The sequence below is a fragment of the Paenibacillus methanolicus genome, from assembly GCF_008124765.1.
Taxonomy (GTDB): Bacteria; Bacillota; Bacilli; order Paenibacillales; family Paenibacillaceae; genus Paenibacillus_Z; species Paenibacillus_Z methanolicus.
Genome location: NZ_VNHS01000012.1, coordinates 1 through 115,343, shown reverse-complemented (window position 1 = coordinate 115,343; position 115,343 = coordinate 1). Strand labels below are relative to the sequence as shown.

The following is a 115,343-nucleotide window of genomic DNA, read 5'->3' as shown; positions in this document are numbered from 1 at the left end:
GCTCCCCAGCTTCGGCAGGTCTTCCTCGAACCGATGCGGCGAAGGCAGCTTGGCCAAATCGAGCTTCGGCCGGCCCGGGTTCACGCGAATTTCGGCGTTGCCGTCTTTCAGCGTCTTGCGATAGGCTACCCCGAAGACCATATGGAATTTGTTCGTGCCGTCGCGCAGCTCCGTCAGCAGATGGTGGAACGTCTCTTCGCCTTCGCCGACGACGATGTAATCGATGTCGCGCAGCCGGTCCATCCAGAACTCGACGTCATAGCTGACTTCCGGCCCGCCGAGGACGATCTTCACTTCGGGCATGATTTTGCGCAGCATGTCGATGACGATGATCGTCTCTTCGATATTCCAAATGTAGCAGGAGAATCCGACGACGGCCGGCTTGCGGACGAAAATATCGGACACAATATTCATGGCAGGGTCTTTAATCGTGTACTCGGCAATGTCGATATCGAACTCGTCGCCGCAATAAGCTTTCAGGCAGCGCAGCGCGAGCGAGGTGTGAATATATTTGGCGTTCAAGGTCGCCAGAACGACTTTCATGTGCGTTTCATTCCCTTTTCGTATAGGCATGGTGTTCTTATTGTACCGGATCAAGGGGCAAAAAAGAAGGGCGCGTCCGCTGGCGGCGAGATGCGAATTCTGCCAGCGGGACGTGCCCTTCGCGCGCAAGCCTGGCGGCCTGCCTGCTTTACGTGCGTACGCGAACGTACATTTTGTCGTTCTCCTGCAAATCGACGACCGGGTAGCGCACCTGCCATTTGCCGTTCGCAAGCTTCGTCACTTCGCCGGACGCGAAACCGCGCGGCTCGAAGTTGAACTCTTGCTGGTAATAGACGGACAGCTGGATCGTTTGGTTCGGCAGCGCTTTGCGCAGCGCCGCTCCCGCGTCGATCGCCCAATAACGGAGATCGTCGGCCGTCTTGTCCCCGAAGAGCATGTAGAAGGACGAGTCAATGACGGCGTTAATGACCAGCCAGCCCGATGCGTCGCGCGTCACTTCGACGTTCTTCAGCTCGGTCGTCCCTTCCGTCGTCGTGACGGTGCCGAAGTTGTCCGCGAACGCCTTGCGGATATCTTCGGTCGTCGCGCCCTCAAGCTTCAGCTCGGATGCCGGCTCGAACGCCGCCGTCTTCGGATTCATGCTGTACTCCTGAAGCAGCGCCAGCACGTGGCGGACGGAGACCGCGAAGTTCAAATCCGCGCTCGTCCCCTCGATCTTCGACGTCGTAATGCCGAGCAGCTCGCCGCTCTCGTTGAACATGGCGCCGCCGGAGCTGCCGTGGTCGATCGGCGCGCTCGTCTGATAGTACAGCGTGCCGCCTTCGTACGTGATGTTGCTGATCAGTCCCTCGGCCGCCGTGTTCTGGAAGCCAAGCGGGCTGCCGATCGTCACGACGCGGCTGCCTTTCTCCACGAAGAAGGGACTGGCCAGCTGCACCGGGGAGACGCTAAGCGCGCTCTCCGTCTGAATGAGCGCCAGATCGGCGGCTTCGTTCACCGCGACGATGCCTTTGACGCCAAGCGCCGAGTTGTCGTTCAGCGCGACCGTTGCCTTAGACGCGCTCGCCACGACATGATAGTTGGTCAAGATCAAGTTGCCGCCTACGACGACGCCGCTGCCTTGCGCTTGGTCGGTCGTGATCATGACGACCTTCTCGTCGTTCATCGCGACGATCTCCTGCGTGGTCAGCGCTTCGGCTGCCGCTTCGGTCTCGCCGCCCGTCGTATCTTCCTCTTCCGCGTCCTGCGGGTCAGAAGTGATCCGGATGACCCGTTGCTTCGCATCCACCGAGACTTCCGCGCCCAGCGCTTCGGCTACGAAGCGAAGCGGGACGAGCGTCGTGCCGTTCTTCTGCTCGGCCGCGGTCTGAAGCTTGACGGAGGCGCCGTTCTTCACGGCATAAGCGGAACCGATCTTCAGCGAAATATAATCGTTGCCCTTGGTCGCGAGAACCGTCTTCGTCTGCGCGTCCCACGTCACGTTAGCGCGAAGCGCGCCGAAGATCGCGCGCATCGGAACGAGGGTCGCGCCGTTCTTCACCGTCGGAGCCTGCGGCAATGTCAGGTTGACGCCATCCACGAATACTTTCATGACGGATGTCTGCGCGCTGGCCGAAGCCGCGGCCGCCACCCCCGGCTGCAGAGCGGGAAGAGGCGCAAGCACGAGCCCTGCTGCGAGAACGGATGCCACCATCCGTTGTTTAAAAGGGTTGATATTCATGGTCAGGTATCCTCCGGTTTCTGTAATCTCCCATGAGGCTATCCTATCAGAGGGCCTATGCGCTGTCTATGAATAAAGATTGGTTTGACTGCTTAAAAGTCGCTGAAAAGGACTACCGCAGCCAAACCGGCGGCAGGCCGCCAAAAGTCCCATGACGAAGGATTCGCGCGCATGGCGCCCTGGCAATCCGGCATGCTATAGTGGTGGAATGTCAGTGAAACGCCCCACCTTCAAGGAGGACCGACCATGCTATTCGACCCGTCGATTTACGATAATTTAAAGGTAGCGTTCGAGAATCAGCTCTACGATCTGGACAATCTGGATGCGAGAATCACCGTCACGGGACGGCGCGATCTGCTCGATATGGCGGTCATGTCCCGTACGTTCGCGATCCGGTTCGCCCTACGGGAGGCGCCGGCGATCGAAGCCGAACTGCTATTGGAAGCGTCGCTTGCGGAACTCGCCGCGGAAATGATGGAACTCGCGGGGCAGAAGCCCGGCTGCCGGCTGACGCTTCGGTTCCATCAGCAGCTGCCGCGCGAGACGGCGGACGCCGATTGCGCCCGCATCCGGGACATACTCGCCGGGATTTGGGAGCCGGAGCAGCCGCCCATCCAAACGCTGCAGTATAAGATAGATGAGACACAGCCCGCCTCGACTTACGCGCACGCGGCGGAGCTGACCTTCAACCGCAAGATCGACGAAGAGCAGATGGAGGATCTTCCGGACCTGTTGGAACATGCGCTCCGAACGCTAGAGGAGCTGGTTGCCGCGCGCAAATAACGCACAACGCAAAGAGGCCGAGCCGTCATCGGGGACGATGACGAATTCAGCCTCTTTTGATCGTATGCGCTGCTTATTCGTAGGCACTGCGATATTCCACCCCAACTGCGCGGCGCGTTCACGACTCCGCCGGCTTGTCCGAGGGCGAGCGAATCGGAGGCAACTAATCACGGCCATCGCCTTCGATCAGTTCGAGCAGCGCGGCCGGGATGGAAAATTGCTGGTTGTTCAGCTGTATATGCCGCAGCTCCTCTTCTTCGATCAGCCGGCCTTCCTTCAGCTCGTTCATCTCGAGGTGCAGCCGCTCCATCTGGCGATCCAGCGCCGTGGCCGACTCTGCCGCCGCTTTCAGCTCCGCCACGAGCCGCTCGGGCACCGCTTCATTGTATTTATAGAAAATTTTATGCTCCAAGCTCGCCCAGAAATCCATGGCGATCGTCCGGATCTGCACCTCGATGCAGACGCGCTCCACCCGGTCCGACATGAAGACCGGCACCTCGAGCAGCATATGCAAGCTTTGGTAGCCGTTCGGCTTCGGGTCGCGAATGTAGTCCTTGGTCTCCAGCACGACCAGGTCGGATTGCCCGGCCAGCATGTCGCGCACCCGGTAGATATCCGAGATGAACGAGCATGTGATCCGCAGGCCGGCGATGTCGCGGATATTGTTGCGGATGCTGTCCAGCGAGATGTCGAGCTTCTTGCGGAACAGCTTGTTCATGATGCTCTCGGGCGACTTCAGCCGGGATTTCGTATGTTCGATCGGATTATAATCATGGAGCAGCTGGAACTCTTCCTTCAGTATATCGATCTTCGTCTCCATCTCGTCGAGCGCGAATTTGTACACCATCATGAACCGGGTAATCGTATGTTTCAACTGGCGAAAATGTTCGATGGACTCCTGCGGGCTCATGGCCACAACTCCCCCTTGCGCTTGCTTGTCCTGCTGCGGCACCCGCGAACGGGCCTCAGCCTCAGCATACCGTAACCCGCCTTGATTGTCCAAAATGGCCGGCAGCTTCGCAGAGCGCCAATACCCCCGCGGAAGGCGCGGGGGTAACGGTACCACGAGGGGACTCGCGTCAGGTTGGCGTTCGGCCGTCCTTATCCGCCTTCCCGACGAATCGCGAGATGCCCAGACGGGCGCTCGCGAAGCGCGGCATGATACCCGGCTTGGATTCGGGTTCGGCCGGCTTTGGCTTCACGCCAAGCTGCCGCAGCATGGCCGCGAAGTGCGCGGTATACCGCGCAGGGGCGAACTGTTCCGAAATATGCCGGACGCCGTTATCCCGGATACGCTCCCGAACCGCGCGGTCGTTCATCAGCCGGTCTGCCTGCTCGATCGCTTCCATCAGATTGCCTCGGGCATACAGCTTGCCCGTCTCGTCGTGCGTAATGAACCTTCGAATGCCGCCCGAATCGGTGGACAGAACCGGACACCGGCAGAGCAGCGCCTCGGCCACCGCGTAGCCGAAGCCTTCCATAATCGAGGTCGAGCACAGAAACCCGCCCGAATCGCCGATGATCGAATAGTAATCCGCCATGAGATGATGCGGCACGCAGTCGTACTGGTAGAGCCGCTTCTCAAGCCCCAGCTTGGCGACGAGCGCGTCGAACGCCTCGCGCTCCGCCGGCTGCGAGAGCGCGCGGTCTTCGAATATCCACAGCTGCAGGTCCGGCTTCTCGACCGTCAGCCGGAAGCCGATCTCCAGAAATTCGCGCCAGTTCTTGTTCGGCTCGATCCGTCCGACCCAGCCGAGGATCGGCGCTTGATGCGGCGGATAGGCTTCATAGCCGAACGTGCCGACCGGCAGCGGATCGTCGAAGCAGTACTGCGGCAAGTCGCTTAAGTGCTCGCGCATCAGCTCCTCCAGCTGCTTCGTTCTCGGATACACGATCGCGTCCGCGTTCTCGCGCACCCGCTCCTCGAAGTCATTCATGATTTGCTTGGCCGTCTCCGGCGTTCCGAGCCCCTGCACCTCGTAGATCAGACAGCCCCGGTAGCCGGCCTGCCGCACCGCCTCCAACAGGTAGCTGTCCGTGCATACGACGATGGCGTCATACCGTTCGCGCGCGAGCAGGTCTTTCAGCTCCTTGACGTTCTCCACGATATGCGTCGGGATGTTGCGGATGTTTTGCATGCCCGACCCGCCCATTTTGTACACCAGGTGGCACTCGAAACCCTTCTCTCCGAGCGCTTGGCACCGGATGCGGTTGAGCGTCTCCATGCCGCCGCTGGGATTATAGAACGTGAATAAAATTTTCATCGTTGCCGCTCCCTTCGCCCGGTTTAATGGACCCCCGTCAGCTTCGCCAGCGCCGGCGTCCGGAACAGCTCGCCCGCGAAATCCGTCACGGAACGTCCGTCTCCCGGATACCGGTAGCCGACCTGCCGATCGTCCGTATAGAAGTCCGACAGCACGTCGCCGCCGGTGCGGTTCAGCTGCTGCACGAGTATTCTCAAATCCATCGGTTCGGGGAACAGGCGCGAATCCAGCACCATCGTATAAGGCGTCGCGACGCCGCGCAAGAAGACGCGAAGAGCGGCTTGCCAGGAAGCGTTCGGGAAGGCGCGGAAAGCGGTGGTCGGATGGGAAATCTCGCTCAGCTTGCGCGTTACGCTCATATTGACGCTCAAATCCAGCACGTGCATATGATAGTTGCTGAACACCTGCTCGTAGACATTCTCCAGCCGATCGATCTCATCCTGACCCGCGCTGCGCAGCGGATAGATCAGCGTGACTTCCGGCGCGATGCCCCGCCGCTGCCTAGCCTCCATCCTCGCCAGATGATACGCGTAACGCCATCTGCGATGCTGATGCACGCTCTTGAGCGTCGCCGACACGCTCAGCGTGGAATCGACCCGGTAGTCGACCAGTTCCACCGGAACAAAGCGGATCTCGCACTGTTCGCATAGCCTGAGCCAATATTCGTAATCCTCCACCGGCTCCAGTCGGTAGCCCTCGATCTTGCGCGCGAACTCCGCTTTATACATAAACGAAACGCCAATGATCGATCCGTCCAGCAGCGCTTCCTTCGGCTGCGACTGATACGCCCGCTGCGCCAGCAGCCCTTTGCCGTCCAAAACGCGGTTCCCCTTGTTGTCGATGCTGTTGAACGAGCTGTACGCGAGGCCAAGCGTCTTCGGCCCTCTGTGCAGCGCGCCGCGAAGCACCTCCAGAAACGCCGGATGGTAGACGTTATCGCTCGAAGCCCATGTCCAGTACAAGAGCCGATCGTCGTTGTCCAGATGCGTAAAGCCCGTGTTCAGCGCCGCGGCGACCCCGCGGTTCACGTCATGCCGGATGATCTCCACCCGGGGATCGGAACCGACGAACTCTCTGGCCAGCGTCTCCATCTCCGGCGCGCCGTCGATCACGATTACGAAGCGGAACTCGCGGAGCGTCTGCGTCAGGATCGATTGGATGGCCGCTTCGAGAAAAGCCGGAACCTGCTTATATACAGGCATGACGACCCCCACATCAACCATAAACATCCTCCTTTGCGCGGATGAAATCCCTTTTAGCGCGTGTTCAAAAAGCCGACGATTCAGCACCGAGAAGGTTGCATGAAGGCGAAGAAGGAGGAGCGGAGTTTAGGCAAACCTAAATGAGCACCGGACTTCAAGCCTGAACGCAAGATTCGACGCCGGGCTGCTCCTTGATCTGCTTCGCGATCAATCGGCGACTTTTTGAACAACCTCTTTTACCAGTGTATGGGAGGATTGCGGAAATGCCTGTGCACGTATCCCTGAAGCCGCTTATCCCGGACATAAAAGACGCCGCGGAGCGTGCTTCCGCGGCGAAAGGAGCGCGAAACGGCTTAAAATCCGGCTTCGATGGGGGTCAGCACCGGAATCTCCGTCAGCTCCGACTGCAGCACCCGCTGGCCGGTCACCAGGTTGTTGAACTCATCGACGCCGAAGACGGAGAGCAGCGCGTTGGGCAGCGGCGTAATAATGCTAAGCTGTACCTCGTAGGCAATATTGCCCGCAATGTTGAACTGCTGCCGGACGGCGCTGTTCGCGGGCACTACTAACCCCGTTTGGTACACAGGCGACAGCGTCAGCGTCACGGCCGACACGGCAAATACTTGCACGATGACCGTCGCGGACGCTACCTGATCCAAGTTGCGAACGTTGACGACGGCGTTCGTCACGGCCGTGCCCGTGGCGCGCGTATTCGTGAGCAGACTCGTTGTAAATGGCATCGTCTCCACATCCTCCTTCATATTTCTACCACTCTATGTGACGCGCGCTTCGAAATTGTGGATTCCAGGCGGCGACACGCGCCTGTTTTCGCTAGATTCGGGAGAGTTGCCAGGCCATCGGCTGACCCGGCGGCATATACTGTGGCAAGCTTTTTACCCGAGAGGAGCGAGTGTTATGACCAACTTCAATTTCCCGGTCAGCGACCCGGGAAACCCGAAGTTCGAGCCCGCGGTTGCCGTGAATTTGCTCTCCCCGAACGTCATGATCGCCGTGGCGGTCGATACGACGGACGGCACGCCGCAGACCGGGCTATACCGTTCGCTTGACGGCGGCGCGAACTGGAGCAAGCAGATTCTGCCGATCTTGCCGCCGTTCACGGGCGCGGAAGCGCCGTTCGTCGCCTACGCTTTCCCCACCACGTTCTACGTGACGGCCCATGCGTTCCCGGGCGCGCAGAGCGGCACCTGCATCGTCTACACATCGACGGACAATGGCACGACGTTCTCCGCGCCCGTTATCGTCGGCCCCGGCTACGGCACGTATATCAACAACGACGAGACAAGCGTAACCGTGGATAACGGGCAGTCCAGCCCCTATCTCGGCAACGTCTATGTCACCTATAACCATCAGTTCAACGTCGCGAACGGCGGTAACTCGACAGCCTTCTTCAACCGGTCGACCGACGGCGGCGCGACTTGGGATCAGCCGATCAAGCTGTCCGGGGAATCCGACCGCGTCGAGCGCCCCGAGGTCGCGGTCGATCTGGTGGGCAACGTCTATGCGGCCTGGGTCACGATCAGCCCTTCGTACCGGTTCATCGTGCGGCGATCATCGGACGGCGGCGCCACCTTCTCGCAAGCGATCAACGTCGCCACCATCGTCCCCGTGCCGACCGTCCTGCCCGTGCCCGGCTATGCGTTCCGCGTGCTGACCTTCGCCAATATCTCCACCGACAACTCCGTCGGCCCCACGACCGGACGGGTCTACTGCGTCTGGCAAGACTATCGCCAAGGCTATTCCGACATCTACATGTCCTTCTCCGATAACTTAGGGCAATCCTGGTCGTCGGCGGCGTCCATAACCGGCGCGCCCTCCGGCACCCAGAACTTCTTCCCGGCCATCGACGTCGACCCGCTGACCGGCGTCGTCAATATTATCTATTACAGCAACCAGATTAACGGCTTCGACCTCGACGTCTACGTCGCCCGCTCGATCAACGGCGGCGCGACGTTCACGAACACCCGGATTACGACGCAATCGTTCAGCCCGAACGGCAGCAGTCCGACGCCAATACCGCTCATCGGCGACTATATCGACATCGCGAGCGTGCCGCCCGGCGGCTACATCGGGGTGTGGGCCGATACGCGCAACGGAAGTTTGCAAATTTTCGCCGGCTACTCGGATATCGTGATTACCCCTTAGGAGCGCGAGACTGGATCGGCGAGGCAGCTCGGATCCGCCGAACGAAAGCGAATGAATCGGCGTGCGGGCACGTGTAGACGCGGCATGCGCGGGCATGTCCGTCCCGATGCGCATCCCATTGCGGCAAGCCTGACGGTTGGATAAGATGGGAGAGCCGGATTCATTCGCCATCTTACCCGCGGGCTTGGCTGCCCGATTCGAAGGAGTGTTTCCCTCTATGCCTATGCATGATTTGTTCCGCGGCGCGCTGATCCGCTTCGCCGCCCCGCGCCCCGAGGATGCCGACGAACTGGCACGCTTCTCGGAGGACTATACCTATCTAAGCCAGGTCGATACCGAACATGCCGTTCCCCAGACGCCCGATGCTTACGGCAGCGCCGGCAGAGCGAACACGATCGAATTTCATCTGCGCACGCTCGAGGATGACCGGTTCATCGGGTTCGTCGCCTTGCACAGCATCGAATGGAACAACCAAGCCGCCCTCGTCGCGGTCGGGATCGGCGATCCGAACGACCGCGGCCGCGGCTTCGGCATCGAGGCGCTGCGGATGATTCTGCGTTATGCGTTCCACGAGCTTAACCTCAACCGCGTCGGACTGGACGTCATCTCGTACAACGAAGCGGCTTACCGCGCTTACAAGAAAGCCGGATTCGTCGACGAGGGACGCGCCCGTTCGGCCGTGCTGCGCGGCGGCCAAAGTTACGACCTGATTAAAATGGGCCTTCTGAACGCGGAATGGGAAGCGATGCAGGCGTAGATCTACGCTGAGCCGGTAAACCCATAGAGCTGCGAATCTTGTTGTTTCCTCTGCAGCCGGCAAACAAAATTCGAGCTAAGGGTACGCGAACGGAAGCCAACAAGCGGCGGTGCGGTCTTCATGGCCGTGCCGCCGCTTGCTTTCATTGCCCGGGAAATTGTCGAATGCATGCACATATTCGCTCGAGGCATTTTACCCCAGGTGCCATCATCTGCTATGATTAGCGCTATACCGCATTCAGGAGGCATTCCGTTTGAGCACGACGATACGTAAGAAGAAACTCAAACCCGTCCAGTTGATCGTATCCATATATATCATCACCACTTTCGTCGCCGCCGGGATTCTGCGTCTCCCTCTCCTACATAAAAAGGATGTGGACATCGGCTTCATCGATGCACTGTTCACGGCGGCCAGCGCCATCAGCGTCACCGGCTTAAGCGTGATCTCCGTGCCGGACGTGTTCAATACGGCGGGCTTGGTCGTGCTGATCATCCTGTTCCAAATCGGCGGCATCGGCATCATGACGCTCGGCACCTTCTTCTGGCTGCTGTTCGGCCAGCGCATCGGATTGGAGCAGCGCATGTTCATCGCGGCCGACCATAACCAATCGACGCTCTCCGGGCTCGTGGGCTTGATGCGGAGCATTCTGCTGCTCGCGGTCATTATCGAAGTGACCGGGGCGCTGCTCCTTGGCACCCATACGCTAATGACCGGGTATCACGGTCATTGGTACACCGCCTACTTCCACGGGCTGTTCGCCTCGGTCAGCGCGTTCACGAACGCCGGCTTCGATCTGAACGGCAATTCGCTCATTCCGTTCGCGCACGACTACTATTATCAGATCGTCACGATGGCGCTCATCGTCGCGGGCGGCATCGGCTTCCCCGTCTTGCTGGAGCTGAAGTGGCGGATTATGCATCCGAAAGAGCGGCACCGGCTCTCGCTGCTGACCAAGATCGCGCTCCTGATGTTCGCCTTTCTCGCCACGCTCGGCACGGTCACGTTCTTCCTGTTCGAGCGGACGCATTTTCTTGAAGACCATGGGGCGGTGGAGTCGTTCTTCTACTCGTTGTTCCATTCCATCTCGGCCCGCAGCGGCGGCGTCACGACGATGGATATTAGCCAGCTGTCGTCCCCGACGCTGCTCATGCTCTCGGGCCTCATGTTCATCGGCGCCTCGCCGAGCAGCGTCGGCGGCGGCATCCGGACGACGACGATGTTCGTCATGCTGGCCGCGGTGTGGTCGTACATGCGCGGCGCGCCGAATACGAAGGTGTTCGGCCGCGAGCTGCTCGAGGAGGACATCCGCCGCTCGTTCATCGTCTTCTTCACCGCCACGATATTCGTGTTCACCGCGATGCTGCTCATGGCGTGGACCAATCCGTATCCGCTGCATCAGCTGCTGTTCGAGGTGTGCTCCGCCTTCGGGACGACCGGACTATCGACGGGGATTACCGGCGCGCTCAGCCTATCCGGCAAACTGATCCTGATCGTCATGATGCTCATCGGCCGCGTCGGCATCATTAACCTGCTGCTCACGCTCAAGCAGGAAGAGCACCCGGTACGCATCCGGTATCCGAAGGAGCAGGTGATCGTCGGCCAGTAAGGTTGCGCGGACTAGAATGCGCCCGCGGATAGAGAGTACACCTTCGATAGATCGCGAAAAGCCTCCGACCGGCGAACGGTCGGAGGCTTTTGATTGCGGCTCGCCAGCGAGCGGCTTACTTGAATTTGGACAGCGGAATGACGAACTCCGGAATGCCCGCCGCATACGGCGTATACTCGTACAAGCTGAAATAAACCACGAGCGCATCTCCGCGCAGATAGTAACGCTGGTCGGCGTCGATCGTCGTGAACGGCTCGATTAACGGCAGGTCGGTCGATTCGATCTGCCGCTTGATCTCCTCGTTGACGATGGCGATATAGTTCGCATTGCCGCCCGCCGCTTCCTGCAGCGTCAGTTCCTTGCCCGTCTTCAGGTCGTACGTGTGCGATTGCAGATCATACATGCCGTGCGCGCCGCCGGAATACGTGTAGACGTCGAAATGCAGGCTTAGCAGTCCGCCGTCGTTCTTCGTCACCGTATAGTTCACGTCATAGGTGAGCGGGTATTCCCCGTCCCACTGCGCGCCGCCGAAATCTTTCACGAACGACAAGCCCGCGGTCTCGTACGCTTTGCCTTCCGCGGCCAGCAGCGCGTTAATCTTGCTCTGTACCTCGGCATCCGCGAAGCCTTGAAGCTGCGGATATTGAATGGTCATCTCGACCTTGTCTTTCGTCTGATCCAGCGACCGGTTGGCGAACGTCAGCGGATTGCGCGCCGCTTCCTTGATCGTCACCCGCTTCTTGGCCGTATCGTATCCGATCTCGTAATCCATCTGCTCCAGCAGGAAACGCAGCGGCAAATACGTCGTCCCCTTGACGATGACCGGCTGCTCGGCGCCGTACCCGAGGATATGGCCGTTCACGTCATATTGATACACGCCGTCGACCGGCTTCATGGACAGCTTCTTCGACTTCCCGCCGACCGAGATGATCTTCGTCTTCGCATCCCATCCGGCGGTCAGCCCGAGCTCCTTGCTCAGGAAAGCCAGCCCGACGTACGTCTGGCCGCTCATGACGCCGCCCGGCACGCTGATTGCCCGTCCGCCGATCACGACGTCCAGCGTCTGCAGCTTGAAGTCGGCCGGCACCGCTTCGGCGGCATACGCGGCATTGCCCGCGGCGGGGATTGCCTGCACGCTAGCGCCCAACAGCAGCGCCGTCGCCAGCGGCAGCGCCGCCAGCGTCTTCATTCCCTTGTTCCCGCGCGTTATCTTGTTGTTCATGTTCGATTGCTCCTCTCGATCCGGACGTTTCCGTCCGCTCGCTATTCGTTTCTACATCTATCGCCAATCTCCTCTTATCCGGCGACCGCTTACGCGAACAACGGCTGGCCGTTACGGTTTTGCCAGCGAGTCCCTCGCCGTGGTATCGTGGACATAACCATAAAAGGAGGGAAATCCATGATTGCCATCTATCCCGCATCCTCGCGACATGCCGGCGACAAGGGGTGGCTGAAGAGCCAGCTGAGCTTCTCGTTCGGCGACTACTACGACGAGAACAACACGTCCTTCGGCCCGCTTCGCGTCTTCAACAACGATATCATCCAGGGCGGCTTCGGCTTCGGCGCCCACCCGCACCGCGAGATGGAGATCGTCTCCATCGTCCTGCAAGGGGAGCTCAAGCACGAAGACAGCACGGGCGAATCCGCCGTCACCACCTGGGGCGGCGTCCAGCGCATGACCGCCGGTACCGGCCTCGTGCACTCCGAGGTGAACCCCGGGGACGAGGACTGCCACCTGCTGCAAATCTGGGTAAGCCCGAACGAGAGCAAGCTCCCGCCCTCCTATGAGACGACCACCTACGACACGAACGCGCTGAAAGGCCGCCTGCTGCCGATCGCCTCCCACCAAGCGAGCGAACGCGTCGCTTTCATTCACCAAGACTTGACGATGTACCTCTCGGAGCTGGAAGAAGGCCAGACGATCCATTTCGAGCAGCCGGAAGGCCGCCGCATCTACCTGTTCGTCATCGAGGGCCGCGTCGCGATCGACGAGGGCCACGAGCTCGGCTGGCGGGATACCGCCCGCATCGTCGATCATCCGTCCCTAACGATACACGCACGCGAGAAATGCTTATTCCTGCTCATCGATCTGCCTTAATAAAGGAGACAACAAGTATGACGAACGCGCTACATAAAAAGTTGCTGATCAAGCAAGTCATCGGCCGCCTGCTGCTCGATACCGACCAAAGCGGCTGCGCCTTCACCTTGGAGCCGGACGGCGACGGCTGGCTTATCCGCGTGCAGAGCGTCCCGACAGACGCGGGCCACGAGATCAAGCGGCTCGAGGACGATCTGAACCTGTTCTACTTCGAGGACAACAAGGCGACCGGCGAGCTGCGCAAATGGTGGCTGTACGATCTGGACGTCCCGGCCATGGACTGGGACGCGGGGCAGCAGACGCTGACGCTGCGGGTGAGCTCGCGGGTGGGGTATACGAACGAGAAGGTTTAATTAAGGTACAAGGAAAGCCCCTGACGCTAATAGTCAGGGGCTTTCTCTGCATTTTACCTACGGAGTCTTCGCTTCTTCCACCGACTCTACGATCTTGCCGAGCGTGGCATCCTGCGTCTTCGCTTCTTCCGTCTCTTCCTTCTGCGGTACTTCCCCGGTAATGGCGCTGGCCGCATCTTCTTCCGGCACATAGTCCTTATAAGGCTGGACAATATGTTCTACCGCTTGCGCATAAGATGGATCGAAATAGGCCGTGAACACGAGGTTCACCGAAATATCCGTCGCGCCGCCTACATTACTGAGCGATTTGGTAATATCCAGCGTATCGATCGTCGTTAGACGCGGCAATTTCTGCAACCCGTCGATAAAACTAACGATCTCCGCATACCTGCCGCTCAACACCGTATTCACCACGACTTTGCCCGCGTTGATTTCAGTCGCTGCTTCGGCCTCTTCTTCGGTTCCCGCCGTTTCCTCCGCCGTCTTGCTTCCCCCGGCTTCTTCTACGGCGAAAGCCGCGGAGACGACGGATGCGTTCGAACTGCTCTCGATCTGCTTGAAATCCAACAGGAGCTGCTCCGTGTTATCCCACAGCGGAAGCGCTTTTTGCACGCTCTCTTCCGCATAAGCGGCATCTTGGCTCGACTTCTTCTCCTTCTGCCGCTCCAAAATCCTCTGTTGATCCGCCAACCGGCTAATCTCGTCCTCTTGGTCAGGCAGCTTATCGGAAGAAGGCATGACGACGTACTGATAGAGAACGAAGAGGATCAAGAACAGCATGGCGAATAGCAAAATGAACAACGTGCGGTTTTTACTGAGCTGCTCCATCATCGGTGCCTCCTTCCGCTTTCTTGATGCTCACGATATAGTTGGCGGAATATGGCTTCGTAATCGTAACATTCGCGCCGCCGCCCGTGACCGTCGCGGATGCCTCTTGTTTCGTAAGCCCCTGCATTACGACGCCTTGCGTAAATGACATACGACGCAGATCGAACAGATAACGCGACGCTTCCTCCACTTTATAGAAATTCACGTCCAACAAGAGCGTACCTTCTTGCGAATAACCGATGGTTTGAATGACGCTTTTGGCCGGCAGCCGGCTCTCCAGCTCCTTCAACATGCCGACGACATCGACCTGCATCGCCTTGATCGCCTCAATGGTCGCAAGCGGATTCGAATTCGTGCTCGCGGAGGCAAGAAAATCGTTCTTGAGCAGCGCAAGCTGATCGTTCGCGGCCGCGATCTGTTCTTCGTTCTCCGCAATCTGAGATGTATTCTGCACATACATAAAGATGCACAGACCAAGGAGCACGATCCAGAGCGCGAATGCCGATGTGACAACAACGGGGAACAGCTTTTGCTCCCGGTCAACACGCGGCAGCAGATTAATGTGGAACAACTGCTCGTCCGGCAGCGCCAATCCGGCGGCGACCAAGTAGGATTCGAATTCGAATTCATGCGCGGTTCCTTGCCCGAATTCGCCGTGTACCGCTTCCGCGACCGCGATTTCCGGCTGCGTTTCCCGCAGCGCGCCCGCCAGCGCCGCCCGGGAACCGGCTCTGCCGGCGATAATCGTCTTCGTAATCCGCGAGGCGCCCTCATGCAGGCCAAACTGATAGAAGTTGAGCATTCGCGACAATTCGGCCGTCACTTCGGACAACTGAAGGTCGTTCAATTTCCCGTCCTCATGCCCCGACGTCTCATACAAATTAATGGCGCGCATGAAAATCGGATTGCCTTCGTGGAACATGTAGACGTCCAGCACATTGTCGCCGATATTGACGACCATCGTTTCGCTGACCGGTTCTTGCTGCTGCGAGAACAACGATTTGGCTAGCGCCGAAGCGGCGATCCCGGCGCTCTTCACGCGAAGCCCGGCGTCGTGCAGCAAGTCGGAGCAGGTCTCGATCCACAGGCTCGGCGCCGCGAAGATTAGCACCTGCGTGCTTTCCTCGTCCGCCCCGATCCGGACGTAATCATAGACCGGATTCTCGAACGGAAGATGCAGCGTCGTCTCGACCTCAAGCTCGATGAGATGACGCAATTCCTTCGCGTTCGTCGTCGGAATGCGCATCTTCCGGACAATGATCATGGATGTCGGAACCGCCAGCGTGACCGACGCGCCGGTCAACCGTTCCTGCTTGACCCATTGCATCAGCGAAATGCGGATGCTCTCCGCATTGACGATCTGATCCTCGACGATCAGACCCTTGGGAAGCGGGAGGAAGCCCATACGGTCGATTTCCCATTTTTTCTTTTTGCGCAAGGCAGCGTAACGAATGCCGGACTCGTTGATCGTGAAGCCGATTTTTTTCGTTCCGGTGGACAACATCTCTCTATTCACATCCCGTTTAAGCGATTATGGAAAAGTACCCGTCGATGATCGTCTGTCCATAGGCGAATGCAATGATCGTGCCCAATGCCAAAAATGGCCCAAACGGGACTGGTTGTTTTCGTTGGATAAGGTGAAGCAGCTGCAAGGTTAGACCGATGACGGTGCCCAGCAAGCAAGCGAGCAATAACGCGACGATTGTATTCGGGACTCCGAGGATAAGGCCGAATACGGCGAACAGCTTGACGTCTCCGAGACCCATTTTGCCTCCGGAGACTAGATTAACAAGCAACAGGATGCCGCCTCCGAAAATCGCCCCCAGCGCATACTGCCACAGCGGCATATCATGGTGAATGATCCTCGCCAGGACGAGCAGCGGCAGAAAAGCTAGTAAAATCTTGTTCGGAATGAGCATGTATTTCAAATCGGATACCGTAATGATGACGGCTAAACTGATGAGCAGCAACGCTGCGACTAATTCGAGGGTAAGGCCGAACCGTAGGAACATCGCGACGAATAACAAGCCGGTCAGCAGCTCGCCCAGTGGATAGACGAACGACACTTTCGCGCCGCAGTGACGGCACTTGCCCTTCGCGAGCAAATAGCTGGCGACGGGGATGAGATCACGGCTTCGCAGCCGAGTACTGCAGCTTGTACAATGCGAAGGCGGCCGGACAACCGATTGCTTCGCCGGAACGCGCAAGCCTACCACATTGTAGAACGAACCGCAGACTAGACCGAGGATGAACAGGTAGATGGCAATTCCGATTGTCATGGTTGATGGCCACTTTCGTTAGGGTTTAAGGGTTAAAGGAAAGGAACCGGAACGAGTTCCGGTTCCTAAAGGTATGACATTATTAGTCGGCTTCACCAGCGTCGATTTGCGCACGAGTTACTCGGCCGATTACGTTAGTTCTCGCATCATCGCTAGTAAACGATACATCAATAAGAACTCCATTAGCATCATAGTCTACCAATCCATTCAGAATCCGTACTTTTGTACTAGGAAGCATGATGCCGGCTTCTAGATAGTTTTGAGTGATAAGCGTCGCAAGGGTAACATCCACATTACCTAGACCTTCTGCAATGTTATAAAGACGTGCTGCCTCGTAAACTTGTCTTCCTGTAGCGACATCCGCATCTTCCTCCGTATTATTAATAATACCGAGAATCATAGGCACCGCGATAACCGCAATAATCCCCAAAATAACGATTACGGCAAGAAGCTCGATCAGCGTAAAGCCCTTCTCTTCCTTATTCATACGTTTCAATGCTTTGGCCAACATGTTCATTCCTCCTAGATGTAATTTCAAACCTAAGACATTTGCTCGTACATACTGAACATCGGCAACATGATCGAAGCGACGATAACACCTACTACACCAGCTAAAAACACAAGTAATAACGGTTCAATCAGAGACTTCAAGCGATCAACCGTGTTCTCGACATCCATCTCATAGAAGTCCGCGACCTTAGCGAGCATGAGATCAAGCGATCCCGTCTCTTCTCCTATCGCGATCATCTGCGTGACAAGCGGTGGGAACACCCACGCTTTCTTGAGCGGATCCGAGAGCGGATTGCCTTGCCTAAGAGAATCTGCCGATTGACGGATATACTTGCTGATAACTTTATTATCGACAATCTCTTCGACAATTGTTAGAGATTGAAGCATCGGAACCGCGCTCGCATAAAGCGAAGATAACGTCCGTGCCATCTGGGCGATGACGCCTTTCTGCGACAGTTTGCCGAAGATCGGAATCTTCAGCAAGAAATAATCGATCATATAGGCGCCATGCGAGGTCCGTTTGAGAATAAAGAAGCCTGCAACTAATGCAAGTAATCCGAACAGCCAAATATACCATTGTTCCGACAAACTATCGCTAAGCGCCATAACCATCTTCGTAATGGCAGGCAATTCGGCATCCATAGATTCAAACATGTCTACGAATTGCGGAACAACGGATTTCAACAGGTAGACAACGGCGGCAATAGCCAGAAAACCGACTACCATCGGATACGTCAGCGCAGACTTTATCTTCTCCCGCGTCGTATGCGCCTTCTCGAAGAATACCGCCAGCCGCTCCAACGTTCCCTCGATATCGCCGGACTCTTCGCCCGCGCGAATCATATTCGTGAACATCGAGGGGAAAATACGTTTATGCTCCGCCGCAGCCGTCGAGAACGCATTGCCTTTCAACAAACTGGAGTGAACCTCGGTCAGCGCCTTCTTCAGCGGCTTGCTCTCCGTCTGCTGCGCCAGAATGCCCGTCGCGTCGAGGATCGTGACGCCCGCTCGAATCAACGTCGCGAACTGGCGGCAATAGATAATGAAATGCTGCATTTTGACCGGATTGCCAATGTAAAGATCCATTTGCAGGATGGTGTTGCGCTCTTCCTGCAAAGACATGACGATCAGGCCGCGTTTGCGGAGCTCTTCGACGGCCGTCGCTTTATCCATCGCCGAAATTTTGCCTTTCAGCTGCCTGCCGCTTGAACTCTTCACATGGTAAGCAAACTGTGCCATCAGAACACACCCTCATTCAAGTAAGCACGCGCGGTGAGCGGATCGACCAACCCTTGCTGGAGCATTTCCTTGAGCGAGGCTTCCATCGTATGCATGCCCAAGGCACGGCTCGTCTGCATGACGCTCTTGATCTGGTGGACCTTCTCCGTACGAATCAGGTTCGCGACGGCCGGCGTGTTCACCATGATCTCCGTCGCGCATAGACGACCTTGTCCGCCCGCTCGCGGCAGCAATCGCTGCGAGATGACCGCAATGAGCACGGCTGCTAGCTGCGCGCGAACCTGCGCTTGCTGGTGGGAAGGGAACGCATCGATAATGCGGTCGATCGTCTGCGGCGCATCCGACGTGTGGAGCGTCGCGAAGACCAAGTGCCCCGTCTCGGCAGCCGTTACGGCGGCGGAGATCGTCTCAAGATCCCGCATCTCGCCGACGAGGATGACGTCCGGGTCTTGCCGGAGCGCCGCCCGCAAACCGTTGGCGAAACTCTTCGTATCGTTGCCGACTTCGCGCTGGTCCACGACGGATTGCGAATGGGTATGCAGGAACTCGATCGGGTCTTCCAGCGTCACGATATGCTTCCGCTGCGTGCGGTTAATATAATCGATCATGGCCGCCAGGGTCGACGATTTGCCGCTGCCCGTGGGGCCGGTTACCAATACAAGGCCTTGATGTTTGTTCGCCAGCGTCCCGATCGTCGAGGGCAGCCCGAGCTGATCCAAGGACGGAATTACCGTCGGAATCGTGCGGATCGCGATGCTAACCCGTCCGCGCTGCCGATAAACGTTAATCCTGTATCGGGAACAACCTTCAAGCTCATATGAAAAATCGACTTCGCCCGCCTGCGAGAAGCGCTGCTTAAGCTCATCGTTCAGCAGCGACAGCGCCATGGCGCCGGCATCATCCGATGTCACGGCTTGGTCTCCGATGCGTTGCAGCGTGCCGTGAACGCGCATGACCGGGGGCGATCCAACCGAAATATGGAGGTCGGATGCTCGGCTCTCATGCGTGCGTCTCAACAGGCTGATAATGTGTTCCAAAGCTTCCGTCACTTTATACCTCCTGCTTCGTTAATGGGATACCGTCTCCCGGAGCACTTCCTGCAGCGAGGTGATGCCTTTGACCGCTTTCTCGAGCCCATCGTCCATGAGCTGGATCAGCCCGTTGGCCGCGGCCGCGGCACGCAGATCCTCGACGGAAGTCGTCTCCAGCCCGATCAGGCGGCGAATCTCGGCATTGATCCCGAGCACCTCATGGATGGCCACGCGGCCGCGATAGCCGGTCTTGTTGCAGTTCCCGCAGCCCGCCCCTTGATACAGCTTGTCCGCATGAAGCCCATGGCTCTGCAGGAAGATCGATTCCTGCTCCGTAGGTTCATGGGCGGTTTTGCAATCGGGGCAGACTCTGCGCACAAGACGCTGTGCAACCACGCCGACTAGCGATGAAGCGATCAAGTAGGGCGCTACGCCCATATCCCGGAAACGGGTAATCGTGCTAACCGAGTCGTTCGTATGCAGCGTTGAGAGCACCAAGTGGCCGGTGAGCGAAGCTCGAATCGCGATCTCCGCGGTCTCCGAGTCCCGAATTTCGCCCACCATGACGATATTCGGATCCTGACGGAGAATGGAGCGGAGCCCCGCCGCGAACGTCAGACCGATCTGCGGATTTACGTGAACCTGGTTAATCCCTTCCAGCTGATACTCAACCGGATCTTCGACGGTAATTATATTAACGTCTTCTTTGTTCAAATGTTGAAGAGCAGAATACAAAGTTGTCGTTTTGCCGCTTCCCGTAGGTCCCGTAATCAGAATGATGCCGAACGGAACTTCGATCATTTCCCTAAACAGTTTATGGTTATATCCGCTAAACCCAAGCTGATCGATGGCCTTTACGCCGACGCTCAGATCCAGGATCCGGAGCACGATCTTCTCCCCATGAATGGTCGGCAGCGAGGATACGCGGATATCGACGGTTTTGAAATCCACCTGCATCTTGATGCGTCCATCCTGCGGCAGCCTGCGCTCGGCGATGTTTAGCTTAGCCATGATCTTCAGACGAGCGGTAATAAACCCTTGCATCTGCTTCGGAATGACGCGTTCCGTCCGCATGACGCCGTCCAGACGGTAGCGAATCGAGACGTTCGTCTCGCCCGGATCGACGTGAATGTCCGATACCTGCAGCTGGACCGCTTGCTGAATCATTTGGTTCACGAGCCGGACGACCGGCGAATCCTCGTCCGTAATCTCCGTCTCGCGGATCTCATCCGCCGTCGTGGGAAGATCCCCCATGATTTGGGTCATGGAATCCTGCAAACCATAATGGCGGGCGATTGCGCGCTGCAATTCGTCCTTGCTGGAAATCGCCGGCTCGATCCGGAATCCGGTCGACATCCGAAGTTCTTCAATAGCGAAATAATCAAGCGGGTCCGCCATCGCGACCAGCAGTTTGCCGCCTTCTTTCTGCAGCGGAATCGCCTGGTACCTTCTAGCGAGACTCTCCGGGATAATTTGCGTAATCGACGGGTCGATCTGATATTTAAATAAGCTGACATGCGGAATGCCAAGTTGAAACTCCAAGACTTCGATCAATTGCTGCTCCGTGATATAGCCTTGCGAAATGAGCAAATCGCCCAACTTCTGCTTCGTTTTCCCTTGTTCCCGCAGCGCCTGCTGAAGCTGTTCCTCCGAAATGACGCCGCTCTCGACGAGTAAATCGCCAAGACGCTTTTTCTTCACCGCGCTCACGAATTGCCCACCTTCCTTTTCTCATGATGCCTACTTAGCGACAAGATACGATCAAAAAGAACTAGGACAATAGAACTATAACAAAATGTAGCAGGAGAATGGAATCATTTGTCTTCCAAAATGATACTCCTATTCTCTTAGTCATCTAAAAATATTATAAACATATGCCGATAAATATGACAATATTCGAGTCTAACTATCTTTCTTCTATCCCAATGCCTAGCTTACGATGTATAATGGAGGTGGACAAGAAGTAGTTCTTGGGAACTGTATCAAACTGTAACATTCTATCTATTTTGGTTAGAAAACTTAAGCTTGCGAAATATTGGTGGAGGTAGAGGAGTACGATGAACATGCGCTCGAAGAAACTCATCGCAAGGCTGCTTGTCATGAGTTTAATCGTCACGCTGATCGCAATTCCGGGTCTTCGGACGAAGGAAGCTTACGCCGACAATGCCAATTACATTGTCATCAAGGCGGGTATCAACAAGAAATTCATAACAGTTGCTTCTGACGGGTCGCTCCAGGCAAATAGTACTAGCGTCGGCACTTCGGCGGAATGGTTTGAATACATTCGAAAAAACGACACCACGTTCGTGCTTCGCTCCAAGCTGAACGGCAAATACGTCGCCATCGACAAGACCACGTCTACCGGATTTCTCAAAGCAAGCGCAACCGAGATTTCGGCAGCCGAAACGTTTACCAGTGCCAGAAATTCATCGACCGGGAGCTACACGTTCAGAACTTCTGCCGGCACTAATTACATGATGGTGGAGAACGGTACGACGAACGCTCCCCTGTCCACCCGTTCCACCGCAGTCAACGCTTGGGAACAGTTCACGTATACGAATCAATTGACGCGCATTCTGGAGATTACGGAATCCGGCACCTCGGACCTGCAAACTGTCATGAGCACCGTGAACACCGTTTCCATCGATACGCTCAGCATGAAGCGGTTCGTTGCGCTAAGAGGCGAGCTGGACGGAAAATATGATGCGATCTATATCGGGAAAGGCATATACGACCCCGAGAAGGTCGGCAAATTAACGACCAGCACGGAGCGCAACAACGCCCACAATACGAAAGCGATCGAGAACGACATCACGCGGCTTAAAGCCACCGAGATCACCCAGCAGTTCATTAATAAGGGCCAGCTGGTCTTCCTCTTCAGCGACGACTCGCTGGATAGCGGCTTTAAGTATCAGCCCGAACAGGCCGACGGCCAATACGGCATTCTCAAAGACACGTTTAACAAGTACCTGACGAAGCGGCCTAGCAACGTCGTGCTGCTGAATCAGACCGGCTTGACCAACTTAGCATCTACCTGGGGAAACTACGCATCCGTTATCGAAAAGCGTCCTAGGCTGATCGTCAACAGCATGCCCGTATCCTACACCGTCGATCCGACGCATTCTTATCGCGCCGGCGATACGTTGACTTTTGATTTGGGGATCCAGAATCGCACGAACGCGATGAGGAACGTCGTCGCCAACCTCTACATGGGCTTGGATTCCGCCAAAGCGTTCAACGCCGATCAACGGGTTGCCTCTGTACCAGTTAGCGGCTCGAATGCTCAGTTGACGTACAAGCTGCCTACCGGTTATTCCGGTCTGTACTATTGGAAGCTGGAACTCGTCGACCTGTCGACGCAATTGAAAAGCTACGAGACCGGCGTCATTCAATTCAAGGATCAGCTGACGACCGTTCGAGTCCTTCAAGTCATGCACAGCTCAGGTTCGGGCAGCAGCTTGAAGCTGGATACGAACTTGAAGCAAAGCTATCTGTCCAAAGACGGTGCTTATAACATCGAGATCACCAACTCGAACTTTACCGAGTTCAACAGCACCGGCTATCAGAATTTGAACGGCAAATACGACATGTTGATCTTCGGCTTTGCCGACTCGTACAACACGAACGCAAAGATTAGCGCGGTCGCCGCGAATGCGGTCAACGCCTTCATCGCGACAGGCCAAAGCGTCATGTTCACGCACGATACCGTATTCTCGTCGGACGGCATCACGCTGAACAACTGGATCTCCTATTTCCAGACATCAACGGGACAAATCGCGCCTTGGACCAACATGGGCTTCAGCGCGCCGAAGACGTCCACGACCGTAACCAAAGTGAACGACGGCCTGCTGACGCTCTATCCGTTCGATCTGAGCAGCACCAAAGAGACGGCGTCGATCAACGTCATCAACTTGACGCATAACCAGTATTTCACGCTCGATCTGGAAGACCCGAACGTGGTGCCTTGGTATAACATCACCGGCGGCACGCGAGATGCGGATGACAGCTGGAACCACTACTACACCTATTCCAAAGGCAACGTGACCTACTCCGGTACGGGACATACGCCGACGAAATTCCCGGAATGGGAGCAGAAGCTGTTCGTCAATACGATGTACCGCGCTTTCATGGGATCTAACCATGCGCCGGTCATTACCGTGAATAACCCGACGGACTATTCGTCCGGCATCGACAACTATATTCCGGGTGATCAGAATATTTCGCTTAGCTTCGTGCCGGATGACTACGACTTCAGCGACCGCAAATTGAACGTGGACGTCAAATTCGTCGTGAACGGCGTGGAGAAAGCCGTAACGGGCTTCCCGCGAACGGATGCGCCGAGCGGTACCGCGATCATCGGTTCGTATCCGAACCCGCTGCCGAACGGCGGCGACTTCACCATTAAGATCACCGTGAAGGACCCGAAGAACGCGGTAACGACCAAAATAATCCCGGTGAAAGTGAAGAAGATAGCGTCCAACCTCACGCTGAATCGGACGATCAGCGGGTTGAACAGCAGCAACGCCATTCTCAATAACACCGCCGCGAGACTCACGTACACCATTACGCCGGAGCCGATCGCGAAGTCCGCCAACATGAATACTACGACGTCTTTCAGCATTAGCGACATTCGCTTCGCGGAAACGCTGCCGGACAACTTGAATGTCAGCGGCCTGCCGTCCACGATCCGTAAGAACGGCAACGTCATAAGCGGCAATTTATCGAACATTACGTACACCTATAATTCAACCACGGGCAAGTATGAAGCGAATCCGGTGACGTTCACGTTATCGGTGACGCCTACGAAAGTACAGACGTATTCGTTGAATAACGCGTCATTGTCGTACACGGATACAAGCGACCAGACCCGAAGCTCAAGCTTCCCGGTCATCAACTTTTCGTCCTATAAGGTGCTGGAAAGTCTGAAAATGAGCGTCAATAGCAAGGATCTGCGAGTAGGCGACACCGATAAGCTTGATCTGGTTTACAGCCCGGCAGACGAAACGTTCGTCTTCGAATGGTCGTCCAGCGACGCTAGTACCGTGAGCGTCGATTCAATCGGCAATATCACCGGTTTGAAGCCGGGGACCGCCACGATCACCGTAAGGAGCGGTACGGTGTCTGCAACGGCTACCGTTAACGTATCGCAACTAACGATCAGCGCTAGCGCAACGACGGCTAAAGTCGGCGATAGCCTCACGCTTAGTTCCGTCTTCTCCAAGCTTCCTTCGGAAACCGGCGCGCCAACCGATGTGAGCTGGACCGTGAACGTGAACAATAGCAAGGCGACGATTACCAACATCAACGGCTACCAATCCGCGAAGTTCAATGCCCTTCAAGCGATGGAGACGCCGGTCACCGTGACGTTGGCATTCACGACGAGAGACAGCCAAGGCAACCCGATCAAGTCCTATAGCGCAACGACTACGATTACGATTACGGATCCGCCGCTCAGTATTAGTCTGCCTTCTCAGATTTATCTCGGCGATAAAGTGCCGATGAAAATTCTGGGTCTCCCGCTCACAAGCGGGCTTCTGAATGGCACATTGATCAACACGGTGTGGAATGTAACGCCTGCGGCAATAGCCGCGCCTAACAAGGGGCAAACGTCGAGCAGCGATTCCAACGTGCCGGAGAACAGCTTCAAAGCTCTTGCCATCGGCAAAGCAACCGCATCCGCGTCGGTATCCTTGTTGGGGGCAACGCTTCCTGTAACCGGCAAAGAAGTTACAATTCTGGACCGTCAGCCTTCGATTCTGACCGACACCCTGATCGCGAAAGGACAAGTCCAGGATCTGAATATCGGCTGGACGGGCAAACCGCCTTCCTTCTCCGACTTGCCGATCTGGTCGATTACATCCGGAACGGGCAAAGCGTTCATCGACTCGGACAACGGCCAATTAACGGGCAGCGAAGCCGGAACCATTACCTTGAACCTGTCAGTTCCAACGGACGCCGGATTCTCGCTGCCAGCGCCTAGCAAGACGATTACTATCGTAGACCTGGGCATACTGGAAAGCGTGAAGCTCGACAAAGGAACGTCGTTCCTCCTGTCCCAGCCTAGCTCGCTTACGATTCTGCCGGGCAACTTAAGAACCGATATTCTAAGCCAGCTGACTTGGAAAAGCTCCGACCCTACCAAGGTTTCGGTCAATCCGACAACCGGCTTGATCCTCGGCAAAGCATCGACGAATGCCGGAGAGACCGTCACGGTTACCGCCACGTTCCAACCGCTCAATATCGTGCTGAGCGTGAAAGTCACCGTCCGCGTCAATACGGACAAATATTAAGAACACACAAATAAGCCTCCTTCACCGTCATGGTGAGGAGGCTTATTTGTATGGCAACGTCCGCTTTTATGATCTAGGCTGCAGCTTCTTCTGCCCTAATTCAACGCGAATCTTGCTCACGCGCGGCAGCGAATTCAGCTGTCCTTCGAACACGCTCTTATCGTAATCGATGACGAACCGCGCATCCGTCTCATTCGCCTGGGCTTGATCGGTAAACGTCAGTTGGGCCGCATTGTCCGTCTTGGTCGTATTGCCGAGCGCGGCGTTGATCGTGAGATCGCCCTTGGAGAAGAAACCGCCTCGAATCCAGAACAACGAACCTACGCCGTACAAATTCGCCTCTTTATCGGTATAGAAGAACGCCTCCAGCGCGCTGCTGCTCGCACCGCCGCCTTGGGCATCATACCCTTTGTTACCGTTGCTGTCCGTCAAATTCTGAAAAGAGTCGACACGGTAAATGTCTATAGGACCGTTCGCGATCATTACAAGCTTCTGCATCTTGTTATTGACCTCGAGGCCGTGAATTTCCGCATCGACGATTTGGTTCGGATCGGAAGTCGTGCCGCCTAGCGAAATAAGCGTGGAGTCCATTTGAATCTTGCCGTTCATGACGACGCGTCCGGTGACGAGCAGGTTACCACGGATTTGCAGCGGCGTGTTCTCCGGATTCTGAATCGTCAAGTCCCCGTCAATAATGAGCCAATTGCTCTCCGTCTTGTTGTTATCCGTGAAGTAGATGCCCTTCAGCTCATCTCCAATCAGCAGGTTACCGCTGAATATCGCCGAGGACGTCAGGCTCGTCAGCTTGTCTGACAGTTCCTGGACCGCTTGATCATAGGCCTCGTCCTCTTCGCCGGCAGCCGCTGAACGGACCGGCATGCTGAATTTATGTTTCTCGTCGTAGAAATTTTTAAGCATGTCGATCAGACTTGAGGCACGATTCTTCTCGGTGAACCCCCCATTAATGTAAGCATTCCATAATGTGTCCCGGTTAATCATCGACGAAACCGTCATATGCGCTTTATCCACGAACGTCTCCGGAATATTGATCGAGATAAATTTGCTCGTGTCCGTAAACCGAATGCTGTCTCGCAGTTTCGTTAATTGCTGTGAAGGCAACGTCTCCGATGCATAGAGGGACGTATAATTCCCGTTCACCATGGTAGAATACTGGACATTATTGCTGGATTGCACCTTCACTTTGCCCGACTCGTCGTCGTTCTCCGCCACGGGATCTACGTACAAGAACTGCGACTGCTCTGATAGCTCGTTATTGTTCAGGAAGTATTTGGCATGATTGAGTACCTTGAAGTCTTTGCCCGCATATAGATTTCCTTTGAAATACGGGGCGCCGTTAATGATCACATTGCCCTCGGAACCAGCCGCATAGTTCAAGAAGTCCGGGAGCGTATTCAAGTTCACGTCTTGGATCAAATCTCGCTGCACGTTATTGACCTCCGCCGTGGCGGTAATGCGAATCGTATTGAGTGTTTTATTGAGTGTTTCATCTTGCTGTCCGCCCGTGCTGCAATAAGCAGCGGCTTTGTTAGTATTTGTCGGACCGAGAATGCATATGTTACTGACTAAATACTGCGGATTTTTGTTGTCCTTCAACTCGGACTGCGTGGATGCTTCGGCCGCTGTCCGCCGCTCTTCCAACGAATTGTTATAATCCGTGACGAACTTCTCCAGATTAGCCGTCAGTTCAGCCGGTTTGATCGATTGATTATCGAATCTCGCCATCACGTACGCGACGGCTTCGCTCAACGCTTTATCCGCCAAATGCAGCGTCTGGACGTTGTCCTCGGCCTTCTGAGACCGTGCAGCTCCGCCGATGGTCGCGCTTAGAATGGCCATGCCAAGAATGGTAAAGAGGAGCAGCATAAACACGACCAACAGAAAGGCCGAGCCCTTCTCCTCACGCAACAGAAAACGTTTCACTTCGCCTGCTCCCCTCCCTTAGAAGCCGAATTTACTTTCCAGATCCAAATGATACGACCGATCTCCATACGTTTGCTCCAGTCTCAATTGAATCTCGATCAGCCCGCTGCTGCACATGTTCTGATTCTCGCGGCATACCAACCGAATCGAAGATTGATCCGCCATGATATCCGACACCGTGGATATATCGACGCCGGCAATATATAGGACCGATTGCGGTTGGCCCTCTTCGCGCGGGCGTATCTCGATCGTCTCGACGCCCTGATCGCCGCTGCCCGTAATAGGCGGTTCCAGCGTAATTCGCCTTCTGTTCGTGTCACTCGCATCCTGCGTAATTTCATCCGGTCCATACGTGTACAGCTTTGTAATAATCGACGACATGATCAGATCGCCTTCATCGCGAAGCGAGTTCTCGATCCGGACTTTGTTATACGTGCTCATACCAAAGGTGATTGATGAATAAACGACGCCCAGCACGACCGAGACCAACGACAGCGACGCGATCAGCTCGATCAACGTGACGCCTTGTTCGTCCCCGGCACGGCGTCTAAGCCAAGTTTTAACGGATTGTTTCATTCGTGATGTAACCCTCCACTTCGGTCCACTCCCGGCTGTTCAAGTCCTCGCCGTCCTCCGCGATTTCCGAGACGACGACTTTGATCGGAAGCAGATACCCTTTGATCGAATCCGCGCCGTTCAACGTCGCGGATTCGGTTCCGATTCGCCCGTACAGGTCCGCTTGATACGAAATATCGACCCGATAAGCGACGTCATTGATGACCGGATTCAGTACGGTCTTGAGCGTTGTCGGATCGCTCACAAGGCCCTGATAGTCTGCGCACGTCGCGCTCGTGGCCGGGCAACCGTCCGAATCGATCGTCTCCCGCTCGACCCCTTCCGGCAACGATCCCTGATTGGCTTTGAAGTATGACTGAATAGCGCCGAAATTCGATTCCTTCTGCATATAAAAGAGCGTATTGCGCGCCAGATTCACCATGACCGTCTTGTTTTGGTTCCCCTTCGCGTAAGACATGGCGTTCATAAAATATGCCGTCATCGCAAGCCCGGCAATGGACAAGACAACCAAGCTGGCTAGTATCTCGACTAATGTAAAACCATCCTCGCCGCGGGCGTCTACCGTCCGTTTCCGCAGCAGCTGCAGCAGTTTCATCATGAACCACCTTTCCAACTCGAACAACACCGTTGCCGTTAAGGCAATCTAAATAAATTCGACAAATACGGTCAAAAAACCTCTTAGTTCTAAAGTCCCGCGATAAGGTAATATCCACCGTATAAGATAGAGAATAGCAACATAAACTTCAGGCATACTTGCAATCGCGATCAGAGAAAAGGAAGATCTTCATGCGCCTATTCAACCTACTCGCCAAACCATCCCGCCTCGGCCCAGTTCATTCCTTCTCTATTTATTACGGTATTTCGACACCCGAAATGAAGAGGATGCTGGCCCAGACGGACCTTGCGGTTATCGAACCGAGGCAGTGGCAAGCCGAGGATATAAAGGCGCTCCGCGAAGCGGGAACGGCCGTGTACGGCTACTTGTCGGTGATGGAGACGCCGAAGTGGAACGAGACGCGGTGGGCGGCGGTAAACGACGACATGCGACTGCTCGTGCGCGGGCAACCCGTACGCTTCGAGCAGTGGGACGCAGAGCTGATGGACCTGCGGTCAGCCGCCTATCGCGAGCTGCTGCTGGCGGAGATCGGCGAATTGGCGGCACGCGTGCCGCTGGACGGGATTATGCTGGATACGGTCGGGGACATCGAGGAATACGTACCGGAGGCGCAGCGGCCGGCGATGGGCGAGGCGTATAAGACGTGGCTGGAGGAGGCGGCGCGCCGCAATCCGAAGCTGCGCTGGCTACAGAATCGCGGTTTCGCCCAGCTGGAGGCTTGCGCGCCGCTGCTGAGCGGCATGCTGTGGGAGGGATGGAACGGCCATGAGGCCGGCGGCGAATGGGTTCGCCAGCGCACGGAGCTGCTTCGCCGGCTGCGTAAAGGCGGGCTCGGCCTGCTGGCGTCCTCGACCGACCCGTCGCCGATCCACGGAGAGACGGCGCGCGCGCATGGATTCGTGCACTGGGTAAGCATGTCTGACATGTACGGCGTATAGGGCGCCGCCTGAAGCGCGTCCGGTGCCGCGGATGCGTCCGCACGCAAACAAGACCACGACCGTCCAAGGCCGGACGCGTGGTCTTTCCTATGCTACCGATCCGCCGTGACGCCATCTCTCGCACGCTCCTCCTCCAGCATCTCCGCCAGTCCCTCCCGCAGCGAATAAGACGGACGCCAGTCCAGCGCGGTCGTCGCCAGACCGTTGTCCAGCAGGCTATCGCGGATATCCCCCGGCCGGCCCGACATGTATTTCGGCGCGAACGGTTTGTCGAGCAAGCCGCACATCGTGCGCAGCAGCTGATTGACGCTGGTCGGGATGCACGAGCTCACGTTGATCGTCCGTCCGCCGCCTTGGGTCAACGCGGCGATGTTGGCCGCGACCACGTCCTTCACGTAGACGAAGTCGCGCGTCTGCTGGCCGTCGCCGAAGATGACGCACGGTTCGCCCTTCCGCAGACGCGAGGCGAATATCGACACCACGCCGCCCTCGCCCCGGGTGCCTTGGCGCGAGCCGTACACGTTGCTGTACCGAAGGATGGTGTAGTCCATGCCGCTGGTCTCCGCCGCCACGCGGATGTACTGCTCCGGCGCGTATTTCGAGATGCCGTAATACGACTGCGGCCGAATCGGATGACGTTCGCTCACGAGCGCGCTGACCGGATTGCCGTACACGGCCGCGGAAGACGCGTAGACGAGCTTGCGCGCGCCGCTGGCTTTACAGGCCTCGAGGACGTAGATGGTCCCCGTCACGTTGTTGGCCGCATCCTTGTCCGGCCGCTGCATCGACTGGGCGACGGATACGGACGCAGCTTCGTGGAACACCACCTCCGGGCGGAAGCTGCGGCAGACGTCCGTTAAATTAGGATGCAGCAAATCCAGCTCGACCACTTCCGCCTCCGGGTGAACATTGCGGCGATCGCCCGTGCTCAGGTTGTCGACGACGAGTACGCGATGCCCCTCCGCGATCAACCGGTCCACGAGATGCGAGCCAATGAAGCCCGCCCCTCCGGTTACGATGACGTTACTCATGCTGCCTCATCTCCTTGTCTCGGTCTCCGTATATACAAAACACGTCTCGCATATCTTGCCGTGCGATTTGCAGTTTACGTCTTCCTCTCGCGCGATGACGAAGCAATCCTTGTCGTCCCGCTGATAAGCCGGGCACTGCCGGCATACGTCGGAAGGCGAGCACAGCATGTCCCAGCACGCGCCGAGCGCGCGACCGCCCAGCTGCGGACCGCCGCGCTTCTCCTCGAACCAGCCGACGAACGTCTGCACGATGCCGGCGTCCAGCTGCGAACCGGCGAGCGTCTCGAGCGAGCGGATCGCTTCCCGGAACGGCATCGGCTCCCGGTACTTCCGCCCGTTAATCTTCGCCAGGAACGTCTGCACGACGAACAAAATGCGCGAACCGACCGGAATCCCGTCGCCCCGCAGCCCGGCCGGATACCCATGCCCGTCGATGCGCTCGTGATGATAGCGGATCATGTCCGCGACTCGCTTGCTGCCGAGCGTCATTTCGGCGATGACCGCGCCAACCTCCGAATGCAGCTTCATCGTCTCGAACTCCAGCTCGGTGTAGCGGCCTTCCTTGAGATACAGCTCCTCCGATAAGCCGAGCACGCCGATGTTGCTTAAATAAGCCGCGGTGCCGATGTCGCGCACGTGATCGTCGGACAAGCCCAGCCGCTTGGCGATGACGATCGAATACCGGCTCATCAGCTCGGAGTACCCGACGGTGAACGGGTTCAAATCGTCGATCGTGCCGGCGAGCAGTTTGAGAAACTCGGCGTACGTATGCGCGAACGGCTTCATCCGCTCTTGAATGGCGAGCAGCTGCACGAGCTGGCGCGTCATCGTCGCGAACGTCGTGCGCAGCTGAGCCTCTGAATGTTCGCTCATCGCATGACGGTGCAGCCCGCCGATGAAATACGCCCGCTTGCCCGGCAGCGGCAGCCGTCCGGCAAGCAGGTAGCCTTCGCTTATGCCGCCAAGGAGCGATAACGCCTGATCGAACTCGACGTCATCTTTGCCCCATAGGACAAGCTCATGCGGTTCGATCAATTGAATGAGCAGCGACATGGCGGCAGCTTCGGAGAGACGGTGCTTGACGGTATCCGACCAGCCGAAGAACATCGGGATCGAGGCATTGCCCGCCTCCGTTACAAGCAGACAACCGCCCGTCAGGCCGAGCGCGCTCGCGGACATCCCGAGCGCCTTGCGCACGACGGCTTCGGGGTCCATCGCCATCGTGCTGATCGCCTCGAGCGCGGCGCGCGACGTCTCGACGATGGACGCCTTGCGGTCCATCCGGTCGGACTCGGCCAGCACGTCCAGCAGTTGCGGCAGGTCCGCGCCGACGGCGCCGAGCAGGAACGACTGGCGGCGGGAGATCGAACGCACCGGCCCGATCCGCACCAGTCCCACCGCGCCGACCGGCATGTTGTAGAGGGGCACCGCGCCTTCGCTCACGAGCCCGGCCGTCCGCGAAGCCGCGTCCGCCGCGATCGTCAAGGGAGGATGGTACCGCTCCTTCTTCTCGTAAGGCGCAAGCCCGCTATACGATGGACCGATCTCCCCCGGTCCTTCCCGACGGTAGCGAACGGCTCTCAGCACAAACGTCTCGCTTCCCGCGCCCTCCCGAATGTAGAAGGTGTAGCTGTCCGCTTCGACCATCTGGCTGATCGCTTCCAGGAAGAGGCTCAGGTTGTTGTCCAATCCCGCTTCGGGCTGAATGCGTTTGACCAGCAGCTCGAGATGGGCGGAACGCGCCAGCCGAAGACGCTGGCGATGATTGACGAAGGCGAGCCAGATCAGCAGAAGCAGAGCCGCTCCGAGCAAAATCCACCCTATGATCGATGCGGAGTACCATGCTTGTTCCGATTGTTCCAAAAGGCGCGCCCTCCTTCCCCGTCCGTCCCAACGCCAAAATAGCGCCCTCAGCGTCCGTACGCCGCTTGCATAACGCGCAGAACTCTGATGATTTCATTGGATCAGTCCATAGATATGCGCCTTGCGCTCCTACTGCAGCCACTCCCGCTGCGCCGGCAGCTCGCGCGGAAGAGGAGCCTGTTTGTCGGCATGCGCCAGCTCCTGCTGCTCCAAATCGCTAATCGCGATATGCTGCGCCATCTGCCGGATTTTCTCGTTCATGATCGACAGCTGGATCGAGAGATGCAGCACCATGACGAGCAGCACCAAGGTGGACAGCAAGAACAGCAGCGTCGGCGGATAGTTGATGCCGAGCATCCAGGCCAGATGATTGAACCAGCTCGGATAAGCCGATAAGCCTAAAATGATCGCGGCGCTCAGCAGCCAGACGACCGAATTGCGCGCGCTGATCTTGTGCCGCAGCAGCAGCCGGATAATGATGCCGGAGAACGATAGCCCGCATAAGAGGACGAACCATCGCAGCACATCAGCCATTGGCGTAGGCCACCTCCTCGCGAGTCATTTTGTGTCGGATCAGCACGACCAGGATGCTCAGCAGAATTTGGCACATGTAGATGGCCGGCTTGAACCCCGCGTGCATCGACACGCCAGCTTCCCGCTGCTTCATCCGGGCCGGCACCTCTTTGATGCTGAACTTCATCAGGATTTGCTGGATGAGAATATCCGCGTCCGGAAAGTCGGCCGGGAACCGGTCGCGGACGGAATAATAGCTGAACACCCGGCTGGATACGCCCCGCAGCCCCGAGGTCGGATCCGAGATGCGCTTGCCGGTCAGCCGCCGAATGAGCATGCGGAAGAAGCGAATGCCCGCCCCTTTGATCATCCCCGTCTCGAACGCGCCGTCCTTGGAGACGAAGCGGGAGCCCATGACGATATCCGTGCCGCCCCGCGCAAGCTCCGCCATAATGGCCGGCAAGTCCTGCGGACTGTGCTGTCCGTCGGAGTCGAACTGGATAATGTACGGATAGCCGGTCTTCACCGCGTATTTGTACCCGGTCTGCAGCGCGGCGCCGTAGCCGAGATTGCACGGATGGGACAGGACAACCACCTCCCCGTACCGTCTGGCCCGTTCCTCCGTCCGATCGCGAGAGCCGTCGTTGACGACCAGAATATCGATCGGGAGCTTCGCGGCGAGCAGCCCTTCGAGAACCGTCCCGATATTATCTTCCTCGTTGAAGGCGGGGATGACGATGAGAAAACGGTTGTCCATGTTCCGGCACCTCCTTCAAGCGTATGGCCTCGACTTTCGCATAAGCAGCCAGCCAATCAGCAGCGCATTGAGCGTCCACCCCGCGCAAGCCCCGTAGCCAAGCGCCGGAGCGCCGTAACGCGGGACGAGAAGCAGATCGAACGCCATCGTAAAAGCCGTGGAAACCGCGTAGATCGCCGCGCATCCCCGAAGCCGGCCGATCGCAAGAAAGTAACGCAGCCCGATCGCCGAGACCGCTTGTCCGACGACGCTGAGCGAATACCCCGCGAGCAGATCGGAGGTCATGCGGACGGAGTCCGCTCCGAACGCGCCTCGCCCGAAGAGCAGCTCGACCGCGAAGCCGCGAAGCGCGAACAGCAGCGCGGCGGCCGGCAGCAGCAAGGCGAGCGTTCCTCGGGCGGCGCGCAGCGCTTCCATGCGGGCCACCTCGCCGGCTTGTCCGCGAAGACCGGCGCCATCCGCCTTGCGCGACAGCGAAGGCAGCAGCACCGCCGTCACCGCGGCGACGAACACCCAATTCGGGAATTGGGCGACGCGGTACGCATAGCCGACCGCCGTCACCGTCCCCGGCGCAAGGTTAGCGGCGACGGCGCGCTCGAACGCATAACTTGCCTGCATGCACAGCGTGAGCGCAAGCAACGGCGCCATGCCGGCGTAGACGGCTCGCAATCCTTCCGATCGGATCATCGCGGGAGGGGCCCATACCTGCTCGGGCAATGGCGCGGACGCGCTGGCCGAAGCCTCGATCGGCGGGCGGGGCCGGTCGGCGCGGGCACTTTCGCGGCCGGGCGGCTGTGTCGCTAGACCCGCGCTTATGCTTCCTCTCGACGGCCGGTCAGGTCGGATTTGGGCCGCGTTAAGCATCAACCGAGCATACCGAAGTCGCAGCAAACCCGCCATCCCGACGACCCCCGCCAAGATCGCCCCCGCGTAAACGATCGCCCCGAACGTGCGGTCGACCTGGAGCAGCGCGCATCCGATGACGGCCGCGAGCATCGTCGCGTTCAGCAGCAGCGGAGCGGCCGCGGCGGCGAAGAAGGAGCCCGCGGCCGCAAGCGCGGCGGCGTACGCCGCGAAGATCGGAAAGACGGGCAGCGCCGCGAGCATCAACCGGTAGAGCACCGCCCAAGCGGGATAATCCGAACCGTTGCCCGCGCCATGCCCCAACAGGCGGAACACCGCTTCGCCCCCCGCCCACAGCGCGAGCGCGACCGCCGCAAGCGCGGCTGACGTTTGAACCGTCAGTCGTCTTGCCGCCTTGGCGAACTCGGGGTAACGACCCTGCGCCCACAGCCGGGATAGCGCCGGAACGGCGGCGACCGATACGACGGCGGCGATCAGGTTGTAGCCGATCGTCTCCGGCAGCAGATAGGCGGTGTTCACCAGATCGGCCGCCCTCGTGGTCCCGAAGTAAGCGGCGAACGCCAGGTCCTTGGCGAACGCCAGACCCGCGCCGGCCAGGTTCACCAAGGTGACGCCGCCTATCAGGAAGGCGCCGGCAGGCACTCGCCAGCGAAGACGACCGCCCGCTCCCGCCCCGTTCACGTCGCCGCCCCGGCCGCCGGCGTAACCAGCTCGTGAATCGGATACGTCCGTTCCCGGATAAGCTCGCCGAGCGGCGCGAATTCGAAATCTTGCAGCAGCCGCGTCAACTTCGGCCTCATCGCGGCCAGCCCGTAATATTGCACGAGCCGGATATGCGGCGGAGCGGGAAGACGCGGCTGCCCGAGATCGAACTCCCACGGATGCGAATAGATCATGCCGGGGCGCGAGCGATTGACCCGTTTCAGCGCCCATTTCACGAATCCGTACGGGAGAGCCCGCAGATAGAACCCGCCCGAGAACGGAACGGCGACGCCGTTCACCTCCGCGACCGACGGCGGGAACTCGGTCAGTCCCGTCAGCCTCCCGTTCACGAGCGGCCGGAACGGGGCGCGCGGCGCGCCGGCGACGCCGGACAGCGGCGTGCGGAACGGCTGCAGGCTGGAATCGCAGCGGAACCCCTCCTCCGCGAGAATATGCAGCGCTTCGTACCGCTCCGGCGAGATGGACCACGACGGTGCCCGGTATAGCTCCACTTTGCGTCCGGTAATGCCCTCGAGCACCTCCTTGGAGAAGCGGACGTCCGCCCGGAATTCCTCCAGCGTCTGCGACGTGACGAGACGATGCCAGCCGCCGTGCGAAGCGATTTCGTGACCGCCCCGCGCGATATCCTCCACCAAGGAGGGATGCCGCTGCGCCACGCAGCCGAGGATGAAGAACGTGCCGCGCGCGCCGTGCCGCGCGAACAGCTCCAGCACGTCGGCGGTACTCTGCGCGACGCGGTCCTCGTAGCGGTGCCACTCGGAAGACGGAATGTCGAGCCCGTTCGTCATGTAGTAATCCTCCACGTCCACGGTCAACGCGTTCAGCATGCGTGCTCCCTCCCGTCGTCTCTCATCACGCCGCGTCTTCTTCTGCGTGTCTTCGCTTCGTATCGCCGAGCTTTCGCGAGCCTTGTTCCTAAGTCTGCTTACCTGATAACGGACACGGCTATTCCCCCGAGCGCCGGGAGTCGCGGCTTTACCCGGCGTCAGCCCATATGCTATCGCTTGAACATTTTCCGCCACATCCCGGCGTCGAGCGCATATCTCGCGCAGGCGAGGCCGAACCCCGCGGCCGCCATCGGATCGCGCCAGGACAGCATATCGTCCTCGACCGGCCGGCCCCCTTTGCCGAGCAGCGGCGGATCAAGACCTCGCCAAGCCCCCGTCGAGATCGCCCGCAGCAGATCTCCCGGCAGCAAATTGCGCGTTACTTGCCCGATTCGGTAGGACGTAACCGGTTCGACCCGTTCGCCGAGCGAGAGCCGATAATGCAAATACGGAAAATCGACCCCGGACTGTATCGCCAGATGCAGCGAGTTCCAATAGCGCGGATTGATCTCCATCAGCTTCAGCCGCCCGTCGCGCGGGTCGCGCATCCATTCGGCCTCGGCGATGCCGCGCCAGCCGAGCTTGGCCAGGAGCGCGGCCGCCTGCTCGGCGAGCTCGGGCATGGCGATGCTCTCCTGCACCGTGCTCGGCCCGATGTCCGCCGGATAATGGCGCACCTCCCGCTGGACGAACGAGGCGGCGAGGCGTCCTTGCGCATCCACTAGAATCGCCGCGTCCAGCCGCTCGCCGGGCGGTATGTATTGCTGGATCATCGGCGGCGGGCCGCCGGCCGCCGCTTCTCTATAAGCTGTGCCAAGCGCCTCCGCATTATGAACGAAGCGAATACCTCGCGATCCGGAGGAATGCCGGGGCTTGATGACCAGCGGGAAAGCTTCGCTCGCCGCGATGGCGGCCAGTTCCTTCTCGTCTTGCGGCATCCAAGTAAACGGCGTCTCCATGCCGAGCTCGCGCGCCGCCCGGACGGTCTCGTATTTGTCCGCCGCGCGGCGGAACGGCTCCGCGTCCGGCTGAAGGAAGCGGGCGGATAGGGCTGCCAGACGCTCCCGCTCGGCGATCGTGATCCCGACCGTCGCTTCGTCCATCGGCAGCAGCACGAGACCGGGCATCCGTGCCGCCGTCTCCACCAGCCATGCCGCATAGTCTTCCGGCTGTTCCGACGGGTGCGGGCTGAGCAGACGGCCGGCGCAATGCTTGGAGAACCCGGTCGGCGTGAAGCGCGTCGAATCCGCGGCGTAGACGGGAATGCCCTTGGCCCCGAGCGATCGCACGGCGGCCAGCGACTTGCGCAGCAGCGCGTCGGTGACGAGCACGGGCGCGTTCATGAAGCGCTCCCCCAGAGTCGCCGGTAGTTCTTATCTTTCGCCTCCGGCCGCTCGATATACCGGATTCGGATGAACGCATCCTCGTAGAAGACCGCGGGCGCCCCATGATGGGCCGAATAGACGCGCAGCCAGTCCGCCAGCAGCCGCTGCTCCTCTTCGTGCTTGGCATAGCGTTCCTCAGCCAGCTTCGCATAGATGATCAAATTGTCCGGCACGCGAAACACCTGCTTCTCCTCCACGATGAAGACGGTAGAGGTCAGATTGGGGTCGGGGACGTTCTGCCCGTAACGAGTAAGCGGCGGCAAGGCCGGGTCGTATTCGTCCACCAGCGTCCGCACGTATTGATGCCACCCGATGCCGTACGCGAGCGAATAGCCTTCCTCCTGCGAGAACATCGTCCACGTATGAAGCGGCTCCTCGCCCGCGATGCGCAAATATTGGCGGAACATGCTTTCCCAGTCCATCTTGTACGTGACGATCGGACCGAGCCGAAGGGTACCCGCGACGACGAGCAGACAGACGGCAGCGGCCGCAGCCTCCGCCGCAGGACGGAGACGCCACGCGCCGAGCGTCCGCCACGCCGACCACCAGGCGAACCCGGCCGAGAAGCAGATGCCGAGCGCCCATAACGCCTGCGTGCGGGACGCCAGCACGACGCTCCCCGTCAAATAAGGCGCGATGTAATAGAGCAGGAATGAAGCGGTCCCGATCCCAAGCGCGAACCATTCCGCCAACCTGCGCTCTCGGCGCCTCCAGCCGATGAGCAGAGAGCCCGCCATGATGGCGAGCGCGGCCAAGCCCAGCTTGTCCGCTCCCGTCAGCGCCGGAATGGCGGCGACCGTCGTGCTCGTCAGAAATTCGGCCGCGCTGGTATTCATCGGAACGCCCAGCCAGAGCCCGATCTGGATCGGGGCATACGTGGCGACGGCGGTAGCGGCTGCCGCAAGAGCCGCGATGGCTATTGTCCGCCATCGGCGGGTCTCCTTCATGAGCATGGCCGCGATCAGGCAGACGCCCACGCCCATGCCCGCGTACGCGAACGCCAGCGTATGCGCGAACCCGGCCGCGGCCAGTCCCGCAAGGGCGGTCCGCAGGGCCGGCCGCGCGCCGGTCTTCAAGTAGCGCAGCAGAAAGTACAGCGACGGGAAAACAAACACGAAGGCAAACTCCTGCGAGTTGGTCGCCGCTTGCCGTTCCCAGTCGCCCCCGAATAGGAACGGGCCGCCGAAGCTACAGACCGCCGCCCCGGCGATGCCGGCGAACGCGCTGCCCGTCAGACGCGACAGGACGAAGTAGAACCCGGCCGCCGTCAGCACGCCGCACAGCGGACCGGTGTATTTCAATACGTAGAGCGGATCGATCGCGGCGAACTTGCTCAGCAGCGACAGCGTAATGTGAAAGCCCTGGGGATACAGGCCGTCGTGGAACAGCACCCGGGCGTTAATGTACTTCATCCAGGCCAACGTCACCGCGCCGTCCGAGAGCGCGGGGGCGGCATAGGTTACCGCGTCGTAGAAACGGATATAAGCGCCCGCCGCGAGAACGGCGAGCAGCAGCGCGCTCGGGAGCCAGTCGCGCAGGCCCCTGCGCCAGTATGCGCTCCTCCGCCCGTTGGCCGATTGCCCGGCGCTAGAGGGGATTGCATCGGTATCGCGATCCCGAACAGCCCCCTTCATTGCAGGCCGGATCAAGCGGAAAGCGGTTTGAACATCCGCGTCCCGGCTCTCGCCAACGCGGATGTCCGACGCAGACTCGCGAAGTCCTTCCGAACCCGGTTTCGCCCCGACGGCCGCCGGTGCCTCTCCCCGGTTGTCCGCTCGAAGCCCGTTCGTGCCCGGCCGATGTCTCCACCGCCAAGGCCGCCCCAGCCGCAGCCCGCCGTCGAACAGCGCGTAGAAGCGAAGACGCAGCCGCTGCGCCAAGTCCGCTCTCGCCTGCTTGCCCCCGCGCTGCCACAGCCGCCGCGCGCTCAGCATGACGAGCACCGCCGCGACCGCCATGAACTCGTATAACTTGAGCGCGACCAGCGCATAGACCATGACGATATAGACGCAGGCCGCTTTCATGAACAGCGCATAGACGCCGGCCAGACGGTCGCCCGGCTCCGCTCTCAGGAACAACCGCGGCCACAGCAGGAACAGCACCGCGCAGGCGAACGCGTAGTGCGTTATCGCGTATAATTGGCTGCCAAACGACGAGTAATCCAGACGCACCGCCCTCCTTCGCTTCCCGCCTGCCGGCGCCTACGATATGGCGTACAAGTAATAGTCCAGCTTCCCAAGCACCTGGCGCATCGCGCGGAAGGACAGCGCCGAGAAGACGATCGCGCCCGCCAGCACGCCGAAGACGGCGAACGAGTAGTCGATCCACCGGCTGAGCGCGAAGCCCAGTACGACGTTGACCGCGAGCGCCGGCACGATCGCCCGGTTCACCAGCGACGGCTGCGACAGCGAGAACAGCGTGACCGCGTTCATCAGTCCGGTCGCAAGGATGACGTAAGCCAGCAGCACGACGAGGAATACGAACCGCGTCGTCGCGCTCGCGATGAGGTGCTCGCCCTCCCGGGCGTAGTAGATTCCGTCGAACAGCTGAGCCAAACCGTAGATGAGCAGCGCGCTCAAAGCCGAGGAAACCGCGATCGCCGCCATCATCCGGTTATACACCCGGCGGAAGCGCGCGTTCATCAGCTCCGACTCGAAGCCCCAGTAGCGCTTGTAGCTCGCTTCGATGTCCAGCATCAACTTGTTCACCATGACCTCGCATACGCCAAGCGGGATCATGAGCGACAGCAGCGCGAAATCCAGCCCAAGCTCGTATTCCCCGCGGAACCAGATGAAATACGGCATGTAATCCACGTTCGAGGACCAGGCCATGATCCGATCGACGAACAAGAAGACGAAGTACAGCAGGCCGTAGGCAAAATAAGGCGCCACCGCGTAAACCGTAACGGCCAAACGCGGCATTCTAGGCGCGATCCCCTTCTCCTCCCGCTTGGCCGCCTGCCGGAAATAATAGACGACGAGCGCCATCCCCGCGGCCGACACGACCAGGATGGACAGCAGCTGCGCGAAGATAATGTCCCAGGCCAGCACGCGAAACAGCACGTACACGATGGCGATGCCCGCGAGAATAAGACCGGTGAACGTCAGCTCCCGCCGCAGGATGTACATGACCGTCACGGACAGCCAGATCGACACGAGGAAGAAGAAATACAGCACGATGTACAGGAACATCTCCGGCGGAAACACGTTGAAGACGAGATTGAACGCCAGCAGCAGCGCGCAGGCGACGAGCGCGGCCGCGTAGCCGAGCCGGATGAACAGGAAGGTGACTTTGCGCGCCATGTTGTAGTAGCCCTGCGAAATGTAAAAGAAGCCCCGCCGCGCGATCGCCTGCGTAAATCCGCCCACGACGACGAAGCTGGCGATCGTGCCGATCGCGATGCACGTGGCAATCTCCACGGACAAATGCTCGTACGACCATAGCGAGAATTTCAACGTCAGCATCGAGATGACCGAGATCGCCATCGGCAGCGCGAAGATTACGCCCCGCAGGAAGCTCTTGAGCAGCGCGAGCCCGGTGCGGAGCACGCCCGTCTGTTCATTGACGGCGAACGTGCTCGTCACGACCTTACGGCGGACGGCTTCCCACACTTCGGCGGCGAGTTCGAAAATATCGGTCGTGCCGAACGCCTCCGCGGCCCGGGCATCGTTCCAGCCCATCGATTCCAGCAGCGCGGCGACCGCGTAGCGATCCTCGGGCAGCGCATCCCGGGCGGCGACGTCGCTCGCGAGCCGCTCGAACCGTTCCGCCCGCGCCGTCTCGGCAGGCTGAGACTTCGGATCGGCCGAACGCAATACCGGAAGCGGCGGATTCATCGCGTATCCGCCCCCAAGCCGGGAATGACCATATGTACGACAAGCTCCGCCAGCTTGCCTTCGCGCTCCGCAACCGCCACGATCTCCGCTGTAATAGGTTCGCCCTGGGCGATCAGCAGCCGTCCATCCGCGGCATGGAGCGATTGCCCCGCCGTCTTGCCGACGATGTAGCGTTCCCGCACGAATCGAATCTCTTCGCCGAGCGCCGCGCTGGCGAGACCGGAAAGCTTGGATTGGAGAACAGGCGACTCCTCTGAGGGCGGCATGCTCCCTGTAGGCGCGTCGCCGGGTTGACTTGCGCCGGCCAACGGGGAGCTTGCTTCCGCCGCCCGCACCTCTTCTGCAGATGTATCGGGAGAGGCAGCCGCGTCCCCGAACCGATCGGCACGGCCGCCGATCCTCGATTCGGAGCCGGATTCGTCGAGCGCGGACGCGTCGCCCGAGGTGGCCGATGGGCCGGCTCGGGCCGTCACCGGGGCGGTCTCGGCATTGTTCTGCCGTCCAGCGTGCGGAGCCGCTTTCCCGACTTCTTCAGCCGGAACCCTGGCCGCCCGAACCTGATCGTCTCGATCAAGCGCGGATGCATCTCGGCCCCGGCCCGTACCGGCGACGAGCGGTCCCGCGTGCTGCGGCAGCTGCTCCGGATCGCTGTTATCCTGCATATACGGCTCCAAGTCTCCCCAATAGGCGGAGGACGCCGGTCTCCCGAGCCTGCCGCTCCGGGAGGCGGACACGCCCGCCGCCGCTCTGGCGGCCTTCATCCCCTTGGAGACGTCAAGCGCGAGTCCGGAAGCCGGTCTGGCCCCGGCCGCCAGCGCGACATCCGCCGCGTCCGGCATGGCGCCGCCGGCATCGCGCCATTCGCCGGCCGCCTCCACCCGGTCGAGCATCGCCCTGAGGCGGAATTGAAGGACCTTCGCGCTGCGCGCCGAATCCGCCACGGCGCGGCGGACGCCGTGCTCGCGGGCAGCCGCGGCCTCGTCGCTGAACGCTGCGTCCCCTTCTCCTTCCGGCGGCATGCCGATAGCCGCCTGCAAGGGAACTTGCACGTCCGACAGCGCCGCCTGCAGCAGCGCCAGCTCCTCGCCGTCGCCGGACTCGCGCGAGACATGAGCCCCTCCGAACAGCGAATCCGCTTCGGCTAACAGCCTGGCGATGGCCGCTTCGCATTCGGCGAATTGCCGATCGGCTTCCCGAACTGCCGCCTCATGCTCTGCTTCGCGTTGCTCGTATAGGCGGCGAAGCGCGGCGGCTTCCGCCTCGCCTTGGCGCCGGACCGCCGCGGCGGACCGGGCGATCCGGTCCGCCGCCCAGCCGTCGATGGCCGGGTCCGCACGGTCCGCCCCGTCCGAGCCGCCCGCAACGGTACCGGGCGGCCGCCGGCCATCCCGCCTGCGCCGCAAGTCCTCCGACAGTCGCTCTCCCCGTGCGCGCTCCTTGCGGATAGCCGCTCCCAGCTCCTCCGCTTCGCGTTCGCGCGCGGCTTCGAGCGCCGCGAACCATTGCTCCGTCTCCAAGGGATGATAGCCCCGCCAGGCGCGAGGCAGCTCCTTCGCTGTGCTCAATCGCCATCCTCCTCCCCTCCGCGCCACCTCGCCTGCGCTTCGCCCAGCCTCGTCTCCAGGCGGGCAAGCGCGTCTGCGCGCAGACGCGCTTGATGCGCCTTGTCCGCCTCGTGACGCGCGCGCTGATCCCGCAGTCTTGCCGTCTGCTCCTCCACGAGCACGCTCGCCTCGGCATGCGCGGCCGCTAGTTGCGCGACCTCCCCGAAGTCCCGCGACTCCTCATTGTCATGCGTCTCCCCGACCGACCGGCGGAAGGACGTAATGCGGACTAATTCGCCCGCAAGCCGTTCGTTATCGCTCTGCAGTCGGACCAATTCCTCCTGTAGTCCGTTCATCCGATCCGCATGCCGCGCGGTCAAGTTCTCGTATAGCGCCTTGACCGCGGCCGGATGATAGCCCCGCAGCGTCCGTCTCAAATTGCTCGTCATGTTAACCGATCCTCCGATCCGCCTGCAGACTGGCGTACAGCTCGCTCCGCAGCAGTTCCGCCATCGCATCGTCATGCCGGCCCAGCGCGTTATAGGAGCCGGCCAGCTCCGTTAGAATATACGGAACGCATGGCGCGTCCGGCAGAATCGCGAGCGCGTCCCGATAAGCGGCGATGGCCGGCTCGTGCCGGCCGCGCGCGGCCAGAGACAGTCCCTCTTCGACCGCCGATCGCTGCCTGCGCGCAAGCTCCTCGGGGACATCCAAGTCCTCGAGAGTATCTGCCCCCGGGCCGAAGACGCCTGCGCCCGATGACATTTGGTCGCGCGTATCCCCCCTTTCTCCTAGTGCCGGGGATCCGTCCTTCTCCGCCTCCTCCGCTCCCTGCTGCCGAGCCGGATCTTCCCACGCTTTGCGCGCGACGGGCGGAATCCGTTCGGCGGCGCAAGCGGCAAGCTTAATATAACTCTTCATATGCAGTTCCAATACGCGGCTTAGCGTAAAATAGGAAAGCGCCCGCTCCCTGCCGTCCCGTCCGGCCTCAGCCCGCAGCCCGGGGTTGTCCGCGTAAGCGAGAATCGCTTCGGCCAGCGCCTGCGGATTGCGCGGCTCCACCAGCTTGCCGGTCTCGCCTAGCGCCTCGGAGATGCCGCCGACGTCGGTGGCGACGACCGGCCTGCCCGTCATCATCGCCTCGACGACGGAATACGGGAACGCCTCCGAGATGCTGGAGAGGACGATCACGTCTCCGCTGTTATAAGCGGCGGTCATCTGCGTCGCGTGGCCGGCGAAGACGAACGACCCGCCCAAACGCAGCTCCTCTCTCAGCGCAAGGCACTCTTCGTAATAGGCCGGCACGCTAACCGAGCCGTAGACGACGAACGTAGCGGCCGGTTGCTTGTCCAGCACGATCCGCGCGGCCCGCAGAAACGTCTTAATATCCTTGATCGGATCGATCCGCGCGATCATGGCGATCGTGACCCCGCTCCCCTCGCTTCGGCGGGACTCGTCCGGCTTGAAGACGCGCGTATCGATTCCGTTGTAGATGACCTCGATCCGCCGCTTGGAGATACCCAACTCGCTTTCCCAGCGGGTATTGTACAGACAGACCGGCGATACCTGATCCGCGAACGCGTAGTTCAGGCTGGTGATCGATTGAATCATGCGAATGAGGAATTTGGTCAGGAACGTCGAATAGCCCCGCCCGGAGAGCGACAAATATTGCTCGCGCAAATAGATGCCATGCTCGGTCAGCAGGTAGGGCGTATCGTATATCTTTTTGGCCAGCACGCACGGAATGCCGCAGAACGCCGCCGCGGAGGAATGCGCGACGTGCGCGCGCGGCACCGGCGTGTTGACGATATTGAAGAACCGGTACACCCAGCCCAAGCTTTGAATCAGCCCGTGGATGTCCGGCTGGCTGAATCCGGTCGATTTGTCCGCCGCGATCGCAAGCATCATCGACTTGTAGTAATCCCAGACCAGCTCGTGTTTGAAAGTCGCCTTGTACTCGTAACGCTCGAAGTAGCGGTAAAGGCCGACCAGCGTGTCCGCCAGCCGGTACGGGTCCTTGATCTCCGCCGTCAGCTCTCTTAAGAGCGCCTGCAGCAGCGGCAAGAAATGTTCCCGGATTTCCTTCTCGCCCGTCCGCAGCTTCTGCGCGTAGACGTCCGCGAACGGCGTCTTCAGATGCTCGCTTGGCTCTTCGGTTCCCCAGAGCGGCACGCCATAGAGGCTTGCCCGCCCGGGCAGTTTGAACTTCTGGGTGACGAACGGGTTCATCATGATGCTGTACACGACGAAATCGACCTGCTCCAGGCTGTTCACCAAAATATCGCACCAGGTGCTGACGCCGCCTTGATGGTAAGGGTACGTCCCTTCCGTGGCGAGCATGACCAGCATGTTGTTGTCGTTCACGGGGACCGACCATCCTTTATCGGCTTTTGACTTAATTACCAACTAGGATGGACCGCTTAATGGATATTTATCGAATTTCGACCGTATCCAAACGATGCCAAAGGTCGTCCCGCGCGCCCTCGATCGACAGCCGGACGCCCGGCTTGCCCGTATCCGGGTCGACGATCGCGGCCAGCAGCGTATAGGCGCCCGGCTTCAAAGCGGCCGGTACCGGAATCCGCGCCTCCACCGTCTGGCGGTCGCCCGGCATCCACTTGCGGATGTCCGTCCGCGCCGTTACCGTCGTTCCCGCCGCGAGTCGCCCAGACGGGTCCGCAAGGGCGAACCGAACCGGCCACGGATAATAGAACGGCGCCGCGCCTTTGTTGCTCCACGCGGTCGTCAGCTGAAGCGAGCCGCCGCGCTTGATGACGCTCGCATGCGACGCCTGCTCGATGACGAGCCGATACCCCATGAGCCGCTGCAGGTAATGGACGCCCGCCTGCTCCTGCGTGCTGAGGCCGCTCTTCTCGTGCATGCCGAGCAGGGCGGTCGCGCCGATCCAGGATGCGTGGCTGGCGCGAATCTGAGCCGCCGCCCGCAGCAGCCGTTCTTCGTCCACGTAGACGTCCGGGGCATAGTTGCTGCTGAACTCGCCGCCCGAGTAGTTATAGCGCCACCACTCCGGCATGCGGGAGCCGTCCTTGGCCGCTTGCGCCTGCGCCGGCTGCACGTAATCCGCGATGCCGCCCCAGCCGCTGGCCGCCCACCCCAGCCACGTCGCCGTGGCGTCGGCTTCGCCGAACATGTCGTTGTACAAGCCGAGCCGGTGGGCCGCCGCCAGCGGGAACGGCTTGCGCATGCCGATCCTTTTCTCGCGGAACGCGTCCGTATAAGCTTGCACGTATCGATCGGACACCCCGAGCGACGGGAACGGCTCCTCTAGCAGCGCCGTGTGGAATTCGCCGTAATGGCCGAGGCTCCCGATCTGGATGAACGCGACGCGCGGATCGGCGTCGTAGCGCTTCGCGAGCGCCCGGATGACGCGCGCGTGCTCTTCGATCAGCAGCGGGCTGCCGTAATTCGGACTGAAACCAGCGCCCTCCTTCGTCTTGTAGCGAATGCCCGCTCCCGCCTCGCCTTCCGCCTCCGCGAGCGCCCGATAGAGCCAATCCGGGATATCCAGATGATTCGGATCGTCGCCGGGCACGTCCATGACGAAGCGCAAAATAAACCGGTCGCCGACGGCCGCCCATTTGGCGAAATCGTATTTGCGCTCCAGCCCCGCCCAGTCGAAGCGTCCCCGCTCCGGCTCCAAATCCCGCCAGCGGATGCTCGCCGTCACGAGGGCGTGCGGCTGCTTGTAGTCCCCGCCCCTGGACGACGGCGCCCAACCGATGAACGGATTCGTCAGCGCGCCGAACAGCTGCTTCGGATAATAGAGCCTGGATTCGCCAGCGTCAGGAGATGCGGCGGCTGCCCCCATGCGAGCGCTTGTCATCCGCGCCGCGCCGGCGGCCGGGATGCGGCCCCCGTCCGCGCTTTCGTATGCGAGAAGGAGCGGCTTGGCGGCAGGCAGTCCGACATCCGACAGATAGACGGAGAATCCGGCCGACGTTTCTCCGAGATCCGCATAGGCGGCTCCTTTGTCGAGCCATGCCTGCGCGGCGGAGTCCCAGGCGTACAGCCGGTTGTATTCGATTTTGAACTCGGCGCCGACTTCCGCGGCCGCGCGGCCGGCATAACCGGTCGCGGCATCGCCGTCCGTGCCGAGATAGATCGTATGCCATGGAAGCAGCTGCTCGCCCCGGATAAGGACATAGACCCGGCCCCCGCTTTGCAGCACGGACATGGTCCTCCCCTCCGCTCCGGCGGTCCCGACGAATCGCTCCCCGCGCGACCAGACGTCGACGCCGTCGACCGCCGGAACATCCCCGCCTTGGAGGCCCGAAGCCGAAGGACTGCCGATGAGCCCGAATTCGCCTGCCGGCAAGCTCGATGCGCTCAGGCGATAGGACTGCTTCCCGTAGTCGCCCGCGCCCGCGCCGGCAATCCGGATGAACACGCTCTCCCCGGCTTGGACGGCGACGTCGACTCTCTCGCTCTGGCCGCCTAGCTTGCCCTCGCCGAGCCGCTCGCCATGCGGGCTGCGCGCCTCGAGCTCGTAGTCCAGCCCCGCCGGCACGGTCAGGCCGAAGCGCACCCGTTCCGCGCGCAGCGACGTATACCGGTACCAATCCTCGTCGCCCGGCTTGGACAAATACGAGACCTGTTCGCCCGCCATCAGCGGCACCGCCTGCTCCGCCGCATCGTTCGGCTCGCCGTTATCCGCCATCTTCGCGTCCGTATAACGCAGCCGGACATCGTCGGCCAACAGAACGCCGGAGCCGCCAGCTTCCGTCGCGGACACGCGCAGCGTGACGAAGGCATACGCCGCCTTCGCGGGAACGATCCCCTCGGCGCGCACCGCGGCATATTGGGCGGCCGTCTTGGTCAGCTCGCGGCTCATCTCGCCCGCCCACTTCCCGTCGGCGTCGAAGAAGTCGACGAACAGCACGGCGCGCGCGCCGCTCAGCGACTGCGGCAGCAGGCTGCCTTCCAGCGCGAACGCCTTGCCGCCGGTGACCGCCACGCGCTGATAAGCGCCGATGTTGTCGCCCTTGGCCAGCTTGTCCGCCGTCAGCCGGAAGGCTTTCCGTCCGCCGGAGACGGGACTTGCGACGAGCGCGTACCGTCCGCTGCCGAGCGACCAGCCGTCCGCCTGGCCGTCTGCGTCCTTATCCCGCTCGAACCCGCCGTTCGTCAGCAGATCCCCGCCGTCGGTGCGTCCCCATACCGCCGTGCCAAGCACGGATTGCTTGCCCTCGCTGATCGCCGCCACGGCGAATTTATAGGACGTGGCGGACGCAAGCCCCCGCACTTCCATGTGCCGGGCATCGGTCGCCGCCGCTTGCTTGCCGTTGACGTAGACCGCATAGGTCCACTGCCCGGCGCCGGGCGGCGGCGACCAGGACAACGTCACGGACGCCAGGCTTGTCGCGGCCACCCTCAAGCCGGACGGCGGCAGCACGTACGCGCTCGCGCTCGCCTCATGCGCCGGTTTCTTCGGTTTGGTCGTCGCGGCTTGCGCCCGCTCCGCAGGCGGGAACCAGGGCCCCGCCGTATACAAACCCAGCAGCGTGACGGTTCCCCACATGGCCGCGGCGATCGTTCGCGGTCTCCTCATCTCGATCCCTCTTTCGGTTTCTACATCCGTGTATATCCCTTGTTTCGACAGCCGGGGTGACTTCCATTAGCGGAAAATGGAGGAAAGCGGCCGCCAGCGGCTATGTCTAGCGTTCCCCTCCTTCTCCTCTCCACGATCCGCCAGCGATGCCAATTTCGCTAAAATGACCGTCGATGGCGCATACTAGCCGGGACTAAACGTAGAAAGGCGGACGACGATGGGGAACGAGGGACAACGGGTCGTGTTAATTAACGGGGCCGGGTGCGAGGTCGGCAAAGCGGCCGCGCTGCATTTTGCGCAAGCGGGCGACATCGTGCTGCTGTGCGATCAGGAATCGGACGTGCTGCAGGACATTTCGAACGAAATTTTCCGCCAGGGGCTGCAGTCGGACGTCTACTTCACGAATGTCACGCAGCCGCTGGAGGTCAGCGCCATGGCGCGGCAGATTATCGGGGATTACGGCAAAGTCGACGTGCTGATCAACAACACGACGAATCATGTCCGCAAGGCCGAGAAAGAACGGGCTTTCGAATATTACGAGCAGTTCTTCGAGGATCTGGTCCGCAGCGTGTCGCTCGTCACCGCTTCCGTCCTGCCTGCGATGCGGGAGCGCCGGTACGGGCGGATCGTGCACGTAATGCCCGGCGTCATTCATGTCGGCGAGAACGGCTTTCCTTCGTACGCGGTCGCGCAATCCAACTTGCATCAGATGACGCTGGTGGCCGCCGAGACGGAGCGAGAACACGGCATCCTGATCAACCTGCTCAATCCCGGCGCGATCCGCACCGAGCTGAACCCGTTCTACGGCGAGGAGCCCGACTCGATCCTGCCCATGCTCGATCGTCTGGCGGCGCTCCCGGCGGACGGCGTCAGCGGCCGACTGCACAACGTGAACATCATGGACCATCTGGGCCAAATTTATTTGGATAACCTGTTCGATGAAGAGGAAGTTGCCTATATGGGAACGGGGGCGGGCGAAGACGAGGAAGGACTCGCGCAACGCTGACCTTCGCTTATGGCTGCTCGCGCACTACGCGCTCACGCTCTATGCCGCTCCGCAACCGTGCCCGTCAATGCTGTCAGGTTAAGAGGGCTCCGCCCTTTTGACCCGACTTTATTGCTCCCTCCCCCTTCCCCCTCCGCTGAGGGGAACCAAAGCTATGCTTCCGAAGTGCGTTTTCCTTTGAAAACGCTCTGGACTCCCTTTTTCGTGCTTGCACCTTTGTTCGCGGTCGGCGGATTGCTTCGAGCTGGCACGCTTTTGTCCTAGCGGACAAAGCTTCAGTGGGTGTTGAACTCAATCCTAAGACACAAGCCTGTCAACTATAGGCCCTAGTTGGCTTAATCGGACGTTTTTCCTTAACCTGACAGCATTGCCCTGCCCCTTCAGTAGCTTCGCCTTTATCGCACGCAAAAACGGCGGCGCAGGATTGCATCCCGCACCGCCGCTTATTCTCTCGCTGCCGTTCCAAATCGGAACGCCTGCCTTGTCCCGCCACGGCAGCCGTTGCCTGTTAAGCCAACCCTTTCGCCTTCTTATAAGCGGCGACGTATTGAGCCGAGCGATCCGCGATCAGGTCGTAGTTGCGCTGCTTCACCGCTTCGGTCGTCAGGTCGGAGCCGATGCCGACGGCGACGGCGCCCGCTTTAATCCATTCGCCCAGATTGTCCAGCGTCACGCCGCCGGTCGGCATGATGTTCGCCTGCGGCAGCGGCCCTTTGATCGCCTTGATCATCGACGGCGAATACAGGTTGCCCGGGAACAGCTTGACGATGTCGACGCCGAGTTCGAGCGCTTCCTGAATTTCCTTGACCGTCATGACGCCCGGCATGATCGGGACGCGGTACCGGTTGCACAACGCGACCGTCGCCGGATTAAGCGATGGACCGACGACGAACTCCGCGCCGCTCAGAATCGCCGCGCGCGCCGTCTCGGGGTCAAGCGCCGTGCCGACGCCGATGATCGCGAACTTGGACGGGTCCTGCGTATCGCTCGAATACGTCTTCGCCAGACGCTCGATCGCCTGCAGCGCGAACGGCACCGTCATCGTCACCTCGATGACCTTGATGCCCCCCGCGATGCATTGGCTGGCCATCTCGAACACTTCTTCCGGCGATTCCCCTCGCAGTACCGCTACGACGCCCTCTTCCGATATTTGCTGGAGCAGTCTCAACTTCTTCATAGCTCGTTCATTTCTCCTTTACCCTGGTATGAAATGATTTGCAAATTGACTAACGTCTTTTCTTCTTCACGGAGGAAGCGTTTTCCTCCCCGAGCCCCTAATCTTCGGCCAAGGCGCCTTACAGGAAGAACACCATATGATGGTCGTCGAAATACGTCCCGCCGATTCTCATCGCGCGCGGCTCGGTGCCGTAGACGGCAAAACCCGCTGCCGTATATAGCCTGACGGCCGCCTCGTTCGACGCCATGACGGTCAAATGCAGCTGTTCCACCCCGTCGCATGCCCTCGCCTCCGCGATCAGCGCCTGCATCAACGACATGCCGACCCGTTGCCCCCGCGCTTCGGGCGCCACGTAGACCGCGTATACGTTCGCCTTGTGCGCGACTTTCGGGTTCGTCTCCCGCACGAGCGTCGCGACGCCGGCCAACTCGCCGTGCTCGTCCATCGCGCCGAGCGTGAATTTGCCTGCCTCGGGCGCCAGTTTGCTTCGGGTCATCTCGATCGGTCTGTCGAGCTCCGCCTCATAGGTCGAGAGAAACGCTTCCGGATGTTCCCGCAAAGCCCGAAGCCGCAGCGCTCGATAGCGCTCCGCATCGTCGGACGTCAGTACCCGAATCATCATGAGGTTGCCGTCTCCTTTCCTTTATCCCCCTGATTTTAACACCAAGCCGACGCATTTTTCAGTCAAATGCGATATTTTGCAAAAAAAGTTCAGCTTTTCGGTCAAATCTCGCGTAAATTTCGCATATGGACCTTTGATCCTCGCCGCCGCTCCTTTATAATGGTAGCTAAACATCAAAATTGGTTGCGCTTACAATCGACGGCAAGGTGACTCGCTCCCAGCTCGTTCCCTTCTGGCTTCGGCACTCGCGGCGAGCATAATCGGCATTCGGGTTCCCCATCTTCCCGCTCATACGGCGGCTTACAACGAGGTGATAACGGCCAATCGCCAAATATGGTTTATTTCTAGTTGAATCAACCTATTAATATTTGTATGATTGATTTATAAATATATGAAACTCTCCCGGAGGAACCATGCGAATAGACGTTACCGATAAATGGCTTCCCGTATACGAAGCGCTTGCCAGCAATGTGCGGATCGAAATGATCCAGCTGCTCGCCAAACAGAATATGAACGTGAAAGAACTGGCGCAGGCGCTCGGCCTCAGCAGCGCGATCATGACGATGCACGTGAAGAAGCTGGAGAAAGCCGGCTTAATTCGGTCGACCATGGTTTCGGGCAAGGGCGGGGCGAAGAAAGTGTGCACGCTGATTACCGATTTTATTGAAATCGATTTCCCTAGCCGCGAAGAGTCCAGCCCGCGCGAATATCACCTGACCGAAGTGTCCGTCGGCCATTACACCGACTTCCACGTCGAACCGACCTGCGGCTTGGCGACGACCGAGAGCGTTATCGGCATTTTCGACGAACCCCGGTATTTCCTCGACCCGGAGCGCGTGAACGCCAAGATTCTCTGGTTCGGGCAAGGCTACGTCGAATACCGGGTGCCGAATTTCTTGATGAAAAGCGAGGATCCGCTCGAGCTCGAGGTATCGATGGAAATCTCGTCCGAGGCTCCTTTCGCCAACGAGAACTGGCCATCGGATATCAAGTTCACGCTGAACGGCGTCGATATCGGCACATGGACGAGTCCCGGCGATTTCGGCGGCGGCAACCGGGGCAAGTATACCCCGGAGTGGTGGTGGAACGAGATCAACCAGTACGGCTTGCTGAAAGTGCTGAAGATCAACGACAAAGGCACGTTCATCGACGGCCAGCACCTCTCCAACGTCACGCTCGATCAGCTCGACATCAAGCGGAAGCAGTGGACGTTCCGGATGGCCGTGCTCGAAGAAGCCGAGAACGTCGGCGGACTAACGCTGTTCGGGTCGGGCTTCGGCAACTACAATCAAGACATTCAATTCAAGCTGTACTACAAAAAAGACGTCACCCCGCGCGGCGAAACGGCCGCGGCCCTGAACGCGAAGTCCTAACCGCAAAGCCCCGTAATTCGGCCAAGCGCCGAATGCGGGGCTGTTTCGTTATATGGACGCGGCGACCCTCTCAGTCTCGGTTGCGAGTCTGCTATCTAGGGGTACAGCTCGTCCCTTTGCGGGCATCAGTCTGTCTGCCTCGCAATGGCGGCAATCGGTAACGCGCGCTCTGCTCAATTCGGCACATGGTAAGCGCCCCTTCGTCGCGCCAATAACGACGCTCAAGTCACTATCGTCCCCGCTACGCCCCTTCGTCGCGCAAATAACGACGCCCAAGTCACTATCGACCCTGCTACGCCCCGTCATCGCGCCAATAACGACGCCTAAGTCACTATCGTCCTTGCACGTGTACGATCCGGCGATTACTGGAAGACGCTCGGTTGCAAGGCGAATCCCTCCCATCCAACGCCGCCCCTCTGTCGCCCAACGCGCAGAAGGCACGGCCCCTTCCGGGACCATGCCTTCTGCTTAAACTCCGCGTCTGACAGAACCGCGCGGATGCTACTTCAGCTTCCAAAGGGCCGCCGTCGCGGCCGGCTCCCAGCCGGTCTGCGCCGTGTGCGGCTGGAGGCAGACGTACGTTTTGCCGCCGTACGCGACTTCGTCGCCGGCTTTATACGCCTTGCCGACCGTCCACGCGCCCGCCGTCGTGCCGGTGCCGCCGCCCGTGCCGCTGGCCGTTGTCGTCACGGACAGCGCGCCGCTGGCCGCCGACAAGTTGCCTGCAGCATCCTTCGCTTTGACCGTGAAGCTGTACGCGGCGCCCGCCGTCAAACCGCTGATCGTCGCCGTCGTCCCCGTCACATTGACGCTGGACCCGCCGTAGCTGACCGTGTAGCCCGTTACGCCCACGTTATCCGTGGACGCCGTCCAGCTCAGCGTGACGCTCGACGAGGTCACGCCCGAAGCCGCGAGCCCCGCCGGCGCGCTTGGCGCGGCCGTGTCCGCCGGCGTACCGCCGCCGCCCGCGCTGCCGCAGGTGCCGACCGCTTTCCACGGGCTGCTGTCCCCGCCTTGGCCCGGCTGATTGCCCTGCGTCCACCACTTGGCCTCGTACAGCGTACCGTTATAGGAGACCCGCTGACCGCCCGTGTACACGGCCGTCGCATTCCATGCCGCGACCGTGCAGGCATTGGCCGGCGCCGTCGTCGCCGCGACCGCGCCGCTCGCGGCGGAGACGTTGCCTGCCGCGTCCTTCGCTTTCACCGTGAAGCTGTACGCCGTACCGGCCGTCAAGCCGCCGATCGTCGCCGTCGTGCCCGTTACGTTCACGCTCGACGTCCCATAACCGACCGTGTAGCCCGTAACGCCTACATTGTCCGTCGACGCGATCCAGCTGAGCGACACGCTCGAGGATGTCGCGCCCGTGACCGTCACGCCCGCCGGTACGCTCGGCGCCGCCGTATCCGCCTGCGCGGCGGTTGTCGTACCCGTGACCGCGCCGCTCGCCGCGGAGACGTTGCCCGCCGCGTCCTTCGCCTTCACCGTGAAGCTGTACGCCGTGCCCGCCGTCAGACCGCCGATCGTCGCCGACGTGCCCGTTACGTTCACGCTCGCCCCGCCATAGCTTACCGTGTAACCCGTTACGCCCACGTTATCCGTCGACGCGGTCCAGCTTAGCGACACGCTCGAGGACGTCGCGCCGGTCACCGTCACGCCCGCCGGCGCGCTTGGCGCGGCCGTGTCCGCCGGCGTGCCTCCGCCCCCGCCGCTGACGCCCAGATCGCCCGCGAGCTTGTTCAGCAGCGTTTTGTTGCGGTCGCCGCTGAATTCCCAGAACATCGCGCCGGCCAAATTTTTAGATTTGATGTACGCCGTTTTGTAGCCCGTCGACTCGACGTCGTCGTAGCTGATATACGTTTTGTTCGTCGCGTTATACAGGTAAGGCACCTTCGCGACGTCGTTCCAATAGCGGGCGTAGCCGTTCTTATTAATGTAGTTCGCTTCGAGATCGTAGAAGTCGAAGCTGCCCTTCTCCCACGTGCCGATCTGCGCGGCGCCGCCGCACGGCTGATACTGCCCGCCGCCCGCGCCGGCGCACCCCGCCCAGCCGCGTCCGTAGAACGGCGTGCCCATGACGAGCTTGTCCGCCGGTACGCCCGCCGCGAAATACGCCTGGATCGCCGCGTCGGTATGGAACGTCGCCGAATTCGGCACGCCCGCCGCCGCTGCCGCCGGATCGTTGTAGAGCGGCGCGTTGTGCGCGCTGAGCGTTTGCCAGCCGCCGTTGAAATCGTACGTCATGATGTTGATCCAATCGACGGCCGCGGCGATTTTGTCGAGCTCGGTGTTCTGAATATAGGACGGGCCCGCGCCGGAGGCGATCGTCAGCAGGTACTCCTTGCCGTCCGTCTTCTCGGCGGCATCGAGCTTCTCGCGGATTTTGTTCAGCAGGAGCGTGTAGTTCTGCTTGTCCGCCGGACGAACGCTGTTGCCCGCGAGCCCCCCGCCGACCGGGTACTCCCAATCTAGATCGACGCCGTCGAACTTGTATTTGCGCAGGAACGCGACCGCCGAATTCGCGAACGTCTCGCGCGTCGCCGCGTCCGCCGCCACGTCGGAGAACCGGTTCGACCACGTCCAGCCGCCGACCGAGATGATGGTCTTCAGATGGGGATTCGCCGCCTTGAGCTTGTTCAGCTGGTTGATGTTGCCGCGGATCGGATCGTCCCATTTGTCGCCGGGAAACGTCTTCTGCGCGTCGATGAACGGATCGCCCAGCACGATCGTGCCGTTCGGCGCGTTAATGTTGCCGACTTCGTCCTGACACGCCCAAGTGGTCGGGTTCGGTCCGGTCGGATCGGAGTTGCCGTGGATGCCGTTCCAGCAAATGTCCGCGAACGCGTAGTTGATGTGCGTCACTTTGGAGACGTCCATGTCGGTGACATTGTAGCTGCGCCCGTAAGCGCTCCAGGAAGGATAATAGCCGATGATTTTGTAGGCGGATGCGGCTTCGGCTTCGCCCTGCGGGGCGGCCGGGAGCGGAAGAAGAGAGAACAGCATGGCGGATAACATCGAGAGCGCGTACAGCTTGCGCTTGCGCGGAGATGTTCCGGATTGCGGTTGGTTCATAAATCGAGAGCCTCCTTTGAAGTGGACGAGAATTGAAGCATCAATCCTGGCTTGCGCTCATGCACGTGAAGACTGAACCTGCTGCCGCCATCACCTCCGGAGTCGAATTGATAACGCTTTCATTTGCAGGTGGCATAATGGCGCTTTCCGCATGTTTATGGGGAAAACGCCTTCACGTCCGATCTGCGATGACCGTCCCGGCTCTATGAATCTATCGATTGCCGAACACTTTCATTATGTTGGAAACGCGCATGCGCAGACAGGGGGAATTTTCGCGAGTCCGGGGGAATTTCATTGGCGCTGGAAAATACATCCGGTAAATAAACGCAGAATATGGGCGAATTTTATCTGAATCGGCCCGATTACAAGGGAATCATTTCTATATGCGATTAGGGATGAGAAAAAAGAAAACACGGCCCCTCGCCGGAAGCCGTGCGTCTGATTGGATTGCCCTTCGTTCAGGCCAGGCTCCGATCACGTCCGCCGCCGCTGCGCCATCAGGTCGACGCCCGCGGCAACCGCGATCCCGGCCGCGTACCGGAGCAGATCGACGGCCAAGAAGCCCCGGCCCAGCACGAGGGCGCCCAGCGTCGTCTCCCGCGCCGCGTTGATCCATGGCGCCTGGTAGAGCTGGCTGAATTCGATCGCGGCCGCGAATACCGCGCTGCACGCCGCCGCGACAGCAACCGGCTTCCGAGCCAACAGGAAGCGGAATCCGGCGTACGCCATCGCCGCCCATAAGGCATCGCCGGCATGCGACGCGACGAACGTCGGCAGCGCGTCCGCGAATCGGCGCGAGGCGAGGCCGAGCAGCACGAGGGCAGCGATCGCGGCGGCGTAAGCGAAGCGCGGCCTCATGCCGCCAGCCCGTAGTACCGCCGCAGCGCCTCGATCAGGCCGAGCGGGTTCTTGCGCAGGTCCTTGGCGCTGAAGAACAGATTGCCCTTCACTTCCGCGAACTGCGCGCTGTACCGCAGCTGGTCGACGATCTCCTGCGCGCTCTGCCAGCCCGCTTCCTTCCCGCCGACCTTATGGCCCGCGTGGCCGATGTATAAGTCGACGCCCGTGCCGCGCACCTCCTGCGCCCACCAGTCGACCAGCTTGCCGTAAGGCGCCGCGGTCGTGGCGAAGCTCCAATAAATTTGCGGCGCCACGTAATCGATCCAGCCTTGCTTGATCCACGTCCGCACGTCGGCGTTCATGCTGTCGTACGCGGTGACGCCCGCCTTCGTGTCCGAGCCGCTCGCGTCGACCGCCTTGTTGCGCCATACGCCGAACGGGCTGATGCCGAAGCGAATGGCCGGCTTCTTCGAGTGAACCGCTTCGTCCAGCTGCCGGACGAAGGCGTTGATATTCGCCCGGCGCCAGTCGCCCTTGTTCGATATGCCGTCTGGATTATACTGCGCGAAAGCCGCATCGTCGCCGAACGCGCCGCTTGACGGATAGAAATAATCGTCCAGATGGACGCCGTCGACGTCGTAGCCGTTCGCCACTTCCGCGATCGCGTCGATAATATGCTGCCGCGCCTCGGGAATGCCCGGATTCACGTACAGAATGCCGCCCGCATTCACGATCCACTCCGGATGCAGCTTCGCGACGTGGTTATCCGCGAGATTCTCAAGCTTCGCGTTCACGCTCGCCCGGAACGGATTGAACCACGCGTGGAATTCCATGCCCCGCTTATGCGTCTCCTCGATCATGAACGCCAGCGGGTCGTAATCCGGCGCCGTGCCCTGCTTCCCGCTCAGCGCTACCGACCAAGGCGTAAGCGTCGAAGGATAGAACGCGTCTCCCGCCGGTCGCACCTGAACGAACACCGCGTTCATCCCCATCCCTTGAAGTTCCCCGAGCAGCGCGACGAATTCCTGCTTCTGCAGCTCCGCCTTGCCCGCGGACGCCTTGGTCGGCCAATCCAAATTATAGACGGTCGATATCCAAGCGCCGCGCAGCCCGTTCAACGCATCGGTCCCCGAGCCAGGCGGCGTAATCGGCCCGCCGTCTTGGCCTGGGTCCGGCTCCGAGCCGTCGCCTCCGCCCGGGTTCTCGGCCGCTCCGCTCTGCAACGCGATCGTCCCGTCCGCGGCGTTCCACACCACGGTCAGCCCCAGCTGCTCGCCGACGAAGCGGAGCGGCACCATAATCCGGCCGCCGCGCGCCTGCACGCTCGCGCCCAGCACCACCTCCGCGCCGTTCACGACCGCGCTCTTGGCGCCGCTCGCCATCGTGATAACGGACGGGCCGTCGACGATCGTCACCGTCTTCGTCATGCCATCCCAGCTGACGACCGCGCCCATGCCGCGGCTAATGACCGCCAGCGGCACCATCGTAACGTTCGCCTTTGGCACCACGTACGGCGCGACGTCCGACGCCAGCTCCTCGCCATCCATGTAAATGCGGATGACGCCCGCGGCCTCCGCCGTCTTCGGCCCGCCCGCGCCGCTCGCCATTCCGACGAGCATCGCCGCCAGCAGCAGCCATTTGATTCCTTGCCACGCTTTCACTTGTTCATCTCTCCCATGCTTGTTTCGTTCCCATGACCCGTCGATAGTTAGACGACGCGGCGCGCGCGTTTGTTGCTGTACAAGGGAATATTATCCAAGCGTCGGAGGAGACGGCCGTTCCTCGCCGCGAGCGCGCAAAGAAGCCCGGGCACGCCGCCCGGGCTTCCGTATCACGTATGGAATAATGGCTGTTTACTCTTCGACGCCTTCCCGCAGCGGCAGGTGTTCCACGAAACTGTCGGACAGATGCAGCAACGCAAGCGCGCGGTCGGACTCTTCCTTCGTCGCGATGCCCGCCTTGACGCTGTTATCCAGCACGTCGTAGGCGGTGCCGTCTTCGAACGAGATGCCCGGCAGGAACATCGCCTTGTCGTTAATGAACGTGCCCGTCGGCAGGAAATGCCGCATCGGGACGAGATTCGATTGCGCGTTCAGCAAGTCTTGGCCGAAGTGGATCTGCTGATCCAACGAGACGCCCAGCAGATTGGCCGCGGTCGGCAGGATGTCGATCAGCCCGCCGGTCATGCCGATCTCGGAAGGCGAGGTGACGCCCGGCGCGTGAAGGATGAACGGAATGTTGAACATGTCCGTGTAGCCGTATTCCCGGTCCATCACTTCCTGCATAAGCTCCTTCTCCTTGCCGTCCAGCGCGTACAGCGACACGCCCTGGTGGTCGCCGTAAAACATGACGACGCTGTTCTCCCACAGTCCGCTCGTCTTCAGGTCGTCGATGAACTTGCCGATCGCCCAGTCGGCGTAGTTCTGCGAACGGATGTAGTCGCCGACGAGCGTGCCTTCGAACCGCTCCGGCAGCTGCATTTTGTACTTCTCTTCCGGCAGGTGGAACGGATGGTGGGCGCTCATCGAGATGACCATCGCATAGAACGGCTTCTCCGCCGCGTCCATCTCGATCAGCTTCGGCATCGTCTTCTCGAAGAACACCTCGTCGGAAGCGCCGAAGGCGATGTGGTCCTGATCGCCGTAGAAGGCTTTGTCATAGAAGGTACCCCAGCCGAGCGCCGGATACAGTTCCGTGCGGTTCCAGAACGACACGTCGTTCGTGTGGAACGTCGCCGTATCGTAGCCGCTGGCCGTCAGCAGCTTCGGCAGGCTCGGCAGCTCGTGCTTCACGTAATCCTCGGTCGCCGCGCCGTGCTTCGGAATGTACAGCGACGTGTTCGTCACGAATTCCGCGTCCGACGTCGTCCCTTGGCCGACCATCGTGTAGAAATTGTCGTAGTGCGCGTTCTCCCGGGCCAGCTTGCTCAGATTCGGCATCACTTCCCGGCCGTCGATCTTCAGGTCGATCAGGAAATTCTGCACCGATTCCATCTGAACGATGATCAAGTTCTTGCCCTTGGCCGCTCCGAAATGCGCGGGTGACGCGGACTTCGAGGCGCCCTTGAGCTCGTCGATCCGCGCCTGCGTGATCTCGTTCATCGGCGCGGGCTCCTCGTCGGCGGTCGTGTCCGCGAAGATCGTATACACTTCGTAGTTGAGAATGCCCATCTCTTCGGCTTGTTTGTTCTCGTTCATGCTCGCGCGGTTCGGCCACACGTTGAAGATGCACAAGACGATCGACAGCACGAACATAACGCCAAGGACCGGCTTCGCGACGGGCTTGACGGTGAACGGTTTGTTCGAACGGGCCGAATTCCGCCGGATCCTGTACAGCACGAAGCCGAGCACGATGATATCGACGAATACGAGCAGGTAATACGGATCCATGAGCGAATAGGTGCTGTCGCCGACCTGGGTCACCTTGCCCGCCTGCGTAATGGCGTGATAGGTGACGATAATGCCGTAATATTTGTAGTACATGAGGACGGTAAAATACAGAAGCGTGAACAAGAGATTCGCTAGCGTGTAATAGAGCAGCTTCCGTTTCTTGGCGAACCATTCGATCAGACAGAAGACGATCCAGAAGAACGGAATTTCCGTCCATAGCGTCAGCCACGACGGGCCGTCCTCGAATACGACAAACCAGGCAAGCGCTCCTTTCAACACGAGAATCAGCGTGAATAGCAGGATCCGCCGATTGCCGAGTCGCATCAGTTGCGGCATTGCAAACCTTCCTTTCCGTTCGGGAACGACGAATAAAGGCCGACAGGCTCGTCTCCGCCTTCCCATGCGTTCTTAGTTCTCGGTCGATTTACGTCACGTACGAACAAGGTCTTGCTTCCTTCGCTTCTCTCATCTCTTCATATATTCAATTAACCTAAGAGACGTTCCCGCGAACGTGAAAAATAGTACATACAACTTAACATAACATCAACCTTACTCCCGTTCATTTTGAAAGTCAAGGCGGCGCAACCAATTGTCATAAATTAGAATTAGACACATTGTCTAGCAAGCGAAATCGGCACAAAAAGCCCGGCCGCCCCATTCGGGACGGCCGAGCCGATGCCGGATTTAATCCGACGCATACGTGGATAGCTTGAAGCTCTGGACGGATTCCATCAGCTCCCCAGCCATCTTGGCGAGCATCGCGGAAGCCGCCGCCACCTCTTCCATCGACGCGTTCTGCTGCTGCGCCGACGAAGCGACGGTATGCGTGCCGTCCGCCGATTCGCGCGCGATCTCGGAGACGCCCGCGATCGAGCCGGCCAGCTCGTCCATCTGGGCGCTGACGGCGCGTATGCCGTCTCTGGCCTCGCGCATCCGGGAAGATAACTGCTCGATCGTCTCGCGGATGCCCTGGAACGTCGCGCCCGTCTGACCGACGCGGTTAATCCCTTCGGCCAGCGCCGCGCTTCCGCCCGCGACGGCGTCGACCGCTCGCTTCGTGTCGCGCTGGATGTCCGTAATAATGTCGCGGATCTGCTCGGCCGCCACCGTCGATTCCTCCGCCAGCTTGCGCACCTCGTCCGCCACGACCGCGAACTCCCGCCCATGCTCGCCCGCCCGCGCCGCTTCGATCGCCGCGTTGAGCGCGAGCAGGTGGGTTTGCCCGGAGATGGTCGTAATGAGCGTGATGATGCCGTCGATTTGCTTCGACTTGCTTCCGAGCGTCTGCATGATCGCCGCCATCCCCTGGATCCGCTCGTCGATGACGTTCATCTGATCGACGGCCGAGCGCACGACGTCGCTGCCGCCGACCGCTTCCTCCCGCGAGCGGAGCGACGACTCGCTCGCGGCTTCGACGCTGCCCGCCAGGTCGCGCACCGATGCCGATACTTGGGCCGCGATGCCCGCCCCGTGCGCGGTCATCTCCACCTGGCGGGTCGACCCTTCGGCGATGCGCGAGATCGCGTGGGCGATCTGCTCGGTCGCCCGGCTCGTCTGCTCGGCGCTCGCGGTCAGCTGCTCCGAGGTCGAGGCCACGGTGTGCGCGTTCTGCACGACGCCGGCGAGCGTGCCTTCGAGGGTATCCATGGTGCCGTTGAAGTTGTCCGCCATCCGGCCGAACTCATCCTCCGACTCCTTCTTGATCCGGTACGTGAAGTCGCCTTCGGCAAGCGATCGCGACAGCCGCGTCACGCCCCGCGCCGCCCTCCCGATCGTTCGGCCGAAGAAGAACACCGACGCGGCCAGCACCAGCACCGCAAGCGCGCAGATGACGTACATTTTCCGCTTCAGATCGTTGATCGGGTCAAGCCATTCCGTATCCGGCTCGACGAGCGCGAGCGTCCAGCCCAGCTCGGGGATACGCTGGTAGAATGCCTGGTTATTGCCGTCCTCGTTCTTGAAGTTCGCCGTGCCCGACTCGCCGGCAAGCATGGCTTTGCCCATCTCTGCCAAGGAAGCTTCCGTCTCGTCCTGCACCTTGGTTTTCATCAGCTTGGTCTGGTCCGGATGTCCGAGATACGTACCATTCCTGTCGATCAGGAACGCCCAGCCCGTATTGCCAATGACCATCTTGCCGACATAGGCTTGCAGGCTGTTCAAGCTTATATCTCCCGTCATGACTCCAAGCGGCTTTTTCTCCTCGTCGCGCAGCGGAATGCTGAACGTGATGAGCGTCGACTTCGTCGTCTCGTCATAATAGGGATCGGTGACCACGGCGGCTTTTTCCGAGTTAATCGCGTCTTTGTACCACGGCTGGTTATGGTAATCGTAGGCCGGGTCGTTATAAGCATCCGTGAACGACGCCTTGTCGCCTTCCTTGAAGCCGTACACCGATTCGTATTTCGTTTCGGGATCATAGGCATATGGTTCATAAAAGACGCCTATCCCGAATGTATCTTTGTTGACGGGCAGGCTGCCTTCGAATATCGCTTGAAGCTCGTCTTTGGAGCGAAACGGGTTCGTCTCGATCGTACGGGCGAGCGACTGCACCATTTTACTGTGCGCGTTCAAGTCGACGTTCATCTGATTGATGACCCTATTCAGTCCGTTATTCATGCCGCGTTCAAGCTCAACGTACAGAGTATCGCGCTGCTGCTTGTTGGAATACAACACGAGCCCCAGCAGCGTCAGCACCACGATTGGCAGCATCGTGGCCAGCATTCTCGCATTTATGCTTCTAAACCGCATCGCAAGCCCTCATCTTTCGTCCGTCGTGGCAGACCTGGCGATTGCAGGTCAGTTACCTACATTTTCACCGGAATTCGGCCAAAACATGCAGAACTCCCCTCCCGGCTCGTCCCGCATCCGAACGAAACGAAGGGCGCCCGCCGCATGGACCACGCCGGTCCAATGCGAAAGACGCCCGATTTGCGCGCAGGCGGACCGGTTAAGGCCCTCAGATGCGTTTACAGCTTGAAGTGCTTGGCATGATCCTTCAGCTCTTCGGACAACCGTTCGATCGATTTGACCATATCGGCCAAACCGCCGACCATCGACGACTGCTCTTGCACCGAAGCCGTCACTTCCTCGACCGAGGCGGAGATCTGCTCGCCCGACGCCGACAATTGCTGCGCCGACATGAGGACGACGTCCTTGTCCTTCTCCATCTGATCGAGCGCGCCCGCCATCGACTTGATCTGGTCCACGATGTCCAGCACGTTGCCCAGAATCGTATCGAATGCCTGTTTCGTCTCGCCGACGTACGTATCCTGAAGCGCCGAAATGCCGATAATCTCGTTCACGCTGCGGTTGTTCTCCGCCACGTAGGCAAGCGTCTTCCCGATAATCGAGTCGATCTCGCCGGACTGCTTCGCGCTCTGCTCGGCCAGCTTGCGAATCTCCGAAGCGACGACGGCGAAGCCGCGCCCGTGCTCGCCCGCGCGGGCCGCCTCGATGGAGGCATTAAGCGCCAGCAGGTTCGTCTGGCTGGCCAGCGTCGTAATTGCGCCCGTGATGCTGCCGATGCTGCTTGCGCTCTCCTCCAGCTTCTTCGTTGTGCCGGAGATGCTGCGCACCTGGGTCTCGTTCTGGGCGTTAATATCGCTTAAACGCTCCACCGTTCCCTTGCTCGCATGGAACACGTCCACGATCCGTTCAGCTCGCTCTTTCACCGACCGGGCGTTCTCGCTCACGGAGGCGACGCGGTCGCCGAAGCCGGAGAAGCTGTCCACGATATGCTCGGTGTCGTGCGATTGGGACTCGACCGCGGTCGCGATCTCCATCGTCGTCGCCGACGTCTCGCCGACCAGATGCGCCGTCTGGCGGGAAGCGGCGTCCAGCTTGGACGTGCTGGCGTTCAACACTTCAATGGACTCGTTCATGCTGGCGATAAGCGCCTTGTTATTGTCCGCCATCGCGTTGAAGCTGTCCGCAAGGCCGATCAGCTCGCCTTCGAACTTCCCGTCCGCCCGCGCCGTCAAGTCGCCGTCCGCCAGCTGCTTGAACAGCTCCGAGAGACGGACGATCGGCGCGGCGATCACGCGGGAGATGAGCATGCCGGCCACGATCGCGAGCGCCACCGCGATCGCCGTCGCCGCCACGATGCGGGCGAACAGCGAATCGAGCGGCCGCTTGATGTCGGCATAGCTGTCCTGCACGAACACCGTCCAGTCCGAGTCGGGAATGCGCGAATAACTCAAATACGTCTCGTTCAGGTCGATGCTCGCTTGCACGACCGCATCCTTCACCTTTTCCTTCTGAAGCGCGAGCAGCTCTTGGTCCTCGAGAATCTTGCCGACGGCTTCGGCGTTCATCGAATGGTAAATGACGATACCGGAGCGGCTGGCGATGCTGACCGAGCCTTCCCCGTTAATGCGGATCCCTTTCAGCCGGTCCGTGAAAAATTCACTGCCGACCGTTGCCGCGAACACGCCGACGATCTCGCCCGCTTTGCTCTTGATCGGTTCGGCGAACGCGACGAGCAGCTTGCCCGTCGATTTGGAGATAATCGCGTCGCTGATGAAGGATTTACCTTTGAGCGCTTCTAGGAAATATTCCCTGTCCGCTCTGGACTCGCCTACGCTATCCGGATTGCTGTTCGCTAGAATTGTACCCTTGCTATCCAGCACCATCAGACTGTTCATGCCTTTGGAGCCCGCAAAGCTCTCCGTCAAGATGCCTTGCGCTTTGGCATACAATTTGTTGGCGTCCGAGAAAAAGACCGCATCGCTCATAGCGCCTTCGTCACGCGTCGCGATCAGGTCCTTGAACGTATTGTGAACCGACACCATGTGCACCGATTGCATAACCAGGTCCACCGTCGTCCACATGCCCTCTCCGATTCGGTTGGCATTAACCGTCATTTCGTCCTTCGACTTGCGCAGCAGCAAGTCCGAGCTGATCACGTACGAAGCGATCCGGGATCCGACCACCGCCATCAGCACCAGCACGCTAATTAGAAAAGGAAGCCGGACGCGCAGCGAGATGGCGCTCCAGCGGAACCCCCGCTGCTTCAATTGCTCCTTCATCTGTACTCCTCCTCCCGGCTTCCCATGAACCCGGCTATTATTCTGACTATTCATTTATCGGAATCCGACGGAAGGCAGTGTAGATAAAGGCAGCGTGGGAAATAGCGGGAGCGATTGACAATGCAACCACGTCCGATGACGGACGCGAGTGCGAGCGCGCATGGCTTTATGAGATGAAAAGGCGATCCGCAATAAGAAAGAGACCGGCGATCGCTCGCCGGTCTTATCTCTGGTTCCCCTATAAAAGGCGGTCATCCGCCCAAAGGTATTAGAACGATTGCGCCGCGCTTGTCGCGCGGTTCAGGCCGTCTTCGACGATCGCCGCGGATTGATCCGGGGAAGCGTTGTGGCCTTCGACGATGACGGACGTGATGTCCGTGATGCCGAAGAAGCCGAGCAGCGTCGTGACGAGCTTCGCGGACATTTCAACCGCAGCCGCGGGACCTTCGGAGTATACGCCGCCGCGCGCGTTCAGCACCGCGACTTTCTTGCCGCCTAGCAGACCAACAGGGCCGTTCGCCGTGTAGTTGAACGTTTTGCCCGCTTGGCACAGGTAGTCGAAGTACGTGTGGAGCACGGCCGGAATCGTGAAGTTCCAGAGCGGGAACGCGAACACGACTTTGTCGGCTTCGATGAATTGGTTCAGGTAGCGGTTGACGTACGCCGCGATTTCGACTTCTTCCGGCGACAGCTCGAGGCCTCGGCCGGCTTTGAACATCGCGTTGATGCGGGATGCATCGTAGTAAGGGAGATTTTCAGCGAACAGATCCAGCTCCGTTACTTGGTCTTCCGGATGGGATTGTTTGTACGAAGCCAGGAAGGCGTCGTACAGTTTCACGCTTACCGCTTGGTCGGCGGAGCGGTTATTTGCTTTGACGAAAAGAACGTTTGCCATGAATAATTCCTCCTGTAAGGTCACTTTAGTTTTTTATCCGGCTAAGCAGATATTCATTTGGTATCGATTAAACTTTTACAACCAGCTAACTATTAGTTAGTATATTGTCTTAGTTACGTATTGTCAAGACGAAATCACCACGGAACCGTCGCGCGGTCTCGTCCCCCTTCATCTCTTCCGGAACGAAACCGGGGATGCTCCGGGAGCATCGATTGCACGAGCTTTTGCACGCTTGGATGCTGCAGCCGCATGAATTGCTCTTTGTCCTCGCAATGAACGACCAGCTCGCCCTTCTCCATGACCGCTAACGCATCGCTAATCTGGTAAGCGGCCTTCATATCATGCGTGATAAACAAATACGACAGGGCGAAATTCATCTTTAAATGGCTTAATAAAGCGAGAATGGCGGCTTGCGTCACCATATCCAGGCTGCTTACCGCTTCATCGAGAACGATCAATTTCGGCTTCAACGCAATCGCTCTCGCGATATTGATCCGCTGCAGCTGCCCGCCGCTGAATTCGTGCGGATACTTGGTCCGGTCTTGGGCGGACAGGCCGACGATTTCCAGAAGTTCTTCAACCCGGCGGACGTGCTCCTGTTTGGACAGCTTCTCGAAGTTCAGCAACGGCTCCCCGATAATTTGCTCCGCGTTCATTTTGGGGTTTACGGACGAGTAACAGTCTTGAAAAACAACCTGCAGATCACGGCGAAGCTTTTTGCGTTCGGCTGCGCTTGCCGCATAGAGATCGATGCCTTGAAACCATATCTTCCCATTCCGCGGTTTGTCTAAACCGAGGATGACCTTACCCAGCGTGCTCTTCCCCGCTCCGCTCGTGCCGAGAAGGCCAAGGCATTGACCTGGCTCAATGACGAGAGAAACGTCGGATAGCACGGTTGAACGTTTCGTTCTTCTGAATATAGCGGATCCGTATCCGTGCGTGACATGGCTTACCTGCAGCAGACTCATATTCTAGACCCCATTCTTCGATAACTTACAAGCAGCAAGATGGCCGATGCGCCAATTCCGATACAACCGGAAAACATCGCTTCGTACGAGAAGGCATTCGCCAGCAGGCTTAACGCCCATATCCCGGCGGATGTCCCGAAATCGGCGGCCGCAATAAACCATCCGATGCCTTGGCCTCTAAACCGTTCCGGAACGATAAACGTGACATAGGTAAGCAGCGTCGGATACAGCATGGAAAGCGCCGTCCCGTTACAGATCGCGGCCAGAACGATGAGCGCCAGCGAATCGGAAATAAGCAGTAGGCCAGCGGCAGCCGTCATCAAACCAATAAGCAGCACGACCATTTTAAAAGGAAAACGCGGCTCTGTCGGAATAAGCTTGCGCCCGAAAAAACGAAACAGGATGAGAACGGCGGTTTCCGTCAGAAAGTACAAACCCGCATTAGGCAATCCGCGTTCCTCCAAATAAAGCGGCAGAAATGCGGCTACCGTGCCGATTACGGCATAAGCCAGGAGGATCACGGCCGAGGGGAACAGCAGTTGCGGGTCTCGCCACCCCGCGTAGTTCTCGTTCGAGGTTATGCTCCCGTGCGAAGGGCTATTCGTTCGGCGTTCGGGTACACGAACGTTTGCGCCGATCAACAACGCGGCAAGGCCGAGCGGAATGAGGGCCATGAATAGGGACATCGTCGGCACGCGATCGAAGAAATAGAGGACGAGAAAAGGGCCGTACGTATAAGGCAGCATGGACGAGAGCGAAAACAGGGACAAGCCTTGTCCGCGCGCTTCCTCCGGCAAAGCTTCAATTATCATCAAATGCGACACCATGGAGAAGAAAGAAAGGATCACTCCTTGCATGATCCGAAGCACGGCGAAAAGCCATAATTCCTGAATCGAATACAGCGACAATACGACCGCGTTCAGCAGGAGCGTTGCCAGTAAGATCCGCTTTGCCCCCAGCTTGTCGACGATTGTGCCGGCGACCGGGCGCAAAAACATCGAGGTGAACATGTACGTCCCCATAATAAGCCCGATCTGCGCCGGACTTGCGCCCAGTTTATTGGAGCTAAGCGGCAGCAGGATAAGCAGCATGTGGCTGGTCGTATAGAACAATACCGCCATACCATAAATCTTCAACGCATTCAACCCGAAGAGGGGATTCTTCGCCGTCGATACCACGGCTGCCGCTTTCTCGGAATGTTCCGTTACCTTCATGCCGGTACAAACTCCTTGGATGGTTGGTGAGCCAAGAACGCAGGCCTCGCGTTCAAAAGTCGTTGCGTATATTCATGCTGCGGATGATCGAATAGCCGGAACACGTCCGCTTGCTCGACAATACGGCCGCTCTGCATAACGGCTACTTCATCGGCCATTTCGGCAATGACGCCCAGATCGTGGGTAATCAATAAAATCGACGTGCCATACGCCGAGCGAATACGATCAAGCTGCCTTAACACCCGCAGCTGATTGTCGACATCCAGCGCGGTAGTCGGCTCGTCGGCAATAATAACGGAAGGGCGAAGGCAGACGGCCGTCGCAATCATGACCCGCTGCAGCATCCCGCCGCTCAATTGAAACGGGTACTGCTTCATAACGGCGGCGGGATCCGGCAAATTCACATCGTGCAGCGAAGATACGGCCAGCTCGTAGGCTTGTTTCTTGGACAGCGTCGTATGGGTTCGGATGGTCTCGATACATTGATGGCCGATGGTCAGCACGGGACTAAAGGCGTTCATTGGATTTTGCATAATGAGCGCGATTTCTTTGCCGCGGATGGCCCGCATCGATTCCGAACGCAGTCCGTTCAATTCGCGCCCGTTCAGCCGGATGCTGCCTTCGATTGTCGTGGTCTTCCGGTCCAGCAGCTGCATGATCGACAGGCTCGTAATCGATTTGCCGCATCCGCTTTCGCCAATGAGGCCAACCACGCGCCCGGGCTGAATCTCCAAATCGACGCCATGAACGAGCGGTTTCTCGCCTAGAGGCGTTCTTGCCGTGATTCGTAAACCGCTTACCTGCAATACGGCATCAAGTTGCGCTGTCATCTGGCCCCATCCTTTCCATAACGTCGTTGTACGCCGAAATGCTCCGATAAGGCTTCGCCTAAAATATTGAACGTCATGACGATGATTAAGATCATCATCCCGGGATATAACATAAGCTCGGGATTGCTTCGGATGTAGGATTTGCCCTCATGAATCATCGAACCCCACTCCGGGGATGGCGGTTGAATGCCGAGCCCGAGAAACGACAACGCGGCGATGTCCATAATCGCCCATCCGATTTCTAACGTTCCCATCACGACAATAGGCGGCAGCACGTTCGGAATCATATGACGCCGAATGATCGTCCACTGCGAGGACCCGCTTATTCGGGCCGCGGCGATGAAATTTTTCTCTCGCAAACTGAGCACCATTCCGCGAAACATGCGCGCGTAATACACCCACTGCACCATCACCATCGCCAAGATGACCTGCGGCAAACCGGGACCGAATATGCCGACAAGCCCGAGCACGAGCACGAGCGACGGGAAAGCCATCACGCCTTCGGAAAAACGCATCAGCACTTGATCGGTGATTCCCCCTCGATATCCGGAGAACGTCCCGATCACCAATCCGATCAAAAGCGAGGAAATAAAGATTACAGACGCGAAGCCGAGGGAAATACGCGACCCGTATAACAAGCGGGACAAATTGCATCGTCCCAAATGATCGGTGCCCAGCGGATAATCCCATGAAGGAGACTGCAGCTTGAGCGCCAAGTTCACGTGGATCGGATCATGCGGGGCGATCCAAGGAGCCAGAATGGATAGCAGAAAGAGAATAGCCAGAACAACCGCGCATATCGCTGCGGTCTTCTGGCTTTTAAGGCCGGTACGTATACTCGCGATCAATGGCTGCTTCGTCCTTTCCAAGAAATTCGGGGATCCAAGTACATTTGGAGAAGATCGATAATCAAGTTGCACACGATAAACAGGCAAGCGGAAATGAGTACATACGCCTGGATGACCGGGATGTCCCGATTGAAAATCGCCTCAATAAAATAACGGCCAAAACCCGGCCAAGAGAATACCTCTTCCGTGATAATCGTGCCGGCGAGAAGTTTGCCCAAATTCATCCCAAGACCGGTCAACATCGGCGATATCGCGATTTTCAGCACATGCTTGACCAGAATGATTTTCTCTTTGATTCCTCGGGTTCGCGCATACAGCACGTAGGGTTCTTGAAGTTGCTCCAGAACGCTTGCGCGCAGCAGCCGGGAATAGATCGCGATCAGCCCCAGCGCGAGCGTAAGCGACGGCAGAACAAGATGCGCCCACGAACCTCTGCCTTGCACCGGCAATAAATCCAGTTTGACGGAGAAGAAATAGATCAATAAATAGCCGAGCCAAAACTGCGGAATCGATGCTCCGACATAAGCAAGCACCCGGCTAAGATGATCAAATACGCTGTTCTTGTATACGGCTGCCAAAAAACCGATCGGTATGCTCACGATAACCGCCAGCGCAATACTGCTAAAGGCAAGTTGGAGCGTTGCCGGCATCCGAAGAGCAATTTCTTGCCAAACGGGCTCGTTCGAAATATAAGATGTGCCGAAATCGAGTCGGCACATCTTCATAATGGTTTGAGCGTATTGAACGAACAGCGGCTGATCCAAGCCGAATTCGTGTCTTTTCTGTTCGAGCAGCTCCTCGGTCGGATGGATATGCGCCGCCGTCAGATAAGCTTCGGCGGGATCGACCGGGGAGAGCTGAATCAGCAAAAACGCGAGCAGCGTGGCAAAAAAGAAAATAGGGATGACGGCCAAAAGCCGTTTTCCGATAAAGCCGCCCATAATGCGCCCCCTGAATTACGGATTGATCGCGATGCTGGAGAACGGGTTGTCGTCCCGGCTTCCAGGGAATGCAAAGCCGCTGATCTTGTTGTTGTACACAACGGTCTTCTTAATGTAAGAGACCGGAACGAGCGCGCCTTCTTCATGAAGCGTCGTCTGAATCGCGTCGAACAAGGCTTTGCGCTTATTCTCGTCCGTCGTAACGAGCGCTTCTTCGACCTGCTTGTCGAGTTCGCTCTTCATCGGCAGGTTAGCGAGCGCCTCCGCAATGCCGAAGCTCTTCTCCGCGACGATATGGAAGAACGAGCTCGGATCGTACGGCGCGCCGTAGTTGCTGAAGAAATACAAATCGAATTGTCCCGCGCGGAACCGCTTGACTTGCTCCGTCAGCTCAATGCCCGTAATATTCAATTTCACGCCGATCGCCGCCCATTCCGCTTGAAGGGTTTCGGCCATCGGTTTAATAATTTGATCCGCTTTCTCGTAAATCAATTCGACTTCAAGCGGTTTGCCGTCTTTCTCGCGAACCGACTTGCCGTCCGGCAGCATCCAGCCCGCCTCGTCCAGGTAGGCTTTGGCTTTCTCTACATCATAGCCGAGAGGAGCGGGATTCGACTGCGCATAAGGGAAGTTGGCGGACAATAAGCTGTCCGCTTTCTCTTCCAGTCCCGAAGTGACGCCTTGGACCATCGCTTCTTTGTTGAAACCGTGCTGCAGCGCCAATCGCACGTTTTTATCCGATAAGGCCGCGTTCGTCGTGTTCATCACCAATTGTCTCGTTGCGACAGGACTCGATATTTGCGTTGCATAATCGGGATTCGCCTGTAATTGCAGGAAGGCGTCCATGCTGATGGCGCCCTCGCCATAGATCAAGTCCAGTTCGCCTTTCTCGAAGGCCAGAACGCGCGTGTCGCCGTCCGGGATGATCTTAAATACGACTTTATCGATTTTCGGCTGTTCTCCCCAGTAGTTAGGGTTACGCGTAAACTCCGCATACTCATCGGTTTTATAATCCGACAACATCCATGGGCCTGTTCCGACCGGCTCCTTCACGCCTTTGGAAGTGTCGCCGTCTTCCGGGAAGCCGGCTTCGCCGAGGAAGCGTACCGGACGAATAACCGACAACTCTTGCAAAGTCGGATAATAGGCTTGTTTCAACACGATGTTAAACGTGTACTCGTCAACCGCTTCGGTTTTGTCCAATAAGCTGATGAAACCGAGCCAGCTGTGGTTCTCGACGTGCTTCATGACGGCATCGAAATTTTTCTTGGCAATGGTCGCGTTAAACGCAGTTCCGTCGGAAAATTTTACGTTCTGGCGAATTTTGAACGAGTACGTTTTTCCATCCTCCGAAATCGTCCACGATTCGGCCAAGAACGGAACGACTTCCCCGCCATCGGTATAGTTGACCAGCGGCTCGTAGACCATCGATTGCGCAATGAGCTGGGAAGGATTATAAACATGCGGATTCATCGGGCCGATATCCCGCGGCCACGATACCGTGATCGTTTTATTCTCCGGCGCTTCCGCTTTCGAATTATTCTCCGCGGAAGCGTTGCTTCCGGTATTGCCGTTATTGCCGGAACATGCCGTAATCGCAATGGACAATAGCAGCAGCATGAGCAACGGCGCTTTCTTTCTAAAGTTAAACATGTATTCTTTCCCCTCTCGACCCCTACTTGTCGTTATAACTGATAATGATTATCATTATCCCCTTTTGAAGAATAGTACACTCCTCCGGCACTGTCAATACAATTATCGTTTCTCTCATCGCGGATATACGGATTAAAGGGCTTGTGCTAGACTTTACAAAGCCTTCTCCAGGGACGATTTAGGGAAGGCACCAGAGCGAAGGTACAACGAGTGAGGGTACTCGCAGTGAAGGGAGCATGGCTAGATTGAACGAAACTCGTCCGGTTATGATGAGATTGTTTCCGTTATTTGCATTAACGGTTCTCTTTTTTTCTGCCAATTCGATTTTGACCGTATTGTTGCCCTTACAAGGCGAAAAGTCGGGGATGGATCATGCGGAGATCGGCATCATGATGGGGGCCTATATGTTTGTGTGCATGTTATTTCGTCCCATCGCCGGACAAATGATCGGGTCCTATGGCCCGCTGTTCATCATGCGTCTGCTATTGATTGCGCATGCTGCGTGCATGCTGCTATACACGTTTGCCGATGCCGACTTCTATTTGCCGCTTCGCGCATGGCAAGGCGCCGTCACCGCATTTTTCTCGATGGCCTTGCAAGCGGCGATTGTGGAAGGGCTGGCCGAACGCGACCGGGGACAAGGGATGACGCTTTATAGCCTGTCATCGGTGATTCCTACCTTATTCGGTCCCATGGTGGCCATGCAGATTTGGGGCAGCGCGTCGTTGACCTTGTATGTAACCGTATTAATCGGTTTGGCGCTAGCGCCGGTCCTGATCGGTTTCAACGCGCCGATCGCGAAAGGTCCCCGCGTTCGCGCAGGCGGCGAAACGTTTGCTTTGCGGGACCTTGTGAAATCGGCATCCGGAATCGGGCGAAACCGTCCATTGTTCGTCAGCATGACGGTCATGTTATGCGTTTCCTGCGTATTCGGCGCGACGGCGACATTCGTTCCTTTATTTATCGTCAACGGAGGTACCGGCCATGCGGGATTATACTTAACGTTACAAGGAATCGTCGTCATCGGCTGCCGGTTCATCCTTCGCAAGAAAATTCCTTCCGATGGCCGGTGGCATACCGGATTCATATCGGCGACGTTGCTGTCGGCTTTGGCCGGGTCGATTCTGCTTGCATTGTCGCAGCGATTTGACGGCGTTCTGTACTTGTCCGCTATTTTTAACGGCGTGGCCATCGCGCTGCTATACCCTACGCTAACGACTTACTTGTCGTTTATCCTTCCCGTCCATTCCAAATACGCATGGATGGGATTGTTCATGTGTTCTTATGACCTCGGCTTTTCGTTAGGCGGACTGGTTATGGGCCTAGTCGTAGAAGATTTTTCATACGCCGTTATGTTTTATTGCTGCGCGGCGCTTTCCCTTCTGGCATGGATCGTCATGTTGGCCAATAGGCGTCACATGCAACAATGATGCCCACCCCGCCGGCCCCTATCGAAACGCGAAAAACCGGATGGCGCGAATACCGCACGCCATCCGGTTCATATCGCTCATCCTTCCTCCCGTCCGTCCGTTCCGATCAAGTAGCGCTTCAAGCTTGCGCTGTGCAGCAACCCGATCAGCGCGGCGTCGAACAGCAGCGCTCCTTCGAGCGGGGTGACCGAACCGTCGATCGCCGCGAAGAACGCCCATACCAGCAGCAGGACCAAATTCAAGGTGATGTATTCGCTCAACCTTCTCATGGTCGTGTACCGCTCCCCCTTTGGCATCGTGCATTTAGTTAACCATATGAACAAGGGCCGGATAAGGTTCATGGCTGGCCGTTTCCGATAAGAAAACGACAAGTCTTTTTCACCCGTTACGGCATACTGGGTGGTGGATATGATTACCAACTGCTGATAGGGGCGTGATGTCCAGATGCGTAAAGGAACCGAGAAGGCGAATCAACGAACGGGAGAGCCGGAAACCGAGGGCTACCGGCCAGAGCGTCTGCCAAAGACGCTGCGGTTGATCAAGCGGAAAAGCGTGGAAGAAATCCCCTTTCGGTTCGATGGCGGCGATTGGTCACCGGGCGCCGTCGTCGCGCGCGGCGGCTTCCGGGCGATAGGCATTCGCTGGGAAGGCACGTTCGCCAACAGGTCGGCGAGGACGCGACGGTGCCCGAAGACACGCACGCCTTCTCGCTGGAAGCGGCGGACTACCTCTACCACCGCAAAAACGAGACCCGCGCCGTTGAAGCAATAACGGAAGCGTTAGACGATGATTATCTATTGTATATTGGTCGACACCGGCTAATATTACGCCGCGGCGCAAGAACTAGCCATATACAAGGAAGAGCTTCAATACCCGCCGAAGGTCAAAAAGCGCGGCTCCGACCAAAATCGGAGCATGCGCGCTTCCCATGCCTCGTCCACAACGGCGCCATAGGCTTGCAGCCCCAGCAAATAAGCGCCCGTAACGGGCGGCAGCGGCAGCCGGCTTACGCGCAGCGACGGCAGTGCCGGTCGCAGCCGGGCCGCTGTCATCGCCGCGAACCATTCGCTGCCGAATAGTCCGCCTGACAGAACAAGCGGATCGCCGTCCGCCAGTCCGCCGAATCGATCGAGCTGGCGCGATACGCCCAGGGCCAGCTGCGTCAGCTCATCCGCCGCCTCCGCCGCGATCGCGCGCGCGACGGCATCCCCCTCGCGGGCGGCCAGCAAAGCGGGCGCCGCGAGCGAAGCGATCTCCTTCCGCACGCCGGCCTGTTCGTAGTACAGCTCGATGAATGCCGTCGGAGAAATAAGACCCAGATGCCGCAGCAGCATCGGGGTCAACGCCGTCGGCTCCCCCCGCCCGTCATGCGCGCGAATGACCGCGCCGAGCGCGCGGCGGCCGATATCGTAGCCGCTGCCCTCGTCGCCCAGCACGTGGCCCCAGCCGCCCGACCGCGCCTCCGAGCCGCCCGCCGTTCTGCCCCAGGCGACCGAGCCGGTGCCGGCGATAAGCGCGATGCCCGCGCCCCCGCCGCCTCCCGCGGCCAGGACGTTCTCGGCGTCCGGATACACGCGAATAACCGCGCCGTCGCCCGCATGCGCTTGGAGCAGACGGGCGATCCGCTCACGGTCGCGAGGCTGGACGACGCCGCCCAGACCCGCCGCGATGACGGCGACTTGATCCGTCTCCGCGCCGGCCGACCGAACCGCCTGGCGGATGAGGGAGCCGAACGTCGCCGCCACCTGCGGCCATGGCCGGGACTTGACGTTGCCCGCATCGCCCGCGCAGGCGGCCAGCAGATTGCCTTGCGCGTCCCCGATGACGCAATGCGTCTTCGTCCCGCCGCCGTCAATGCCGATAATATAAGCCGGCGAAGATCCGGTCATCGCGTCTACCCGCCTTCCGTCGGCGAACCGGCGTCCTTCCGCGTCCAACTTACCCAATCGAACGCGGCCCGCTGCCGCCGCGCCTCGTAATGCGGCGACGCCAAGTACGGCTTGCCCGCCTGGCTGACCAGCTCGTCGCCGTCCGTCAGACCGGCCTCGCGCGCTTCGAGCTTGCGGACGAGCCGCCCGCGCCAGCGCAGCAGCTCCGACCGCCACTCCCGCTTGCCGGCCAGGTCCTCCGCTTCCGACAGATCGCCCCGCAGATCGAACAACTGCTCCGTGCCCAGCCGCGGGAACCAAATATATTTGAACGCGCCGTCGGTCAAATACTGCATCTCCTGCTCCTCCGAATAACAAGTCGAATGCTCGCCGTGAATATAGCCGCGCGCCTCCAAGCCGGTGGCGTCGCCTCGCAGCGCGCCGCCAAGGCTCATGCCGTCGACCGCCGCCGGTATCGGCACGCCCGCCTCTTCCAGCATCGTCGGCATGAGATCCTGGAGCACGACCGGCGCCTCGACGACAGCCGGCGCGCCGGCTGTCCGGCCGCCGGGAAGCTTCACGATCAGCGGAATGCGGGCCGAGCCTTCGTAGGCGTACGTTTTGCGCCAGAGGTGATGGTCGCCGAGCATGTCGCCGTGGTCGGAGACGAACAGAATCAGCGACGAGTCGAATAGCTTCTCCTTCTTCAACCGTTCGAACAGCCGGCCGAGCTGGTGGTCGATATGCGTGATCGACCCGTAGTAACCGGCGCGGGCTTGGCGGATATCCGCCTCGCGCTTCACGCCGCGCCAGGCATCGGGCCGCAGCGCCTCCGCAGGGTCGTCGTGCATGGCATCCCAGTCGCCGCGATACGGCGGAGGGAGCTTTTCTTCCTGGCGCAGATAACGGTCGTAATACGGCTGCGGCGCATCGTAAGGCGAATGCGGCCGCGCGAACGACACCTTCAGGAAGAACGGCCGGGACGGGTCCCGCCGGCCGAGGAACGAGATCGCCTCGTTCACCGTCCAGGTGGTCGGATGCATCCACTCCGGCGCGTGATACGGCCTCGCCATCCACGAATTCCAGCCGATGCCGTGATCGACGATGTCGTAGCGGCCGCCGCTCTGCCGACGGAACCAGGACCGGTAATCGGATACGAAGCCCGGGTCCTCCTCGCGCCCCGACTCGTCGAGCGTCGTCTCGTGGAACCCGTTCAGCGCGCGCTGCGGGTAGAAATGCATTTTGCCGACGCCCGCCGCATGATAGCCCGCTTTCGCCAGCTCGCCCGGGAGCGTGTGGGCGAACCCGACGCCCATCGGCCCTTGCCCGCCGCCCATCCCGAGAATGCCCGCATGCCACGGCTCCATCCCGGTCAGCAGCGCGGCCCGCGCGGGCACGCACGAAGGCGAAGGCGTATACGCGTGCGCGAACCTCGTGCCGACGGAGGCCAAGTAATCCAAGTTCGGCGTCTCGACGACGTCGTTGCCGTAGCAGCCTAGCGCGTCGGCCCGGTGCTGGTCGGTCATAATCAGAATCATGTTGGTCATCAGCTCTTCATCCCCGTCAGGGCGATCCCCTGGATAAAATAGCGCTGCAGCGCGGCGAACAAGACGATGAGCGGCAGCACCGCCATGCAGGCGGCCGCCATCATCAGCGGATAATCGGTCGAGAATTCGCCCACGAAGCTGGCGACGGCGAGCGAGAGCGTCCGCATCTCGTCCGAGCTCGTCATGACGAGCGGATTGAGGAAATCGTTCCATGCCGCCATGACGACGAAAATCGAGAGCGACAGCAGCCCCGGCGCGGATAACGGCAAATACACGCGGGCATAGATGCGCGGGAACGACGCGCCGTCCACTCTCGCCGCCTCTCCGAGCTCCGCCGGGATGGAGAGAAAGAACTGCCGCAACAGGAATATGCCGAAGGCGCTCGCCAGTCCCGGCACGGTCAGCGCGTAGTACGTGTCCAGCCAATGCAGCTCCTTCACGAGCAGGAAGGTCGGAATGAGCGAAATTTGGTGGGGCAGCATCATGACCGAGAGCAGCAGCAGGAACAGCGCGTTCTTGCCCGGGAACCGCATCGTCGCGAACGCGAACGCCGCCATCGAGCAGAAGAGCAGCTGCCCGGCCGTCTTCACGACCGTCAGCAGAAGCGTATTGCCGAAATAGCGCAGAAAATCCGTCTCCTCGAACACTTTGGCGTAGTTGCCGAACTGCCAGGAAGCCGGAATGAGCGTCGGCGGCGCCTGCATCGATTCGGCGAACGTCTTCAGCGACGTAAGGACCATCCATAGGAAGGGCAGCGCCATAAGCAGCGCGCCCGCGGCGAGCACGATATGGAGCAGCAGGCGGTACAATCGGGTCATCGTCGGTCGCCTCCTTTCGTTAATAGTGAACCCACCGCTTCTGCAGCTTGAGCTGGACGACGGTGAGCAGCAGAATGACGGCGAACAGCACGACCGCCTGCGCCGAAGCCGTCCCCATGCGGAACAGGACGAACCCTTCCTCGTAGACGTTGAACACGACGCTTCGCGCGGAGCTGAGCAGCGCCGGATTGCCGCCGGTCATGACGAAGACGAGGTCGAACAGCTGCAGCGACGAGATGACCGACGTCGTCACGACGAAGAACAGGCTCGGCGACAGCAGCGGCAGCGTAATCCGGAAGAACGTGCGCAGCTTGCCCGCGCCGTCGATCGAAGCCGCTTCGTAGAAGCTTTGCGGAATGCCCTGCAGGCCCGCGAGCAGAATGATCATATGATGGCCGATCGCCGCCCAGATGCCGACGATCATGATCGAGACGAGCGTGTAGCGGCTGTCCGACAGCCAGTTCGGCTGAGGCAGGTGCAGGAAGCCGAGCGCGGCGTTGATCGGCCCGTATTCGGAGTTGTACAGCCACTTCCAGATCAAGCCGACCGCCGTCGACATCGTCACCACCGGAATGAAGTAGACCGTCCGGTAGAACGCCTGTCCCTTCAGTCCCGCATTCAGCAGCACGGCGACCAGCGTCGCCAGCCCGACCGATATCGGCACGACCGCCAGCGCGTACAGGAACGTGTGCAGCCCCGCCTTGCCGAAGTTGTCGTCCGACAGCAGCACGGCGTAGTTGTCCCATCCCGCGAAATGGATCTCGGACAGGCCGTCCCAATCCGTGAACGAGATGGCCAGCGACGCCGCGGCCGGCAGCAGATGGAACACCCCCAGCACGATAAAAGCCGGCAGCACGAACGCGTACGCCCACCACATCTCCACCGTCCTGCCGCGCGGGGTCCGTCTTGCGGCCCGCGGCGCGGCGGCGGGCGCCGCTTCCGGCGCCCTTATCTGGATTTCCCTCATCGCTCATGCCGCCCCCTCTTTGTCGTTATTCCTTCGCCAAAATATCGTTCATCCGGCTGGCCGCCTTCGCCGCCGCGTCCGGGATCGACTGCTTGCCGAGCAAGCCGTTCGTGATCTCTTCGATAATGGCGTTTTGCCATTCCGCCGTGTTCTTCGATACCGGGTAAGGAGCGGTATGCTCGAGCGACTTCACGAACGCATTCATGTCGAGCGACGGGATGGACTGCATCCACAGCGCGACCGCATCCTTGTACGCCGGGAAATTGATCGCGTTCTTGGCGAGCAGCTCCGCGCCCGGCGCGCCGCTCAGCACCTTCACGAACTCCCATGCCTCCTGCTGATGCTCGGACTTCGCATTAATGACCCAGCTGGAACCGTGCACGAGGAAGCCCGCCTGCTTGCCCGCCGGCAGCGGCGCGACGCCCAGCTTGTCGCCCAGCATGCCGTATAACGTGCTGGCGTCGTACGAACCGCCCGGCACCATCGCCGCTTTGCCCGAGCCGAACAGCTGGATCGGCGCGGTCTCCAACTGCTGCTGCGCGCTCGGGGATACGCCTTCGTCGATGAGCTCCTTCATGAACTGCAGCGCGGCGACGCTCTCCGGCGCATCGAGACCGGACTTCTTGCCGTCCGCGCTAATGACCGAACCGCCTGCCTGATGGATGAGCGGGTAGACGCCGGATTGGTTGTCGTTGGCCGCGATATACCCGTACGTGCTTTGGCTCTTGTCGGTCAGCTTGGCCGCGTTCGCCCGGAGCGTCTCCCACGTCCACGTCTCGTCCGGATACGGCACCTTCGCCGCATCGAACAACGCCTTGTTATAAAACAAGCCGATGGAGCCCAGGTAGTACGGCAGACCGTATTGATGGCCTTCATATTGGTATAGCTTCGTAATGCCCTCCGGGTATGCCGACGTATCGAGCTGCTCTTGTTCAACAAGCGGCTGGAGGTCGGTCAACAGTTTGAGCGAAGCGAACTTGTTGAAGTTCGGTCCGTTCATCATGAACAGGTCCGGGCCGCTGCCGCCGATGAGGGCGGTTTGCAGCTTCGTGTAATATTCCTTGACCGGCGTCACCGTCAGCTTGAAGTCCGCCTCCGGGTGATCCTTCTTGTAAATCTCGAACGTCTGTTGCACCGTCTCCTTCAGCTTCTCGTCCCACACCGCCACCTGCAGCGTGAACGGCTCGGCCTTGGCCGACGTCTCCGCCGCCGCCGCGGGTGCGTCGTTCGCCTTCGCTTCGCCGACCGCCTTCTCCTCCGATTGATTCGCGCCGCCGTTCGATGCGCATCCCGCGAGCGTCAGCGCTGCCGCCAATCCCGCCAGAGCGGCCTTTGCCTGCCATTTTCGATTCATCGTCATTCTCGTTCTCTCCCCCGGATTAAATGTTGAATTCTTCTTCCCCGCGCGTATACCGCACCGCCGCCTTCGTGCGTTCCAGCGTGTCCAGACTATCCGCATATTGGCGGGTCACCAGCCCGACGTACAGCATGTCGACGACGTTCAATTGGGCGATGCGCGACGCCATGGCTCCGTTGCGGAAATTTTGCTCCAGCGAGCTCGTATACAGCGCCACGTCCGCCTCCCCGGCGATCGGACTGTCGCCGACCTGCGTAATCGCGATCGCCTTCGCGCCCTGGCGCTTGGCTACCTGCATCGCGCGCAGCACCGAGCCGGTCGCCCCGGAATACGAGATCGCCAGCACGACGTCCGCAGACGTCAGGTTCGCCGCGATGATCGCCTGCGAATCGCCGCTGTAGCCCGGCTCGCACCACAGCCCGAGCCGCAGCGCCTTCTGCCGGAAATCGTCGGCGACGACCGAGGACGACTCCACCCCGAAGAGCGCGATCTTCCGCGCCGCGCCCAGCAACCCGACCGCCTGCTCCACCGCTTCCTCGGACAGGACGGCGAGCGTATCGCGGATCGACTTGACGTTGTTGTTCGAGATCGACTCCATCATCGCGCCGATCGGACTGCCGACCGGGAACTGCCGGTATTCTTCGCCGCTCTCCCGCTCCCCGGCCAAGTCCGCGGCGATCGCCAGCTTGAGCGCTTTGAAGCCTTCGTACTTCAGCGACTGCGCCAGCCGCACGACCGTCGCCTCGCTGACGCCCGCCGCCGCGGCCAGCTTTTGCACGGACAGCTTGATGGCTTCCTCCGGATGCGCCAGAATATGTCTGGCGATTCGCTCCTCCGCTTGGGTCAGGCTTTGCGCCGCTTCCCGAATGCGGACCAGTCCGCCTTTTAGCACCGCCGCCATCTCCTTCTTCGTTAAAATTTTGTTACAACGTTTTTCTTTTTCGATGAAGAAATGTTACATTTCGGCCATAAAAAAAGACCCTCGTCTCCGCAAACGCTTGGCGCATGCGGAGAATGAGGGCCTCTAGTTGGTCTAGTAGGCTAATATCGTCGGAACAATTGAGCTAATCTTAAACCGCTTAATCACAGCTGTCAAGTGGGGATTAAAAAGGAGTCCGGCCGTCACTCCACTTGTACACCCGCACAATTTCGCAATGAAATCGACCGAATATGCACAAATCCGTTCCCTACGAAATATGATATAGTAAATGTAAGCCTTTTCAATAGAGAGGAGCAATGGCTATGGGACGTAACGTGCTGTTCGGCCAACATGAATTGACGCTCCGGTTAACCGGCTTGAACCGGCTGTTCGCCATCAAATCGAAAGTCGTCATCCCGTATGAAACGGTGCAACATGTGTACGTGGATTACTTCGACGCGCCGAAATGGATGCTGCGCATGCCCGGAACGTCCATCGCCGGTCTCCATTTGTATGAAGGCAGCTTCAAATTCGCCAATCAGTGGTACTTCCTATCCTTCGGCTCCCGCACGCCGCTCGTTCAGCTCGTGCTGGCGGGGCACGAGAAATACCGACACGTTATTTTCCAAACGGACGACCCGGCGCGCACCGCTTCGGACATCCGCCGGCAGCTGCGCCAGGCGGCCGAAGCGTCGCTGTAATATAATTGGCAAGAGAGCAGGCCAAGGGTCTGCTCTCTTCGTTATCTCTCCGTCATCGCCTCGGTATTCGACTCGGTATTCGACTCGACTAGCCGGTTCAGCTTATCCCGCTCCCTCTTCGCCAGCCGGTCTCCGTACAAGAGCGACGCTATCATCGATACGTCATACAAAATATTCATCGCGAACGGATCCGCCAGCGGCTCTCCGATCATCCGGAACGATTCCACGACGCTATATCCGCCGATCGCAATGGCCAAAATCAAGGACTGGTTCCATCTTACCCGTCCCTTCAAGTACGCGTACCTGCCGGTGTAGAAGCCCGCGCACAGCATGCTCAAGATAACAAGCGCCAATCCGAACCAATAGTTGTCGTCATCGATATACGTATCCGCCCAATCCGTTCCCAGCATTCGTGCGGCCGCCATCGCGATAAGCGAGAAGGCATTGGTCGCCAAGATAAACGCAAACAAGCCTACCAGCAAGGCCGGTATGCTGATCCGTTTCGACTTCCCCATGTTGTCGTATTCCCCCAGAAGTGTTCTCTCGCCTACAGATTCGACGCGCGCCGAACCATCTCCTTCCGTAGATAAAAAAGCACCGCCGACGGCGGTGCTCATTCGCGCGGGCTTGTTCCGCGCTCGTCGGCTGCGTGCGCTTACGCCGTCACCAGCCGCATCGTAATCCCCGACGAATCGGTCGCGAACATGGCACCTCCATGCGCTTCCACCGGCGTGCCCGCTTCGCGCAGCCTTGCGGCAACCCGCGCAAGCTCTTCTTGCCCGGACAGCACGACCGTGAAATACGCCAGTCCCACCGCGTTCGCCGGTGCCGGCGGCGCGCCTTGGCCGGCCCATAGATTCAGCCCGATATGATGGTGATAACCGCCGGCCGCGATGAACAACGCGCCCATCTGCCGCCAACCGTCCGTCGCGATCTCGAAGCCGACCGTATCGCAATAATAGGCTTTGGCCGCGGCCAGATCGCCGACGTGGAAGTGGACATGCCCAATGACCGTGCCCGGCGCAAGTCCTTCCCACTCGCTGCCCTCGGCCTCCTTCAGCAAGCCGTCCCAGTCGATCGGATCGGACGCCATCTTCACCTGTCCGTTCGCCTCGCGCGGCCATTCGTTACGGGGGCGATCCCGGTATATCTCGATGCCGTTGTTGTCCGGATCGGCGATATAGAGCGCCTCGCTGACGAGATGGTCCGCCTGGCCGATATGGATGCCGGAGGCGATCAGATTTCGCAGCGCAAGGCCGAGCGCCCGGCGCGTCGGCACCAGTATCGCAAAATGGTACAGCCCGCTCGCCGAACGCCGAGGCAGGACGACGGCATCGCGAATCTCCTCCACAACGAGAAGCGGCGCGCTTCCGTCCACGCCCAGACTTGCCGTATTCCCCTCGCGCGCCAGCAGCTTCAGGCCGACGACCTCTTCATAGAAGCGAATCGAACGCGCCAAATCGCTCACCTTTAATTTTACTTCGCCAAGCCTGAGATCCGGATGCAGTACCGTGCTCATGAGAGTCACAACCTTATCGTTTTAGAATTCAACTCAGTTAGTTACTATATGTAAGTTATTTTATAGTTATAACCACATATCGTCAAGTAAGCATGAACGACTGAACAACTCATAGGATAAGCTCATCCTGGGCATGATGGAACAAGCCGCATTTGGGGTAACATGGAAATAAGAGCACTTGCCTGCACATCTTATGCGCCTGCAAACACCAATACCGATAAATGGAGGGATACCATGAGCAGTATCGACACGTTGTCCGATTGGCTGGAGGATCACAAATCGAAGCCGCTGCTGATTCAGAAGGAGGAACAGGGCGACCTGGACCGCGTCATGATTCAGCTGACCGGCGTGGATTACCGTCCGCAGCAAGAAGGCGGCGACGAGTATACGAACGGCAGCTCCCTGGTGCTGCGCGGCGAAGGCGTCGTCCTGACCGATGCCGAGCAAACCCCGCTCCCGGGCGGCGTCTTCGAAATTCCGCTCGAAGGCTTAAAGAAGGTCGAGACCGACGGCCCGCGCGCCCTGCTCCAAACCGAACGCGGCGTGTACCACATTATGGAGAATCCGTGAGACAAGCATGACCGCGGACAGGAGCGGCAGCAGTCATTATGATGGTCGCTGCCGCTTTTTTTACTTGGTTCGTCAGGAATATTCCTTGACAGGAATATTCCTTAAGAGGTATTCTTCTAAGTAAGTTAACGTAAGAGTTAGGGTTCATCCAACTCGACCCTTCGGCGCGTTCGAGCTTGTCCCGCGCCAATCCCCATTAAGGAGGCCGTTCCATGTCCACCCATTCCGCATCATCGCAAGAGCTTGTCATCACCCGCACGTTCGCCGCCCCCCGCGAGGTTGTCTTCCGCGCGTTCACCGAGGCGGAGCATCTGCTCCGGTGGTGGGGTCCTGAAGGCTTCGACATCCAGGTCGCTTCCTTCGATTTCCGTCCCGGCGGCGCCTTTCATTACAGCCAGCAGGCGCCCGGCGGCGAGCTGATGTGGTGCAAGCTCGCCTATCGCGACATTTCGCCGTTCGACCGGCTCGTCTTCGTCAATTCCTTCTCCGATGCGGAAGGGGGCCTGGCGCGCGCGCCGTTCCTGGCGAGCTGGCCGCTCGAGATCGCCAATACGATCACGTTCGAAGAAGAGGACGGCCGGACAAGCATGACGATGCGCAGCGTGCCCGTCCAGCCGACGGCGGAAGAAGCCGCCGAGTTCGAAACTTCGCGCGAGATGGCCAGAGAAGGCTTCGCGGCCACGTACGAGCGGCTCGCGGCGTACTTAACCACGCTCCAATAGGCCGTGCCGCCTGCAGAAGCGGGTTCGCCGACGTTTTGGTTCGCCGCGCCTTCGTCCGACCGCGTTCTATTGTCGCGTCTCGTCGCGCCGTCCGCCAACGACGACTAACAGGGCTGCCCAACTCGGGCGGCCCTGTTTATTTTTGCCGATATCCGGCCTTTCCTACTCGAATTTCATGAGGAATCCGGTCTTGTTCCCCTTCGCGAACCCGCACCGCTCGTAGAACCGGTGAACCTCTTCCCGCTTCGATCCCGTCAAGAGCATGACCTTGTAGCAGTTTCGCTTCTTGGCCGTCTCCACGGCCAGCCGCAGCGCCTGCCTAGCGTGCCCCTTCTGCCGATGATCCCGATGGGTGACGACGTTCTCGATCAACGCATAAGGCCGGCCGCCGCGCGTCAAATTGCGGATAACGGTCAGCACGCAGGTCGACGCCAGCTTGCCCTCGCTCTCCACCACGATCACGTCCATATTCGGGTCCGACAGGATCTCGCGCACAGCTCCTCCAGCCAAGGCTCTCCTACAATATCCGGATCGTGCTCGTGCATGTGCCGGTAAAGCGCCAACAGCTCCTCCAACTCGTCCTCCCGGACACTTCGGGCGATCGCCTCCGCCATCTTATCGCGCCTCCTCCCGCTTCAATTCCAACACGGCCGCGTCGCGCGAGAACACGTCGAACCCCGAGCGCTTCGACCAGCCCGTCCGCGCCCAGAAGCCTTTTCCGATCTCATTGTCCGACTTGACGAAAATATGGCATTTGCCGATGCCGTCCGCCGCGATGGCGCCCAGGCAGCGCTCCGTCAGTTCCGCGCCGATCCGCTGTCCCCGGCAAGCCGGGTCAACGGCCAAGTGGTTAATGAACCCGCGCCGCCCGTCGTGACCGCCCAGGACCGTGCCGACGATCCGCCCCTCCGCTTCCGCGACGAAGCTCATTCCCGGGTTGCGCGCCAAATACTTCGCGATCCCCTCGCGCGAGTCCGCCCCGCTAAGCTCCAACCCGTCCACGCCGCGCCACAGTTCGATCATCGCGTCGTAATCGTCTTCTTCCATTGCTCTCAATCTGCGCATGCCCGATATCCTCCCTCTGTTCGCCTTGCTCCGATCGTACCGCATTTCGATGCTAGGACCAATATGAATGAGGCAAATGACGGTTCTCGGCATGCGATCGCAGAAGAAAAAGGAGACCGCCAGTTGGAACGTGGCAGCCTCCTTCCGATTCGCGCGTGAAACTCCGTTGCGCAAAGCCCGCGCTTTCATGCTTCACGGATGTTCGGTCTTCTTCCGTCAAGCGGATTCCCTCGATCCTCCCGCCTTAACGGAAATCCGGCGGCACCCGGCGCGAGACGCCGGTCAAGATCGCGGTCTCGATGACCGCCTTGCGCACGTTCTGCACGACCTTCTCGTTGAATATGCTCGGGATGATATATTGCTCGTTCAGCTCGTTCTCCGAAATAACGGCCGCAATCGCGCGGGCCGCCGCCAGCTTCATCGGTTCGTTGATGACCCGCGCGCGGCAGTCGAGCACGCCGCGGAAGATGCCCGGGAACACGAGCACGTTGTTGATCTGGTTCGGGTAATCGCTGCGGCCGGTCGCGAAGACGGCCGTATGCGGCAGCGCTTCCTCCGGCGCGATCTCCGGCACCGGATTGGCCATCGCGAACACGATCGGGTCCGCCGCCATCCGCTTCACGTCATCTCCGTTCAGCAGGTTGCCGCGCGAGACGCCGATGAACACGTCTGCATCCGCGATGAGCTCCTTCAACGTGCCTGGACGATCTTCGACCTGCGGCTGATCCGCCAGCCACTGCCACATCGGGTATTCATATTGGCCGCCGCGCACGATCGCCCCTTCGCGATCGACAGGCACGAGGCGCGTCACGCCGGCGTTCAGCAGCATTTTGCAGATGGAGACGCCCGCCGCGCCGATGCCGTTGACGACGACGCGGATATTGCCGATTCGCTTGCCCGTCACCTTGAGCGCGTTGAGCAGACCCGCGATGACGACGACGGCCGTGCCGTGCTGATCATCGTGGAACACCGGCATGTCCAGCTCTTCGGCCAGCCGCCGCTCGATCTCGAAGCAGCGCGGAGAGCTGATATCCTCGAGGTTAATGCCGCCGAAGATCGGGCTGATCGCCTTGATCGTGCGGATGATCTCTTCGGTATCCTTCGTGTCGAGGCAGATCGGGAAGGCGTCCACGTCGGCCAGCTGCTTGAACAGCATCGCCTTGCCCTCCATGACCGGCGCCGCCGCGTGCGGCCCGATATCGCCAAGGCCCAGCACCGCCGTGCCGTCGCTAATGACCGCGACCGTATTGCGCTTGATCGTCAAAGAGTACGCCTTGTCCGGATTCTCGGCGATCGCGGTGCACACCCTCGCCACGCCCGGCGTATAGACGCGCGAGAGATCGTCGCGGTTCTTGATCGGCAGCTTCGGCGTCACTTCGACCTTCCCGCCCAGATGGACGAGGAACGTCCGGTCGGAGACGTTGATGATCTTGATGCCCGCCTGCGCCTTCAGCGAATCGACGATCGTCGATTCCTTCGTGTCCGCCACGTCGACGGTAATGTCGCGCACGGATGACTCCTTGCCCGGACGGATGACGTCGATCGACGTAATATCGCCGCCGGCGCGGCTGATCGTCGCCGCCACGTCTCCGAAGCTCACCAAGCCGTGGTTCAACTCTACGCGCAAAATAATGCTGGTCTGTGCCATATTGGCTCCCCCTTATTTGCCTACTCGGGTTTAGATGAATGAAATGGTCAACCTTGGGCGGAACAGAGAGAATGCTTCTGAAGAAGTTTAGGCGGAATGCTCGTTCGGTCTGGAAAAGACCGATAACCATGGAGCCTAAACGCTCGCCTTTATTGAAGGATTCCTTCCCTACCTATCTTAAATAAGGGAATCCTGAAATAACAGCGATCGCAAGAACATTCTCGGCCGTGGAGCCCCCCTGGTTGCAGTCTTTTCATCTAAACCCACCCTCTCCATTTGACTGCCTCCGTCATCCTCCGCAGCCCCACGATATACGCGGACAGCCGCATGTTGACGCGCTTGGTCTGCGCGGTCTGATACACCTGGTGGAACGAAGCGGTCAACAGATCCGTCAGCTTGCGATTGACTTCTTCCTCGGACCAATAGTAGCCTTGATTATTTTGCACCCACTCAAAATAGGATACGACTACCCCGCCCGCGCTGGCAAGCACATCCGGCACGAGCATAATCCCCCGATCCGTCAGCATATCCGTCGCCTTCGCCGTCGTCGGCCCGTTCGCCGCCTCCACGACGATGCGCGCCTCGATCTGCCCCGCGTTCGCTTCCGTGATTTGGTTCTCGATCGCCGCTGGAACGAGAATGTCGCACGGCATCGTCAGCAGCTCGGCGTTCGTGATCCGGTTCGGGAACAGGTTGGTCACCGTGCCGAAGGAATCGCGGCGGTCCAGCAGATGGTCGATGTCGAGGCCGTCTTCGTTATACAGCGCGCCGACCGCGTCCGCGATGCCGACGACCTTCGCGCCCGCGTCGTGCAGGAATTTGGCCAGGAAGCTGCCCGCGTTGCCGAAGCCCTGGATAATGACGCGCGAGCCCTCGACCGGAATACCGGCCAGCTTCGCCGCTTCCTTCAGGACGATCGTCACGCCGAGCGCCGTCGACGATTCGCGCCCCTGCGACCCGCCGAGGACGAGCGGCTTGCCCGTGATGAAGCCCGGCGAATCGAATTCGCGAATGCGGCTGTATTCGTCCATCATCCACGCCATCACCTGCGAATTCGTGAACACGTCCGGCGCCGGGATATCCTTCGTCGGGCCGACCAGCTGGCTGATCGCGCGGACGTAGCCGCGGCTGAGTCGCTCCAGCTCGCGGAAGGACATCGATCGCGGATCGCACTGGATGCCGCCCTTTCCGCCGCCGTACGGCAGATTGGTCAGGCCGCATTTGATGCTCATCCACATGGACAGCGCTTTCACTTCATCCTCCGTGACGTCCGGATGGAAGCGCACGCCTCCTTTGGTCGGGCCGACCGCGTCGTTGTGCTGCGCCCGGTAGCCGGTGAACACCTTCACCGAGCCGTCGTCCATCTTCACCGGAATGCGGACGGTCAGGACGCGCAGCGGCGCCTTGAGCAGCTCGTACATCCCTTCGTCGCAGCCCAAATATTGCAAGGCCGTATGTATTGTTTGCTGGGTGCGCGTGAACAAATCCAAGTTCTCGGTCTCCGCCTGCTTCGGCTCCGCCCTAATCGCCGCATTCACCGGCAAGCTGCTTGTCTGGTCCATCATCCGGATATCCCCTTCGACAATCGAGTTAGGTTGGTCAAGGCGAAAGAAGAATTCAAGAAAGAGCCCTTGAATCGCGTAGAAGCAAGGGCTCTTATGGTGACTACAGCTTACGGGATGTCATCTTGGCTTGCGTGAACAGCAGCAGGTAGTCATAGCCGCCCGCCTTGGAATCCGTGCCGGACATGTTGAAGCCGCCGAACGGATGCGCGCCCACGAGCGCGCCGGTGCATTTGCGGTTGATGTACAGATTGCCGCAGTGCATCGTCTGAAGCGCTTCTTCGATGCGGCTCTCATCCTTCGAGAAGAACGCGCCGGTCAAGCCGAACTCGGTATCGTTGTACAGGTCGATCGCCTCGCGCCAGTCTTTCGCTTTGCCCAGCGCCAGCACCGGTCCGAAGATCTCCTCCTGCATGATGCGCGCCTTGCCGTCCACATCGGCGAACACCGTCGGCTGAATGTAGTAGCCGTTGCCTTCGGCTTTGCCGCCGCCGGCGATCAGTCGGCCTTCGCTCTTGCCGATCTCGATGTAGCCGAGGATTTTGTCGTAGGAGCCTTGGTCGATGACCGGGCCTGCCGCATAGTTCTGCTCAGGTAGACCGGATGGAATCTTCTTCGTCAATTCAGCGACCTTCTCCACCACTTCGTCGTACACGGACTCGACGATGAACGCGCGGGAACCCGCGGAGCACTTCTGGCCTTGGAAGCCGAACGCGGAAGCGACGATCGCTTGCGCGGCCGCGTCCAGATCGGCCGTTTCGTCCACGACGATGCCGTCCTTGCCGCCCATCTCGGCGACGAGGCGCTTGATCCAGATCTGGCCGGGCGCCGTATCGGCAGCCAGACGGCTAATGCGCAGGCCGATTTCCTTCGAGCCCGTGAAGCTGATGAAACGCGTCTTCGGATGCGTCGTCAAGTAGTCGCCCACTTCGGCGCCGCTGCCCGGCACGAAGTTGAGGACGCCCGCCGGCAGGCCGACTTCTTCCATCAGCTCGACGAACATGTGCGCGATGACCGGCGTCGTGGAAGCCGGCTTCAGCAGGACCGTGTTGCCCGATACGATCGCGGCCGTCGACATGCCGACGCAGATCGCGAGCGGGAAGTTCCACGGCGGGATCACGATGCCGACGCCAAGCGGAATGTACGTCAGCTTGTTGTCTTCGCCGGCGACCGGCGTCAGCGGCTGGCGCTCGTTCGTTGCCGCAAGACGCAGCATTTCGCGCGCGTAGAATTCCATGAAGTCGATCGCTTCCGCCGTATCGGCATCCGCTTCGGCGTAGTTCTTGCCCGCTTCGAGCACCATCATCGCGGAGAACTCGTGCTTGCGCTCGCGCATGATCGCCGCGGCCTTGAACAAGTATTCGGCGCGCTCGGCGGCCGGTACCTTCTTCCACGTCTCGAACGTTGCGAGCGCCGTTTGCATCGCCTGCTCGGCAAGCGTCTGATCCGCCTTGCTCACGTAACCGATCACTTCGTCCACGTTGCCCGGGTTGATCGATTTGATTTTCGCCTCGGTGACGATCTTCTCCGCGCCGATATGCAGCGGGTAGTCGCGGCCCAGACCTGCTTTCACTTTCGCGATCGCCGCCTCCATCGCCCGCTTGTTCTCTTCGAGGGCGAAGTTGACGAACGGCTCGTTGCGGAACGCTTCGTTTTGCGTGAGGATACTCATGTATGGAACACTCCTTATTTAAACATATTTTTGAGCACGAACCAGACATTGGCGGGACGTTCCGCCAAGCGGCGCATGAAATAGCCGAACCAGTCGTTCCCGTACGGAACGTAGACGCGCACCTTGTAGCCCTCGGCGACCAGCTTCTTCTGCAAATCCTCGCAAATGCCGTAGAGCATCTGGAATTCAAATCGGTCGTTTGGTATACCATATTCCCGAACGATCTCTTTGGCGTATCGGATCATCGCCTCGTCGTGCGTCGCGATCGCGGCGTAATTGCCGTTCGACAGATGCTGGCGAATGATGTTCTTAAAGTTGTTGTCGACGTCCGCTTTCTCGGGGAACGCGACCTTCGGCGACTCCTTGTAGGCGCCCTTCACGAGGCGAAGATTCGCCTTCAGCTCGTTCAGGTCGGCGATATCTTGCTCCGTCCGGTACAAGTACGCTTGAATGACGATGCCTACATTATCGAATTCTTGGCGCAGCTCGCGGTAAATATCGAGCGACATCTGGCAGTGCGCGTAGTCCTCCATGTCGATGCGAACGAAATTGCCATACGACCGCGCGCGAGTCAGGATCTCCCGCATATTGCGCATGCACAGCTCCCGGCTTATATCCAGACCGAGCGACGTCATCTTGAGCGACAGGTTCGCCGTGACGCCCGCCTGATGAATGGCATCCAGCGTCAGCAGACACATCGTCGCGGATTCCTTCGCTTCTTCCTCCGTGAACACGAACTCGCCGAGATGGTCGAGCGTGACCACGCGTCCGGTGGCATTCAGCTGTTTGACCGCTTCGATCGAATGTTTGATCGTCTCGCCGGCCACGAAGCGCTGCGCGCCGAAACGCAAGCCGTATCGTTTCGCCAGCTTGTTCGCCGGGCGGTTCTTCGCCAGCTTCAGAAACATATTGCGCATAACCGTTTCCATGATGTCACCCCTGCCTTAACACGTTATACTCCGATTATACACAATATGTTCACGTTGTACATAAATATTTTGTTATTGAACACATATACCATATTTGTAATCAATATGTTCAATTTTGAACAAATCCCCCTTGAAAGTGGCCGCATTCTTGAGAAAGCACGCTTTCCCAAGCGACACGCGGTTATCGGCACCCGCAGAATGCCAGAGCCAATAACGGCCGCGATCAACTGGTTATCCTCCTCTAGAATCGTAATGCTCCCTTCTGCTCAAATATCCGGCTCGACAACCGGATTTCTTTCATTCCGCAAGGTGTAACGGCTGGAGCCTTCCTTGCGGCGGCGCAACAAGTTTCATTCCGGGGAAGCGGATTGTCGAATTCCGAGCTTGCTTGTTGTAAATGATAAAGGCCGCATGATAAATTTATAGAAATACACATAGATATGAGGTTACCAATGTTCAAGATTGAACAATTACCGATCCATTCTTTCGAGACCGTGCCCCCGCAAGCCGGACTTGAAGCGTTGATCGAGCTGCTCCGTCACGGACAGGACGTCTGCGTAACGACCGAGACGGGTTCCTATGTGTTTACGCCTAGGGACCTCTGCTGCTTCCAAGGCCCTCCGACCGGAAGCATAGGCGAGTATGTGGCGGACAAATCGCACCTTGCTTCGTTCATCCTTCCGTATACGAACGACCTTCGCGCGCTGAACGCGGCGCTTGCCGATATCCCGGACGACGTCTCTCGGCTCATCGTCGTTCAGGATGACGACGGCAAGCTGCTCGGTTCATGCCCGCTCGGCAGCCTCGTGCGCGCGACGCTGGCCGAACTGCAGCGGCTGGATGCGTATTTCGCCACGCTGGCCGAGACGGTGACCGACGCCGTGACCGTCGTCGACCGGAGCGGGTCCGTCATCTGCTGGAACAGCAACGCGGAAGAGATCTACGGCATTCCGAGAGAAGAGATTCTCGGCCGGCGGATCGGCGAGCATTTCGATCCCGAAGCGCTCATGGTGCTGCGCATTCTCGACGAGGGCCGGATGCTGCGCGGCGCTTACCATCGCCCGCGGCCGGATACGCACGTCCTCATTAACGCTTCTCCCATCTACGACATGAACGGTCGCATTATCGCGAGCATCGCGACCGAGCAGGACATTACGCATTTGGTGAAGCTGAACGACGAGCTGACGACCGTGCAGGCCGCGCCGGCGGAGCTGGCAGGCAACAGCGACGATCCGTTCGCCGGCATCAAAGGCAAGGGCGGCGCGATCAACAAGGCGATCGCCCTCGCGCGCAAGGTCGTCGGCGCTTCGGCGCCGTTCCTGCTCGTCGGCGAGTCCGGCACGGGCAAAGAGCAGTTCGCGACGGCGATCCATCAAGCGAGCCCGCGGGCCGGCCAGCCGTTCGTCATCGTCAACTGCGGCTCCATCCCGCCCGGCTTGCTCGACATCGAGCTGTTCGGCTATCAAGGCGGCACCTTCTCGGGCCAAGATACGGGCAAGGCGGGCGCGCTCGAAGCCGCCGGGGGCGGAACGCTGTTCCTCAACGAAATCGACAAGCTCCCGGTGGACATTCAGGCGAAGCTCTATCAAGCGATGCAGACGCGCCTCGTTACCCGCAACGGCGCCGACACGTCTGTCCGAATCGAGGCGCGCGTCGTCGCCGCGACGGATCGGCAGCTGGCCGCCATGGTCGCGGCGCGCGCGTTCCGGGACGATCTGTACTATGCGTTCAACATCGTCTCGATCGCCATCCCGCCGCTGCGCGAGCGCAAGGAAGATATTCCCTCGCTGGCCCAGCTCTATGTCCGCGATTACGCGTTGCAATACCAGAAGCCGATCCCGGTATTCGATCCCGGCGTCATGGTGGCCCTCATTAGCTATCAGTGGCCGGGCAATCTGCGGGAACTGCGCAACGTCATCGAACGCTGCATCATTCTGTGCGACGGCGAGCAGATTACGATGGATCTGCTCCCGGAGGCGCTCCAGCGCGATCAGCTGCAGCGCGATGCCGCGCCGGACGAGGAGTCCGGCTTCTACTACGAACGCAAGGCATTGAAGCCCGCGCTCACGCAGGAGGACGAGATCGCGCTCATCGAGGAGGCGCTCGCCAAGACGTTCGGCAACAAGAGCGCGGCCGCCAAGCTGCTCGGCATCTCGCGGGGCACGCTGTACAATAAGATGAAGGAGTTTCATCTGAGCTAAGTCGCGAACGGGAGACGCAAGCAAAAAGAGTCCGGAGGCATTATTCATGCTGCTCGGACTCTTTTTTGCGTTCGCTCGCTATGCAACGGAATTTCGCATCCGCCTAGGCGCGACAACGCGAAAGTAATTCTTTGGCCTGACCTGCCATATGCCCGGTCTCCAGTTGCGGCCAGCCGTCTATCGCGCCAGCTCCATGAACTCCAGCCGGTTGCCGAACGGATCGCGGACGTAAAATCTCGCGACGCCTTCCTCCGTCCGCGCGTCGTCGTCGATGACGGGCGTCTCCCGCTCCAGCAGCCTATCTCTTAGCTGCATCAATCCTCGGACATGGAAGGCCGGATGCGCCTTGGCCGCCGGGACGAAGTCCTTTTGCACGCCGATGTGCACCTGATGCGCGCCGCATTGGAACCAGACTCCCCCTCGGGCCCGCAGCGGCTCCGGCTTCGGAATTTCCGGCCAGCCGAGCAATCCGCCGAAGAAACGCCGCGCCGCTTCCTCGCAGCCTTCCGGCGCCGCCAACTGCACGTGATCCAGACCGTCGAATTGGAATGCCATCCTATCCGCCTCCGTAGGTAGTTTCAACTAATAAAACTTAGTTTCAATTATACAATTCCATTTTACAATGATATCCAGAACAAAACCACACTCTTCCGATCGTGTTTCGTTCAATCCCATTCATTGAACACGACTTCGCCTACCGTCTTCGGCTTCCAGTACATAATCTGCTCCAGCTCTCCGGAGCGAAGACGATTGTCGTTTACTACGGAACGAGTTCGCCCATCGACAAGCAGCCTCTCATTAAGTTCGGCGGCGGATAACAGCTCGAACTCCCCGGCGAACTCAGCCGCGGCGCTGGCGACGAGCGGGATATCCGCGAGACATCCGCAAACTTTTTTTTAGGCTAGCAGGAAAAAAGGAAGGTTGTACAGAAATGTTAATCTCAAACAACAATTACCATTGAGTTACCTTTACATTTCCACTACAATTGACCTACTAAGCCTTATTACCTAGAACCTAGCAAACTAGTCATTCATGAATAATATATGGCAAACTATGCGAAAGCATAGGACGCAAAGCCACGGATCTGAAATCCAAGTATGATCGCCGGGTTGCTACATCTCTTGAACGAACTTCGAATCAGGGGAATGCCCAAGGCATTCCCCTGATTTTTTCATCTTCAATACTTCACCGTGCAGGAGGACCCATCGTGGAGGGACAAGCTCTTCTTCCCCATCTCAATGCTCGCAAATGGGCCATTTTCATCGCCGTCGTCCTTTTGGCCGTCGCCATCGAGAGCCAGCCGCTGTCCCTCGTCTACGGCATCTCTCTCTCCTTCGGCAGCGTCATGCTGTTTGCCTCGATCGGCCTGCTCCGGCTCCGGTACGTGGCGCTCGGCGCGCTGGCGGTCTATGGCGCGTGCATGATCGCGTTCGGCCACTCCCCCTTCGTGCTCGTACATCTTGGCGAACTGCTGGCCGTCGGGCTGTTAAGCCGCAACAGCGCCAAGCCCCTTTTCTTCTGGGATGCCTGCTTCTGGGCGGTCATCGCCCTCCCGACGGCATTCGTCCTGCACGTCGCCGATCACCAAACATCCGAAATCATTCTGGCGCTGCTCGTCGGCGCGACCAATAGCCTGATCAACGCCACGCTTGCCGGCATCGTCGTCAAATATTTGCCGGTCTGGATTCGCATGACCCCGAAGACGAAGCAGCCGATCCACCTGAAGCAGGCGTTGGCTCACTTCACGCTCTTCATGATTTTCGTTCCCTATTTAATGTACTTGTCTATCGGCAGCACCAATATTACCGACACGTTGGAACGCAATACCCTTCACCAGTCGGAAGGCACGGCCGGCAGCATCAAGGAAGAGCTGAGCCGCTGGACCTCCGAGGAATATCGCTCCGTGAAGCTCGGGTCGGATATCCAGATCGGCTACCTGCAGAACATGATTACCAAATACACGAGCGAAGGCTTGTCGATCATTACGGTGACCGACAACAAGAACCGGATTATCGCCGACAGCCAAGGCTCTCCGTACGGACTGAAGTTCACCCGACTTCAAGCCGACGTCCAGAAGCAATTTAACGACCGGTTCTACTTGACGCTCCCGGCCAATGCCCATACGCGTCAAACCTGGCAGGATGCCGGTTATCTCTACATTCAGGAAGTTCCGCAGGCATCCATGACGATCTACATCGATACGCCGCTCGGTCCGTTCCTCGACTCGATCTACGAGGAATATTTCTACCACTTTCTGAACCTGATGCTGTGCGCGCTCGGGGTCACGGTGCTCGTGCTGCTATTCGGCCGCATGCTGACCGGCACGATTACGGAGCTGGCGGCCACCACCGCGAACTTGCCCGACCGGCTCAAACGAATGGAGGCGCTCGAATGGCCGACTAGCGGCATCATCGAGTTCAACTCGCTCATTCAGAACTTCCAGCATATGTCGCGCGACTTGTTCCGGCTATTCCAGGAATCGTCCGATGCGAACAGCAAATTGAAGGATCAGACCGCCAAGCTGATGATCTCCGAAGAGAAGCTCCAGCATCTGGCGTATTATGACGGTCTGACCGGATTGCCGAATCGGCTTCACTTCTCCAATCACCTGCTGCGCGTGCTGGAGGAGCACGAACAAAGCCAGCAGCGAGTCGGCCAATCGGTGGCGGTCATGTTCGCGGATTTGAACCGCTTCAAGCAGATCAACGACACGTTGGGCCATGCCGCGGGCGACGAGCTGCTGCAGCGGGTTGCGGAGCGGTTCGCCCGCTTCGAGTCCGGACAATGCCGCATTTTCCGCCTTGGCGGCGACGAGTTCGTCTTCGTGCTCGTCTATGAGGACGAGCCGCTGCTGCACGAGACGGCGGACGCGATCTGCCGCACGTTCAACGACGCTATTTTGCTTGCGGGAACCGAGCTTTACGTTTCCGTCAGCTTGGGCATCAGCGTCTATCCGCGGGACAGTCACGATCATGATTCTTTGCTGTCGCATGCGGATATGGCGATGTACCAGGCGAAGGAACAGGGAACCAGCTGTTATCGATTCTTCGATGACGAGATGAACCGATACCTCTCGGAGAAAATGCAGCTGGAAAACGGACTGCGGAGCGCGATCCGCTCCGGCGAGTTCAAGCTTCATTACCAGCCGAAGATGGCGATCGACACCGGGCGCATTAGCGGCGTAGAAGCGCTTATCCGCTGGTATCATCCGAATCTCGGCCTCATCCCGCCGGACCGCTTCATCCCGCTTGCGGAAACCTCCGGCATGATCGCCGAGATCGACGCCTGGGTCATCCGGGAAGCGTGCCGGCAGAACCGCATCTGGACGAGGCAGGGCATGCAGCCGCTGCCGGTCGCCGTCAACATCTCCGGCCGCCATTTCGAGCAGGGCGAGCTCCCGCAGCTCATTCAATCGATCGCCGCCGAGACGGGGATGGATCTCCGTCTGCTGACGCTCGAGATAACGGAGGGCATCTTCATCCGCAACCACGACAAAGTCGTCGCGCAGCTCGAAGCGCTTCGTTCGCTCGGCCTTCGCGTTTCCATCGACGATTTCGGCACCGGCTATTCGTCCTTGAATCAGCTGCAGCGCCTGCCCGTCGACGAGGTCAAGCTCGATCGCACGTTCATGAAAGGGATCGCGAACGATCCGAAGAAGTCCCGCATCGTCGGCGCCATCGCCGAACTGCTGCGCAGTCTGCAGCTGCACGTCGTCGTCGAAGGCATCGAGACTCGGGAGGATTACCGCTATATCGAGAAGCTCCAGTGCGAAGAAGCGCAGGGCTATTGGCTTAGCCGGCCGCTGCCGGCGGAACAATTCATATCCTTCCTGCAAACGCACGCCAAGGAAGATCGGGAGGAAATATCGTGACCAATCGCAAGATGCACCGCTTCGGCTTGACGCTTATCGCCGCTATGCTCGCCGTCGGCCTGACCGGGTGCTTCGCCTCCGGCTCCGGCACGAAGCGGCTCGGCACGGAGAATGAATCCGCATCCGCGCAAACGCCGCCTGCCCAAGAAACGGACAAGACGCAGGAGATTGATCCGAACATTGGCTCGGAGCTTACGCTATGGGTCTACTATAAAGGCTTTGACAAGCTGATCCCGCAGTTCCAGAAGCTCTATCCGAACGTGAAGGTGACCGTGAAGGATTTCCTGTACGCCTCGTACGAGAACGAGTTCCTGCAGGCGCTGGCCGACGGCGACGTGCCGGACGTCATGCTCGTGGACAGCGCGCAGTTCGGCTCTTTCTCCTCGATCAAAGGGGTGGAGAACCTGCTCGATCCGCCTTACAACGCCGGCCAATACGAGAACGATTTCAGCGAAGCGTTATGGCGCAGCAATATGTCGCTGGATCGGAAGCGGCTCGTCGGCTTCCCGCTCTCCAGCTCGCCGATCGTCACTTACTATCGCAAGGACATTATGGACAAATACGGCTTTCCCTCCGACCCGAAGGCGCTCGGCGATTATATGGCCAAACCGGATAACTGGCTGAACATGGCCAAGACGCTGAAGAAGGACGGCATCTATTTGACGCAGTGGGACCCGGAGATCGTCTTGAACTTCGAACGTACGCAAAGCTTCTTCGACGACGAGCTGCGCTTCCAGCGCAACAACGACCTGTTCAAGAATGCAATCGATATCGCCAAAGTCGTCCATGACCTCAACCTGGCCGCGCATCTCGACGTCTGGACTTCCAGCGGCGAAGAAGCCGTGCGTAAAGGCAACATCGCGATGATGTACATGGGCACATGGGGCGGCGATCAAATCAAAGCGTGGGCGCCGGAATCCGCCGGTCTCTGGCGGGAGACGCGGCTTCCGTTCGACCTCTACGGCTGGCAGAACAGCGCCAACTTCATTCTCCCGTCCGAAGGCAAGCACAGAGAGCTCGCCTGGAAGTTCATCGAGTTCTACGTCACCGAGTCGAGCAAGAACGGCATGGCGGGATCGGTCCCGGCTTATTTGCCGGCGCGCGGCAATCCGAAGGAGCTGGCCTCCGTCAATCCGTACATGGGCAACCAGCCGGTATACGCGCTGCACGAGGAACTCGTGGGCAAAATGTCCGAGCTCGTGACGACGCCTCTCGACGCGAAAGCCGCGGCCATCTGGGATAAGATGCTCGCCCAAGGGATCGAACGCAAGATGGACACCGCCACCATGCTCGACGGCATTGAAGAGCGCATTGTCTCGTCGCTGGCTACGGAGCTCGACATTTTGAAGCGCAATCTGGAAGAGTCGTCGCCTTGACCGTCCTCCTGCCGGCGAGCGTCCGCGTCCGTTCATGCCGCTTTCCATAACAAAGAGCCGCAGATTTGAGATCTGCGGCTCTTTGGCGCGGTTACGCGCTTGTATATTCCCTAATTCCGACTGCGGGATACACGGGTGCGGAATAAAGCCAAACCGACCACGATGAGCGCCACGCCTGCTAACTGAATCGGCAAATGACTGCCCTCACCCGTTTTCGGCAAGGTAGCGACAGGTTTTGCCGGTCCCTTCGGATCGTCATTGCCTAGCGGAATCGGGTCCACGGTAATATCGATGAAGATTTCTTCCGTATTTCCATCCGGATCGGTGACGATAATCGAAATTCGGTCTTTCCCCACGAAGCCGGCATCCGGCTTATAGGCCCACGTACCGTCCGGATTGACTTTCACCGTACCATGGTCCGGCTGCTTCGACACGACGGCCGTGCCGCCGAGCGGCACTTCAACCTGTCCCTCGATCGTCTCGTCCTGCGTCGTCGTCTCGCTCACGACAGGAGGATCTACCGGTTTCGGGGTCGGCTTCGTGCCAGGGCTTGTTGTTTCCGGGTCAGTTGTGCCTGGATCGGTTGTGCCTGGGTCAGTTGTGCCAGGCTCCGCAGGTCCTGGGTTAGTCGGATCTGGATCGACAGTTCCCGGATTCGTCGGTCCTGGATCGATTGGTCCCGGACCCGGGCCTGGCGGCGTGTACTTCTTATTGGTCACGGTCAAATCCACGTTCGCCACGCCGGCAATCGTCACCGGATGGTCCGTACCATCCAGCTCGTAGCCCGCAGGCGCCGCTTTCTCCACCGCGACATAGTCGCCTAGCGGAAGCTTCTCGAACTTCGCTTTCCCGTCGGCGCTAGTTGTTTGAGTGGCCACCAACGTGCGAACAGGGCCTGCCACGCTGTATAGTTCGAACGTGGCGCCGCTCAGCGCGACCGCGCTATCCGCGGCGTCCGTCTTCGTGATCGTCAGCGAACCTTCGATCGGCCCCGTCGGCGGAACAACTGTCTTCTTGTTCGTAATCGCTACCTCGAGCGCGGCCTTCGCGGCCAAGGTGACCGGGTGCTCTGTCGCATCCAGCGCATACCCCGTAGGCGCAGCGGTCTCGATCAAGATGTAACTGCCGGACAACAGATTACGGAATACAGCTTTGCCGTCCGCATCCGTCGCGAGCGACTTCACGAACGTCTTCGCGCTGCCCGATACGCGATAAAGCGCGAACGTGGCGCCGCTTAGCTTGACCTGGGTCTCCTCATCCTTCTTCAATACGGTCAGCGAGCCGCGGTCGCCGCTGCCGGTCCCCGAACCGCTGGAGAGACCGATGATGATTTCCTTCGTTGTCTCGGTTACGCCGACTTTGACATTTTCGCCCGTGAATTCCACGTCGTTGAATACTTTGTCGCCGTTATCGGCCGTAATCATCGTCGTTTTGTATTCGAGAATATAGGCGGTCTTGATTTCATGGAGGAACTTCAGTTCGAAGTCCTCGCCGCCGCCCGTCTTCGCGGTGATGACGATCGAATAATCCGTCCCTTCCGTCAACTCCCCGCTTGCTTTCGAAACGCTGCCGTTGGCGCCGATTACCGTCTCGTAGACGTGGAACGAATCCGTCACGTAAATTTGGCCGGCGCTTGCGCTATCCTTCACGGTTGCTTGCTGCACCGTCGACTGGCCGCGGTTGATCGCGACGGTCCATTTCAAATCCCATCCGTCCTGCGCGCCGCTCTTGCTGACATATTCGCCGCCATTCGGGATCGTTACCGTCGCCGTCCAGTTCTTGGACTCGACAATCGACCCGTTGGTCAATTGCGCGGCGTTGGCGATCGAGCCGTCCAGGACGAGACCGTCCACGCTAGTCTTGAACGTCAAGATGTAGCCTGTCGTAATGGCCTTCTTAAAGCTTACTTTCAGCTTTCCGGAGGTCTCGTCATACTCGACCGCGTAATCGCCGGCCGGCACCGAAGCGCCCTTGGCCTGTTCGCCGTTGACCGGGACGATCATTTCATGCAATTCCAGCGAGCCCGGAATCAATTTCTGTCCCTCTTCCAGCGTATCCTCTAACACTGCCTCATTCAACGATTTGCGGTTATAGTTGGCGCCGATTGTCCAAGCGATCGTTTTATCGACCGGGTTGTAGGAGCCGAATTTATAGCCGTTGCCTTTCGTCGCATTGTTCGGCGTGAAGGTCGTCGTGACCGACAACTCTCCCGAAGTAACTTTCTCGTCCCATGTCAAGGCGGCCTTGTTCGGGAATACCGTGCTGCTGCTCGCCAATCTCCAATCGTAAGCGAGCCAATCCTGGCTGTACTTCGTGGTATAAGTAATGATATAAGGCTCATTAATAATGGGCTTAAACGTTACTACCAGGCGTGCGTCCTTGGATGCCGGGTCCAAATTCAAATCCGCCGCCACTGCCGCATCCTCCAACCCGCTTTGGCTTTTCACCGCAATGGAACCCGTTTCGATTTTCATGCCGCCTTGCGTAAACCAATCCGTCAACTTCGCATTCGTCATCGTAGCGCTGTCGCCGTTAACGACGATTTTCCAATTGACGGTTTGGTTCTGATAATCAACCGCCGCAATCGACTTTGTCAGGACGACTTGGCCGATATCGCGGCTGGCGCCTGCCTTCTCCGTTCCCCATGTCACTTCGTTCGCAATCTTATCTTTCGCTTCGACGCGTTCGTTGGCGAACGTATTATATTCGATCCGGTAGGCGGACGAAATGCTGTCTTTGAAGGTGAGTTTGAACGTATTGTTCGTTGCGCCCGCGTTATCGATCTCAACCGTATAGGCGGACGGATCGAGCGCCGCACCCTTGGTCGGATTCCCCGCCATGTCGAACGTTACCGGATAGACGGCGACGGAACCGACGTCATACGACTGCGTTTTCTTGATCGTATCGGTCAATTCCGCGCCCGCGGGGATCGTCGATCCGCGATAGTTGAATTTGATCGCCCAGCTCAGCGTTTGATCGCCGGCGCTGTACCCCGTCGATTCTTTGCCGAGCGACGGTCCGTAGGACGGGGTCACGGTCGCGGTTGCGCTTCGGCTCTCTTGGTTGTCGCCCGAGAACGCAGCCGTGTTCGAGAAGGAGGCTTTTGCAGCGTCCGCAATGGGCGTCGTGAATTTAACGCGATAGGCGGAGGCAATGGCATTTTTGAAACTGACTTTCAGTACGCCTTCTTCCACCAATGCCGTATATTCGCCCGCGACGACTTTCGCTCCTTCCGTAACGGAACCGTCCAACTGGCTGGACAGCTTGTACACCTCGACTCCGGTAGCATCGGCCAACGAGAGTCCATCCGGTATCGGATCCGTCACGATCGCGTTCTCCACCGTTTTCATTACCTTGTTGACATCGATGGACCAGGTAATGCTCTTCGGGTTATATCCGTCGGGCGTACCTTTCTTCTCGATAACGGTCGTTGTATCAGGTTTGAATAATAGGACGAATTTTCGTTCGAAATCTTTAATTTTGATGACGATTTCCTGCTCGACATTGCCTTTAATAATCTGTTTGTCGAATTCGGCCTTCAACTGCATCGTGCCTTTGACGTTGTCGTAATTCTCGATATAGTCGTTGAACGTCATGACGATCCGGTGCTCGCTGGCGTCGACCGTGAATTGACCCACTTTGCCGCCGTCCTCAAGAACCAAATCCGCCGTAAAATCGGTGTAGAGCTTGAACGATTCCGGAATGTCGAACGAGAACGTGTCGTCCGCCTTATAGCCATGTCCGTTCGGAAGTTCCCATTTAAAGTCTAGATTCACCTTGGCGCCCTGCTCGTACACCGCGTCGGTTACCGGCGTGCCACTCGCGTCCAATATCGTGAGGGTTGCATCCGTAATAATATTATTGCTAATCTCGGCCGCGCTGGCATGCCGAAGAAAACCCGCAGAGCCCGTCAATTGCGCCACGATCATGACGAATACGAGGGCGCTCGCAATCTTACTGTACATCATTCTGAATGGCATTTTGCGCAAACCTCTCTTATCTATTGGTTGATTTTGGAGCACTTTCTTGCGAATGCGGTCCTCCTTCTATAAACTATTAAGTGACTAAACCGCAACTATTTTATATGAATATACAAAAATATACAACCATATTCCGCCAATTTCTCAGAAAGGCAGCCGATACCTATGATCAAAAAATTCGTACCTTCTCTATTTATCCTCGTTGGTATATTGGTCTTACTCTATCCTACTTTAGCCGATCGCTATGAAGGCTACCGCCAACAGCGGATTCTGCAGGCCTGGGAGAGCAACCTGCGACAGTTGGATATGCCCGAACCGGAGATGCCGGCAGTATCTTCCCCGACATCGGCCGCCCAACCGGATAAGCCGAAGACGAAGCCCGCGGCCGCGAAGACGCCAACGGCGATCGGGGATGCTCCCGTAGAAGGGCTTCTGGCGATCGAAGCCATCGATTTGAGATTGCCGATCGTTACGGACGCCACGCCGGCGCACTTGAAGCTCTCGGTCGCCAGCATGCTGCATACGGGCAAGCCGGGCCAAGTGGGCAACTATGCGATTGCCGGCCATCGAAATCGTACCTACGGCAAAAATTTCAATCGATTGGATGAAGTGAAGATCGGTGACGTGATCGTGGTAGAAACGAAGGAAGCGACCTATCGCTATGTCGTGGATTCCAAGCAATACGTCTTGCCTACGCAAGTAGAAGTACTAGAGGGCAATGGCCGCGACCGCGAAATTACGCTCATTACCTGCCACCCTATGAAAAATCCGACTCATCGATTGATCGTAAAAGGCAAAATACAAGAAAAATCTACAAAATAGGAATAGCCAACCGCCGTAATATGTAGTAAATTGGTACTAGTTAGTATGAAATCCGGTGCTTTCTACCGATAAAGGCAAACCTAGCGAAAGCTAGCGACGCAAAACTAAAGGGCCTTCCTTGACGCGAGATGACGCGGCCAAGATGGCAGCCAGTTTCCGAAGGGAGAGCTTTTTGTGTTCAACAAGCCACTTGTCGTGCTGCTTCTCATTCTCGCCGCGTTCGTCTATTCGGCGCCAACGGTCAAGGCGGATTCAACCGCCACCGTCATTGATCTCCAACGCTTGGACAAAGGAATCATCAAGGTTCATTACCAGCCACCGGCTAATGTCAAAGCCATCGTTCGGATTACCAAAGACAGTGCAAGCTACGACTATCCGCTGTCCGCCGCTAGCAATTACCCGCTTCAACTCGGCAACGGGAAGTATACGATCCTGATCGCCGAAGCGGCCGGCGGCACCAAATTCAAAGTCGTGCATAAAGAATCGGTGGAACTGAAATTAGCCGATCAGAATGTGGTGTTCAAGCAATCCAGCCCGATCGTGAATTGGAACGCAAACAATCTTGCCGTTCTGAAAGCCAACCAGCTCATCAAGAACGCCAAGACCGACCAAGACAAAATCAAGGCCATTTATGCTCACATTACGAAGACATTCAAATACGACAACGCCAAAGCGGCCAACGTGAAACCGGATTATCTGCCGAGCCTTGACACCGTTTATAAATCCACAAGCGGCATCTGCTACGATTACGCGGCTACCTTCGCAGCCATGGCAAGAAGCGTAGGTCTTCCCACCAAGCTGGTCGTCGGGTACGAGAAGAATCACCCGAACGTCCTGCATGCCTGGAACGAAGTATACCTGGAACAGACCGGCAAATGGGTCACGATCGACACGACTTATGACGCGGGAAAAGTTCAGGCGGGACAAGCTCCTTCGTTGTTTAAATCAGCTGCCGCCTATTCGATGACTAAATTCTACTAAATAATCTTACACCGGCCATTCCCGCATGAAACACAGGGAATGGCCGGTCGTTCGTCCAATCCTCTCTTAATCTAGCGGCATATTCTAAGATGAACGTAACTACAGGAGGTGATTGATAGTGGCAGTATTTTTGGATTCCAAAACCTCGCAGAACGCAAGCTATGCGAACTCCATTGCGATCCCGATCTCCATCCTCGGCACTCCGACGCTCGTCGCGCAGCAGACGCTTGACCTCTCCGCAGGCAACGCCAACCTGACTCGCGTCGCGTTCACGGGCACGCTCGCGCTGCAGCTCGGGCTGCTGCCCGTCGCCACGAACGTGACGATCGGGGTTTATCGCGGACTCGACACGTCCGGCGTGCTCGTCTACTCGGCTACCGAGAATATGAACATCAACCTGCTGGGCGCCCAAATCTTTTCGATCGCGGGCTCGGACTTTAACGCGCCGAACATCGCAGGCGTTGCTTACACCGTGTTCGTCAGCGTCTCCGCTCTCGGCGTTACGCGTGTCGGTCCGGAAAGCTTTAACTTTACGGCCGTCACCGACTAACGCAGCTTGAACGGCCGGGTCCATTCATCCTGGCAGACGAGCTGCTCTATCCCCAAGAAACTTGAAAGGGCAGCCAAGGAGGCTGCCCTTCTGTTTTCGGCTTGCGCCGGATATTTATTCGGTTAACAACAAGGACACTGTCTACACGGCACGCTGCTCTCCTGCTCCGACTCGTAGAGCGCGTACGACAGCTGCCGGAAACCTTTGGCCCGCAAAAATCGCGCCGCCCGGTACACCTCGGAAGGCTTCCCGCCCAGCAGGACGAGCGGCCGCCCCGCTTCCACATGTCTGCGCCAGAACGAGCTAAGCCGGCCGAGCGACAAATTGACCGCCCCATTGTAATGTCCCTCTTCGAACTCCAAGTAGTCCCGCACATCCAGCAACTGCATGTCTTTCCCCGCCGCCATCCCGGATAGGTCCCGCAGCGCATACTGCCGCAGCCCGCGGACGGGCGCGTACTTGCGATACATCCAGTAGCCGATCGCCACTACCATAATTAGACCAAGCAAACGAAACATTGTCGTTCCTCCCTCAGCTCATGTCCCGGATTATTCGATGCATACCGTCATAATCGACTGCGCCAAGCAGCCTTGCATGGATGATGCCATCCGGCGCGATGAATACCGTCGTCGGATACGTGCGGATGCTGTACGCCGCCATCGCGGCCCCTTCTTCATCCAGCACGATGGGGAATGTCGTGCCTTTCTTGTCCGCGAACGCCCATACGGCGTCCGGTCCGCGCTCCGTGGTCGTCATGTTCACCGACAGGAGCACCACCTCTTCATTCTCGTACCGGTCGTACAGCTTTTGCATATGCGGCATCTCCGCTTGGCAAGGCGGACACCAGCTCGCCCAGAAATTCAGGACGACGATCTTCCCCTTGTAATCGGAGAGGGCAACCGGCTTGCCGGCCCGGTCCAGAAACCCGATATCGGGCGCCAACTGGCCTTTCTTCGCCCCGATCTGCACGCTTCCTGACGCGGCTTGCGACACGGCGAGCGGGTCATGCGCAGCCGGGAACCGCACCTGCATAACCGCCGTTAACGCCAAGCTGCCGAGGAGGACGCCCGAAGAGAGCTTGCGCCAATCGGCAGACTCGCGCCGCGCAATGAGCCAGATAGCTAGCAGCAGCGCAAGGAGCGTCGCCAACAGCCAGCGAATGGACCATGTTTCGGTGAACCATGGCTCTACGGCCATGAACGCCCCCGCAGCGCCGAAGGCCACAATACAGTAAGTCTCCGCCGCCGCCAACAGACCACCCTTGGCGCGATGCCTTTTGTACAGCAGATACCCAGCCGATACGACCGACGCCAACACGGCCCCTTTGGATCCGCCGCTAAAATACAACAGCGATCTCCACTCCGCCATAACTGTAACCGGATCGAATACAATTATACTCGCTTTCCAGACGATTAGCCAGAGGAAAACCGCCTGCAGCGCGTCCGATGCTTGCGATTGCGGCAGCGCGACCCGTTTCGATCGGATGCGCACTCCTAGCACCCCGGCCAATCCGGACAACAGGTACACCGCAATTTCCAGGTTCAGCGCCAGTTGACCTGCCTGCACCGTATACATTCCGCCTACATCCCCTTTCGCATGGCAAAGGCCCTACGCTTGAGCAGGCAGGGCCTTTCCGACATGCTTATCGTCCATCTTACATACGCGCCTCCGCGGCGCCGGTCTCGACTTCTCCGGAATGAAACGCCCCGCTATAAGACGGCTTACCCGTTTCACCTTGCTCGTCGATTCCTTGTTACTTGGCTTCCCTTAGCGCGCCTGTTCTCCGTTCCAGGCGGAGATGCCGCCCTTCAAATGCGCGATGCGGCTATACCCCTTCCGCTTCAGCAGCCTTGCCGCACGCTTGCTCCGAACGCCGCTTTGGCAGTAGAGATACACGCTGCGATCCTTCGGAATCTCGCCTAGTCTGCGGCCCAGCGCGGACAACGGAATATTGACCGCCTTCGGAATCGCGCCCCGGCGGAACTCGCCCGCTTCCCGAACGTCGAGCAGCAGCGCTTCCTTGGGCGCTTCCGCAAGCGCCCGGTTGAACTCGCGGGCAGGCAGCGTCCGCAAGCCTCTCACCGGACCGAACTGCAAATACAGCAGCCACAGGACAAGCGCCGCGATCGCGATATCTATGATCGTATTGAGATTAAACGTCATCGTACTTCCTACCTCCGTAACATAAAAAGAAACCGGCATGCGGAGCATCGAGACGGCGCGCCGGGTACGATGGCGGTGTAGCTCAACCGTATCCGGCAGCGAATGGCTGCGTTGTTAATCGCCAACCGGTTCACCGCTCGGCCAGTCTCAACCCGATACACCTATGCCGCCCCGGCAGTCGCGCCTACCGACCGCCGCCGTCCTTCCAGCCGTCCTCGCCCACTATCTGCTCTTCACCAACAGTTCGATCGCCTGCTTCACCTGCTTGCCGGTATCGCCGCCCGCCGCCTGCTCCTCCAGGATGCAGTGCTGCAAGTTTTCCGCGACGATCTGGGCGATCGCCTTATCCGACGCATTGCGCACCGCCGACAGCTGGCTGACGACGTCCTTGCAGGACTGGCCTTCATCCATCAGGCGCAGCACGCCCCGGATTTGGCCTTCGATGCGGCGAAGCCTCGTCTTCATCTCGTCGGTGTATTGGTATTCCATCCTGCTCTTCCCCCTTCCAGGTGTATCACATATACGCGTATGGGTATAGTATAAGGCAAAACGAAGGGTCGTACACCTTAAATAAACAGATTCACGTTGCCGTCCGACGCCTCGCCGAGATACGTCGCGACGCCGCCGAGCTCGAGATCCTCGATCAGCTCTTCCCGCCGCAGGCCGAGCAAATCCATCGTCATCGTGCAGGCGACCAGCTTGACGCCCTGCTCTTGGGCCAGCTCGATCAGCTGCGGCAGCGTGAGCGCGTTATGTTTCCGGATGACGTGCTTGATCATTTTCGGCCCCATGCCGGCCATGTGCATTTTGGAGAGGCCCAGCTTGTTCGCGCCGCGCGGCATCATCCAGCCGAACATCCGCTCCAGCATGCCTTTATTCGTCGGCGCCGAACCGTCCTTGCGCAGCGTGTTCAGCCCCCAGAACGTGAAGAATATCGTTACGTCGTGATCGTAGGCCGCCGCCCCGTTGGCAATGATGAACGCCGCCATCGCCTTGTCGTAATCGCCGCTGAACAGGACGATCGTCGTTTTCTTGTTTGCTTCCATTCCGATCCCCCTTTAGACCTTCCGCACGTAGAACGCGTAGACGCCGCCGTCCTCTTCATGACGCACCAGCTCGTGTCCGGTCTGCTTCACCCAAGCGGTAAAATCGTTCACCGCGCCTTTGTCCGTCGACAGCACCTGCATGATTTGGCCCGCGTTTAAGCCGCTCATCGCTTTCTTCGCCTTAACGATCGGCATCGGACATGCCAACCCTTTCGTATCGACCACCATGCTGATTTCCATAGCCTCGTCCTCCTTAGTTATCGTGAATGGCGCAGCGGCTCGGTCCGCTCTCCATCTCGCGTTGTTCTTCGATCGCGGGCGTTAGGCGCCCCATGTTCGTTTGGCGGATCGCTTCATAGGCATTCGGATGCCGCGGCAACTGTTCCGTCACCATCCGGCGAAATGCCGTCTCGTCCGCCATGTTCAGGCCGGGATTTCCCGCGAACAGATCGCCCAACCGCGCCGCCACGGCGCCGCGCTCCCCAAGCTCCTGCCAGGAGCCGAAATGCGCCGGCAGCACGATCAGTTCCTCCGGCAGCGCCCGATACCGTTCATACAGCGTCTCGTGCAGATCGCCTGCCCAGTCTTCCGCAAGACCCGCGAGGTCCGGGCGTCCGATTGACGCGACGAACAAAATATCGCCCGTCAACAGGTACGTCCCATCCACGAGGAACGACGTACTGCCGATCGTATGACCCGGCGAATGCAGCGCATGAATCTCGATCGTCGCGCCGCCAACGGCAATGCGCGCGCCATCCGCCAGCTCGGCATAGTCGAACATCACCTCTTGCGCATCCTTCGGCGGCAGCCAATACGTCCCGCCCGACTGCAGCGCAAGCTGCCGTCCGCCGCTGATATGGTCCGCGTGCAAATGCGTGTCGAGCGTATGCCGAATGCGCGCGCCGCGTTCCTCCGCCACCCGCAGAAACGTCTCCGTCATGCGCGGCGCGTCGATCACCGCGGCTTCGCCGCTTGCGAAGATCATATAGGAGAGGCAGCCTTTGCCCATCCGCACGAACTGATAGAGCTCGCCTCCGCCGCGAAGATCGCCGATCTTCACCGGGCGCACGTACTCGCTCCACGCCTTCATCCCGCCTTCCAGATAGCGCACGCCGCTTACGCCCGCCTCGGCCAGCTGCCGAGCCACGAATACCGACGAGCCTTCCTTGGCGCAGACGACGAGCACCTCCCGATCCGCCGGCAGTGCCGCAAGCGCCTCATCCACCCCATCCAGCAGCTCGAAATAAGGAATATTGACCGCTTCAACCCGCTTACCTTCGATTTTCCAATCCGCATAATCGGCTTCGTTGCGCACATCCAGGATAAACAACCGCTCCCCGCCGATGATGAGATTAGCCGCCTCCTCTGCTTTCATGCTGCTTATGCTCGCTGACGTTGTCATTCTCTCGTCCTCCTCCTATGCCTTCCGTTCGAGGGGACCGCCCCAAGCGGACATCCCCGGAATCGTGTTGTAGATGATGACAAAACCAAGTCCTTCAAGCTGCCTGCAAGCCAAATCGCTGCGCGTCCCCGTGCGGCAAATGACGTAGATTGGCGCATCCTTCGGCAGTTCGTTCGCGCGCTTCTCCAGCTCGCCCAGCGGAATCGATACCGCGTCGGGTATCCGGCCGAACGCGTGCTCCGCGGGTTCCCGGACGTCCAGCAGCGTCAGCGTCTCCCCGCTGGCCAGCTTCGCCTGCAGTTCCTCGTTCGTCGCCGTCCGCGCGAAGGGCTCCCCGCCGAGCGCGTCATCCGAACTCGCCTTCCGGATAAAATGCCGCAGGTTCTCGCCATCCGCCACCGTCCCCAGATAGTGATGGCCCATGGAGCCGGCCCAGCCTTGCAGATCGGCCAGCGATCCTTTGTCCGTCGCCTGCACTTCGATCACTTGACCGGCCTGAAGCTGATCCATCGCCTTCTTCGTGCGCACGATCGGCATCGGACAGGCAAGCCCTTTGCAGTCCAAAATGAAGTCCGTCGGTATCGATGATGTTCCGGACATTTCCCGTTCTCCCTTTCTGAATCAGTTACATATACCCCTATAGGTATTGTAATAGATAAAAAAATTTGGTCTTCTTCAGGTGAAATGCTGTATGTCCAGCCTTGGCTGTTCACACAAACCAATTCACCTTTCCCATCCCTTCTCGTCATTCCGCTCAGTTACGATTTCCGGTTCGTGCTCGCCACCAAGTTGCCCCGCCATTGGAGCAGCCCGCCGGTCAAGTTGATCACATCGTATCCGAGCGACTCCAACAGCTCGCACGCCAGTCCGCTCCGATTGCCGCTGCGGCATACGACCAGCGTCTCCCGGCCGCCGTCCAATTCGGCATGCCGCCGGCTCAGTTCGCCCAACGGGATGGAGATTGAACCTTCGATATGACCGTCTTCCCATTCCGCAATCTCGCGAACGTCGACGATTTGGAGATGTTCTCCTCCCTGGCCCAACCGTGCTTTCGCTTCTTCCGTTGTCATGGATTTCGCAAATTTCCCTGCCATTCGTGCCCACTCCTTAACGCTGTAAAATGATATCGAGCCATATTTTCAATGCCGTTAACGCAATGAGCGCGGCCAACAACCTTTGCAGCCACACGGCTCTCAGACGCCTTCCGAGCCTCGCGCCCATCGGCGATCCCGCCAAGCTCGCCGCTACCATGACCATCGATGGAATAAGCAGCATATGGCCGCCCAGCGCCTTGCCGATCGTGGAGCCGATCGAAGAGAGGAACGTAATCGCAAGCGAGGACGCGATCGCCATCCGGGTCGGGATCCGAAGCAGGACGAGCATGATCGGCAGCGTAATGAAAGCTCCTCCTGCGCCGACGATACCGGACATCACGCCGACGACCGCCGCGCTGCCTGCCGCGAGCCCTGTGTGGAACTCCGGCTGCGACGCATCTGCGTCCTCTATCTTACGTTTCGGCAGCAACATCATCATGGCGGCTGCGAGCGCCAGCAGCGCATATGCCACGCGGATTCCCGATTCGGGTACGAACGAAGAACTATAGCTGCCCGCCAAACCGCCCACGGCGATCGGTATCCCCATGTATTGCACCAATCGGACGTGGATTAGCCTACTACTCTTCCAGTAAGCTAACGTACCCGATAAGGTGGCGAATAATACTTGCACCGCCCCGATCGCGGACACCTCATGCGCGGAAAATGCCACGAACCCCAGCGCCGGCGGAACATACAGCAACAGCGGAAAATTCACGATCGAACCTCCGATGCCCACTAACCCGGACAGGAAAGCACCGGCCCAACCAATCGTAAACAACACCAATAACCAGCTCACATCCGCATGCATGCATCAAACTCCTTCCAAAGCCAATCAGTCCAGGAGCCCAACCGTTTTATACATATACCCCTATGGGTATTATGATAGTCATACTGATTGTTGTCAACACCGAAGTGGGTTGGGAAATACAGGGGCGTTTCTTGCTGCAAGTAAACCGTCTGCTTAACGTCTATTTACTAGCCGGCCGATTCACCCTTGTTGGACCTGATCTCTACATTCTCTGACGCGGCTCACAACGGAAACGAGCGCACACCGCAGACGGGTACTGCACCAGCGAGACCTGTCCTTAAGGTCCATCCCCTCCAATGTGTTCATTCACGCAAAAAACCGCAAGCCTGATCTCAGGCTTGCGGCACCTCTCCATATCCTTACGTTATTCAGCGGCCTCCGCGATAGCACCATTCGGCAGCTTCGTCGCTTTGACCTTGCCAATGCGTTTGCGTATGACTTCTTCTACTCGGAACAGCACGCCTTCGAGCTCCACCGTAGGTTGTTCGCCTTTGCGCGGAATCGTGCCCAGCTCGCCGATCAGGAATCCGCCCAGCGTGTCGTATTCATCTAGCGGCAATTGAATGTCGAGCAGCTCGTTCACTTCGCGCAGGGAGATGAGACCGTTAATGAGGTAGGTGTCCGCATCCAGCTGTTCGATTTCTTTCTCGTCGTCGTCATGCTCGTCGAAAATATTGCCGACGATTTCTTCGATTAGATCTTCGATCGTAATAATGCCGGCCATGCCGCCGTACTCATCGATCGCGACCGCCATGTGGACCTTCTTCGATTGCAAATCGTGGAATACGTCGTCGATCGGCTTGGATGCCGGTATGAAGTACGGCTTGCGCAGCAGCTTGCTCAACTCGAATTGCTCCGCGCAGCCTACGTTGATGTACGGGATAAGGTCCTTCGTGTGAAGAATACCGACGATATTATCGTGATCCCCTTCATATACCGGGAAACGCGTGTATTTCTCCAAATGCGCAACCTGAATCAATTCCATCAGAGTGATCGTCACCGGAATGCTGACGACGTTCGTCCGGTGCGTGATGATATCCAGCACGTTCTTGTTATCGAACTCGAATATATTGTGAATCATGCGCTTCTCGGTTTCCTGAATCGCGCCGTTCTCGTTGCCCACGTCCAACATCATGCGGATTTCTTCTTCGGTGACCTGCTCCGTATTCGCATTCGGATCGACGCCTAACAGCCGAACGAGCACGTTGGTCGATAACGTCAGCAATTTAACGAAAGGCGACGTCACTTTCGAAATAATCGTCAGCGGCGTAACCGCGAACATCGCGATGCCTTCCGCCTTCGTCATCGCCAGTCGCTTCGGTACCAGCTCGCCGAAAACGAGCGTGAAGTAGGACAGAATAAGCGTAATGATAATGAGCGAGATGGTCTCCAGCATTTCGATCGAAAGCGGTACGCCCGCATCCAACAGCACTTGGGCCAATCCGCCGGCGAACGATTCGCCCGCGAACGCGGAGGCCAGGAACCCCGCTAGCGTAATCCCGATTTGAATGGTCGCCAAGAAACGGCTTGGTTCGCTCAGCAACTGGACGAGCAGCTTGGCTTTCTTATGACCGTTCTCGGCCATGGCTTTGATCTTGTTGTCGTTCAGCGAAATGAGTGCGATTTCTGAAGCGGCAAAAAAGGCATTAAGCACAATAAGCAAAATCAGGACAACAATTTCTATGGACAAAACAATGGACCTCCCAAGATATTTTACAAACAGCTTGCTACAAACAGCTATCTTTGTTTATACGCAGCAAATCGGAAAAGTTGCATGATCTTAATGGGCAGCCGGTTGATTTCCATCGTCAACGCTGCTTTGTTTATCCTTCGCAACATGGCTCGCGTTTACGCAGCACGCAGCGAAAACGTTCGATGCCCGGATACGTCTCGCCCAAGCTGTACACGCGAAACCCGATTTTGGCATAAAATCCGACGGCCTCGGCATCCGTCTCCGCGATCAATTGCGCCGATGGCCGCGTCCGCATCCACTCGGCGATCATGCCGCTGCCGATCCCGTGGCCCCGGTCGCTCGGCCTGACCGCAAGATGGAGAAGCTCATATTCGCCGGTGTTCTCCTCCCGGATTCCAATCAGCCCTGCGAGTTCAGACGAGACGACCCGGCCGAACAACAAGCAACCGTCCTCCCGATAGCGAGCCCACGCGCGGTCTAGGCTAGCTGGGTCAGGCCAGATGCACATGGCCAGCAAGCGCTTGGCCTGTTCCGGATACCCGTAATCCGCTAACGGGATCAAAGCAGACTCCTCGCGAATTGTCACCGTTCGCCTCGCCTTCGATTCGGGATTTGCGCCATGCGCGCTCATGATCTTTATATTGTACCATAATTAGGGATGCCCACCATCATGCAACTTCGCTTGAACCAAAAAAGAAGCCGGCTCCGCGCGTGGCGAAACCGGCTTCTGCGTATGTGAAGCGAATGCTTGATCCGCTGCTTGACATGATGGCGCGCCCTGAGAGATTCGAACTCCCGGCCTTTTGATTCGTAGTCAAACGCTCTAGCCAGCTGAGCTAAGGGCGCATATTCACGTAATTAAAAGCATGAGCCATGTAGGACTCGAACCTACGACACCCTGATTAAAAGTCAGGTGCTCTACCAACTGAGCTAATGGCTCAAAATTGAAGTGGTGCCGCCGAGAGGACTTGAACCCCCAACCTACTGATTACAAGTCAGTTGCTCTACCAGTTGAGCTACAGCGGCAAGTTTATAAATGGCGGAGCCGACGGGATTCGAACCCGCGGTCTCCTGCGTGACAGGCAGGCATGTTAGGCCTCTACACCACGGCTCCGCAGAAAAAGGTAGTTATGAGCGGCAGGATTCGATCAAATGCAGCCTCAGGCCTAGGTTCCTTGAGCAAGCTGCGCATTAGGTCCACTCCGTGTCACTTCATGTTCGTTGGTAGCGGCGGAGGGACTCGAACCCCCGACCCTCCGGGTATGAACCGAATGCTCTAGCCAGCTGAGCTACGCCGCCATAATGGTGACCCGTAGGGGATTCGAACCCCTGTTACCTCCGTGAAAGGGAGGTGTCTTAACCCCTTGACCAACGGGCCTTCTTAAGATGCTCCATGCCCAATAAAAAAAACCACTCACGTTGGGGTGATTTCGTTTATGTGCATTATGAGATGCACCTTCAAAACTGGATACGAAACTTACATCTTCTTCAGCTGGTTTAATCTTTTAGGATAAGCCCTCGACCGATTAGTATTCGTCAGCTGCACGCATTGCTGCGCTTCCACCTCGAACCTATCAACCTGGTCGTCTTCCAGGGG

Annotated in this window: 96 protein-coding genes, 6 tRNA genes, 1 rRNA gene and 2 riboswitches (1 of these 105 running past the window's edge); of the genes, 21 read left to right on the top strand and 82 right to left on the bottom strand. The window is 59.1% G+C overall.

Going from position 1 to position 115,343, the window contains the following annotated elements; all coding sequences use genetic code 11:
- Window positions 1–543, bottom strand: partial view of a B12-binding domain-containing radical SAM protein gene (locus tag BCM02_RS28235; protein ID WP_148932487.1) — the start only. It extends 1,263 nt beyond the left edge of the window; only the first 543 of its 1,806 coding nucleotides appear in the window; its start codon is at window positions 541–543; its stop codon lies off the left edge, out of view.
- A gap of 148 nt (window positions 544–691) precedes the next feature.
- Window positions 692–2,224, bottom strand: coding sequence for a stalk domain-containing protein (locus tag BCM02_RS28230; RefSeq protein WP_148932486.1), 1,533 nt, complete (start codon window positions 2,222–2,224; stop codon window positions 692–694).
- Between the two features lie 246 nt (window positions 2,225–2,470).
- On the opposite strand from BCM02_RS28230, the gene BCM02_RS28225 reads away from it, so the two are divergent.
- On the top strand, window positions 2,471–3,007 hold the full coding sequence (locus tag BCM02_RS28225) for a hypothetical protein (protein ID WP_148932485.1): 537 nt from the start codon (window positions 2,471–2,473) through the stop codon (window positions 3,005–3,007).
- 163 nt (window positions 3,008–3,170) lie between these two features.
- Here BCM02_RS28225 and BCM02_RS28220 read toward each other — a convergent pair whose 3' ends face one another.
- From BCM02_RS28220 to BCM02_RS28205, 4 genes are all read right to left on the bottom strand, one after another.
- A complete protein-coding gene (locus tag BCM02_RS28220) occupies window positions 3,171–3,917 on the bottom strand; it encodes a GTP pyrophosphokinase (RefSeq protein WP_148932484.1) in 747 nt (248 codons plus the stop codon).
- A 169-nt stretch (window positions 3,918–4,086) separates the two neighbouring features.
- Entirely contained in the window at window positions 4,087–5,271 is a 1,185-nt protein-coding gene (locus BCM02_RS28215) for a glycosyltransferase family 4 protein (protein ID WP_148932483.1), read from the bottom strand.
- Window positions 5,272–5,294: 23 nt separating this feature from the next.
- On the bottom strand, window positions 5,295–6,494 hold the full coding sequence (locus BCM02_RS28210; RefSeq protein WP_187434451.1) for a glycosyltransferase family 2 protein: 1,200 nt from the start codon (window positions 6,492–6,494) through the stop codon (window positions 5,295–5,297).
- Window positions 6,495–6,826: 332 nt separating this feature from the next.
- Window positions 6,827–7,213 (bottom strand): hypothetical protein, encoded by a 387-nt coding sequence (locus BCM02_RS28205; RefSeq protein WP_148932481.1) that lies wholly within the window; start codon window positions 7,211–7,213, stop codon window positions 6,827–6,829.
- A 175-nt stretch (window positions 7,214–7,388) separates the two neighbouring features.
- Here BCM02_RS28205 and BCM02_RS28200 point away from each other — a divergent pair, with 175 nt between their 5' ends.
- The 3 genes from BCM02_RS28200 (at window position 7,389) to BCM02_RS28190 (ending at window position 10,999) form a co-directional block, all read left to right on the top strand.
- The gene (locus BCM02_RS28200) at window positions 7,389–8,636 is read left to right on the top strand and encodes a sialidase family protein (RefSeq protein ID WP_148932480.1); all 1,248 of its coding nucleotides are present in this window, start codon (window positions 7,389–7,391) and stop codon (window positions 8,634–8,636) included.
- A gap of 217 nt (window positions 8,637–8,853) precedes the next feature.
- Window positions 8,854–9,393, top strand: coding sequence for a GNAT family N-acetyltransferase (locus BCM02_RS28195; protein WP_148932479.1), 540 nt, complete (start codon window positions 8,854–8,856; stop codon window positions 9,391–9,393).
- A 253-nt stretch (window positions 9,394–9,646) separates the two neighbouring features.
- The gene (locus BCM02_RS28190) at window positions 9,647–10,999 is read left to right on the top strand and encodes a TrkH family potassium uptake protein (RefSeq protein WP_148932478.1); all 1,353 of its coding nucleotides are present in this window, start codon (window positions 9,647–9,649) and stop codon (window positions 10,997–10,999) included.
- Between the two features lie 115 nt (window positions 11,000–11,114).
- On the opposite strand, the gene BCM02_RS28185 is transcribed toward BCM02_RS28190, so the two are convergent.
- The gene (locus tag BCM02_RS28185) at window positions 11,115–12,221 is read right to left on the bottom strand and encodes a stalk domain-containing protein (RefSeq protein ID WP_148932477.1); all 1,107 of its coding nucleotides are present in this window, start codon (window positions 12,219–12,221) and stop codon (window positions 11,115–11,117) included.
- 177 nt (window positions 12,222–12,398) lie between these two features.
- Between BCM02_RS28185 and BCM02_RS28180 the strand changes: the two genes are divergently transcribed.
- On the top strand, window positions 12,399–13,097 hold the full coding sequence (locus BCM02_RS28180; RefSeq protein WP_148932476.1) for a pirin family protein: 699 nt from the start codon (window positions 12,399–12,401) through the stop codon (window positions 13,095–13,097).
- A gap of 17 nt (window positions 13,098–13,114) precedes the next feature.
- Window positions 13,115–13,450 (top strand): hypothetical protein, encoded by a 336-nt coding sequence (locus tag BCM02_RS28175; RefSeq protein ID WP_148932475.1) that lies wholly within the window; start codon window positions 13,115–13,117, stop codon window positions 13,448–13,450.
- 57 nt (window positions 13,451–13,507) lie between these two features.
- On the opposite strand, the gene BCM02_RS28170 is transcribed toward BCM02_RS28175, so the two are convergent.
- The 7 genes from BCM02_RS28170 to BCM02_RS28140 form a co-directional block, all read right to left on the bottom strand.
- A complete protein-coding gene (locus BCM02_RS28170) occupies window positions 13,508–14,281 on the bottom strand; it encodes a hypothetical protein (RefSeq protein ID WP_148932474.1) in 774 nt (257 codons plus the stop codon).
- Window positions 14,262–15,782: a type IV pilus biogenesis protein PilM gene (gene pilM / locus BCM02_RS28165; RefSeq protein WP_148932473.1), complete on the bottom strand. Its 1,521-nt coding sequence runs from the start codon at window positions 15,780–15,782 to the stop codon at window positions 14,262–14,264. Before pilM ends, BCM02_RS28170 begins: the two co-directional genes overlap by 20 nt.
- Window positions 15,783–15,801: 19 nt before the next feature.
- Window positions 15,802–16,557 carry a prepilin peptidase gene (locus BCM02_RS28160; protein WP_148932472.1) on the bottom strand — a complete coding sequence of 252 codons (756 nt, stop codon included), beginning with the start codon at window positions 16,555–16,557 and terminating at the stop codon, window positions 15,802–15,804.
- Between the two features lie 82 nt (window positions 16,558–16,639).
- Window positions 16,640–17,068: a type II secretion system protein gene (locus BCM02_RS36405; protein ID WP_148932471.1), complete on the bottom strand. Its 429-nt coding sequence runs from the start codon at window positions 17,066–17,068 to the stop codon at window positions 16,640–16,642.
- Between the two features lie 29 nt (window positions 17,069–17,097).
- Complete coding sequence (locus BCM02_RS28150) at window positions 17,098–18,306, bottom strand: type II secretion system F family protein (protein WP_148932470.1); 1,209 nt, start codon at window positions 18,304–18,306, stop codon at window positions 17,098–17,100.
- Window positions 18,306–19,355 (bottom strand): type IV pilus twitching motility protein PilT, encoded by a 1,050-nt coding sequence (locus BCM02_RS28145; protein ID WP_148932469.1) that lies wholly within the window; start codon window positions 19,353–19,355, stop codon window positions 18,306–18,308. Before BCM02_RS28145 ends, BCM02_RS28150 begins: the two co-directional genes overlap by 1 nt.
- An 18-nt stretch (window positions 19,356–19,373) precedes the next feature.
- Window positions 19,374–21,047: a GspE/PulE family protein gene (locus tag BCM02_RS28140; RefSeq protein ID WP_148932468.1), complete on the bottom strand. Its 1,674-nt coding sequence runs from the start codon at window positions 21,045–21,047 to the stop codon at window positions 19,374–19,376.
- Between the two features lie 353 nt (window positions 21,048–21,400).
- Between BCM02_RS28140 and BCM02_RS28135 the strand changes: the two genes are divergently transcribed.
- A complete protein-coding gene (locus tag BCM02_RS28135) occupies window positions 21,401–25,627 on the top strand; it encodes a DUF5057 domain-containing protein (protein ID WP_187434450.1) in 4,227 nt (1,408 codons plus the stop codon).
- Between the two features lie 66 nt (window positions 25,628–25,693).
- On the opposite strand, the gene BCM02_RS28130 is transcribed toward BCM02_RS28135, so the two are convergent.
- The 3 genes from BCM02_RS28130 to BCM02_RS28120 are packed head-to-tail and all read right to left on the bottom strand — an operon-like array spanning window position 25,694 to window position 28,742.
- Window positions 25,694–27,568, bottom strand: coding sequence for a hypothetical protein (locus BCM02_RS28130; protein WP_148932466.1), 1,875 nt, complete (start codon window positions 27,566–27,568; stop codon window positions 25,694–25,696).
- Window positions 27,569–27,586: 18 nt separating this feature from the next.
- Entirely contained in the window at window positions 27,587–28,144 is a 558-nt protein-coding gene (locus tag BCM02_RS28125; RefSeq protein ID WP_148932465.1) for a prepilin-type N-terminal cleavage/methylation domain-containing protein, read from the bottom strand.
- Window positions 28,128–28,742 carry a prepilin-type N-terminal cleavage/methylation domain-containing protein gene (locus BCM02_RS28120; protein WP_148932464.1) on the bottom strand — a complete coding sequence of 205 codons (615 nt, stop codon included), beginning with the start codon at window positions 28,740–28,742 and terminating at the stop codon, window positions 28,128–28,130. The genes BCM02_RS28125 and BCM02_RS28120 overlap by 17 nt, the downstream gene beginning before the upstream one ends.
- A gap of 284 nt (window positions 28,743–29,026) precedes the next feature.
- On the opposite strand from BCM02_RS28120, the gene BCM02_RS28115 reads away from it, so the two are divergent.
- Window positions 29,027–29,698: an endo alpha-1,4 polygalactosaminidase gene (locus tag BCM02_RS28115; protein WP_187434449.1), complete on the top strand. Its 672-nt coding sequence runs from the start codon at window positions 29,027–29,029 to the stop codon at window positions 29,696–29,698.
- Between the two features lie 92 nt (window positions 29,699–29,790).
- Here BCM02_RS28115 and BCM02_RS28110 read toward each other — a convergent pair whose 3' ends face one another.
- The 13 genes from BCM02_RS28110 to BCM02_RS28045 all read right to left on the bottom strand — a co-directional run bounded on the left by BCM02_RS28110 (window position 29,791) and on the right by BCM02_RS28045 (window position 48,610).
- Window positions 29,791–30,729 (bottom strand): NAD-dependent epimerase/dehydratase family protein, encoded by a 939-nt coding sequence (locus tag BCM02_RS28110; protein WP_148932462.1) that lies wholly within the window; start codon window positions 30,727–30,729, stop codon window positions 29,791–29,793.
- Between the two features lie 6 nt (window positions 30,730–30,735).
- Window positions 30,736–32,592, bottom strand: a complete 1,857-nt coding sequence (locus tag BCM02_RS28105; protein ID WP_148932461.1) for an HD-GYP domain-containing protein — start codon at window positions 32,590–32,592, stop codon at window positions 30,736–30,738.
- A gap of 129 nt (window positions 32,593–32,721) precedes the next feature.
- Window positions 32,722–33,126, bottom strand: a complete 405-nt coding sequence (locus BCM02_RS28095; protein WP_148932459.1) for a DUF2304 domain-containing protein — start codon at window positions 33,124–33,126, stop codon at window positions 32,722–32,724.
- Window positions 33,119–33,862, bottom strand: a complete 744-nt coding sequence (locus tag BCM02_RS28090) for a glycosyltransferase family 2 protein (protein WP_148932458.1) — start codon at window positions 33,860–33,862, stop codon at window positions 33,119–33,121. Before BCM02_RS28090 ends, BCM02_RS28095 begins: the two co-directional genes overlap by 8 nt.
- Before the next feature lie 15 nt (window positions 33,863–33,877).
- Complete coding sequence (locus tag BCM02_RS28085) at window positions 33,878–35,407, bottom strand: lipid II flippase MurJ (protein WP_187434448.1); 1,530 nt, start codon at window positions 35,405–35,407, stop codon at window positions 33,878–33,880.
- Window positions 35,404–36,276 carry a DUF3473 domain-containing protein gene (locus BCM02_RS28080; protein WP_148932456.1) on the bottom strand — a complete coding sequence of 291 codons (873 nt, stop codon included), beginning with the start codon at window positions 36,274–36,276 and terminating at the stop codon, window positions 35,404–35,406. The genes BCM02_RS28085 and BCM02_RS28080 overlap by 4 nt, the downstream gene beginning before the upstream one ends.
- A 170-nt stretch (window positions 36,277–36,446) precedes the next feature.
- Window positions 36,447–37,619 carry a carboxylate--amine ligase gene (locus BCM02_RS28075; protein ID WP_148932455.1) on the bottom strand — a complete coding sequence of 391 codons (1,173 nt, stop codon included), beginning with the start codon at window positions 37,617–37,619 and terminating at the stop codon, window positions 36,447–36,449.
- Window positions 37,616–39,832: a hypothetical protein gene (locus BCM02_RS28070; RefSeq protein WP_148932454.1), complete on the bottom strand. Its 2,217-nt coding sequence runs from the start codon at window positions 39,830–39,832 to the stop codon at window positions 37,616–37,618. The genes BCM02_RS28075 and BCM02_RS28070 overlap by 4 nt, the downstream gene beginning before the upstream one ends.
- A 30-nt stretch (window positions 39,833–39,862) precedes the next feature.
- A complete protein-coding gene (locus BCM02_RS28065) occupies window positions 39,863–41,497 on the bottom strand; it encodes a hypothetical protein (RefSeq protein ID WP_148932453.1) in 1,635 nt (544 codons plus the stop codon).
- Window positions 41,494–43,062 carry a hypothetical protein gene (locus tag BCM02_RS28060; protein WP_148932452.1) on the bottom strand — a complete coding sequence of 523 codons (1,569 nt, stop codon included), beginning with the start codon at window positions 43,060–43,062 and terminating at the stop codon, window positions 41,494–41,496. Before BCM02_RS28060 ends, BCM02_RS28065 begins: the two co-directional genes overlap by 4 nt.
- Entirely contained in the window at window positions 43,059–43,490 is a 432-nt protein-coding gene (locus BCM02_RS28055) for a hypothetical protein (RefSeq protein WP_148932451.1), read from the bottom strand. Before BCM02_RS28055 ends, BCM02_RS28060 begins: the two co-directional genes overlap by 4 nt.
- 1 nt (window position 43,491) lies before the next feature.
- Entirely contained in the window at window positions 43,492–45,405 is a 1,914-nt protein-coding gene (pelF, locus tag BCM02_RS28050) for a GT4 family glycosyltransferase PelF (protein ID WP_148932450.1), read from the bottom strand.
- 67 nt (window positions 45,406–45,472) lie between these two features.
- Window positions 45,473–48,610, bottom strand: a complete 3,138-nt coding sequence (locus BCM02_RS28045; protein WP_148932449.1) for a DUF4832 domain-containing protein — start codon at window positions 48,608–48,610, stop codon at window positions 45,473–45,475.
- A gap of 217 nt (window positions 48,611–48,827) precedes the next feature.
- On the opposite strand from BCM02_RS28045, the gene BCM02_RS28040 reads away from it, so the two are divergent.
- Window positions 48,828–49,616 (top strand): SDR family NAD(P)-dependent oxidoreductase, encoded by a 789-nt coding sequence (locus tag BCM02_RS28040; RefSeq protein ID WP_148932448.1) that lies wholly within the window; start codon window positions 48,828–48,830, stop codon window positions 49,614–49,616.
- Between the two features lie 508 nt (window positions 49,617–50,124).
- Here BCM02_RS28040 and BCM02_RS28035 read toward each other — a convergent pair.
- A complete protein-coding gene (locus BCM02_RS28035; RefSeq protein ID WP_148932447.1) occupies window positions 50,125–50,793 on the bottom strand; it encodes a bifunctional 2-keto-4-hydroxyglutarate aldolase/2-keto-3-deoxy-6-phosphogluconate aldolase in 669 nt (222 codons plus the stop codon).
- A gap of 118 nt (window positions 50,794–50,911) precedes the next feature.
- Window positions 50,912–51,415, bottom strand: coding sequence for a GNAT family N-acetyltransferase (locus BCM02_RS28030; RefSeq protein ID WP_148932446.1), 504 nt, complete (start codon window positions 51,413–51,415; stop codon window positions 50,912–50,914).
- 413 nt (window positions 51,416–51,828) lie between these two features.
- Between BCM02_RS28030 and BCM02_RS28025 the strand changes: the two genes are divergently transcribed.
- Window positions 51,829–52,788: an ArsR/SmtB family transcription factor gene (locus BCM02_RS28025; protein ID WP_148932445.1), complete on the top strand. Its 960-nt coding sequence runs from the start codon at window positions 51,829–51,831 to the stop codon at window positions 52,786–52,788.
- A 501-nt stretch (window positions 52,789–53,289) separates the two neighbouring features.
- Here the strand turns inward: BCM02_RS28025 and BCM02_RS28020 are convergent.
- From BCM02_RS28020 to nikA, 13 genes are all read right to left on the bottom strand, one after another.
- A complete protein-coding gene (locus tag BCM02_RS28020) occupies window positions 53,290–55,860 on the bottom strand; it encodes a glycosyl hydrolase family 18 protein (RefSeq protein WP_148932444.1) in 2,571 nt (856 codons plus the stop codon).
- 474 nt (window positions 55,861–56,334) lie between these two features.
- A complete protein-coding gene (locus BCM02_RS28015; RefSeq protein WP_148932443.1) occupies window positions 56,335–56,718 on the bottom strand; it encodes a ribosomal maturation YjgA family protein in 384 nt (127 codons plus the stop codon).
- Window positions 56,715–58,319, bottom strand: coding sequence for a family 10 glycosylhydrolase (locus BCM02_RS28010; RefSeq protein WP_148932683.1), 1,605 nt, complete (start codon window positions 58,317–58,319; stop codon window positions 56,715–56,717). The genes BCM02_RS28015 and BCM02_RS28010 overlap by 4 nt, the downstream gene beginning before the upstream one ends.
- Before the next feature lie 234 nt (window positions 58,320–58,553).
- Window positions 58,554–60,425, bottom strand: a complete 1,872-nt coding sequence (locus tag BCM02_RS28005) for an LTA synthase family protein (RefSeq protein ID WP_148932442.1) — start codon at window positions 60,423–60,425, stop codon at window positions 58,554–58,556.
- A 348-nt stretch (window positions 60,426–60,773) separates the two neighbouring features.
- Window positions 60,774–62,837 carry a methyl-accepting chemotaxis protein gene (locus BCM02_RS28000; protein ID WP_148932441.1) on the bottom strand — a complete coding sequence of 688 codons (2,064 nt, stop codon included), beginning with the start codon at window positions 62,835–62,837 and terminating at the stop codon, window positions 60,774–60,776.
- A 218-nt stretch (window positions 62,838–63,055) separates the two neighbouring features.
- Window positions 63,056–65,116, bottom strand: coding sequence for a methyl-accepting chemotaxis protein (locus tag BCM02_RS27995; protein WP_148932440.1), 2,061 nt, complete (start codon window positions 65,114–65,116; stop codon window positions 63,056–63,058).
- 268 nt (window positions 65,117–65,384) lie between these two features.
- Window positions 65,385–66,011 carry an FMN-dependent NADH-azoreductase gene (locus tag BCM02_RS27990; protein WP_148932439.1) on the bottom strand — a complete coding sequence of 209 codons (627 nt, stop codon included), beginning with the start codon at window positions 66,009–66,011 and terminating at the stop codon, window positions 65,385–65,387.
- Window positions 66,012–66,145: 134 nt separating this feature from the next.
- The gene (gene nikE / locus BCM02_RS27985) at window positions 66,146–66,979 is read right to left on the bottom strand and encodes a nickel import ATP-binding protein NikE (RefSeq protein WP_148932438.1); all 834 of its coding nucleotides are present in this window, start codon (window positions 66,977–66,979) and stop codon (window positions 66,146–66,148) included.
- Complete coding sequence (gene cntE / locus BCM02_RS27980; protein ID WP_148932437.1) at window positions 66,976–68,193, bottom strand: staphylopine family metallophore export MFS transporter CntE; 1,218 nt, start codon at window positions 68,191–68,193, stop codon at window positions 66,976–66,978. Before cntE (BCM02_RS27980) ends, nikE begins: the two co-directional genes overlap by 4 nt.
- On the bottom strand, window positions 68,190–69,023 hold the full coding sequence (nikD, locus tag BCM02_RS27975) for a nickel import ATP-binding protein NikD (protein ID WP_148932436.1): 834 nt from the start codon (window positions 69,021–69,023) through the stop codon (window positions 68,190–68,192). Before nikD ends, cntE (BCM02_RS27980) begins: the two co-directional genes overlap by 4 nt.
- Window positions 69,020–69,871 carry a nickel ABC transporter permease subunit NikC gene (gene nikC / locus BCM02_RS27970; protein WP_148932435.1) on the bottom strand — a complete coding sequence of 284 codons (852 nt, stop codon included), beginning with the start codon at window positions 69,869–69,871 and terminating at the stop codon, window positions 69,020–69,022. Before nikC ends, nikD begins: the two co-directional genes overlap by 4 nt.
- Entirely contained in the window at window positions 69,868–70,812 is a 945-nt protein-coding gene (nikB, locus tag BCM02_RS27965; protein WP_148932434.1) for a nickel ABC transporter permease subunit NikB, read from the bottom strand. Before nikB ends, nikC begins: the two co-directional genes overlap by 4 nt.
- A 15-nt stretch (window positions 70,813–70,827) precedes the next feature.
- On the bottom strand, window positions 70,828–72,465 hold the full coding sequence (nikA, locus tag BCM02_RS27960) for a nickel ABC transporter substrate-binding protein (RefSeq protein WP_148932433.1): 1,638 nt from the start codon (window positions 72,463–72,465) through the stop codon (window positions 70,828–70,830).
- A 236-nt stretch (window positions 72,466–72,701) separates the two neighbouring features.
- On the opposite strand from nikA, the gene cntE (BCM02_RS27955) reads away from it, so the two are divergent.
- A complete protein-coding gene (cntE, locus tag BCM02_RS27955) occupies window positions 72,702–73,895 on the top strand; it encodes a staphylopine family metallophore export MFS transporter CntE (RefSeq protein WP_342791349.1) in 1,194 nt (397 codons plus the stop codon).
- Window positions 73,896–73,972: 77 nt separating this feature from the next.
- On the opposite strand, the gene BCM02_RS27950 is transcribed toward cntE (BCM02_RS27955), so the two are convergent.
- Window positions 73,973–74,164: a hypothetical protein gene (locus BCM02_RS27950; RefSeq protein ID WP_148932432.1), complete on the bottom strand. Its 192-nt coding sequence runs from the start codon at window positions 74,162–74,164 to the stop codon at window positions 73,973–73,975.
- 175 nt (window positions 74,165–74,339) lie between these two features.
- Here BCM02_RS27950 and BCM02_RS27945 point away from each other — a divergent pair, with 175 nt between their 5' ends.
- Window positions 74,340–74,666: a hypothetical protein gene (locus BCM02_RS27945; protein ID WP_148932431.1), complete on the top strand. Its 327-nt coding sequence runs from the start codon at window positions 74,340–74,342 to the stop codon at window positions 74,664–74,666.
- Window positions 74,667–74,761: 95 nt separating this feature from the next.
- Here BCM02_RS27945 and BCM02_RS27940 read toward each other — a convergent pair whose 3' ends face one another.
- Genes BCM02_RS27940 through BCM02_RS27915 form a run of 6 tightly spaced genes read right to left on the bottom strand, consistent with a single transcriptional unit; the run spans window position 74,762 to window position 81,344 of the window.
- Window positions 74,762–75,784, bottom strand: coding sequence for a BadF/BadG/BcrA/BcrD ATPase family protein (locus BCM02_RS27940; RefSeq protein ID WP_148932430.1), 1,023 nt, complete (start codon window positions 75,782–75,784; stop codon window positions 74,762–74,764).
- A gap of 5 nt (window positions 75,785–75,789) precedes the next feature.
- Window positions 75,790–77,310 carry an arylsulfatase gene (locus BCM02_RS27935; protein WP_246183596.1) on the bottom strand — a complete coding sequence of 507 codons (1,521 nt, stop codon included), beginning with the start codon at window positions 77,308–77,310 and terminating at the stop codon, window positions 75,790–75,792.
- Window positions 77,310–78,128, bottom strand: a complete 819-nt coding sequence (locus BCM02_RS27930) for a carbohydrate ABC transporter permease (protein ID WP_148932429.1) — start codon at window positions 78,126–78,128, stop codon at window positions 77,310–77,312. Before BCM02_RS27930 ends, BCM02_RS27935 begins: the two co-directional genes overlap by 1 nt.
- A 19-nt stretch (window positions 78,129–78,147) precedes the next feature.
- A complete protein-coding gene (locus BCM02_RS27925) occupies window positions 78,148–79,095 on the bottom strand; it encodes a carbohydrate ABC transporter permease (RefSeq protein ID WP_148932428.1) in 948 nt (315 codons plus the stop codon).
- A 25-nt stretch (window positions 79,096–79,120) separates the two neighbouring features.
- Complete coding sequence (locus BCM02_RS27920) at window positions 79,121–80,455, bottom strand: ABC transporter substrate-binding protein (protein ID WP_246183595.1); 1,335 nt, start codon at window positions 80,453–80,455, stop codon at window positions 79,121–79,123.
- A 19-nt stretch (window positions 80,456–80,474) separates the two neighbouring features.
- Complete coding sequence (locus BCM02_RS27915; protein ID WP_187434447.1) at window positions 80,475–81,344, bottom strand: MurR/RpiR family transcriptional regulator; 870 nt, start codon at window positions 81,342–81,344, stop codon at window positions 80,475–80,477.
- A 350-nt stretch (window positions 81,345–81,694) separates the two neighbouring features.
- On the opposite strand from BCM02_RS27915, the gene BCM02_RS27910 reads away from it, so the two are divergent.
- The gene (locus BCM02_RS27910; protein ID WP_148932426.1) at window positions 81,695–82,072 is read left to right on the top strand and encodes a hypothetical protein; all 378 of its coding nucleotides are present in this window, start codon (window positions 81,695–81,697) and stop codon (window positions 82,070–82,072) included.
- Between the two features lie 41 nt (window positions 82,073–82,113).
- Here the strand turns inward: BCM02_RS27910 and BCM02_RS27905 are convergent, their stop codons facing one another.
- Both BCM02_RS27905 and BCM02_RS27900 read right to left on the bottom strand, forming a co-directional pair.
- Window positions 82,114–82,587 (bottom strand): hypothetical protein, encoded by a 474-nt coding sequence (locus tag BCM02_RS27905; protein WP_148932425.1) that lies wholly within the window; start codon window positions 82,585–82,587, stop codon window positions 82,114–82,116.
- Between the two features lie 140 nt (window positions 82,588–82,727).
- The gene (locus BCM02_RS27900; protein WP_148932424.1) at window positions 82,728–83,591 is read right to left on the bottom strand and encodes a VOC family protein; all 864 of its coding nucleotides are present in this window, start codon (window positions 83,589–83,591) and stop codon (window positions 82,728–82,730) included.
- A 234-nt stretch (window positions 83,592–83,825) separates the two neighbouring features.
- Here BCM02_RS27900 and ymzB point away from each other — a divergent pair, with 234 nt between their 5' ends.
- A complete protein-coding gene (gene ymzB, locus BCM02_RS27895; protein WP_148932423.1) occupies window positions 83,826–84,161 on the top strand; it encodes a protein YmzB in 336 nt (111 codons plus the stop codon).
- A 212-nt stretch (window positions 84,162–84,373) separates the two neighbouring features.
- On the top strand, window positions 84,374–84,883 hold the full coding sequence (locus tag BCM02_RS27890; protein WP_148932422.1) for an SRPBCC domain-containing protein: 510 nt from the start codon (window positions 84,374–84,376) through the stop codon (window positions 84,881–84,883).
- Window positions 84,884–85,045: 162 nt separating this feature from the next.
- Here BCM02_RS27890 and BCM02_RS27885 read toward each other — a convergent pair whose 3' ends face one another.
- The 7 genes from BCM02_RS27885 to BCM02_RS27860 form a co-directional block, all read right to left on the bottom strand.
- Window positions 85,046–85,378, bottom strand: coding sequence for a GNAT family N-acetyltransferase (locus tag BCM02_RS27885; RefSeq protein ID WP_246183594.1), 333 nt, complete (start codon window positions 85,376–85,378; stop codon window positions 85,046–85,048).
- Window positions 85,342–85,497 carry a hypothetical protein gene (locus tag BCM02_RS36180; protein ID WP_246183593.1) on the bottom strand — a complete coding sequence of 52 codons (156 nt, stop codon included), beginning with the start codon at window positions 85,495–85,497 and terminating at the stop codon, window positions 85,342–85,344. The genes BCM02_RS27885 and BCM02_RS36180 overlap by 37 nt, the downstream gene beginning before the upstream one ends.
- 1 nt (window position 85,498) lies before the next feature.
- On the bottom strand, window positions 85,499–85,993 hold the full coding sequence (locus BCM02_RS27880; RefSeq protein ID WP_148932679.1) for a GNAT family N-acetyltransferase: 495 nt from the start codon (window positions 85,991–85,993) through the stop codon (window positions 85,499–85,501).
- Window positions 85,994–86,192: 199 nt separating this feature from the next.
- On the bottom strand, window positions 86,193–87,596 hold the full coding sequence (locus BCM02_RS27875; RefSeq protein ID WP_148932421.1) for an NAD-dependent malic enzyme: 1,404 nt from the start codon (window positions 87,594–87,596) through the stop codon (window positions 86,193–86,195).
- Window positions 87,597–87,853: 257 nt separating this feature from the next.
- Window positions 87,854–89,161 carry a Glu/Leu/Phe/Val family dehydrogenase gene (locus tag BCM02_RS27870; RefSeq protein WP_281288244.1) on the bottom strand — a complete coding sequence of 436 codons (1,308 nt, stop codon included), beginning with the start codon at window positions 89,159–89,161 and terminating at the stop codon, window positions 87,854–87,856.
- 100 nt (window positions 89,162–89,261) lie between these two features.
- A complete protein-coding gene (gene pruA / locus BCM02_RS27865) occupies window positions 89,262–90,830 on the bottom strand; it encodes an L-glutamate gamma-semialdehyde dehydrogenase (RefSeq protein ID WP_148932420.1) in 1,569 nt (522 codons plus the stop codon).
- A gap of 14 nt (window positions 90,831–90,844) precedes the next feature.
- The gene (locus BCM02_RS27860) at window positions 90,845–91,759 is read right to left on the bottom strand and encodes a proline dehydrogenase family protein (RefSeq protein ID WP_148932419.1); all 915 of its coding nucleotides are present in this window, start codon (window positions 91,757–91,759) and stop codon (window positions 90,845–90,847) included.
- A gap of 452 nt (window positions 91,760–92,211) precedes the next feature.
- Between BCM02_RS27860 and BCM02_RS27855 the strand changes: the two genes are divergently transcribed.
- Window positions 92,212–93,960: a sigma-54 interaction domain-containing protein gene (locus tag BCM02_RS27855; protein WP_148932418.1), complete on the top strand. Its 1,749-nt coding sequence runs from the start codon at window positions 92,212–92,214 to the stop codon at window positions 93,958–93,960.
- Window positions 93,961–94,137: 177 nt separating this feature from the next.
- Here BCM02_RS27855 and BCM02_RS27850 read toward each other — a convergent pair whose 3' ends face one another.
- Entirely contained in the window at window positions 94,138–94,515 is a 378-nt protein-coding gene (locus tag BCM02_RS27850; RefSeq protein WP_148932417.1) for a VOC family protein, read from the bottom strand.
- A gap of 480 nt (window positions 94,516–94,995) precedes the next feature.
- Window positions 94,996–95,077: riboswitch (cyclic di-GMP riboswitch) on the top strand.
- Window positions 95,078–95,167: 90 nt separating this feature from the next.
- Here BCM02_RS27850 and BCM02_RS27845 point away from each other — a divergent pair.
- Window positions 95,168–97,831, top strand: coding sequence for an EAL domain-containing protein (locus tag BCM02_RS27845; protein WP_148932416.1), 2,664 nt, complete (start codon window positions 95,168–95,170; stop codon window positions 97,829–97,831).
- The gene (locus tag BCM02_RS27840; protein ID WP_148932415.1) at window positions 97,828–99,207 is read left to right on the top strand and encodes an ABC transporter substrate-binding protein; all 1,380 of its coding nucleotides are present in this window, start codon (window positions 97,828–97,830) and stop codon (window positions 99,205–99,207) included. Before BCM02_RS27845 ends, BCM02_RS27840 begins: the two co-directional genes overlap by 4 nt.
- A gap of 110 nt (window positions 99,208–99,317) precedes the next feature.
- On the opposite strand, the gene BCM02_RS27835 is transcribed toward BCM02_RS27840, so the two are convergent.
- On the bottom strand, window positions 99,318–103,187 hold the full coding sequence (locus BCM02_RS27835) for a collagen binding domain-containing protein (RefSeq protein ID WP_148932414.1): 3,870 nt from the start codon (window positions 103,185–103,187) through the stop codon (window positions 99,318–99,320).
- Window positions 103,188–103,352: 165 nt separating this feature from the next.
- On the opposite strand from BCM02_RS27835, the gene BCM02_RS27830 reads away from it, so the two are divergent.
- The 3 genes from BCM02_RS27830 to BCM02_RS27820 all read left to right on the top strand — a co-directional run bounded on the left by BCM02_RS27830 (window position 103,353) and on the right by BCM02_RS27820 (window position 105,540).
- Complete coding sequence (locus BCM02_RS27830; protein WP_148932413.1) at window positions 103,353–104,009, top strand: class D sortase; 657 nt, start codon at window positions 103,353–103,355, stop codon at window positions 104,007–104,009.
- A 63-nt stretch (window positions 104,010–104,072) separates the two neighbouring features.
- A riboswitch (cyclic di-GMP riboswitch) is annotated at window positions 104,073–104,170 on the top strand.
- Window positions 104,171–104,183: 13 nt separating this feature from the next.
- Entirely contained in the window at window positions 104,184–104,990 is an 807-nt protein-coding gene (locus tag BCM02_RS27825) for a transglutaminase-like domain-containing protein (protein WP_148932412.1), read from the top strand.
- Window positions 104,991–105,108: 118 nt separating this feature from the next.
- The gene (locus BCM02_RS27820) at window positions 105,109–105,540 is read left to right on the top strand and encodes a hypothetical protein (protein WP_148932411.1); all 432 of its coding nucleotides are present in this window, start codon (window positions 105,109–105,111) and stop codon (window positions 105,538–105,540) included.
- A gap of 122 nt (window positions 105,541–105,662) precedes the next feature.
- On the opposite strand, the gene BCM02_RS27815 is transcribed toward BCM02_RS27820, so the two are convergent.
- The 19 genes from BCM02_RS27815 to BCM02_RS27725 all read right to left on the bottom strand — a co-directional run.
- Window positions 105,663–106,058 carry a rhodanese-like domain-containing protein gene (locus BCM02_RS27815; protein ID WP_148932410.1) on the bottom strand — a complete coding sequence of 132 codons (396 nt, stop codon included), beginning with the start codon at window positions 106,056–106,058 and terminating at the stop codon, window positions 105,663–105,665.
- Between the two features lie 13 nt (window positions 106,059–106,071).
- Window positions 106,072–107,115: a TlpA family protein disulfide reductase gene (locus BCM02_RS27810; protein ID WP_148932409.1), complete on the bottom strand. Its 1,044-nt coding sequence runs from the start codon at window positions 107,113–107,115 to the stop codon at window positions 106,072–106,074.
- A gap of 192 nt (window positions 107,116–107,307) precedes the next feature.
- Window positions 107,308–107,703 (bottom strand): rhodanese-like domain-containing protein, encoded by a 396-nt coding sequence (locus BCM02_RS27805; RefSeq protein WP_148932408.1) that lies wholly within the window; start codon window positions 107,701–107,703, stop codon window positions 107,308–107,310.
- 222 nt (window positions 107,704–107,925) lie between these two features.
- Window positions 107,926–108,192 carry a metal-sensitive transcriptional regulator gene (locus tag BCM02_RS27800; RefSeq protein WP_148932407.1) on the bottom strand — a complete coding sequence of 89 codons (267 nt, stop codon included), beginning with the start codon at window positions 108,190–108,192 and terminating at the stop codon, window positions 107,926–107,928.
- A 77-nt stretch (window positions 108,193–108,269) separates the two neighbouring features.
- Entirely contained in the window at window positions 108,270–108,749 is a 480-nt protein-coding gene (locus BCM02_RS27795) for a DsrE/DsrF/DrsH-like family protein (RefSeq protein ID WP_148932406.1), read from the bottom strand.
- A 12-nt stretch (window positions 108,750–108,761) separates the two neighbouring features.
- Window positions 108,762–108,989, bottom strand: a complete 228-nt coding sequence (locus BCM02_RS27790) for a sulfurtransferase TusA family protein (protein ID WP_148932405.1) — start codon at window positions 108,987–108,989, stop codon at window positions 108,762–108,764.
- Window positions 108,990–109,002: 13 nt separating this feature from the next.
- Window positions 109,003–110,151, bottom strand: coding sequence for an MBL fold metallo-hydrolase (locus tag BCM02_RS27785; protein WP_148932404.1), 1,149 nt, complete (start codon window positions 110,149–110,151; stop codon window positions 109,003–109,005).
- 15 nt (window positions 110,152–110,166) lie between these two features.
- Window positions 110,167–110,751, bottom strand: a complete 585-nt coding sequence (locus BCM02_RS27780) for a sulfurtransferase TusA family protein (RefSeq protein WP_148932403.1) — start codon at window positions 110,749–110,751, stop codon at window positions 110,167–110,169.
- A gap of 158 nt (window positions 110,752–110,909) precedes the next feature.
- Window positions 110,910–111,245: a rhodanese-like domain-containing protein gene (locus BCM02_RS27775; RefSeq protein WP_148932402.1), complete on the bottom strand. Its 336-nt coding sequence runs from the start codon at window positions 111,243–111,245 to the stop codon at window positions 110,910–110,912.
- Between the two features lie 13 nt (window positions 111,246–111,258).
- The gene (locus BCM02_RS27770) at window positions 111,259–112,053 is read right to left on the bottom strand and encodes a sulfite exporter TauE/SafE family protein (protein ID WP_148932401.1); all 795 of its coding nucleotides are present in this window, start codon (window positions 112,051–112,053) and stop codon (window positions 111,259–111,261) included.
- A gap of 364 nt (window positions 112,054–112,417) precedes the next feature.
- The gene (locus BCM02_RS27765) at window positions 112,418–113,743 is read right to left on the bottom strand and encodes a hemolysin family protein (protein WP_148932400.1); all 1,326 of its coding nucleotides are present in this window, start codon (window positions 113,741–113,743) and stop codon (window positions 112,418–112,420) included.
- 133 nt (window positions 113,744–113,876) lie between these two features.
- On the bottom strand, window positions 113,877–114,332 hold the full coding sequence (locus BCM02_RS27760) for a GNAT family N-acetyltransferase (RefSeq protein ID WP_187434446.1): 456 nt from the start codon (window positions 114,330–114,332) through the stop codon (window positions 113,877–113,879).
- Between the two features lie 183 nt (window positions 114,333–114,515).
- Window positions 114,516–114,592, bottom strand: a tRNA-Arg gene (locus BCM02_RS27755).
- Window positions 114,593–114,613: 21 nt separating this feature from the next.
- Window positions 114,614–114,686: transfer RNA gene (locus tag BCM02_RS27750), tRNA-Lys, on the bottom strand.
- Between the two features lie 10 nt (window positions 114,687–114,696).
- Window positions 114,697–114,772, bottom strand: a tRNA-Thr gene (locus BCM02_RS27745).
- An 11-nt stretch (window positions 114,773–114,783) separates the two neighbouring features.
- Window positions 114,784–114,860: transfer RNA gene (locus BCM02_RS27740), tRNA-Asp, on the bottom strand.
- 108 nt (window positions 114,861–114,968) lie between these two features.
- A tRNA-Met gene (locus BCM02_RS27735) sits at window positions 114,969–115,045 on the bottom strand.
- Window positions 115,046–115,049: 4 nt separating this feature from the next.
- Window positions 115,050–115,124, bottom strand: a tRNA-Glu gene (locus tag BCM02_RS27730).
- Between the two features lie 128 nt (window positions 115,125–115,252).
- Window positions 115,253–115,343, bottom strand: a 23S ribosomal RNA gene (locus BCM02_RS27725); the annotation flags it as partial.

Excerpts from the sequence above, each read along its gene's own strand:
- BCM02_RS27830 (WP_148932413.1), top strand. The coding sequence starts at position 103,353 with ATGATCAAAAAATTCGTACCTTCTCTATTTATCCTCGTTGGTATATTG.
- BCM02_RS28135 (WP_187434450.1), top strand. The coding sequence starts at position 21,401 with ATGCGCTCGAAGAAACTCATCGCAAGGCTGCTTGTCATGAGTTTAATC.
- BCM02_RS28215 (WP_148932483.1), bottom strand. The coding sequence starts at position 5,271 with ATGAAAATTTTATTCACGTTCTATAATCCCAGCGGCGGCATGGAGACG.
- BCM02_RS27880 (WP_148932679.1), bottom strand. The coding sequence starts at position 85,993 with ATGCGGTACGATCGGAGCAAGGCGAACAGAGGGAGGATATCGGGCATG.
- BCM02_RS27875 (WP_148932421.1), bottom strand. The coding sequence starts at position 87,596 with ATGGCACAGACCAGCATTATTTTGCGCGTAGAGTTGAACCACGGCTTG.
- BCM02_RS28170 (WP_148932474.1), bottom strand. The coding sequence starts at position 14,281 with ATGATGGAGCAGCTCAGTAAAAACCGCACGTTGTTCATTTTGCTATTC.
- BCM02_RS28195 (WP_148932479.1), top strand. The coding sequence starts at position 8,854 with ATGCCTATGCATGATTTGTTCCGCGGCGCGCTGATCCGCTTCGCCGCC.
- BCM02_RS27860 (WP_148932419.1), bottom strand. The coding sequence starts at position 91,759 with ATGGAAACGGTTATGCGCAATATGTTTCTGAAGCTGGCGAAGAACCGC.
- nikE (WP_148932438.1), bottom strand. The coding sequence starts at position 66,979 with ATGAGTCTGCTGCAGGTAAGCCATGTCACGCACGGATACGGATCCGCT.
- BCM02_RS27950 (WP_148932432.1), bottom strand. The coding sequence starts at position 74,164 with ATGAGAAGGTTGAGCGAATACATCACCTTGAATTTGGTCCTGCTGCTG.
- BCM02_RS28120 (WP_148932464.1), bottom strand. The coding sequence starts at position 28,742 with ATGATGAAACTGCTGCAGCTGCTGCGGAAACGGACGGTAGACGCCCGC.
- BCM02_RS27785 (WP_148932404.1), bottom strand. The coding sequence starts at position 110,151 with ATGACAACGTCAGCGAGCATAAGCAGCATGAAAGCAGAGGAGGCGGCT.
- BCM02_RS28125 (WP_148932465.1), bottom strand. The coding sequence starts at position 28,144 with ATGAAACAATCCGTTAAAACTTGGCTTAGACGCCGTGCCGGGGACGAA.
- BCM02_RS27790 (WP_148932405.1), bottom strand. The coding sequence starts at position 108,989 with ATGGAAATCAGCATGGTGGTCGATACGAAAGGGTTGGCATGTCCGATG.
- BCM02_RS28040 (WP_148932448.1), top strand. The coding sequence starts at position 48,828 with ATGGGGAACGAGGGACAACGGGTCGTGTTAATTAACGGGGCCGGGTGC.
- ymzB (WP_148932423.1), top strand. The coding sequence starts at position 83,826 with ATGAGCAGTATCGACACGTTGTCCGATTGGCTGGAGGATCACAAATCG.
- BCM02_RS28175 (WP_148932475.1), top strand. The coding sequence starts at position 13,115 with ATGACGAACGCGCTACATAAAAAGTTGCTGATCAAGCAAGTCATCGGC.
- BCM02_RS28180 (WP_148932476.1), top strand. The coding sequence starts at position 12,399 with ATGATTGCCATCTATCCCGCATCCTCGCGACATGCCGGCGACAAGGGG.
- BCM02_RS27780 (WP_148932403.1), bottom strand. The coding sequence starts at position 110,751 with ATGTCCGGAACATCATCGATACCGACGGACTTCATTTTGGACTGCAAA.
- BCM02_RS27920 (WP_246183595.1), bottom strand. The coding sequence starts at position 80,455 with ATGACGATGAATCGAAAATGGCAGGCAAAGGCCGCTCTGGCGGGATTG.
- BCM02_RS28205 (WP_148932481.1), bottom strand. The coding sequence starts at position 7,213 with ATGCCATTTACAACGAGTCTGCTCACGAATACGCGCGCCACGGGCACG.
- BCM02_RS28010 (WP_148932683.1), bottom strand. The coding sequence starts at position 58,319 with ATGCTCGTCGGAATGGCGAGCGGCGCGGGCGGGCCGAAGACGGCGGAG.
- BCM02_RS28000 (WP_148932441.1), bottom strand. The coding sequence starts at position 62,837 with ATGCGGTTTAGAAGCATAAATGCGAGAATGCTGGCCACGATGCTGCCA.
- BCM02_RS27940 (WP_148932430.1), bottom strand. The coding sequence starts at position 75,784 with ATGACCGGATCTTCGCCGGCTTATATTATCGGCATTGACGGCGGCGGG.
- BCM02_RS28030 (WP_148932446.1), bottom strand. The coding sequence starts at position 51,415 with ATGATGATTCGGGTACTGACGTCCGACGATGCGGAGCGCTATCGAGCG.
- BCM02_RS27800 (WP_148932407.1), bottom strand. The coding sequence starts at position 108,192 with ATGGAATACCAATACACCGACGAGATGAAGACGAGGCTTCGCCGCATC.
- BCM02_RS28075 (WP_148932455.1), bottom strand. The coding sequence starts at position 37,619 with ATGAACGCGCCCGTGCTCGTCACCGACGCGCTGCTGCGCAAGTCGCTG.
- BCM02_RS28150 (WP_148932470.1), bottom strand. The coding sequence starts at position 18,306 with ATGGCACAGTTTGCTTACCATGTGAAGAGTTCAAGCGGCAGGCAGCTG.
- BCM02_RS28025 (WP_148932445.1), top strand. The coding sequence starts at position 51,829 with ATGCGAATAGACGTTACCGATAAATGGCTTCCCGTATACGAAGCGCTT.
- BCM02_RS28020 (WP_148932444.1), bottom strand. The coding sequence starts at position 55,860 with ATGAACCAACCGCAATCCGGAACATCTCCGCGCAAGCGCAAGCTGTAC.
- BCM02_RS28225 (WP_148932485.1), top strand. The coding sequence starts at position 2,471 with ATGCTATTCGACCCGTCGATTTACGATAATTTAAAGGTAGCGTTCGAG.
- BCM02_RS27855 (WP_148932418.1), top strand. The coding sequence starts at position 92,212 with ATGTTCAAGATTGAACAATTACCGATCCATTCTTTCGAGACCGTGCCC.
- BCM02_RS27810 (WP_148932409.1), bottom strand. The coding sequence starts at position 107,115 with ATGTATACGGTGCAGGCAGGTCAACTGGCGCTGAACCTGGAAATTGCG.
- BCM02_RS28160 (WP_148932472.1), bottom strand. The coding sequence starts at position 16,557 with ATGACAATCGGAATTGCCATCTACCTGTTCATCCTCGGTCTAGTCTGC.
- BCM02_RS27925 (WP_148932428.1), bottom strand. The coding sequence starts at position 79,095 with ATGAGGGAAATCCAGATAAGGGCGCCGGAAGCGGCGCCCGCCGCCGCG.
- BCM02_RS27990 (WP_148932439.1), bottom strand. The coding sequence starts at position 66,011 with ATGGCAAACGTTCTTTTCGTCAAAGCAAATAACCGCTCCGCCGACCAA.
- BCM02_RS28035 (WP_148932447.1), bottom strand. The coding sequence starts at position 50,793 with ATGAAGAAGTTGAGACTGCTCCAGCAAATATCGGAAGAGGGCGTCGTA.
- BCM02_RS27775 (WP_148932402.1), bottom strand. The coding sequence starts at position 111,245 with ATGGCAGGGAAATTTGCGAAATCCATGACAACGGAAGAAGCGAAAGCA.
- BCM02_RS36180 (WP_246183593.1), bottom strand. The coding sequence starts at position 85,497 with ATGGCGGAGGCGATCGCCCGAAGTGTCCGGGAGGACGAGTTGGAGGAG.
- BCM02_RS27770 (WP_148932401.1), bottom strand. The coding sequence starts at position 112,053 with ATGCATGCGGATGTGAGCTGGTTATTGGTGTTGTTTACGATTGGTTGG.
- BCM02_RS27995 (WP_148932440.1), bottom strand. The coding sequence starts at position 65,116 with ATGAAGGAGCAATTGAAGCAGCGGGGGTTCCGCTGGAGCGCCATCTCG.
- BCM02_RS28080 (WP_148932456.1), bottom strand. The coding sequence starts at position 36,276 with ATGCTGAACGCGTTGACCGTGGACGTGGAGGATTACTACATGACGAAC.
- BCM02_RS28045 (WP_148932449.1), bottom strand. The coding sequence starts at position 48,610 with ATGAGGAGACCGCGAACGATCGCCGCGGCCATGTGGGGAACCGTCACG.
- nikA (WP_148932433.1), bottom strand. The coding sequence starts at position 72,465 with ATGTTTAACTTTAGAAAGAAAGCGCCGTTGCTCATGCTGCTGCTATTG.
- cntE (WP_148932437.1), bottom strand. The coding sequence starts at position 68,193 with ATGAAGGTAACGGAACATTCCGAGAAAGCGGCAGCCGTGGTATCGACG.
- BCM02_RS28055 (WP_148932451.1), bottom strand. The coding sequence starts at position 43,490 with ATGACGAGCAATTTGAGACGGACGCTGCGGGGCTATCATCCGGCCGCG.
- BCM02_RS36405 (WP_148932471.1), bottom strand. The coding sequence starts at position 17,068 with ATGTTGGCCAAAGCATTGAAACGTATGAATAAGGAAGAGAAGGGCTTT.
- BCM02_RS28065 (WP_148932453.1), bottom strand. The coding sequence starts at position 41,497 with ATGAATCCGCCGCTTCCGGTATTGCGTTCGGCCGATCCGAAGTCTCAG.
- BCM02_RS27900 (WP_148932424.1), bottom strand. The coding sequence starts at position 83,591 with ATGAGCACGGTACTGCATCCGGATCTCAGGCTTGGCGAAGTAAAATTA.
- BCM02_RS28115 (WP_187434449.1), top strand. The coding sequence starts at position 29,027 with ATGCTGGCCCAGACGGACCTTGCGGTTATCGAACCGAGGCAGTGGCAA.
- BCM02_RS27935 (WP_246183596.1), bottom strand. The coding sequence starts at position 77,310 with ATGACCAACATGATTCTGATTATGACCGACCAGCACCGGGCCGACGCG.
- nikB (WP_148932434.1), bottom strand. The coding sequence starts at position 70,812 with ATGGGCGGCTTTATCGGAAAACGGCTTTTGGCCGTCATCCCTATTTTC.
- BCM02_RS27805 (WP_148932408.1), bottom strand. The coding sequence starts at position 107,703 with ATGACGTTTAATCTCAATACGATCATAGATATCGCGATCGCGGCGCTT.
- BCM02_RS28110 (WP_148932462.1), bottom strand. The coding sequence starts at position 30,729 with ATGAGTAACGTCATCGTAACCGGAGGGGCGGGCTTCATTGGCTCGCAT.
- BCM02_RS28230 (WP_148932486.1), bottom strand. The coding sequence starts at position 2,224 with ATGAATATCAACCCTTTTAAACAACGGATGGTGGCATCCGTTCTCGCA.
- BCM02_RS27905 (WP_148932425.1), bottom strand. The coding sequence starts at position 82,587 with ATGGGGAAGTCGAAACGGATCAGCATACCGGCCTTGCTGGTAGGCTTG.
- nikD (WP_148932436.1), bottom strand. The coding sequence starts at position 69,023 with ATGACAGCGCAACTTGATGCCGTATTGCAGGTAAGCGGTTTACGAATC.
- BCM02_RS28200 (WP_148932480.1), top strand. The coding sequence starts at position 7,389 with ATGACCAACTTCAATTTCCCGGTCAGCGACCCGGGAAACCCGAAGTTC.
- BCM02_RS27850 (WP_148932417.1), bottom strand. The coding sequence starts at position 94,515 with ATGGCATTCCAATTCGACGGTCTGGATCACGTGCAGTTGGCGGCGCCG.
- BCM02_RS27815 (WP_148932410.1), bottom strand. The coding sequence starts at position 106,058 with ATGTTTCGTTTGCTTGGTCTAATTATGGTAGTGGCGATCGGCTACTGG.
- BCM02_RS28015 (WP_148932443.1), bottom strand. The coding sequence starts at position 56,718 with ATGAGGCCGCGCTTCGCTTACGCCGCCGCGATCGCTGCCCTCGTGCTG.
- BCM02_RS28185 (WP_148932477.1), bottom strand. The coding sequence starts at position 12,221 with ATGAACAACAAGATAACGCGCGGGAACAAGGGAATGAAGACGCTGGCG.
- BCM02_RS28210 (WP_187434451.1), bottom strand. The coding sequence starts at position 6,494 with ATGGTTGATGTGGGGGTCGTCATGCCTGTATATAAGCAGGTTCCGGCT.
- pruA (WP_148932420.1), bottom strand. The coding sequence starts at position 90,830 with ATGAGTATCCTCACGCAAAACGAAGCGTTCCGCAACGAGCCGTTCGTC.
- cntE (WP_342791349.1), top strand. The coding sequence starts at position 72,702 with ATGGCTAGATTGAACGAAACTCGTCCGGTTATGATGAGATTGTTTCCG.
- BCM02_RS28220 (WP_148932484.1), bottom strand. The coding sequence starts at position 3,917 with ATGAGCCCGCAGGAGTCCATCGAACATTTTCGCCAGTTGAAACATACG.
- BCM02_RS27835 (WP_148932414.1), bottom strand. The coding sequence starts at position 103,187 with ATGCCATTCAGAATGATGTACAGTAAGATTGCGAGCGCCCTCGTATTC.
- BCM02_RS27930 (WP_148932429.1), bottom strand. The coding sequence starts at position 78,128 with ATGACCCGATTGTACCGCCTGCTGCTCCATATCGTGCTCGCCGCGGGC.
- BCM02_RS27890 (WP_148932422.1), top strand. The coding sequence starts at position 84,374 with ATGTCCACCCATTCCGCATCATCGCAAGAGCTTGTCATCACCCGCACG.
- BCM02_RS27795 (WP_148932406.1), bottom strand. The coding sequence starts at position 108,749 with ATGGAAGCAAACAAGAAAACGACGATCGTCCTGTTCAGCGGCGATTAC.
- BCM02_RS28090 (WP_148932458.1), bottom strand. The coding sequence starts at position 33,862 with ATGGACAACCGTTTTCTCATCGTCATCCCCGCCTTCAACGAGGAAGAT.
- pilM (WP_148932473.1), bottom strand. The coding sequence starts at position 15,782 with ATGTTGTCCACCGGAACGAAAAAAATCGGCTTCACGATCAACGAGTCC.
- BCM02_RS27945 (WP_148932431.1), top strand. The coding sequence starts at position 74,340 with ATGCGTAAAGGAACCGAGAAGGCGAATCAACGAACGGGAGAGCCGGAA.
- BCM02_RS28005 (WP_148932442.1), bottom strand. The coding sequence starts at position 60,425 with ATGCCGCAACTGATGCGACTCGGCAATCGGCGGATCCTGCTATTCACG.
- BCM02_RS27910 (WP_148932426.1), top strand. The coding sequence starts at position 81,695 with ATGGGACGTAACGTGCTGTTCGGCCAACATGAATTGACGCTCCGGTTA.
- BCM02_RS27870 (WP_281288244.1), bottom strand. The coding sequence starts at position 89,161 with ATGATGGACCAGACAAGCAGCTTGCCGGTGAATGCGGCGATTAGGGCG.
- BCM02_RS28095 (WP_148932459.1), bottom strand. The coding sequence starts at position 33,126 with ATGGCTGATGTGCTGCGATGGTTCGTCCTCTTATGCGGGCTATCGTTC.